The organism is Stenotrophomonas sp. 116085_Sma, from assembly GCF_056479585.1.
Genome location: NZ_CM151057.1, coordinates 3,255,371 through 3,366,680 on the forward strand (window position 1 = coordinate 3,255,371; position 111,310 = coordinate 3,366,680).

105 protein-coding genes and 4 tRNA genes (2 of these 109 cut by a window edge) are annotated in these 111,310 nt (G+C 66.9%); 54 read left to right on the forward strand and 55 right to left on the reverse strand.

From position 1 onward, the window contains the following. The 6 genes in view from msbA to ACZK0Z_RS15335 are tightly spaced (at most 59 nt apart) and all read right to left on the reverse strand, a layout consistent with a single transcriptional unit that may run on beyond the window. Nucleotides 1–489, reverse strand: partial view of a lipid A export permease/ATP-binding protein MsbA gene (gene msbA, locus ACZK0Z_RS15310; RefSeq protein WP_049432515.1) — the start only. It extends 1,260 nt beyond the left edge of the window; the window shows 489 of its 1,749 coding nt (coding positions 1–489); it begins with the start codon at nt 487–489; the stop codon falls past the left edge of the window. Further along, nucleotides 486–908, reverse strand: a complete 423-nt coding sequence (locus ACZK0Z_RS15315) for an ExbD/TolR family protein (RefSeq protein ID WP_004152323.1) — start codon at nt 906–908, stop codon at nt 486–488. Before ACZK0Z_RS15315 ends, msbA begins: the two co-directional genes overlap by 4 nt. 3 nt (nt 909–911) lie before the next feature. Further along, on the reverse strand, nt 912–1,574 hold the full coding sequence (locus ACZK0Z_RS15320) for a MotA/TolQ/ExbB proton channel family protein (RefSeq protein WP_049432517.1): 663 nt from the start codon (nt 1,572–1,574) through the stop codon (nt 912–914). A 3-nt stretch (nt 1,575–1,577) separates the two neighbouring features. Further along, nucleotides 1,578–3,977: a DNA internalization-related competence protein ComEC/Rec2 gene (locus ACZK0Z_RS15325; protein WP_197632308.1), complete on the reverse strand. Its 2,400-nt coding sequence runs from the start codon at nt 3,975–3,977 to the stop codon at nt 1,578–1,580. A 59-nt stretch (nt 3,978–4,036) separates the two neighbouring features. Further along, nucleotides 4,037–5,380: a sensor histidine kinase gene (locus ACZK0Z_RS15330; protein ID WP_049432522.1), complete on the reverse strand. Its 1,344-nt coding sequence runs from the start codon at nt 5,378–5,380 to the stop codon at nt 4,037–4,039. 1 nt (nt 5,381) lies between these two features. Continuing rightward, nucleotides 5,382–6,053 carry a response regulator transcription factor gene (locus ACZK0Z_RS15335; RefSeq protein WP_033833867.1) on the reverse strand — a complete coding sequence of 224 codons (672 nt, stop codon included), beginning with the start codon at nt 6,051–6,053 and terminating at the stop codon, nt 5,382–5,384. Between the two features lie 145 nt (nt 6,054–6,198). Here ACZK0Z_RS15335 and ACZK0Z_RS15340 point away from each other — a divergent pair, with 145 nt between their 5' ends. Continuing rightward, entirely contained in the window at nt 6,199–6,966 is a 768-nt protein-coding gene (locus ACZK0Z_RS15340) for a MipA/OmpV family protein (RefSeq protein WP_197620513.1), read from the forward strand. A gap of 30 nt (nt 6,967–6,996) precedes the next feature. Continuing rightward, complete coding sequence (locus ACZK0Z_RS15345) at nt 6,997–7,281, forward strand: hypothetical protein (protein ID WP_049432529.1); 285 nt, start codon at nt 6,997–6,999, stop codon at nt 7,279–7,281. A gap of 42 nt (nt 7,282–7,323) precedes the next feature. Here the strand turns inward: ACZK0Z_RS15345 and ACZK0Z_RS15350 are convergent, their stop codons facing one another. Beyond that, nucleotides 7,324–7,464 (reverse strand): hypothetical protein, encoded by a 141-nt coding sequence (locus tag ACZK0Z_RS15350; protein WP_005408867.1) that lies wholly within the window; start codon nt 7,462–7,464, stop codon nt 7,324–7,326. Nucleotides 7,465–7,626: 162 nt separating this feature from the next. On the opposite strand from ACZK0Z_RS15350, the gene ACZK0Z_RS15355 reads away from it, so the two are divergent. From ACZK0Z_RS15355 to ACZK0Z_RS15365, 3 genes are all read left to right on the forward strand, one after another. After that, entirely contained in the window at nt 7,627–8,196 is a 570-nt protein-coding gene (locus ACZK0Z_RS15355) for a redoxin family protein (protein WP_197632307.1), read from the forward strand. 112 nt (nt 8,197–8,308) lie between these two features. Continuing rightward, nucleotides 8,309–8,497, forward strand: a complete 189-nt coding sequence (locus tag ACZK0Z_RS15360; RefSeq protein ID WP_005408865.1) for a hypothetical protein — start codon at nt 8,309–8,311, stop codon at nt 8,495–8,497. 257 nt (nt 8,498–8,754) lie between these two features. Further along, nucleotides 8,755–9,075, forward strand: coding sequence for a hypothetical protein (locus ACZK0Z_RS15365; RefSeq protein ID WP_100443626.1), 321 nt, complete (start codon nt 8,755–8,757; stop codon nt 9,073–9,075). A gap of 95 nt (nt 9,076–9,170) precedes the next feature. Here ACZK0Z_RS15365 and ACZK0Z_RS15370 read toward each other — a convergent pair. The 3 genes from ACZK0Z_RS15370 to uvrB form a co-directional block, all read right to left on the reverse strand. Continuing rightward, nucleotides 9,171–9,245: transfer RNA gene (locus ACZK0Z_RS15370), tRNA-Val, on the reverse strand. Between the two features lie 98 nt (nt 9,246–9,343). Next, a tRNA-Val gene (locus ACZK0Z_RS15375) sits at nt 9,344–9,418 on the reverse strand. 107 nt (nt 9,419–9,525) lie between these two features. Then, complete coding sequence (gene uvrB / locus ACZK0Z_RS15380; RefSeq protein WP_049432592.1) at nt 9,526–11,550, reverse strand: excinuclease ABC subunit UvrB; 2,025 nt, start codon at nt 11,548–11,550, stop codon at nt 9,526–9,528. A 171-nt stretch (nt 11,551–11,721) separates the two neighbouring features. Between uvrB and ACZK0Z_RS15385 the strand changes: the two genes are divergently transcribed. Then, on the forward strand, nt 11,722–12,216 hold the full coding sequence (locus ACZK0Z_RS15385; protein WP_111203395.1) for a GspH/FimT family protein: 495 nt from the start codon (nt 11,722–11,724) through the stop codon (nt 12,214–12,216). A gap of 48 nt (nt 12,217–12,264) precedes the next feature. On the opposite strand, the gene ACZK0Z_RS15390 is transcribed toward ACZK0Z_RS15385, so the two are convergent. From ACZK0Z_RS15390 to grxD, 11 genes are all read right to left on the reverse strand, one after another. Then, nucleotides 12,265–12,341: transfer RNA gene (locus ACZK0Z_RS15390), tRNA-Asn, on the reverse strand. Between the two features lie 47 nt (nt 12,342–12,388). Then, entirely contained in the window at nt 12,389–12,814 is a 426-nt protein-coding gene (locus ACZK0Z_RS15395) for a type IV pilin protein (RefSeq protein ID WP_049432588.1), read from the reverse strand. A gap of 13 nt (nt 12,815–12,827) precedes the next feature. Then, nucleotides 12,828–16,631, reverse strand: a complete 3,804-nt coding sequence (locus ACZK0Z_RS15400) for a PilC/PilY family type IV pilus protein (RefSeq protein ID WP_197620509.1) — start codon at nt 16,629–16,631, stop codon at nt 12,828–12,830. A gap of 11 nt (nt 16,632–16,642) precedes the next feature. Further along, nucleotides 16,643–17,164, reverse strand: a complete 522-nt coding sequence (locus ACZK0Z_RS15405; protein WP_005408859.1) for a pilus assembly PilX family protein — start codon at nt 17,162–17,164, stop codon at nt 16,643–16,645. 3 nt (nt 17,165–17,167) lie between these two features. After that, entirely contained in the window at nt 17,168–18,337 is a 1,170-nt protein-coding gene (locus ACZK0Z_RS15410) for a PilW family protein (RefSeq protein ID WP_049432579.1), read from the reverse strand. Continuing rightward, a complete protein-coding gene (gene pilV, locus ACZK0Z_RS15415; protein WP_106549010.1) occupies nt 18,334–18,834 on the reverse strand; it encodes a type IV pilus modification protein PilV in 501 nt (166 codons plus the stop codon). Before pilV ends, ACZK0Z_RS15410 begins: the two co-directional genes overlap by 4 nt. After that, nucleotides 18,831–19,346, reverse strand: coding sequence for a GspH/FimT family pseudopilin (locus ACZK0Z_RS15420; RefSeq protein WP_043034372.1), 516 nt, complete (start codon nt 19,344–19,346; stop codon nt 18,831–18,833). The genes pilV and ACZK0Z_RS15420 overlap by 4 nt, the downstream gene beginning before the upstream one ends. Before the next feature lie 161 nt (nt 19,347–19,507). After that, nucleotides 19,508–20,896: a nucleotide 5'-monophosphate nucleosidase PpnN gene (ppnN, locus tag ACZK0Z_RS15425; protein WP_197632306.1), complete on the reverse strand. Its 1,389-nt coding sequence runs from the start codon at nt 20,894–20,896 to the stop codon at nt 19,508–19,510. Nucleotides 20,897–21,148: 252 nt separating this feature from the next. After that, the gene (locus ACZK0Z_RS15430; protein ID WP_414490846.1) at nt 21,149–24,394 is read right to left on the reverse strand and encodes a TonB-dependent receptor; all 3,246 of its coding nucleotides are present in this window, start codon (nt 24,392–24,394) and stop codon (nt 21,149–21,151) included. 232 nt (nt 24,395–24,626) lie between these two features. Beyond that, nucleotides 24,627–25,403 carry an SDR family NAD(P)-dependent oxidoreductase gene (locus ACZK0Z_RS15435; RefSeq protein ID WP_197632304.1) on the reverse strand — a complete coding sequence of 259 codons (777 nt, stop codon included), beginning with the start codon at nt 25,401–25,403 and terminating at the stop codon, nt 24,627–24,629. Then, nucleotides 25,400–25,720 (reverse strand): Grx4 family monothiol glutaredoxin, encoded by a 321-nt coding sequence (gene grxD / locus ACZK0Z_RS15440; protein WP_005408852.1) that lies wholly within the window; start codon nt 25,718–25,720, stop codon nt 25,400–25,402. The genes ACZK0Z_RS15435 and grxD overlap by 4 nt, the downstream gene beginning before the upstream one ends. Before the next feature lie 121 nt (nt 25,721–25,841). On the opposite strand from grxD, the gene ACZK0Z_RS15445 reads away from it, so the two are divergent. Then, nucleotides 25,842–26,420 (forward strand): superoxide dismutase, encoded by a 579-nt coding sequence (locus tag ACZK0Z_RS15445; RefSeq protein ID WP_049432595.1) that lies wholly within the window; start codon nt 25,842–25,844, stop codon nt 26,418–26,420. Between the two features lie 91 nt (nt 26,421–26,511). Here ACZK0Z_RS15445 and ACZK0Z_RS15450 read toward each other — a convergent pair whose 3' ends face one another. The 3 genes from ACZK0Z_RS15450 to purE form a co-directional block, all read right to left on the reverse strand. Further along, nucleotides 26,512–26,853: a carboxymuconolactone decarboxylase family protein gene (locus ACZK0Z_RS15450; RefSeq protein ID WP_004152082.1), complete on the reverse strand. Its 342-nt coding sequence runs from the start codon at nt 26,851–26,853 to the stop codon at nt 26,512–26,514. A gap of 122 nt (nt 26,854–26,975) precedes the next feature. Beyond that, nucleotides 26,976–28,124, reverse strand: a complete 1,149-nt coding sequence (locus ACZK0Z_RS15455; RefSeq protein WP_049432564.1) for a 5-(carboxyamino)imidazole ribonucleotide synthase — start codon at nt 28,122–28,124, stop codon at nt 26,976–26,978. Beyond that, on the reverse strand, nt 28,121–28,624 hold the full coding sequence (gene purE / locus ACZK0Z_RS15460) for a 5-(carboxyamino)imidazole ribonucleotide mutase (protein WP_005412808.1): 504 nt from the start codon (nt 28,622–28,624) through the stop codon (nt 28,121–28,123). Before purE ends, ACZK0Z_RS15455 begins: the two co-directional genes overlap by 4 nt. 58 nt (nt 28,625–28,682) lie before the next feature. Here purE and ACZK0Z_RS15465 point away from each other — a divergent pair, with 58 nt between their 5' ends. The 4 genes from ACZK0Z_RS15465 (at nt 28,683) to ACZK0Z_RS15480 (ending at nt 31,392) form a co-directional block, all read left to right on the forward strand. Then, complete coding sequence (locus ACZK0Z_RS15465; protein WP_049432560.1) at nt 28,683–28,952, forward strand: Trm112 family protein; 270 nt, start codon at nt 28,683–28,685, stop codon at nt 28,950–28,952. Further along, nucleotides 28,949–29,800, forward strand: a complete 852-nt coding sequence (gene nadC, locus ACZK0Z_RS15470) for a carboxylating nicotinate-nucleotide diphosphorylase (RefSeq protein WP_049432557.1) — start codon at nt 28,949–28,951, stop codon at nt 29,798–29,800. The genes ACZK0Z_RS15465 and nadC overlap by 4 nt, the downstream gene beginning before the upstream one ends. 172 nt (nt 29,801–29,972) lie before the next feature. Next, nucleotides 29,973–30,974, forward strand: a complete 1,002-nt coding sequence (locus tag ACZK0Z_RS15475) for a DUF2272 domain-containing protein (RefSeq protein WP_049432554.1) — start codon at nt 29,973–29,975, stop codon at nt 30,972–30,974. 67 nt (nt 30,975–31,041) lie between these two features. After that, nucleotides 31,042–31,392, forward strand: coding sequence for a DUF3301 domain-containing protein (locus ACZK0Z_RS15480; protein ID WP_005415950.1), 351 nt, complete (start codon nt 31,042–31,044; stop codon nt 31,390–31,392). Between the two features lie 85 nt (nt 31,393–31,477). Here ACZK0Z_RS15480 and ACZK0Z_RS15485 read toward each other — a convergent pair whose 3' ends face one another. From ACZK0Z_RS15485 to ACZK0Z_RS15515, 7 genes are all read right to left on the reverse strand, one after another. Then, on the reverse strand, nt 31,478–31,930 hold the full coding sequence (locus ACZK0Z_RS15485; RefSeq protein ID WP_049432553.1) for a ClpXP protease specificity-enhancing factor: 453 nt from the start codon (nt 31,928–31,930) through the stop codon (nt 31,478–31,480). A gap of 84 nt (nt 31,931–32,014) precedes the next feature. Then, entirely contained in the window at nt 32,015–32,650 is a 636-nt protein-coding gene (locus tag ACZK0Z_RS15490; RefSeq protein WP_005415948.1) for a glutathione S-transferase N-terminal domain-containing protein, read from the reverse strand. A 134-nt stretch (nt 32,651–32,784) separates the two neighbouring features. Further along, the gene (locus tag ACZK0Z_RS15495) at nt 32,785–33,534 is read right to left on the reverse strand and encodes a cytochrome c1 (protein ID WP_049432549.1); all 750 of its coding nucleotides are present in this window, start codon (nt 33,532–33,534) and stop codon (nt 32,785–32,787) included. Next, complete coding sequence (locus ACZK0Z_RS15500; protein WP_006429450.1) at nt 33,527–34,786, reverse strand: cytochrome b; 1,260 nt, start codon at nt 34,784–34,786, stop codon at nt 33,527–33,529. The genes ACZK0Z_RS15495 and ACZK0Z_RS15500 overlap by 8 nt, the downstream gene beginning before the upstream one ends. Beyond that, nucleotides 34,786–35,406 (reverse strand): ubiquinol-cytochrome c reductase iron-sulfur subunit, encoded by a 621-nt coding sequence (petA, locus tag ACZK0Z_RS15505; protein WP_049432544.1) that lies wholly within the window; start codon nt 35,404–35,406, stop codon nt 34,786–34,788. Before petA ends, ACZK0Z_RS15500 begins: the two co-directional genes overlap by 1 nt. Before the next feature lie 201 nt (nt 35,407–35,607). After that, nucleotides 35,608–36,528, reverse strand: a complete 921-nt coding sequence (locus tag ACZK0Z_RS15510; RefSeq protein WP_197633731.1) for a transglycosylase SLT domain-containing protein — start codon at nt 36,526–36,528, stop codon at nt 35,608–35,610. 46 nt (nt 36,529–36,574) lie between these two features. Then, on the reverse strand, nt 36,575–37,543 hold the full coding sequence (locus ACZK0Z_RS15515; protein ID WP_100443627.1) for a helix-turn-helix transcriptional regulator: 969 nt from the start codon (nt 37,541–37,543) through the stop codon (nt 36,575–36,577). Between the two features lie 80 nt (nt 37,544–37,623). On the opposite strand from ACZK0Z_RS15515, the gene ACZK0Z_RS15520 reads away from it, so the two are divergent. Further along, nucleotides 37,624–38,244, forward strand: a complete 621-nt coding sequence (locus ACZK0Z_RS15520) for a glutathione S-transferase family protein (protein WP_012510589.1) — start codon at nt 37,624–37,626, stop codon at nt 38,242–38,244. A gap of 189 nt (nt 38,245–38,433) precedes the next feature. Further along, nucleotides 38,434–39,852, forward strand: coding sequence for a tRNA (N6-isopentenyl adenosine(37)-C2)-methylthiotransferase MiaB (gene miaB / locus ACZK0Z_RS15525; protein ID WP_197620286.1), 1,419 nt, complete (start codon nt 38,434–38,436; stop codon nt 39,850–39,852). 87 nt (nt 39,853–39,939) lie between these two features. Here miaB and ACZK0Z_RS15530 read toward each other — a convergent pair whose 3' ends face one another. From ACZK0Z_RS15530 to ACZK0Z_RS15540, 3 genes are read right to left on the reverse strand one after another with little or no spacing between them, the layout of a single operon-like run. Beyond that, nucleotides 39,940–41,052 carry an ABC transporter permease gene (locus ACZK0Z_RS15530; protein ID WP_049431320.1) on the reverse strand — a complete coding sequence of 371 codons (1,113 nt, stop codon included), beginning with the start codon at nt 41,050–41,052 and terminating at the stop codon, nt 39,940–39,942. After that, the gene (locus ACZK0Z_RS15535; RefSeq protein ID WP_049431317.1) at nt 41,049–41,972 is read right to left on the reverse strand and encodes an ABC transporter ATP-binding protein; all 924 of its coding nucleotides are present in this window, start codon (nt 41,970–41,972) and stop codon (nt 41,049–41,051) included. The genes ACZK0Z_RS15530 and ACZK0Z_RS15535 overlap by 4 nt, the downstream gene beginning before the upstream one ends. Before the next feature lie 20 nt (nt 41,973–41,992). Further along, nucleotides 41,993–42,949, reverse strand: a complete 957-nt coding sequence (locus ACZK0Z_RS15540; protein WP_049431315.1) for an HlyD family secretion protein — start codon at nt 42,947–42,949, stop codon at nt 41,993–41,995. 441 nt (nt 42,950–43,390) lie between these two features. Between ACZK0Z_RS15540 and ACZK0Z_RS15545 the strand changes: the two genes are divergently transcribed. The 8 genes from ACZK0Z_RS15545 to ACZK0Z_RS15580 all read left to right on the forward strand — a co-directional run bounded on the left by ACZK0Z_RS15545 (nt 43,391) and on the right by ACZK0Z_RS15580 (nt 50,021). Then, nucleotides 43,391–44,377: a PhoH family protein gene (locus ACZK0Z_RS15545; RefSeq protein WP_033834734.1), complete on the forward strand. Its 987-nt coding sequence runs from the start codon at nt 43,391–43,393 to the stop codon at nt 44,375–44,377. Continuing rightward, nucleotides 44,374–44,859: an rRNA maturation RNase YbeY gene (gene ybeY, locus ACZK0Z_RS15550; protein ID WP_005408831.1), complete on the forward strand. Its 486-nt coding sequence runs from the start codon at nt 44,374–44,376 to the stop codon at nt 44,857–44,859. Before ACZK0Z_RS15545 ends, ybeY begins: the two co-directional genes overlap by 4 nt. A 48-nt stretch (nt 44,860–44,907) precedes the next feature. Beyond that, nucleotides 44,908–45,516, forward strand: a complete 609-nt coding sequence (locus tag ACZK0Z_RS15555; RefSeq protein ID WP_197633509.1) for a hypothetical protein — start codon at nt 44,908–44,910, stop codon at nt 45,514–45,516. A 75-nt stretch (nt 45,517–45,591) separates the two neighbouring features. After that, the gene (locus ACZK0Z_RS15560) at nt 45,592–46,200 is read left to right on the forward strand and encodes a hypothetical protein (RefSeq protein ID WP_100443628.1); all 609 of its coding nucleotides are present in this window, start codon (nt 45,592–45,594) and stop codon (nt 46,198–46,200) included. After that, entirely contained in the window at nt 46,200–46,787 is a 588-nt protein-coding gene (locus ACZK0Z_RS15565; RefSeq protein WP_049431302.1) for a hypothetical protein, read from the forward strand. The genes ACZK0Z_RS15560 and ACZK0Z_RS15565 overlap by 1 nt, the downstream gene beginning before the upstream one ends. Before the next feature lie 64 nt (nt 46,788–46,851). After that, nucleotides 46,852–47,733, forward strand: coding sequence for an HlyC/CorC family transporter (locus ACZK0Z_RS15570; protein ID WP_005408827.1), 882 nt, complete (start codon nt 46,852–46,854; stop codon nt 47,731–47,733). Then, on the forward strand, nt 47,730–48,992 hold the full coding sequence (locus ACZK0Z_RS15575; protein ID WP_049431299.1) for a lipoprotein N-acyltransferase Lnb domain-containing protein: 1,263 nt from the start codon (nt 47,730–47,732) through the stop codon (nt 48,990–48,992). Before ACZK0Z_RS15570 ends, ACZK0Z_RS15575 begins: the two co-directional genes overlap by 4 nt. Before the next feature lie 6 nt (nt 48,993–48,998). Further along, a complete protein-coding gene (locus tag ACZK0Z_RS15580) occupies nt 48,999–50,021 on the forward strand; it encodes a magnesium and cobalt transport protein CorA (protein WP_049431296.1) in 1,023 nt (340 codons plus the stop codon). A gap of 84 nt (nt 50,022–50,105) precedes the next feature. Here ACZK0Z_RS15580 and ACZK0Z_RS15585 read toward each other — a convergent pair whose 3' ends face one another. From ACZK0Z_RS15585 to ACZK0Z_RS15600, 4 genes are all read right to left on the reverse strand, one after another. Next, entirely contained in the window at nt 50,106–51,470 is a 1,365-nt protein-coding gene (locus ACZK0Z_RS15585; protein WP_197633510.1) for an aldehyde dehydrogenase family protein, read from the reverse strand. Nucleotides 51,471–51,536: 66 nt separating this feature from the next. Continuing rightward, nucleotides 51,537–52,379 carry an ABC transporter permease subunit gene (locus tag ACZK0Z_RS15590; protein ID WP_049431292.1) on the reverse strand — a complete coding sequence of 281 codons (843 nt, stop codon included), beginning with the start codon at nt 52,377–52,379 and terminating at the stop codon, nt 51,537–51,539. After that, nucleotides 52,376–53,308: an ABC transporter permease subunit gene (locus tag ACZK0Z_RS15595; protein WP_049431291.1), complete on the reverse strand. Its 933-nt coding sequence runs from the start codon at nt 53,306–53,308 to the stop codon at nt 52,376–52,378. Before ACZK0Z_RS15595 ends, ACZK0Z_RS15590 begins: the two co-directional genes overlap by 4 nt. Then, nucleotides 53,305–54,441 carry an ABC transporter ATP-binding protein gene (locus tag ACZK0Z_RS15600; protein WP_010486163.1) on the reverse strand — a complete coding sequence of 379 codons (1,137 nt, stop codon included), beginning with the start codon at nt 54,439–54,441 and terminating at the stop codon, nt 53,305–53,307. Before ACZK0Z_RS15600 ends, ACZK0Z_RS15595 begins: the two co-directional genes overlap by 4 nt. Nucleotides 54,442–54,713: 272 nt before the next feature. Between ACZK0Z_RS15600 and ACZK0Z_RS15605 the strand changes: the two genes are divergently transcribed. Next, on the forward strand, nt 54,714–56,114 hold the full coding sequence (locus tag ACZK0Z_RS15605) for a flavin-containing monooxygenase (protein ID WP_197620288.1): 1,401 nt from the start codon (nt 54,714–54,716) through the stop codon (nt 56,112–56,114). A 38-nt stretch (nt 56,115–56,152) separates the two neighbouring features. Here ACZK0Z_RS15605 and ACZK0Z_RS15610 read toward each other — a convergent pair whose 3' ends face one another. The 3 genes from ACZK0Z_RS15610 to ACZK0Z_RS15620 all read right to left on the reverse strand — a co-directional run bounded on the left by ACZK0Z_RS15610 (nt 56,153) and on the right by ACZK0Z_RS15620 (nt 59,509). Next, on the reverse strand, nt 56,153–57,262 hold the full coding sequence (locus ACZK0Z_RS15610) for a polyamine ABC transporter substrate-binding protein (protein WP_106550350.1): 1,110 nt from the start codon (nt 57,260–57,262) through the stop codon (nt 56,153–56,155). A 91-nt stretch (nt 57,263–57,353) separates the two neighbouring features. Continuing rightward, nucleotides 57,354–58,751, reverse strand: coding sequence for a glutamine synthetase family protein (locus ACZK0Z_RS15615; protein WP_005408818.1), 1,398 nt, complete (start codon nt 58,749–58,751; stop codon nt 57,354–57,356). Next, entirely contained in the window at nt 58,748–59,509 is a 762-nt protein-coding gene (locus ACZK0Z_RS15620; RefSeq protein ID WP_049431284.1) for a gamma-glutamyl-gamma-aminobutyrate hydrolase family protein, read from the reverse strand. The genes ACZK0Z_RS15615 and ACZK0Z_RS15620 overlap by 4 nt, the downstream gene beginning before the upstream one ends. 160 nt (nt 59,510–59,669) lie before the next feature. Between ACZK0Z_RS15620 and ACZK0Z_RS15625 the strand changes: the two genes are divergently transcribed. The 5 genes from ACZK0Z_RS15625 to ACZK0Z_RS15645 all read left to right on the forward strand — a co-directional run bounded on the left by ACZK0Z_RS15625 (nt 59,670) and on the right by ACZK0Z_RS15645 (nt 66,341). Beyond that, a complete protein-coding gene (locus ACZK0Z_RS15625; protein WP_197620291.1) occupies nt 59,670–60,947 on the forward strand; it encodes an NAD(P)/FAD-dependent oxidoreductase in 1,278 nt (425 codons plus the stop codon). Nucleotides 60,948–60,997: 50 nt separating this feature from the next. Then, on the forward strand, nt 60,998–62,602 hold the full coding sequence (locus ACZK0Z_RS15630; RefSeq protein WP_049431278.1) for an MASE1 domain-containing protein: 1,605 nt from the start codon (nt 60,998–61,000) through the stop codon (nt 62,600–62,602). 198 nt (nt 62,603–62,800) lie between these two features. Beyond that, a complete protein-coding gene (locus ACZK0Z_RS15635; protein ID WP_049431275.1) occupies nt 62,801–64,354 on the forward strand; it encodes an MASE1 domain-containing protein in 1,554 nt (517 codons plus the stop codon). 96 nt (nt 64,355–64,450) lie between these two features. After that, on the forward strand, nt 64,451–65,794 hold the full coding sequence (locus ACZK0Z_RS15640; RefSeq protein WP_197620292.1) for a diguanylate cyclase: 1,344 nt from the start codon (nt 64,451–64,453) through the stop codon (nt 65,792–65,794). An 85-nt stretch (nt 65,795–65,879) separates the two neighbouring features. Then, nucleotides 65,880–66,341, forward strand: coding sequence for a bacteriohemerythrin (locus ACZK0Z_RS15645; protein ID WP_004151683.1), 462 nt, complete (start codon nt 65,880–65,882; stop codon nt 66,339–66,341). Here the strand turns inward: ACZK0Z_RS15645 and ACZK0Z_RS15650 are convergent. After that, complete coding sequence (locus ACZK0Z_RS15650) at nt 66,322–67,623, reverse strand: MFS transporter (RefSeq protein ID WP_197620293.1); 1,302 nt, start codon at nt 67,621–67,623, stop codon at nt 66,322–66,324. The two genes, ACZK0Z_RS15645 and ACZK0Z_RS15650, sit on opposite strands and share 20 nt — an antisense overlap. A gap of 147 nt (nt 67,624–67,770) precedes the next feature. Here ACZK0Z_RS15650 and ACZK0Z_RS15655 point away from each other — a divergent pair, with 147 nt between their 5' ends. Then, nucleotides 67,771–68,295 carry a hypothetical protein gene (locus tag ACZK0Z_RS15655; RefSeq protein WP_336339801.1) on the forward strand — a complete coding sequence of 175 codons (525 nt, stop codon included), beginning with the start codon at nt 67,771–67,773 and terminating at the stop codon, nt 68,293–68,295. Here the strand turns inward: ACZK0Z_RS15655 and ACZK0Z_RS15660 are convergent. Further along, on the reverse strand, nt 68,270–69,766 hold the full coding sequence (locus ACZK0Z_RS15660) for an aldehyde dehydrogenase (protein WP_049431269.1): 1,497 nt from the start codon (nt 69,764–69,766) through the stop codon (nt 68,270–68,272). The genes ACZK0Z_RS15655 and ACZK0Z_RS15660 overlap by 26 nt on opposite strands. Before the next feature lie 103 nt (nt 69,767–69,869). Here ACZK0Z_RS15660 and aptA point away from each other — a divergent pair, with 103 nt between their 5' ends. The 7 genes from aptA (at nt 69,870) to ACZK0Z_RS15695 (ending at nt 76,594) form a co-directional block, all read left to right on the forward strand. Then, the gene (aptA, locus tag ACZK0Z_RS15665; protein ID WP_197620295.1) at nt 69,870–71,222 is read left to right on the forward strand and encodes an omega-aminotransferase AptA; all 1,353 of its coding nucleotides are present in this window, start codon (nt 69,870–69,872) and stop codon (nt 71,220–71,222) included. 63 nt (nt 71,223–71,285) lie between these two features. After that, nucleotides 71,286–72,164, forward strand: coding sequence for a ParB N-terminal domain-containing protein (locus ACZK0Z_RS15670; protein WP_197633511.1), 879 nt, complete (start codon nt 71,286–71,288; stop codon nt 72,162–72,164). A gap of 124 nt (nt 72,165–72,288) precedes the next feature. Further along, the gene (locus ACZK0Z_RS15675; protein WP_049431259.1) at nt 72,289–73,575 is read left to right on the forward strand and encodes a DUF445 domain-containing protein; all 1,287 of its coding nucleotides are present in this window, start codon (nt 72,289–72,291) and stop codon (nt 73,573–73,575) included. 250 nt (nt 73,576–73,825) lie between these two features. After that, nucleotides 73,826–74,140, forward strand: coding sequence for a DUF3649 domain-containing protein (locus ACZK0Z_RS15680; RefSeq protein WP_049431256.1), 315 nt, complete (start codon nt 73,826–73,828; stop codon nt 74,138–74,140). Then, on the forward strand, nt 74,137–75,765 hold the full coding sequence (locus tag ACZK0Z_RS15685) for a PepSY domain-containing protein (RefSeq protein WP_197633766.1): 1,629 nt from the start codon (nt 74,137–74,139) through the stop codon (nt 75,763–75,765). Before ACZK0Z_RS15680 ends, ACZK0Z_RS15685 begins: the two co-directional genes overlap by 4 nt. Continuing rightward, the gene (locus ACZK0Z_RS15690) at nt 75,762–76,091 is read left to right on the forward strand and encodes a DUF3325 domain-containing protein (RefSeq protein ID WP_049431251.1); all 330 of its coding nucleotides are present in this window, start codon (nt 75,762–75,764) and stop codon (nt 76,089–76,091) included. The genes ACZK0Z_RS15685 and ACZK0Z_RS15690 overlap by 4 nt, the downstream gene beginning before the upstream one ends. Nucleotides 76,092–76,120: 29 nt before the next feature. Then, the gene (locus ACZK0Z_RS15695; RefSeq protein ID WP_049431248.1) at nt 76,121–76,594 is read left to right on the forward strand and encodes a hypothetical protein; all 474 of its coding nucleotides are present in this window, start codon (nt 76,121–76,123) and stop codon (nt 76,592–76,594) included. Nucleotides 76,595–76,713: 119 nt separating this feature from the next. Here the strand turns inward: ACZK0Z_RS15695 and rlmKL are convergent, their stop codons facing one another. Both rlmKL and ACZK0Z_RS15705 read right to left on the reverse strand, forming a co-directional pair. After that, nucleotides 76,714–78,852, reverse strand: coding sequence for a bifunctional 23S rRNA (guanine(2069)-N(7))-methyltransferase RlmK/23S rRNA (guanine(2445)-N(2))-methyltransferase RlmL (gene rlmKL / locus ACZK0Z_RS15700; RefSeq protein ID WP_197620297.1), 2,139 nt, complete (start codon nt 78,850–78,852; stop codon nt 76,714–76,716). Between the two features lie 145 nt (nt 78,853–78,997). Further along, complete coding sequence (locus ACZK0Z_RS15705) at nt 78,998–79,525, reverse strand: alpha/beta hydrolase (protein WP_049431244.1); 528 nt, start codon at nt 79,523–79,525, stop codon at nt 78,998–79,000. A 72-nt stretch (nt 79,526–79,597) separates the two neighbouring features. Here ACZK0Z_RS15705 and ACZK0Z_RS15710 point away from each other — a divergent pair, with 72 nt between their 5' ends. Then, on the forward strand, nt 79,598–80,164 hold the full coding sequence (locus ACZK0Z_RS15710) for an N-acetylmuramoyl-L-alanine amidase (protein WP_197633767.1): 567 nt from the start codon (nt 79,598–79,600) through the stop codon (nt 80,162–80,164). Nucleotides 80,165–80,549: 385 nt separating this feature from the next. Here the strand turns inward: ACZK0Z_RS15710 and ACZK0Z_RS15715 are convergent, their stop codons facing one another. From ACZK0Z_RS15715 to ACZK0Z_RS15725, 3 genes are all read right to left on the reverse strand, one after another. Continuing rightward, the gene (locus tag ACZK0Z_RS15715) at nt 80,550–81,452 is read right to left on the reverse strand and encodes a rhodanese-like domain-containing protein (protein ID WP_197633196.1); all 903 of its coding nucleotides are present in this window, start codon (nt 81,450–81,452) and stop codon (nt 80,550–80,552) included. After that, a complete protein-coding gene (locus ACZK0Z_RS15720) occupies nt 81,449–82,252 on the reverse strand; it encodes a CoA pyrophosphatase (RefSeq protein WP_197633197.1) in 804 nt (267 codons plus the stop codon). Before ACZK0Z_RS15720 ends, ACZK0Z_RS15715 begins: the two co-directional genes overlap by 4 nt. Nucleotides 82,253–82,429: 177 nt before the next feature. Then, nucleotides 82,430–83,131 (reverse strand): FKBP-type peptidyl-prolyl cis-trans isomerase N-terminal domain-containing protein, encoded by a 702-nt coding sequence (locus ACZK0Z_RS15725; RefSeq protein ID WP_005408797.1) that lies wholly within the window; start codon nt 83,129–83,131, stop codon nt 82,430–82,432. Between the two features lie 167 nt (nt 83,132–83,298). On the opposite strand from ACZK0Z_RS15725, the gene ACZK0Z_RS15730 reads away from it, so the two are divergent. The 3 genes from ACZK0Z_RS15730 to nth are packed head-to-tail and all read left to right on the forward strand — an operon-like array spanning nt 83,299 to nt 85,131. Beyond that, nucleotides 83,299–84,081: an enoyl-CoA hydratase/isomerase family protein gene (locus ACZK0Z_RS15730; protein ID WP_049431232.1), complete on the forward strand. Its 783-nt coding sequence runs from the start codon at nt 83,299–83,301 to the stop codon at nt 84,079–84,081. 4 nt (nt 84,082–84,085) lie between these two features. After that, on the forward strand, nt 84,086–84,439 hold the full coding sequence (locus ACZK0Z_RS15735; RefSeq protein WP_049431229.1) for a hypothetical protein: 354 nt from the start codon (nt 84,086–84,088) through the stop codon (nt 84,437–84,439). Then, nucleotides 84,439–85,131, forward strand: a complete 693-nt coding sequence (nth, locus tag ACZK0Z_RS15740) for an endonuclease III (protein WP_049431226.1) — start codon at nt 84,439–84,441, stop codon at nt 85,129–85,131. The genes ACZK0Z_RS15735 and nth overlap by 1 nt, the downstream gene beginning before the upstream one ends. Nucleotides 85,132–85,212: 81 nt before the next feature. Here the strand turns inward: nth and ACZK0Z_RS15745 are convergent, their stop codons facing one another. Then, entirely contained in the window at nt 85,213–86,445 is a 1,233-nt protein-coding gene (locus ACZK0Z_RS15745; protein WP_049431224.1) for a porin, read from the reverse strand. Nucleotides 86,446–86,954: 509 nt separating this feature from the next. Between ACZK0Z_RS15745 and pstS (ACZK0Z_RS15750) the strand changes: the two genes are divergently transcribed. The 11 genes from pstS (ACZK0Z_RS15750) (at nt 86,955) to rnt (ending at nt 96,760) form a co-directional block, all read left to right on the forward strand. Next, nucleotides 86,955–87,971 (forward strand): phosphate ABC transporter substrate-binding protein PstS, encoded by a 1,017-nt coding sequence (gene pstS, locus ACZK0Z_RS15750; RefSeq protein ID WP_049431219.1) that lies wholly within the window; start codon nt 86,955–86,957, stop codon nt 87,969–87,971. 571 nt (nt 87,972–88,542) lie between these two features. After that, nucleotides 88,543–89,631 carry a phosphate ABC transporter substrate-binding protein PstS gene (gene pstS, locus ACZK0Z_RS15755; RefSeq protein WP_049428038.1) on the forward strand — a complete coding sequence of 363 codons (1,089 nt, stop codon included), beginning with the start codon at nt 88,543–88,545 and terminating at the stop codon, nt 89,629–89,631. Between the two features lie 82 nt (nt 89,632–89,713). After that, nucleotides 89,714–90,682, forward strand: a complete 969-nt coding sequence (pstC, locus tag ACZK0Z_RS15760) for a phosphate ABC transporter permease subunit PstC (RefSeq protein ID WP_005412771.1) — start codon at nt 89,714–89,716, stop codon at nt 90,680–90,682. Continuing rightward, complete coding sequence (gene pstA, locus ACZK0Z_RS15765) at nt 90,682–91,545, forward strand: phosphate ABC transporter permease PstA (RefSeq protein WP_032127902.1); 864 nt, start codon at nt 90,682–90,684, stop codon at nt 91,543–91,545. Before pstC ends, pstA begins: the two co-directional genes overlap by 1 nt. A gap of 19 nt (nt 91,546–91,564) precedes the next feature. Continuing rightward, on the forward strand, nt 91,565–92,395 hold the full coding sequence (gene pstB / locus ACZK0Z_RS15770; protein WP_005408788.1) for a phosphate ABC transporter ATP-binding protein PstB: 831 nt from the start codon (nt 91,565–91,567) through the stop codon (nt 92,393–92,395). A gap of 65 nt (nt 92,396–92,460) precedes the next feature. Then, the gene (gene phoU / locus ACZK0Z_RS15775; protein ID WP_049444209.1) at nt 92,461–93,168 is read left to right on the forward strand and encodes a phosphate signaling complex protein PhoU; all 708 of its coding nucleotides are present in this window, start codon (nt 92,461–92,463) and stop codon (nt 93,166–93,168) included. A 257-nt stretch (nt 93,169–93,425) separates the two neighbouring features. Next, nucleotides 93,426–93,782 (forward strand): HvfA family oxazolone/thioamide-modified RiPP metallophore, encoded by a 357-nt coding sequence (locus tag ACZK0Z_RS15780; RefSeq protein WP_049428737.1) that lies wholly within the window; start codon nt 93,426–93,428, stop codon nt 93,780–93,782. After that, nucleotides 93,769–94,644, forward strand: a complete 876-nt coding sequence (locus ACZK0Z_RS15785; protein ID WP_049428734.1) for an HvfB family MNIO-type RiPP peptide maturase — start codon at nt 93,769–93,771, stop codon at nt 94,642–94,644. Before ACZK0Z_RS15780 ends, ACZK0Z_RS15785 begins: the two co-directional genes overlap by 14 nt. After that, a complete protein-coding gene (locus ACZK0Z_RS15790; protein ID WP_049428732.1) occupies nt 94,637–95,392 on the forward strand; it encodes an HvfC family RiPP maturation protein in 756 nt (251 codons plus the stop codon). The genes ACZK0Z_RS15785 and ACZK0Z_RS15790 overlap by 8 nt, the downstream gene beginning before the upstream one ends. Nucleotides 95,393–95,418: 26 nt before the next feature. Then, nucleotides 95,419–95,940: an HvfX family Cu-binding RiPP maturation protein gene (locus ACZK0Z_RS15795; protein ID WP_049428729.1), complete on the forward strand. Its 522-nt coding sequence runs from the start codon at nt 95,419–95,421 to the stop codon at nt 95,938–95,940. Between the two features lie 235 nt (nt 95,941–96,175). After that, nucleotides 96,176–96,760, forward strand: coding sequence for a ribonuclease T (rnt, locus tag ACZK0Z_RS15800; RefSeq protein WP_005408782.1), 585 nt, complete (start codon nt 96,176–96,178; stop codon nt 96,758–96,760). A gap of 141 nt (nt 96,761–96,901) precedes the next feature. Here rnt and ACZK0Z_RS15805 read toward each other — a convergent pair whose 3' ends face one another. From ACZK0Z_RS15805 to ACZK0Z_RS15815, 3 genes are all read right to left on the reverse strand, one after another. Then, a complete protein-coding gene (locus ACZK0Z_RS15805; RefSeq protein WP_049428725.1) occupies nt 96,902–99,928 on the reverse strand; it encodes a ligand-binding sensor domain-containing diguanylate cyclase in 3,027 nt (1,008 codons plus the stop codon). Between the two features lie 177 nt (nt 99,929–100,105). Beyond that, nucleotides 100,106–101,515, reverse strand: coding sequence for an ATP-binding protein (locus tag ACZK0Z_RS15810; RefSeq protein WP_049428723.1), 1,410 nt, complete (start codon nt 101,513–101,515; stop codon nt 100,106–100,108). Between the two features lie 6 nt (nt 101,516–101,521). Next, nucleotides 101,522–102,250 (reverse strand): response regulator, encoded by a 729-nt coding sequence (locus ACZK0Z_RS15815; RefSeq protein ID WP_005408779.1) that lies wholly within the window; start codon nt 102,248–102,250, stop codon nt 101,522–101,524. Nucleotides 102,251–102,453: 203 nt separating this feature from the next. On the opposite strand from ACZK0Z_RS15815, the gene ACZK0Z_RS15820 reads away from it, so the two are divergent. Genes ACZK0Z_RS15820 through ACZK0Z_RS15830 form a run of 3 tightly spaced genes read left to right on the forward strand, consistent with a single transcriptional unit; the run spans nt 102,454 to nt 107,083 of the window. Then, nucleotides 102,454–103,692, forward strand: coding sequence for an efflux RND transporter periplasmic adaptor subunit (locus tag ACZK0Z_RS15820; protein WP_049430101.1), 1,239 nt, complete (start codon nt 102,454–102,456; stop codon nt 103,690–103,692). Continuing rightward, nucleotides 103,689–105,647, forward strand: coding sequence for a MacB family efflux pump subunit (locus ACZK0Z_RS15825; protein WP_049430102.1), 1,959 nt, complete (start codon nt 103,689–103,691; stop codon nt 105,645–105,647). Before ACZK0Z_RS15820 ends, ACZK0Z_RS15825 begins: the two co-directional genes overlap by 4 nt. Next, complete coding sequence (locus ACZK0Z_RS15830) at nt 105,644–107,083, forward strand: TolC family protein (protein WP_197620003.1); 1,440 nt, start codon at nt 105,644–105,646, stop codon at nt 107,081–107,083. Before ACZK0Z_RS15825 ends, ACZK0Z_RS15830 begins: the two co-directional genes overlap by 4 nt. Before the next feature lie 172 nt (nt 107,084–107,255). On the opposite strand, the gene rlmB is transcribed toward ACZK0Z_RS15830, so the two are convergent. The 3 genes from rlmB to rnr all read right to left on the reverse strand — a co-directional run bounded on the left by rlmB (nt 107,256) and on the right by rnr (nt 111,134). After that, nucleotides 107,256–107,999 (reverse strand): 23S rRNA (guanosine(2251)-2'-O)-methyltransferase RlmB, encoded by a 744-nt coding sequence (gene rlmB, locus ACZK0Z_RS15835; RefSeq protein ID WP_049430104.1) that lies wholly within the window; start codon nt 107,997–107,999, stop codon nt 107,256–107,258. Nucleotides 108,000–108,092: 93 nt separating this feature from the next. Next, nucleotides 108,093–108,587, reverse strand: coding sequence for a GFA family protein (locus tag ACZK0Z_RS15840; protein WP_197620002.1), 495 nt, complete (start codon nt 108,585–108,587; stop codon nt 108,093–108,095). 87 nt (nt 108,588–108,674) lie between these two features. Next, entirely contained in the window at nt 108,675–111,134 is a 2,460-nt protein-coding gene (rnr, locus tag ACZK0Z_RS15845; RefSeq protein WP_197633198.1) for a ribonuclease R, read from the reverse strand. Nucleotides 111,135–111,262: 128 nt separating this feature from the next. On the opposite strand from rnr, the gene ACZK0Z_RS15850 reads away from it, so the two are divergent. Then, a tRNA-Leu gene (locus tag ACZK0Z_RS15850) sits at nt 111,263–111,310 on the forward strand (it continues 37 nt past the right edge of the window).

Here is a 111,310-nt window from a genome sequence, read left to right on the forward strand (position 1 = left end):
GCTCATCTGCAGCATTACCGCCAGCATGGCGATGATGGTCAGGGTGTCGGCGACCACGGTCTTGAGTGCGTCGGCACTGGCCTGGGTGACCTGTTCGGTGTCGAAGTTCAGGCGGCTGACCATCACCGGCGTCGCTTCGGTATCGAAGTGTGAGGACGGCAGGTGCAGGTACTTGGCCAGCACCTGTTCGCGCAGGTCGCGCACCACGCTGCGGCCGGTCTTGGCCAGCGCATAGTCGCTCACCCAGGTGGCGAGGCTGCGCATCAGGAACAGGCCGAGGATGGTCAGCGGCAGGATCACCGCCATGCGCGGTTCCGGGTTGACGAAACCACGGTTGACCAGCGGCTCCATCAACTTCGTGAAGTGGTAGCCCGCCAGGGCTTCGACCACCATGGCGATGACCGCGGCCACCATGAACACCCAGTAGGCGCGGGTGTACCCCAGCAGGCGTTTGTAGATCGGCCACACCGGCGCGTGATTGGAACTCATGGACGCACCTCGGGTGCTGTTGCAATGGCAATACGGCGGAAGCCGAGCTGACCCAGCGCGTCCTGCGCGGTCACCACAGCCTGGTAGGGAGTGCGTGCGTCGGCGCGCAGCAGCACGGTCTGCTCGCGATCGCTGCCGGCCACGGCGGCGATGGTCTGCTTGACCGACTCGACGTCGCTGCGCAGCACTTCCTGGTCATTGATGAAGTAGCGGCCTTCGGCGTTGATCAGCACGCTGAGCGAGCGTGGCGGCTCGTTGGTCTGCTGCTGGCTGGCGGTCGGCAGCTGCACCTGCAGCGTCGAACGCGCGTCGAAGGTGGTGGTGACCACGAAAAAGATGATCAGCACCAGGATGACGTCGATCAGCGGCACCAGGTCGATATGCGGCTCATCCTGGGATCGGTCGTTGCCGATACGCATCGATCAGGCCTTCGCCGTGGCGGCGCCGGCCTGGCGCGCGGCCGGGGCCGGGTTCATCACCCCGGGGCGGCCGTCGAGCGTATCCAGCAGGGCACTGGCTTCCTGCTCCATCTCCACCACGTAGCCGTGGATGCGGCCCTTGAAGTAGCGATGGAACATCAGCGCCGGGATCGCCACGATCATGCCGGTGGCGGTGCACACCAGCGCCTTGCCGATGCCGCCGGCCAGCTGGTTCACATCGCCCACGCCGTGGTCGAGGATGCCCAGGAACATCTGGATCATGCCGATCACCGTGCCGAGCAGGCCCAGCAGCGGGCCCGCCGAGGCAATGGTGCCCAGTGCGTTCAGGAATCGCTCCATGCGGTGCACCAGGTGGCGGCCGGTGTCTTCGATGCGCTCGCGGATCTGGTCGCGCGGGCGGTTGCGGGCTTCCAGTGCGGCAGCCAGCAGCGCCCCCAGCGGCGAGTTCGCCCGCAGGGTCTGCAGGTGGGCAGGGTCGAGCTTGCCGCGAGCGGCCCAGTTGCGCACTTCCTGGCCGAGGCCGGGCGGCAGCACTTCAGTCCGCCGAAGGGACCAGAAACGCTCCAGGATGATCGCCAAAGCCAGTACGCCCAACAGCAGCAGCGGCACCATCGGCCAGCCACCGGCCTTGACCAGTTCCCACACGTTTCAACCCTCCGGCCCAACGGCCGCTTGTTCGATCGGCGATAGGATAGCAGCCGACCGCGCCCGCCCAGCGGCATCCCACCACCGGGATGCATGGATGCGCTGTTCACGCAGCTGCAGGCCTTGTGCGCCAAGCCATACGCGGATCGCCCCGGAGTCGGCCGTGGCCAGCACTTCCGCGCCTTGCGCCTGCCAGCGCTGGACCACCTCCTGGCGCGGGTGGCCGAAGCGGTTCCGGTGCCCGGCCGAGACCACCGCCAGCCGCGGCGCCACCGCCGCAACCCACGGCGCACTGGAGCTGCCGCCGCTGCCATGGTGCGGCACCAGTACCACGTCCGCCTTCAGCGCGTGCGGATACGCCTGCAGCAGCGCCCCCTCGGCCGGTCGACCAATATCGCCGGGAAGCAGCACCACGCCGTGGCGGCTGGCAATGCGCAGCACGCAGCTGTCTTCGTTTTCGGCCTGCCGGCTGCCCGGCGCGGGGTGCAGGACCTGGAAATCGACCCCATCCCACTGCCAGCGCATCCCCTGCTGGCACGGGGCAGCCCCGGCGATGGTGCTGCCGGGCGGCGCCAGCAGTTGCAGCCCGGCCAGCTGCCGGCGCAGGCCGGGCAGGCTGCCGATGTGATCCCGGTGGTCATGGCTGAGCATCGCCTGCTGCGGTGGCCCCTGACCGAGCGCACGCAACGCCGGAACCAGGATCCGCTCGTTGCCGTCACCACCGGTCGGCGGTCCAACGTCGTACCAGAGCGCGTGCCGGGCCGTGCGCACCAGCACCGCCGTGCCCTGGCCCACATCGTGCACCAGCAGCTCCAGCTCGCCGTCGGCAGGGGCATGCCGTGCCGGCCACAGCAGTGGCAGGCACAGCAGCAGGCCAGCAAGGCCACCGCCGGCACCGCGCGGCAGCAGCCACCAGAACACGCCCAGCAAGGCCACCGGTACCGCCCAGCGTGGCGCCTCGGCCAGCCACCACATCGCCTGCGGATGCAACGCCAACGGCTGCAGGGCCTCCCAGCTGAGCTGGAACAGCCAGGCCGCGGCGCGCCAGGCCCAACGCCCCGCGCCGTCATGCAGCACGTGCAGGCCGGTACCGAGCAGCGACAGCGGAACAACCAGCATCGTCCACCACGGGATGATCGGCAGATTGACCAGCGGCCCCAGCCGCGCGGTCCCGCCAAACAGCGCAACGCACAGCGGCAGCAGGCCGAGGCTGGCAACACCCTGCGCGGCAAGGAACCCGCGCAGCCCACCACCGATGCCCTCCGGCCCCGTCCTCGGCAGGCACCAGAGCAGCCACAGCACGCCGCCGAAGCTCAGCCAGAATCCAGCCGAGAGCACCGACAGCGGCGCCGGCAGCAGCATCACCATCGCGGCCAACGCCAGCCCCTGCCCTGCACCGACCGGGCGACGTCCGGCCCTGGCCAGTGCGACCAGCCCGATCATCAACGCCGCGCGCACCGTCGGCAGTGCACCACCCGCAGCTACCGCATAGGTGGCTGCGGCAAGCGCCGCTCCACATGCGGCGGCCTGCGGCCGTGGCCAGTACCGTCCCAGCAGCGGGCACAGCCACCACGACAGGCGGCACAGCAGCACGCCGAAGCCCGCGACCACGCCCACGTGGAAACCGGAAATGGCGACCAGATGGGTCAGGCCCAACGCGCGCAGGTGTTCCCAGTCGGCATCGGACAGGCCACGGGTATCGCCCAGTGCCAGCGCCTGCACGAACCGTGCGGCAGGATGTGCCACCTGCACGGCGATCGCGGCACTGCTGCGTTCCCGCCAGGCCTGCAGGCCCTGCGCCGGCAGCCACTCGCGTGCACTTGCCGGATCACGCACCGAGGCATTGCCGGAGATGCCCCGCAGCACGGCGTGGCGCTCGCCATCGAAGCCACCGGGATTGATCCGTGAACGCGGCGCCCGCACGCGCAACGACAGTTCCCAGTACGCCCCGGCGCGAACCCCATGGCGTCCAGCATCCGGACCACCTTGCGGAGGCCCGCGCCACGGATCGTTCCAGGTCACCTGCAGGCGCTTGCCACGCAGCGATCGCACGGCTTCGGCATCTTCCACATGCAGCACGAAACGCGTGTAGCCGGGCCCCTGCTGCGGAAGGTCGGCAACCCGGCCCCGCACCTGCACGTCCTGCGGCGGCGCGCCGGGCGCAAGTTGGCCGTGCAGGACCCAGTGCCCGTGCAGTGTGGCCCATGCCAGGCCGAGCAGGGTCGCGGCCCACGCACGGCCGCGCCAGCGCAACAGCCAGCCGCTGGCGCCGGCGACCGCCATCGGCGCACTCAGCCAAAGCGGCAGCAACACCGGCATCTGCACGCAGGCCAGCGCCCCCAGCACCAGGCCTGCGGCGCAGCCAAAGCCAAACAGGGCCGGGGCGGAGCGATCGGGAACCATTCCCCCAGCCTGCCGCTGGAGGTGGCAGGCTGCCTATCGGGCCTTTCCCCGTGTGCCTGTCAGCGCCGTACGGTACCGCGGTGGAAATTGACCCTGAAGCTGGCGCCGCCGCCCGCCGCTTCACCGACGCTGACCGAGCCACCGTGGTGCTGCACGATTTCCTTCACCAGGTGCAGGCCCAGGCCACTGCCGCTGCCGGCTGCACGCAGGCGGTGGAAGGGCTCGAAGATCGCTTCGCGGTCACCGACCGGAATGCCGGCGCCCTGGTCGCTGACCTCCAGCAGGCCGCGTGCATCCAGGCGCACGCAGATGATGCCGCGCCCGCCACCATGGACGATGGCGTTGTGCACCAGGTTGGCGATCACCCGCCCCAGCGCCAGGCTGTCGCCATGGATCCACACGGGCGACTCCGGCGCATCCACCTCGAAGCCATAACCGGCGCCGACCACCAGCGGCGCCAGATCGGCGGCCGCCTCGCGCACCAGCAACGCCAGGTCCAGCCGCTGCAGCGCGCCGACATTGCGGTCGAGCCGCTGCAGGTCGAGCAGGTGCTCGGCCACGTTGCCGAGGCGGGCGACATCGGTCAGCAACTGCGATTTCAGTTCACCCTGCGGCAGCTGCGAGAGGCGCGCCTGCACTACCGCGATCGGCACGCGCAGCTCATGCGCGGCATCGGCGAGGAATTTGTCGCGTGCTGCATAGCCCTGCTGCACCTTGTCGATCGCATCGTTGAACGCTTCCACCAGTGGTGCGACCTCGGTCGACACCAGCTGCGCATCCAGGCGCGCGCCCGGCTGGCCGATGTCCAGTTCCTTGGCCTGCTGCGCGGAGCGGCGCACGCCGCGCATCGCGCGATGGATCACCGTCGGCATCACAAGCAGCGTGACCACGATCAACGGCAGGAAGAACCACAGGCCGATCAGGCGCAGCACCATCAGCGCGCCATCCAGCAACCCGCCCTTTGGAGCGCCACCGACCATCACCGTGATGCGGCGCCCCTCTTCGTTGCGGATCATCACCCGCGCCACATCCAGGTACGGCGGCACCAGCGAACCAAGTTCGGTCGCGCCCAGCGTCGGCAACCGCGCCAGCAGCGGCGCGTGGATCGCCGGAATCGTGCCGCGCTCCAGCCAGGCACCCTTGTCGTCGACTGCCGCGAACCAGAGGTTGCCGCCTGCACTGGCATCGAGCTTTTCCCAGCGCGCCTGGTCCAGCACCAGCCGGCCACCCTCACTGTGCACCGCCTTGGCCACTGCCTCGGCCATGAACATGTCCATGCCCCAGGTGTCCTTGTCACCCCAGGTCAGGATCAACGCGACCACCGCGAACAGCACGGTGAAGGCCTGTGCAAGGAACAGGCGCCAGGCCAGGCCCAGGGTGATGGAGCGGATCGGACGTGCCATCTCAGGCCTCCGCCAGCAGGTAGCCGACACCGCGGATCACATGGATCTCCACGCCGGCCCCCGCCTGTTGCAGCGCCTTGCGCAGCTTGGAGATATGCGCATCCAGTGCATTGGACTGGATCTCGTCATCGAAGCCGTACACTGCTGCCTCCAGCGCACTGCGGGTGACGGTGCGTCCCTGCCGCATCGCCAGCGCCTGCAGCACCAGCACCTGCCGCCGCGGCAGCGCCAGCAGCTGGCCATCGACCTGCGCCTGCAGCGATTCGAAATCGAATTCCAGCCGGCCCAGTCGCAGGCTGGGTGTCACCATCGCAGAGGGCCGCCGCGACACCGCACGGATGCGCGCCATCAGTTCCTCGATCGCCACCGGCTTGACCAGGTAGTCATCGGCGCCGACATCCAGGCCCTCGACCTTGTCCGACAGCGTGCCCTTGGCAGTCAGCATGATCACCGCCAGGTTCGGGCGCAGGGCCCGCGCAACGGCAACGAAGCCCGCGCCATCGCCATCAGGCAACTGGCGGTCGAGCAGCATCAGCTGGTGCACGGGTTCGCGCAGCGCGATGGCGGCTTCGGCCAGGCAACCAACCACATCGGCGACCACGCCCTGCCGCTCCAGTCCCGATTGCAGGGCTCGGGACAGATCAGGATCGTCTTCGACCAGGAGGATGCGCATCGGGGGCTCGGCTTCCGGAAACGGTGCCGATCATAGTGCCTGGCGCCCACTTTTTCCGCTTCGGCCTGCCGGATGCGCCGACGCAATGTTCTGACAATGTTGCTCCCCCACCATGCGCAGCCATCCCCTGCAAAGTCGCTGATCGATGCCGTCACTGTCCCCGACCCTGCTGCGCCCGCTGCTGTTCTCCGCTGCCTTCGGCCTGCCGGTGTTCGCGCAGGCCGCCGACCGCAACCCGGGCGTGCAGGCCGGCATGAGTGCTGGCGCAACCTCGGGCGCGTATGCGCACTACGACGTCAAGCCGCTGGTGGTCCCGTCCATTGCCTGGCAGGGCCAGCGCTTCTTCGCAAGCCCCGGCTCGCTGGGGATGTATCTGTACAAGGGCCAGGGCCTGCGCCTTTCGACGGCGGTCACGCCCTACACGCTGCGCTTCAAGACCGATGACGTGAATGATCCGCAGCTGCGCCGCCTGCACAGCCGGCAGATGTCGGCCATGGCCGGCATCAACGGCGAATACAGCGCCGACTGGGGCATCGTCGAAGCCGGGGTGATGCGTGAGATCACCGGCCACGGCGGCGGTTTCGAATCGCGCCTGCACTACAGCTATCAGATCCAGGCCGGCCGCTTCACCTGGCTCCCCAAGGTGGGCGTGGTGCACTCCAGCGCACGCTTGCTGGATTACTACTACGGCATCAGCGATGAGGAAGCGTTGCGCTCCGGACTGGCCGCCTACCAGCCGGGCAGCACGACATCGCCAAGCCTGCAGATCGCCGTCAGCACGCCCCTGGGCACGAAGTGGCGCGCGACCGGTGTGGTTGCCAACCAGTGGTTCGGCGATGCAGTGAAGGACAGCCCGATGGCACGACGCGGCACACAGTCGTCGGCCTTCATTTCCCTGATGCGCTCGTTCTGAACGAGCGCCCGCTACGGACAAGGACCCCCCATGGCCTCCGTCTCCCCCACCTCCGAAGCACACGCGATCCTGCGAGCCCCCGATCTGGACAGCGCCGAGCGCGCCTACCTTGGGCTGATGCCCGACCTTGAGCACGTGAGCGCGCTTGCACGCCGCGCGCTCGGCCAGTCGCGCGTTGCCGACGCGGCCCGGGGATACGCGCTGTCGATGACTCTGGTCGGGCTGCGCCTGCAGGAACTGGAGATGGGCGAGGCCAGCGCGAAAGAGCATCGGCAGGCCACCCTGCGCAGCCTGCGCCAGGCCTTCAGCGCCTGAGCGCAGGCCATCGGCAACGATGCTGCAGTGCCGCGCACCCGCTCAGCGGAACGTGGTCCAGGCCAGCACAGCGGACAACAGGGCGACCCAGATTACTGCCTTGAACGTACCTTCCAGCATGTTGCCGCCGAACAGCAGTTCAAAGAACGGATTGGGCCTGGAAACCGGCACATGATCGCTCATCGGTGAAAGACCCTGGTGATGGGTGGAGGGTATGCACGCATGCCTGCGCGGGCATCACTCTAGTACAGGCCCGTCATCGGTGGATGTGCCGAGAACATCCGCTTAACACCCTGCGCGCCAGTTCGGGTATGTTCGACCCAACGCTGCGTTCAAGGATGATCGATGCTCAAGCGCGCCTTGTTCCCTGTTGTCGCCCTGCTGCTGTCCGTGCTGGTCATCGCGCTCGGATGGCAGAACCGCCAGCTGCGACAGATCAACGAGCAGATGGCCGCTCAGCTTCAGGACATGCGCCTTGAAGCACACGGCCTCGAGCTGGGCAGTCGCCCGGATGCACTGTCGCTGCGCACCACGCAGCAGACCTTCGTCGATATCGGCGGTGCGCGCGACGTTCCGCAGATCCTCTATTTCTTCTCCACCGCATGCCGCTACTGCCTGGCCTCGGTACCGCAGCTGCAGCAGATCGCCGCGGCCCGCGGCAACAGCGAACTGGTCGGTGTCGGCCTGCCGCCATACGACCGGCTGGCGGACTACGCCGGCAAGCATGCACTGCGCTTCCCGATCGCCATCGACAACGAAGCCGCTGCGTCCACGCGCTATCGCGCCACTGTCACGCCGATGCTGATGGTGCTGGCCGCCGATGGCCGCGTTGCCTACAAGCATGTCGGGCAGCTCGACGCCCAGGTCGTGCAGGCCGCCGTCGCGTCGCTCGCGCCGAAGCCGGCGCTGCCCTGATCCCGCATGCCGCGCATCACGTCGCGGCGCCCTGTTACTGCATTCGCGCCACAACCGGCACTCCCGTGCCTTCGGCAACTGCAACTCCACAACGCCAACCAAGGAGATACACATGATCGGAAAGAAAGTGCTTTCGTCCGTCGCCGGTATCGTCGTTGTCGCGGCCATGGCCTTCGGCGCCAGCCAGGCCTTCGCCGTCTCGCCCAAGACCGGATATGCACCGGGCTGCGAACCGCACCCGCAGTGCCCGTTCGGCAACGCGGGCAAGCACGGCCAGCTGCTGTGCTGCGACCCGCTGTAACCGGATCCGTGCATGGGGGCGGCATCGCTGACCTGCCACACCCGCCGCGGAGCTGAGCCAGCGCCGCGGCCATGACCGGGCCACCCCGCAGTGGCCCACCACGCCGGGCCGCCGTGATGCGCGGCCCGGCACTTCCCGGCCCGGATTCATCCTTCCCGCATCGACTTGGCGCACGCTTTACCGGCTTTCGTCGCATACCGGTTTCACAGCGCAGGGGGCAGTGCCACGCTGGACTCCCTTCTCCGGAGCACCGTGCCATGCCGATGCTTGCCCTGCTGCTGTTGTGCGCTGGCCTGTTCGGCCGCGATGCCGACGCCGGGGATGCCTCCCTGCGCAGCCAGATCCTGCAGGCCGACGCCGGGCGTGCGGGCATGCCCCCGGCACATGAGCCGACGGCCCTGCAGTTGTTCCGGTTGCGCCAGGACCGCGTGCTGCGGGTGGGCAACCAGCGCCCGCCTGCGGGCGGCCAGCAGCATCAGGCCGGTTCAGCACGTTTCGCGCAGGTCTGGGAACGCGTGGACGGCCACTGGCGACTGCAGCGCATGATCAGCATCGACGAATGGGTTGCCCAGCGCTGACGCTCGGGCACCGGTAACCATCGCAAACGAAAAAGCCGGCCCAGGGCCGGCTTTCATCGTGATCCACCGCTGCACCGGCAGTACCGGGAGCCAGGTGGTGGGCGGTACAGGGTTCGAACCTGTGACCCCTACCATGTCAAGGTAGTGCTCTACCGCTGAGCTAACCGCCCATCTTGTTCTTGCCGCCCGAAAGCTGGCCCTGCTACGTAAAAACCCGGCGCCAGGGCCGGGCTCTTCAGTTCACGACAGCCCCCTTCCGGAGACTTCGTGGTGGGCGGTACAGGGTTCGAACCTGTGACCCCTACCATGTCAAGGTAGTGCTCTACCGCTGAGCTAACCGCCCGTTTTTGCTTCTGAACGTCCGCGATTGCGTCGGTGCAGGCCGCGTATATTACGGATGCCGGCCGTGAAGCGCAACACTTTTGTGAAGAAGATGCTGCACCGCCGCGTTCAGCCCAGACTCGCTTCCTTCAGCTGCCGGATCTGGTCACGCACGCGTGCGGCATCCTCGAATTCCAGGTCCTTGGCGTGCTGGTACATCTGCTGTTCCAGCGCCTTCAGACGGGCCGCCAGCTGGGCCGGGCCGAGCGAGCGGTAATCGGCTCCGTCCTCGGCAACACCCGCCCTGCCCTTGCCCTTGCCCTTCTTGGCTTCCTTCTCCGCCGCATCCGAACGCGCACCTTCGAGGACGTCGACGATAGGGCGCGCCACCGAGCGCGGCACGATGCCATGTTCTTCGTTGTACTCGACCTGCTTGGCGCGGCGGCGGTCGGTCTCGTCGATCGCTGCCTGCATCGAGCGGGTCACCTTGTCCGCATACAGGATCGCCTTGCCTCGCACATTGCGGGCGGCGCGGCCGATGGTCTGGATCAGCGAGCCGGTGGAGCGAAGGAAGCCTTCCTTGTCGGCGTCGAGGATTGCCACCAGCGACACCTCGGGCATGTCCAGGCCCTCGCGCAGCAGGTTGATGCCCACCAGCACATCGAACTTGCCCAGGCGCAGGTCGCGGATGATCTCCACGCGCTCGACCGTGTCCACGTCCGAGTGCAGGTAGCGCACGCGGATGCCGTGTTCGGTCAGGTATTCGGTGAGGTTCTCGGCCATGCGCTTGGTCAGCGTGGTGACCAGCACACGGTCACCGGCCTTGATGCGCGCGTTGGCCTCGCTCATCAGGTCGTCGACCTGGGTGCCCACCGGGCGGATTTCCACCACCGGATCGATCAGGCCTGTCGGGCGCACCACCAGCTCGGTGATCTCGTCGCCGGCCTCGCGGTACTCATACGGGCCCGGCGTGGCGGACACGTAGATCGCGCGCGGGCAACGCTCCTCCCACTCCTCGAAACGCAGCGGCCGGTTGTCCAGCGCCGACGGCAGGCGGAAGCCGAACTCGACCAGGGTCTCCTTGCGCGAACGATCGCCCTTGAACATGGCACCAATCTGCGGAATGGTCACGTGCGATTCGTCGATGACCAGCAGCGCGTCCGGCGGCAGGTAGTCGAACAGCGTCGGCGGCGGCTCGCCGGCATTCTTGCCGGTCAGGTGCCGCGAGTAGTTCTCGATACCATTGCAGAACCCGACTTCGGCCATCATCTCGATGTCGAACTGGGTGCGCTGCGCCAGGCGCTGCGCCTCGACCAGCTTGTTTTCCGCATACAACTGCTCAAGCCGTTCCTTCAACTCCACCTTGATGGTTTCCACCGCGGCCAGCACGCGCTCGCGGGTGGTGGCGTAGTGGGTCTTGGGGTAGACAGTGAACCGCTGCATGTTGCGCATCGTCTCACCGGTGAGCGGGTCGAACAGGGTGATCTTCTCGACCTCGCCGTCGAACAGCTCGATGCGCAGCGCTTCGCTGTCCGACTCGGCAGGGAACACGTCGATCACTTCGCCACGCACGCGGAACGTGCCACGCTGAAGCTCGTACTCGTTGCGCGTGTACTGCAGCTGGGTCAGGTGATTGATCAGGTCGCGCTGGTCGATGCGCTCGCCCTTGGACAGGATCAGGCGCAGCGACAGATAGTCCTCGGGCGCACCCAGGCCATAGATCGCCGACACCGTGGCCACCACGATCGCATCCGGGCGCGACAGCAGGGTCTTGGTCGCGGCCAGCCGCATCTGCTCGATGTGCTCGTTGATCGAACTGTCCTTCTCGATGAAGGTGTCCGACGAAGGCACGTAGGCCTCCGGCTGGTAGTAATCGTAGTAGCTGACGAAGTACTCGACCGCGTTGTGCGGGAAGAACGCCTTGAACTCACCATACAGCTGCGCCGCCAGCGTCTTGTTCGGCGCCATGATCAGCGTTGGCTTCTGAACGTTCTGGATGACGTTGGCGATGGTGTAGGTCTTGCCCGAGCCGGTGACGCCCAGCAGGGTCTGCTTGGCGATGCCCGCTTCGAAGTTGCTGGTCAGCTTCGCGATGGCATCAGGCTGGTCGCCCGCCGGCGAATACGGCGAGACGAGTTCGAAACGGTCGCTCATGGTGTTGCCAGTTCCCGGGGAGGACAAGTATACGGGGCAAGGGGTGACGGCCAGCTGAGGGGTTTCCGGGCAGGCTGGCGCGGCGGTGCCTGATGGCGGCGCTGCTGCCGGGGCGAGAGGCTTGAAGCCATGCACCACATCCCCCGTCCCAATCGTTTGGCGCTACGCGGCATGCACCTGGTCGAGATGCTGGTGGTGATCGCCGTCCTTGCCGTCCTGGTGGCCGCGGGTTGGCCCGCGCTGCATCCGCTGCTGTTGCGGCATCGCGCCGACGCCCTGCAACTGGCCCTGCATGCCAGTCTTTCCAGCGCCCGAAGCGAAGCTCTGAAGCGCCGTGAATTGATCGGGCTGTGCGCCAGCGACGACGGTGAGCAGTGCTCACTCGACTGGAGCACCGGCTGGATCATCTATCGCAGCGGCAGGCATCGGGGGACACCGGCATCCGCCGAGGACATCCTGACCCACCACCAGGGCCGGACCGACATCGCAATCGTCGCCCAGGCCAGCAGTGGACGGCCGTTGCTGTTCTTCCAGCCTGATGGGCGCAGTCCCGGCGCCAATCTCACACTACGCATCTGCGCAGGAAACCGGCTGCATGGCAGGTTGGTCATCAACAATGGCGGCCGTATCCGCAGCGAGCGTGTCGACCGCACCCTCCCCTGCTGACGGGCCAAAAAGACAAAAGCCGCGATTTCTCGCGGCTTTTGCAGTATCTGGCGCCCGAAGTTGGACTCGAACCAACGACCCCCTGATTAACAGTCAAGTGCTCTAACCGGCTGAGCTATTCGGGCGGGGAGGCGCATTGTACTGGGCGATCAGAGGAAGATCAACACCTGATTTACCAGCAATCGGAAACCGTGCCGCTGGCCGTTTTGCGGTTGGCCTGGTCCACGCCCAGCGTCCCGCAGCTGTCCTTGGTCTGGTTGCCCTGGGGCGTCGCCGTCAGCGTGAACGAGGACGCCTTGCCATCGAAGGTGATCGCGTAGCGTGTGGTCCCGCCCTCGCGCGGCGACACCTTGCTGGGCAGCGCGAAGCCCGAATAGGTGTTGTTCACCGAGTAGTAGCGCTCAGCACGCTGCGCGTACTCCACCAGGTCCGCCTTGGCCACGCCCCGGTGCGACTGGCGGATGTACTGCTGGTACGACGGAACGACAATCGCCGCCAGGATGCCGAGCACGATCACCACGATCATCAATTCGATGAGGGAGAAACCGTGCTGCTTGCCGGGACGACGCAGGGTACTGGAAAGAGTGTTCAGGCTCATGGGAATGTCTTCGTTACTGGATCTGGCGCCAGGATTGGCGACCGCAGGGATAAGGCACGTACATCGTCGGAGCACCCGCCACGTTGACCGCCATCCAGCAGGCGCGCCCGCCTCGATCGGCACCCTTTGCCAGGCGCGGCATCACCGAGACATTGACGTCCTTCACCGGTGCGGTGCCGCCGGTGTCGAGACTGACGCCGGCCGTGCCCGCTCCGTAGGGCGTGCCGGTAATGGACCCGACCCGCGCCTGCTCCAGCGATGCAACACCCGAGATCGGATTGAGGCCAAACAGCCAGTTGCTTCCCTCGGTCGAACAGCCACGGCCACCCGCGGTGGGCATGTAGGTCGGCATGAACACCGTTCCCGACGCCACGGCAGGATTACCAACAAAGCGTTCACCTGCGCCGGGCAATGCAATGCTCCACCCGCGCGCCGCCCCGGAGAAGGGCGTGGCCGTGACCGTGCGCAACTTGTTGGTGGTGGTCACCGTATAGGCCAGCAGATTGGCGGGCACGATCGTGGCCTCCGGCTGGTCCTTGCTGGTGTCGTTGACACCGTACAGCGACTGCGCGGTGAGATCCTGCGGATCATTGTCGAAGGAGAAGCTGCCGGTACCCAGCACCAGCATCACGCCACCACCCGGTCCGGTCACGGCGGTCATGCCGCCGGTAATCGGCTGGCGGTACACCTGGTTGTTGTTGTTGGTCTGGCGCGCCGTGGTGAACACCGGCGTGGTGACCGAGGTCGCCGTGCTTTCCAGGTCGAACTTCCACAGCGCGCCGCGCTGGTCGGCCGCATAGATCGTGTCCGCCAGGCCGTCGCGGCCACGTACACGCCCCGTCCCGCCGGCGCTGTCGGCGCGCCAACGGTCGACGGCCACGATGTTGCCCAGGCCGTTGTCACCGGCAGGTGCAGTCGCCGCGGCCTCGGTAGCAGTGATCATCCGCACCGCGCCCGATCCCAGGTCGACCACGAAGAGCACGGCCTTGCGGCTGAGGCTGTTGTAACCGTTGCCGAAGATCGCTTTCCACGCCACCCCGGTCCCTTCCTTCACCGGCACGATCACCGGCTTGCCAAGGACATGGCCGATATTCGCCTTCACGGTGCTATCGAGCCCCGGCGCCACGTCACTGATTTCCCACAGGCGATTGCCGGTACCGAAGCTGGATGGCGTGGTGACATCCAGCGCGAACACCGAGCGCCCACCGGCGCCCGCCGTACCAACCAGCGCCGTGGCCCAGTTGCCACCGATCTGTGCGTCCGCCACCGCGATCGGTCCATCCACGTAGTAGCGATGACGGAAGCGCTGGTCGGACTTGTTGGCCGCCACGTAGGGATACAGCAGGTTGGCCATGTGGCCCAGCGCAGTTCCAGGGATGTAGGCGAAGGTCTCGCTGCCACCGGCACTGTCACTCACGCCGCTGCCGTTCATGCCACCGTCGAAGGCATGCAGCATGCCGTCGTTGGCACCGACATAGACCATGTAGCGGCCGTTGTTGCGCTTGCGGGTCAGATACGTGGCATACGAGGTCGCCATCGCGGTGCTGATGCGCTGGTAGCCATAGTCGTCGCGGGGCGAACTGATCACCGGGCTGGAGTTGACGATGTCGCCCAGCACGGTGGTACGGGTGCGATAGATGCCCCCCGAGTTGCGTACTTCGCGTGATGCGTCGCCGCGCAGATAGGCCATGGCCGTGGCGATGTCGCCGCCCAGCTTTTCAGCCTCGGTCGCAGAACAGCGCGCAATACCGGGATACTGCTTCTCGTCCTTGTTGCAGAGATCGGTGAAGGCGATGTTGGTGCTGCTGAAGTCAACTGCAGCATTGCCCTTGGTGGCGACGATGGTGCGCGAACGCTGCGCGCCCAGTTTCTCTGCCGCTTCCCACACCTGCGTGTACTCGGTCTGCTGCGTCTTGTCGTTCACCGCGAGCTTGGATGCCTTCAGGCGGCTGAACCAATCGGTTTCCTCGTTGGCCACTTCGAACTGGGGCGTGACCGCCAGCGACCCGGTACCGATACGCGCGCCGGTCAGGCCCTGGCTGCCCGAAGGCGCTGGCCCGGAGGTGACCGACGACAGCACCCGGCGCATGGCCGTGGTGATGTCTGCTGGAGTACGCGCGTTGATGTACTCACCACGGGTATTGGTCGCGGCGTGCCAGATGTCATCCACGGTGCTGGGGTTGTCGTTCTGGCGATCCGGCCAGTTGTTGTAGATGGCCGAATCGGTATACGGATTCTGCTGTTTGTCCGGATCAAACAGGTTGCCACGCGCACCCAGGGTGATCCCATAGAAGTTGATGTGCAGGTCCTTGTTGCAGTCCAGCGACTTGTCTGTACTGGTCGCACACTGCTCCGGCACCGGTACATTGCCCTTGGGCATCGCTGTATCGGTGCGCAACGGATTGACGTAGTAGTACGCCGCGATATCAGCCATCGTATCCGAGTTGCTGTCCTTGAACGGGGCACCCATGGCACCGTCAATATTCCCTGGGGTGGGAATCGAACTCGATGGGAACCCGTTGCCGTTGTTGCTGTAGCCATCGGTGAACAGCATCACCGCGTTTTTCTGGCAGGAAAGCTTGATGGGGGCCGCATCGTCGGTTCGCATGAACTGCAGGCCGGCCGCATTTACCGCATTGCGGTTTGGCGTGCCACCACTGGCCGTCAGTGCGATCATGTCGTTATACAGCTGAGTCTTCTGACCAATCAGGCTCATGTCCTGGATCGTTAGACGCTTCGCAGCATCCGTCGAGCTGTTGTACTTCAGGAAATCGTTGATCCTGAAATAGCCGACATACATATCGTTGACATTCAACGCATGCGTCATGCCCGCGATCATCGCGCGGTTGCGGTTTCCGTAGTAGGTAAACCAGTTGGCGAAGTTCTGCATTGCCGCCGCATCACTTGCCGTGAGCACGTACTTCCACATGTGGCAACCCTTGCCGCAGGCATCCAGGACCTTGGTCCGATTGTTGCCCGCGTTGGCGTAGGCATTGGGCGTTCCTGCCAACTGCGGATAGGGGTCGCCATCGCTCTTGAAGGGCATATAGAACGTCGCAGGCGTGTACTCCAACGACGCGTTGGCCGCGGACGACCATGAGTTCCCAGATTTGTTCTCCTGCACGGAACTGAACCGCCCGGAGTCGGATACGGTCATGTATCGCTGGCCCGGCGGGGCATACATGCCGTCCTGCATGCGTTGCACATCCCAGGATCGAGTTCCCAGGTAGCTGCTCGATACATTTACGACATAGTTGTTGTCATTCTGGTTGCGCGGATCAATGAGCGCAGCGCTGGCGATCGATGCCGGGTAGGATTCAACAGCCTCATTGACGATACGGAGCCAGGGTTGATACTGGATCGAGGGATCGTAGTAGGCTGGATTGTAGGCAGCGGATCGGGCAAACCCGAACACGTCCAACGCAGGGATTCCGAGATAGCTGGTGTTGATCCGCGGCCCCGGCAACAGGTAGAAATAATTGCACTGCCCATCGTTGTAGGGCCTGTTCCGCAAATCGTAAGCGATGATGTCATCCGGCTTGTTCAGGACGCCGGCCGACTTGAAGAAACTCTTGCGCGCGTTGCTCCAGCACGCCGTACCATCCTGCCCCGGGAACTGGGTCTGGAAGGTCATCGAACCCGAATCGTCCACCGCCATGATGAATGACGGCGGCGCGGAGACCTTCAGGTTCATCGGGTGCTGCGACAACGTGCCCTGCGCCTGCGCGGCGAACAGGTTCATCGCAAGCCAGGTGCCGCCAGCCACCGCCAGCAACAGCCCGGAGCCGGCCAGGATCTTGATCTTTCGGGTCGCCATGACCGGGTTCCTCAAAGCTTGAAAACAGTGTCGACAGCCGCCGAGGAGGTCCCCTCGTTGCTGGTGGCGGCATCGCGATCGGAGCCGAACGCGGTGATCTGGTAGACGCGGGTGGGCTCTTCGCTTTCCGGCGTGCCCATGCCCAGCGTCGATTCGCCCTGGATGCAGGCGTCGATGCGGCGCACGCTGACCACCGGCGCCGCCGACAGTTTCTGCTCACCCACCCAGCGGGTGGGATCGAAGCCGTCATCGCAGATGCGCTTGATGGCGTCAGCCTTCAACGAGCCGCCATCGCCGGTATTGTTGTCGATCTCCTCGATCGACCGCTCGGCATCGCGTACCGCTCGTTCGCTGGCCTGGAACGCCACGTTGGCGGCCCGGTAGTTGGAGGACATGCGCTCCTGCATGCTCGCCACCTGCATGCCGACCACGCCGATCAGCGACAGCAGGATCAACAGCATCAGAGCCACGTACAGCACCGCACCGCGCTGCTGCGTACGCCCCTGGAATCGACGGGAGACGGAGGGCTTCATGGGTCAGTTCCCGAACAGTCGGTTGCGCAGTGCCACGGACACCTCGTAGGAGGCACGGTAGCGATCGTCGTAGGTCGTGGGCGGATTGAAGCCAACGCCGAGCACGCCCAGCTGGGCCACGGCCGTATTGGCCTGCTCGGCCGCGGCCCGCTGCGGGCTGCGCACCAGCAGTCCGAACTGCACCAGGCCAACCCGCCGCCACGCAGCGACAGCGGCGGCATCGGTACCGGTGCTGACCCCGCTGGCAGTCTTCTGGAAGGCGATTACTCCGGTGGGCGGCGCGGTGCTGCTGATTGCCGTCTCGGTATCCTGGCCGTAGAGGAACTGCAGGCTCTCAATGCCCTCCACCAGCTCCTCACCGGTGCCGAACGTGTTGTCGCCAGCGCCACGCGCGCGGTACAGCGCGGGTTCGCCTGCGGTATTGGTGGCCACGTAGTACGCCATCGATTCCACCCGATAGACCATGGTCACCGCGTTGTTGGCCGAATACGCCGAGAGATCGGCTTTGCTGGCCGTGATCGTGCTGTCGGCGATTTTCCCGGCGAACACATCCACCTTGCTGCAATCGGCCACGGCAAACGCCGAGGGCGTGGTGACGGCACCGGCCGACAGTCGGGCCGCCGCGTCCTTGGCGATCGTGATGTCCGGTGAATTACCGGAACCGATGGACAGCACCGGCGAGCCTTCCGGCGCCAGGTAGCGCATCACGATGATGTCGCTGCCACCCAGCGGTTTGGGCTTCAGATTGGTGATCGCCGACGGCGTGCTGCCGGCAGCTCCCCAGCTTGCGCCGAGGGTCAGCTTGTTGCCAGGCGCAGTACCCTGCGCCTCGTAACCCTGGATCGGCACCGAGAAGTCCATCGGGCTGCCATCACCCGACTTCACGCCGGCAATGTTGACCTTGACACTGTCCTGGGCGCGCACCAGGTGCGCCTGGTCGTTCACGCAGCCCATGTGCCCGGCCATCCGAATGTCGCGCTCGAGGAACTCCAGTGCGAATCGAGCGTTTTCCTGGGTGCGCGCGACGCCTTCGGAGAGCTGCGAGGCCGCCCGCGAAGCCATGAAGATCTGGGTCACGCCCAGCATCAGCACCAGGCCGATGACCAGCGAGATCAGCAGTTCCACCAGCGAGAGGCCAGCCGCATGGCTGGCAGCGGAAGGCGCGCGCTTCATAGACGGGTAACCAGGGTGAACGTGGTGATGCTGTCGGGATTGGCTGCGTTCCATCGCTCGTCTCCCCAGCCGATGCCCACCGTGACCAGGCCATCATTGACGGTCACGTTGGCGCTGGCCTTGCCTCCCAGCACCTTGACCACCTGGCATTGCCAGCGCGCCACGTTCGCCTTGGAGGCTGTCACGTCGGCACTGTTGGGCCAGGTGCAGGGGCCAGCCGGCGCGGTGACCGAGCCGGCGGTGAAGGAGGCCTTGGTGTATTCGCCACCGTTGAGGGTTTCGCTGCGCTGCACGCGCATCAGCTCGATCAGATCGTAGGCCAGGCTGGTGGCCTGGGTGCGCTGGCTGGCGCTCTGCACGAACCGCACGTTCATGGTCTGCAGCAGCGCAAAGCCAAGCAGGCCGAACGCCAGCACCAGCAGCGCGATCAGCACCTCGATCAGGCTGAAGCCACGACTGCGGGCGGGCCCGCCCAGGCCGGAACGACGACGTTTCATTTGCAGGTTCCTGCGGTGGAGCGGACCTGACCGGAGAACAGGACGATCAGGGTCCGCATGGGGTCACCCGCCTTGCAGCCTTGCGGCACCAGGCTCACGACCTGGTCGGCGGACGCGCGGCGGCGCCCCTGGGAGTCGAAGGAGATGACGGCCGGGCTGGGAGCCTCGACCGCCAGGCTGCTGCTGCCCTTGGAGAAGCGCAGCACGCTCTCGCTGCCGCTGACGGAGCCATCGCCATCGACGTCGCCCCAGGCCAGCATGCCCTTGCTCCACTCGCCATCGCAGGACGTACCGTTGCTGCTGCCGCACACCCCGCCACCGTGGCGGTTGCGGATGGCCTCGCTGCGGGCGAGCGACAACAGGCCGATCACCTCGTTGTTGGTGGTGGTCAGGCGGTTGGAGCGCATCGCGGTGCGGAAGCTGGGATAGGAGATGCTGGCCAGAATGACCAGGATGACCAGCGTGATCATCAACTCGACCAGCGTGAAGCCGTTTTGCCGGCGCAAAGACATTGGACGCTCCCCAGCGTGTTGATGGCCACGATGGGCCATCGCCCTGCCACCGGCAAGCGGCGGCAGGATGAACGGTCAATCCAGGGCGACGGGCGTCAAAGCCTTGACGACCCGCCCCGCCCCACTCCGGCCGGCGCGATCCCCATCGCGCCGGCACAGGCTCAGGCCAGCACCTGGTAGCAGGGCTGGTATTCGCCGGAGATCTTCATCCGGCGCTGCTCGACGAAAGCGCGCAGCAACGCGTCCAGAGCCTGCATCATGTCCGGGTCGCCATGGATCTGGAACGGCCCGAACTCTTCGATGCGGCGCATGCCGTCTTCCTTCACGTTGCCGGCAACAATGCCCGAGAACGCCCGGCGCAGGTCCGCCGCCAGCGCATGCGGTGCACGCCCGTGGTGCAGGTCCAGCGCTGCCATCGCCTCATGGGTCGGCACGAACGGCTGCTGGTACTCCCACGGAATCTCGATCGACCAGTTGAAGAAGAACGAGTCCTTCTGCGCCAGGCGGTGCTCGCGCACGCGCTTGATGCCATTGGCCATCTTCTTCGCCACCGCGACCGGGTCGCCGATGATGATCTCGTAGCGCTCGGCTGCTTCGTCACCCAGGGTCAGGCGGATGAAGCGGTCGATCTGCTCGAAGTACGGCGCCGCCACGGTCGGTCCGGTCAGGATCAGCGGGAACGGCAGGTCCTTGTTCTCCTCGCGCAGCAGGATGCCGAGCAGGTACAGGATCTCCTCGGCGGTGCCGACGCCACCGGCGAACACCATGATGCCGTGGCCGATGCGGACGAAGGCCTCCAGGCGCTTCTCGATGTCCGGCATGATCACCAGGTGGTTGACGATCGGGTTCGGCGACTCGGCGGCGATGATGCCCGGCTCGGTCAGGCCGATGTAGCGCGTCACGGTACGGCGCTGCTTGGCGTGGGCGATGGTGGCGCCCTTCATCGGGCCCTTCATCGCGCCCGGGCCGCAGCCGGTGCAGATGTCCAGGCCGCGCAGGCCCAGCTCGTAGCCCACCTGCTTGGTGTACAGGTATTCATCGCGCGAGATCGAGTGGCCGCCCCAGCACACGACCAGGTTAGGGTCGCCCGGGTTGAGGATGCGCGCGTTGCGCAGCAGGCCGAACACCGCGTTGGTGATGCCCTCGGACGACTCCAGCTCGGCCGCGTAGGCCGGGCCCATCTCGATGGCCATGTAGGCCAGGTCACGCACCACGGCGAACAGCAGCTCGGCGACGCCGCGGATGATCTCGCCATCGACGAAGGCCATCGCCGGTGCGTTGACCAGGTCGATGCGCACGCCGCGATCCTGCTGCGCCACCTGGATGTCGAAATCGGGATACAGATCGCGCGCCGCGCGCGGATCGTCGGAGGCACTGCCGCTGGTCAGCACGGCCAGCGCGCAGCGGCGCAGCAGCTCATGCATGCCGCCGGCAGAGGCATCGCGCAGGCGGGCCACTTCGGCCCGCGACAGCACATCCAGCCCGCCGCGCGGATAAATCCGCGCGTCCTGCACCGGCAGTGCGCGGGCTGATTTTTCGTTCGTGGTCATATCCAATTTTTCGCTTCCTTCAAGGTTTCCGACTGTACTGCCGCCCCCTTAAAAAGCAAAACGGCCGGGAAGCCCGACCGTTGGATATGTGCTCCCCGCGTTCACCTTTCCGGGACCGCATCGGCGGCGTTGGCACCGCGCACATATCTGGATGCTACGCCGATGCAGAGTGGCCTGCAAGGACTTTCGCCTGAACGGAAAACGGCCGGGTTTCCCCGGCCGTTTTCACTTACTGCTTCAGGCTCTGATTGATCAGAACTTGTACTTCAGGGTCAGCTGCATCGACCAACGCGACACGGCGGTGTTGCCCTTGTCGTTGTTGTTTTCCTGGATCGAGGAATTGTCGGTACGGCCGGTGAAGTTGTACAGGTACTTGCCGGTAGCCGGGTCGATACCCGAGTAGTTGGCAACGCGACGGGTGGCGTAGAAGCCGTAGTCGTCGATCAGGCCCCACTTCTTGTTCAGCAGGTTGCCGACATTCATGATGTCCAGGGCGACTTCACCCTTGTGACCCTTCACGAAGCCCGGGAATTCCTGGCTGATGCGGACGTCGAAGCTGTTGACCCACTTGGCGCGGTGCGAGTTGGCCGGGACCACGCTGCCACGGTAGGCCTCGAGCTCCGGATTCTGCGCCAGCCAATCGAAGAACTTCTTCTCCATGTCGGCACCACCGGTGAAGATCACGTCACCCGGGCCCTTCGGCACGTAGAACAGGTCGTTGGTACCGGCACCGTCGCCATTCACGTCGTTGTAGTAGACGTAGCTGTACGGACGGCCCGAACGGCCTTCATAGAACAGGCCAACGCGGGTGGCATTGTCACCGAAGAAGTTGTGCTTCCACTCCAGGGTGCCGGTGATGCGGTCCTTGATCGCGTAGCGCGAGTTGTACGCAACGTTGTCGTTGGCGTTCAGGCTCAGCGTGTTGTTCCAGTTCGAGGTGTTCTGCGAGCTGGACAGCGGGCTCACTTCCTTGGACTGGGTGTAGGTGTAACCCAGCGACCAGCCCCAGTTCTCGGTCAGCGGCTTGGCCAGCGAGAAGGTAGCCTGCGAACCACGACCCTTGTCGGTGTTGCGCAGCAGGATCACGTCGCCGATGTCACCCGGACGGTTGACGCGGCCACCCGGGCAGGTCAGGTCGGTCGCCGAGCAGGCGCGGCCATTCTTCTGGCCGGCCTGCATGCCGTTCGGGCCGGCATTGGCACCGTTCATGCCGTAGTCGTTCCAGTACAGCGCGCGGCCATCCTGGCCGACCGAGCGGTTGGCATTCGGGGACATCACGTCCAGGCGGTCGAAGTACAGACCATCCTTGACCTTGGTGAACAGCACTTCAGCCGACGCCACGATGCCGTACCACGGCAGCTCATGGTCGAACGCCAGGTTGGCCTTCCACACCGACGGCAGACGGGTGCCCGGAGCGATCAGGTCGACGTTCTGGCGGGCCGAGGCCAGCGACGGGTTCGGGATGTACGGGTTGTCGGCGTCGAAGCTGAAGCCACCCGGGTTGCGGGTCAGGTTGTATTCGGAGTAGTTCAGGCCGGTGTTCTGGTAGGCACCTGCCAGCCACACGTTCGGCGCAGCGCCGCCGAACAGGCCAACGCCACCGCGCAGCTGGGTCGGACGATCAGTGTCGAAGGTGTAGTTGAAGCCGACGCGCGGCTGGAACAGCTTCTTGTCGACCAGCTGGGTGTTGTTGAAGCCGTACAGCTGTTCGATGCGCGGGTTGTACAGGCGCTGGGTGCTGAAGTCCGGCATGTCGATACGGATACCGAACATCAGGCTCAGGTTGTAGTTGATCGCCCAGGTGTCCTGGATGAACAGGCCGGTGTTCTTCAGGTGGAACTTGGCCGGGATGTCGTCAACGCTGCCGCCGGCGCGCGGGACGCGCACCTGGTAGGCCGACGGGGTACCGGCTTCAAACGCAGCCAGGTCGGCGAACTCGTACGCGCCGTACAGGTTGCGGCCGTAGAAGTTCATCAGGTCGTTGTCGGTGTAATCGAAACCGAACTTGACGGTGTGGTCACCGATGTACCAGGTACCGGCACCGAAGGCGCTCAGTTCCTTCGACTCGACGATGTTGGTGTGGGTGTTCTGCTCGGTACCCAGGTACAGCGAGTTGTTGCCGAAGCGCACGCGGATCTGCGGCAGGTGCGAGGCAGCAACGCGGTTGGACGAGTAGTCCTTGTGCGAAACCTTGAACTCGGTCGAGAAGTTCTCGGACCAGTCACTGAACAGTTCACCCATCCAGGTTTCGTACTGGGTCGGCTGGGTGTACCAGAAGTCGCTCAGCGAGATGGCGCTGTTGTTGACCTGCGGGAAGCGGACGACGTCCTGCTTCATCTTGTTGTAGCGCAGGGCCGCGCGGTGGTTCTCGTTGATGTTCCAGTCGAGCTTGATCGCGTACTCTTCGATCGAGGTCTTGTTGTCCAGCGCACCGATGCCGCCAACCGGGTAGCCCAGATCGGACATCCGCTTCTGCACACGGGCAATGTCGGCGTCGCTGATGCCGTTCGGCTTGTTGTACGGGGTTTCGCCGAGGCTCACGCCGCCGCCGCTACGCTCGTACTTTTCATAGTTGGTGAAGAAGAACAGCTTGTCCTTGACGATCGGGCCGCCCAGGGTCATGCCGTAGGTCTTCTCGTCCTTGAAGCCGTTGAAGTCCGTGGTGTCACCTTCCAGGCGCGTACGGATCATGTCCTTGTCGCGGTACGAGCCGTACACGGTGCCGTGGAACTCGTTGGTACCCGACTTGGTCACGGCGTTGATCACCGCACCGGTACCACCGGCGATGGTGGTGTCGTAGTTGGCCAGGTCGATGTTGATTTCCTGGATGGCGTCCATCGACACCGGCTGACGCTCGGTCGGCAGGTTGTTGGAGCCCAGGCCGAACGGATCGGAGGCGCTGATGCCGTCGATGCGGATGGCGTTGTAACGGGTGTTCTGGCCACCGGCCGAGATCGCGCCGTCAGCCTTGCTGACCTGCGAGATGCGCGGGTCCAGGCGGATGTAGTCCTGGATGTTGCGGTTGGCCGACGGCAGCGCGTCCATCGTTTCGCGGGTCACGTTGCTGCCGGTGCCCATCTTGTTGGCACTGAACAGGTCCAGGCCACCCGCGGTGGCGACGACGTTCACCGCGTCCAGGTTGGTCGCAGCCAGGTCACCGCCCAGGTTGGCGTTGACGGTGTTGACCTGGTTCAGGTTCAGGTAGACACCTTCTTCGGTCTTGGTGCCAGCACCCGGCTTGGTGATGGTGATGGTGTACGGACCACCCACGCGCAGGCCGCGCGCGTTGTATCGACCCGACGCATCGGTCGTGGCGCGCGAAACGGTGCCCGACTCGGTGTGGGTGATGGTGACTTCAGCGCCGGCGACAGGCTGGCCTGCGGCGGACATCACCTGGCCGCCGACACCAGCAGAGGTGCTCTGGGCGAAGGCGGGAGCGGCGGCAAGTGCGGCCACGAGACCAAGGGTAAGCTTGGACATCCGGAGTGGGTGGGTCATTTTTCGGTAGCCTCGATGCGAGTTGGCGATGGCGGAAAAAAAGCGCATCCAAACAGCCCTGCGGGTGGCTGGTCGGAGATTTATCTGGGGTTCCCTACCGCTTGGCTGAAGGCAGCCATAACGGTTAACACTAGATTAACACGCTACGCCATCAATGTGACGGTTGTGCGACAAACGGCACCGGATCGCAACGCAATCGTGACGGGTTCTTCACTCCGCCTTTCCCCGGAACTCACTCACCGGGGAATGCCTGGCTGGCATCGAGAATCTGGCCCCGCCAGGCGCTGCCAGCGCTGGACAGCAGGGCCACGGCCGCAGCGGCGGCCGCCTCCGGGCCCAGCGCGGCCGGGTCCTGGTCGACGGAATAGGCCCGGGCGCGCAGCGCCGTGCGCAGGGGGCCCGGATACAGGCCGCTTACCCGCACCGGGCTGCGGCCGAGTTCGTCGTGCAGGCTGGTGATCAGCCCGCGCAGGCCATGCTGGGCAACGCCGTACCCACCCCAATAGGCCTGCCCCACCCGTTCGGAGGCATCAACCGCAAACACCAGGGCGGCATCCTCGCGCTGCCGCAGCAGCGGCAGGCAGGCCTGGGCCAGCCACGCCGGAGCAGTCAGGGTGACATGCACCGCACGGGCGAAACTGGCCGGGTCGGCCAGTTCGAACGGGGTCAATCCGGGGAAATGGGCGGCACAGACCAGCACTCCATCCAGCCGCCCCAGCTCGCGCTGCAGGGCCTGGGCCAGTTCGGCATAGTCGTCGGGGCCCGCACCCTCAAGATCCAGCGGATACAGCAGTGGTTCCGGGCCGACCGCCTGGACCTGGGCATAGACACGGTCCAGGCGGCGCGGTTTGCGCCCCAACAGGACCACGGTAGCCCCAGCGGCGGCGGCGGCAACGGCCGCCGCACTGCCCAGCCCACCGCCGGCGCCGGCAACCAGCACCACGCGATCCTGCAACGGGCGGCCATCGAGCGCCCCGTTGGTCGGTGACGTCGATGGCCAGGCACTCATCCCTGGGTCGCCTCTTCGACGATGCGCTTGAGCTCGCCGGCTTCAAACAGTTCCAGGACGATGTCGCAGCCGCCGATCAGCTCGCCGTTGATGAACAGCTGCGGGAAGGTCGGCAGGTTGGAGAACCGCGGCAGGTTGGCGCGGATCTCGGGTTCTTCCAGCACGTTGACGGTGCGCAGGGTGACCGCGCCGGCTGCCATCAACGCCTGTACGGCGCGGCTGGAGAAGCCGCACATCGGGTATTGCGGGGTGCCCTTCATGAACAGCACGAGCGGGTAACGATCGACCTCGGCCTGGATTTGCTGCATTACCGCCACAACCTCACTCCTTGCTTCGCCGGACAAACCGACCGCGGTGGTCGGCTAGACTGCCCACGGTAGCCGCCATTGTAAGCGGATGGAACCGGCTGCCGCCGCCCCTCTGGCCACGAACCTGTCCATGCCTGTCGAATTGCCTGCCCTGCCCTACCTGTCCGGCTCACTGCAGCCGCACCTGTCCGCACAGACCCTGGAACTGCACCACGGTCGCCACCATCGCGCCTACGTGGATGCGGTCAATGCCGGCATCCTCGGCACCGAGTGGGAAGACGCGTCACTGGAGGAAATCGTCCGCCAGGCCCAGGGAAAGCTGTTCGATGCGGCTGCCCAGGCGTGGAACCACGGCTTCTACTGGCAGTGCCTGCGCCCCCGAGGCGGCGGCGAACCGCAGGGCCGCCTGGGCGAGCTGGTCAAGCGCCAGTTCGGCGACGTGCAGCGCCTGCGCGAGGAATTCAACCGCACCGCGCTGGGCCTGTTCGGCTCGGGGTGGGTGTGGCTGGTGCAGCACCCGGGCGGGCAGCTGGGCATCCAGGCGACCCGCAATGCCGGCACGCCGCTGACGGGTGAAAGCACCCCGCTGCTGTGCTGCGATGTCTGGGAGCATGCCTACTACACCGACTACCAGAATGACCGCGCGCGTTATCTGGAGGCGTTCTGGCAGCTGGTCAACTGGGAATTCGCCGAAAGCCAGCTGCGCTGAGGCAGGGACGCTGCCCCCCCCTGTAGAGCCGAGCCCATGCTCGGCTGGCCGGACAGCAGCCGAGCATGGGCTCGGCTCTACAGATGAAGCTTCAAGCGCTCTCGTGCGCGGCCACCGCGTCCATCACCCGCGCCGAATACACCAGCGCAGCACCGGCATTGAGCGACACCGCCACACCGAGCGCCTCGGCGATTTCCTCGCGGCTGGCGCCGTGCTTCAGCGCGGCATCCACGTGCACGGTGATGCAACCGTCGCAGCGGGTGGTGACCGCCACCGCCAGCGCGATCAGCTCGCGGGTCTTCGCATCGAGGTGGTTGGTCTGGGCACCGGCATTGGCCAGCGTGGCGTAGCCCTTCACCGTATCCGGCGAGAGCTTGCCGATCTCGCCGATGCGGCCCTTCAGTTCCTTGCGATAGGCATTCCAGTCGAGCATGGGGTGACTCCTGTGAAAGGAGCCCCACGCTACCACCGGGAATGTTGCGCCGATGCCTGCACTGGCGCGCCACACCGTTGCAGCCACACAGGGTCGTGCCGGCCGCTGGCCGGCCCCCTTGTTCAGCGGTTGCGCAGCGCGTGCACCGCCGGTGCCACCTGGGCCTGACGGCCCAGCTCCAGGCCGACCTGGTCCAGTGCATCGGCCAGCGCGGCGGCATCATCATCGCGCAACGTGGCGTGACCGACCTTGCGACCTTCGCGCGACTCCTTGCCGTAGTCGTGCCAATGGCCGCTGGCCTGGCCCAGCACCGGCGCCGGGTCGGGCATCGCGCCCAGCCAGTTCAGCATGCAGGCATGGCCGAGCATGCGGGTGCTGCCCAGCGGCAGGCCCAGCACGGCACGCAGGTGGTTCTCGAACTGCGAGGTCTCGCTGCCTTCGATGGTCCAGTGGCCGGAGTTGTGCACGCGCGGCGCCATCTCGTTGGCCAGCAGTTCGCCATCGCGGCAGAACAGCTCCAGGGCGAACACGCCGACGTACTGCAGGTGCTCGGCAACGCGGCGGGCATAGCCGATCGCGGCCTGCCGCTCGGCATCGGACAGCACGGCCGGGGCCACGCTGGCCGACAGCACGCCGTCGACATGCCAGTTGCCGGTGACCGGCCAGGCCTCGAAGCTGCCATCGCGGCCACGCACGGCGACCACGCTGACCTCGCGCTGGAACGCCACGAAGCCTTCCAGGATCAGGCCGGTACGCTCGACCTGCGCACCCAGTGCATCCCACGCGGCGTCGATGTCGGCCTCGCTGCGCAGGCGGAACTGGCCCTTGCCGTCGTAACCCAGGCGGCGGGTCTTGAGGATGCACGGCAGGCCGAACTCGGCCGCCTTCGCAGCCAGCTCGTCACGGCTGCGGATATCGGCAAAGGCCGGCAGCGGGATGCCCAACTGCTGGAACAGGGTCTTCTCGCTCAACCGGTCCTGGGCCACCGCCAGCGCGGCCGGCGGCGGATAGACCGGCACGCGGTCGGCCAGGAACTGCGCGCTGTCAGCGGGCACGTTCTCGAAATCGAAGGTGACCACGTCGACCTTGGCAGCGAACTCCGCCAGCGCCTGGCGGTCGTCGAAGGCACCGACGGTGAGCGGCGCCAGCGGGCCGCTGCAGGCGTCGGCCGCCGGGTCGTACAACTGGAAGCGCAGCCCCAGCGGCGCACCGGCCAGGACCATCATGCGGGCGAGCTGGCCGCCGCCCAGGATGCCGACGGTCAGGCTCATTGGCGCGGATCGTCGTGGGCCATCACGTCTTCGGTCTGGCGTGCACGGAAGGCGTCAAGCGCCTGGCCGATCGCCGGCTGGTCGCTGGCCAGCATCGCGGCGGCGAACAGCGCGGCGTTGGACGCGCCGGCATTGCCGATGGCGAAGGTGGCGACCGGGATGCCGGCCGGCATCTGCACGATCGACAGCAGCGAGTCCATGCCGTTGAGGGCCTTGGACTGCACCGGCACGCCCAGCACCGGCACCGCGGTCTTGGCGGCGATCATGCCCGGCAGGTGGGCGGCCCCGCCGGCACCGGCGATGATCGCGCGCAGGCCACGCGGGCCCGCCTGCTCGGCGTAACTGAACAACACATCCGGCGTCCGATGCGCGGACACCACCTTCACTTCGAACGGAACACCCAGGGCTTCAAGCTTCTGGGCGGCGTGCTGCATGGTTTCCCAGTCGGAACGGGAACCCATGACGATGCCGACAAGCGGCGCGATCGGGTTGGGGGTCATTGGCCGTCACCTGCCTTAAAGACGTATTCTAGCCATCTTCCACGCAAGACGAAGAACCATGGATCGCAAGCTGCTCGACCTGCTGGTGTCGCCGGACACCCGCCAGCCCCTGTCCCTGCTGGATGGCAAGGGCCTGGAAGCCCTCAACAAGGCCATTTCCGCCGGTGCGGTGAACAAGGCCGATGGCAACCCGCTGGCGCAGCCGCTGCGCGAAGCGCTGGTCACCCGTGACCGCAAGCAGGTGTTCCGCGTCGACGACGGCATTCCGGTGCTGCTGGCCGAGGAAGCCATTCCCACCGCCCAGATCACCGACTTCCCGGCCGCATGAGCGCGCTGCCGACGCCGGATGCGGCCGTTGTCGCCGCCGATGTCGCGCGTGCGCTGGCCGAGGACCTGGGCAGCGGCGACGTCACCGCTGCGCTGCTGCCCGACCAGGCCGACAGCGCTTACCTGCTGTGCAAGCAGGACGGAGTGATCGCCGGCCGCCCCTGGTTCGACGCCACTCACCGCGCGCTCGACCCGGACGTGCGCATCGAATGGCGCGTCTCCGAAGGTGACGCGGTCACCGCCGGCACCGTGCTGGCCCTGCTGCACGGCCGCAGCCGCAGCCTGGTCAGTGCCGAGCGCACCTCGCTGAACTTCCTGCAGACGCTGTCTGGCACCGCCACCACCACGGCCCGCTACGTGGCCGCCGTGGCCGGTACCGGTACGCGCATCCTCGACACCCGCAAGACCCTGCCCGGCCTGCGCCTGGCACAGAAGTACGCCGTGCGCTGTGGCGGCGGCGAGAACCACCGCTTCGGTCTGTACGACACGGTGATGCTGAAGGAAAACCACATCCGTGCCGCCGGTTCGCTGGCCGCGGCCGTGGCCGCCGCACGCCGGCAATGGCCTGGGCTGCCGCTGGTGGTCGAGGTCGAGGATCTGGCGCAGCTGCGCCAGGCACTGGAAACCGGTTGCGAACGCATCCTGCTGGATGACTTCAGCCCCGACCTGCGCCGCGAGGCGGTGCGCATCACGGCGGGCCGCATCCCGCTGGAGGTCTCCGGCAGCGTGGGACTGGGGGGCCTGCGCTCGATCGCCGAAGACGGCGTGGACTGCATCTCCATCGGTGGCCTGACCAAGCACGTGCAGGCCATCGATCTGTCGCTGAAGCTGGGCCCGCCGCCGGGTTGAGGCCTACGTGACCTTGTAGAGCCGATCCCACGCTCGGCTGCCTCTCGATCTGCAGCGAGCCCCGCACGCGATGAGCCGAGCACAGGCTCGGCTCTACAGGATCCGGGGCACCTTCACGGCTCGGCTACGCCAGCCTCTGCGACGCTGCGGCCATCCCCCACAGGAGCCGCGCATGCGCCGGATGCTCTTGCCTGCCTGCCTGCTGCTGGCCGCGGCGCCGCTGTCCGCGGCGGCCGCCGAAGCCTGCGATGTGCCACCGCGCTTCGGCCTCAGCCCCTTGGCCGTGGCCATCCGCAACACCGCCTGCAACGAGCACCGGTTGTGGTTCCGGCCCTTCATCGATCGTGATGGCCGCGCCGCCAGCCTCAGCGTCACCGAGGCCGAAAGCGATCACCTGGCCGACAATGGACTGATCGCCTGGCAGCGCGTGGCCGGCTACTGGCGCAACAGCGGCACGCTCAATGCGATGGGCAGCATCGCGGGGGCCAGCAGCTGCCTGGCCCCGTTGGGCACGCGCTACACCGACAGTGACTGCCGGGCGTTCCTGATCGACAACCCTTGGTCGGCTGCCTTCATTTCCTGGGTGATGGTGCGCGCCGGTGTTCCGGGCTTCAACACCTCGCCACGCCATATCGACTACATCCGCGCGGCCTACCAGGGCGGCCCATCGGGCGTACCTTACCGGCTGGTCGACCCCGCCACCGCCAAGCCCGCGCCCGGCGACCTGCTGTGCTTCCTGCGTGACCGCAGTACCACGCTCAGCTACAGCGGGCTGGTACAGGCGCTGGGCAATGGCTCGGTGGGCCACTGGAAATCGCATTGCGAAGTGGTGGTGGCGGCCAACCTCGGCGGCGACCAGACGCTGTACCTGGTGGGTGGCAACGTGATGAACACGGTGGCGATGCGGTTGCTGCAGCTTGATCGTACCGGGTTGATCAAACTGCCACCGGCGCGCGAACGCAACAGCACGGGCATTGACCCCAGCTGCACCCCGGGGCGTGAGGAAGAATGCAGTTTCAACCGCCAGGACTGGGCCGCCCTGCTGCAGCTGACTGCAACCTCACCGCTGGTGATGCCCTCGCCCACTGCCGCGCCGATACAACCCACGCCGGTGTCGCAACCGACCAGCGCGCCCGCACAGCCGGTGACGGACGAACCCCGACCGACACGCTGATGCCGGCGCTTGATCCAGCGCGCGTTCGCCGCCATCTTTGCGGGATCGACCTCTGACGGCTGACGCCATGCCCACCCTGCTGCTGTTGCTGATTGCCGGCGGAATCATCTACTTCTTCTGGAACGCTGCGCGTTCGGCCGCCGAGCGCGCCGTCGAGCTGGGTCGCAACGCCTGCCGCGCCGCCGATGTGCAATGGCTGGACCAGGCGGTGCACGCCACCGGCCTGCGCCTGTCGCGCGGCGAAGATGGCCGGCTCGGCTTCGAGCGCACCTTCAAGTTCGAGTATTCCTACGATGGCATCGACCGCCATGTCGGTCGCATGGTGCTGCGTGGCGACCAGCTGATCTCGTTCACCGGCCCGGGGGCGGCGCGGATCAGCCAGATCCGGCCGGATGTGGAGGATGCCGAGGATGTGTAGGGGCTTGGGGTGCCGACCAACGGTCGGCACGCACCGGTGAATCCTGCAAAGAAAAACGCCGCCCATCGGGGCGGCGTCGGAAACATCATTTGACGACGCGCAGGTTCGGGCGTCCCTTGGGCGGCGGACTGGCCGGCGGCGTATCGTCCGGCGGCGTACCTTCATCGTGCAGCAGTTCATCGCTGGTCGGAGCGGTATCGTTGCCCGGAATATCGTCCGGCAGCGCCATTCCCTGCCCGGTCTCGCGCGCGTAGACGGCCAGCACGGCGCTGATCGGTACCTGCACCGGATAGCTGGTGCCGGAGAAGCGCGCCGAGAAGCTCACCATCTCGTTGTCGATCATCAGCCGTACGACGGCACGTTCGGCGATGTTGAGCACGACCCGGCCATCCTTGACCGCCGAAGGCGGGACCTGCACGCCGGGAACGCCGGCGTCGACCAGGATGTGCGGGGTCAGCTGGTTGTCGTTGATCCATTCCACCAGCGCCCGCAGCAGGTACGGGCGGTGGCTGGTCATGTGGAAGAAGTCTTCGGTCATGCGTGAAGTGTACGCGCCCGGCGCCCCGCCGGGGCGGATCGCCTGCACGCCGGTCGGCGTGCAGACGGGTAACGCATGCCAGGATCAGACCGGCAGATCGCGCAGTTTCTTTTCCTGCTCGGTCAGGCTGCGGACGAAGCCGGGGTGGCGGAAGATGCGGTTGCCATAATCCTCGATCGCCTTGCCGTCCTTCGGCAGCGGTACATCCAGCGACTGCAGGCGCCAGATGATCGGCGCCATCGCGCAGTCGGCCAGGCTCATTTCCGGGTTGAGGAAGAATTTGCTGGCCTTGAACAGCGGCAGCGAGGCGGTCAGCAGTTCCTTCAGGCGCTTGCGCCCGGCCTCGGCCTGGGTCTTGTTGCCCAGCTGGATGGCCTGCACCTGCGGCACCCAGTCGTGCTCGATGCGCAGCATCGCCAGGCGGATGCGCGCGCGCGAGAGCGGATCGACCGGCATCAGTGGCGGATGCGGATAACGCTCATCCAGGTACTCGCTGACCACCGATGCGGCGTACAGCACCAGCTCGCGCTCGACCAGGGTCGGCACCGAATGGTACGGATTGAGGTCGATCAGGTCTTCAGGCGGGTTCTGCGGATCGACCGGAACGAAGTCGAACGTGACCCCCTTGGCCGCCAGCACCAGGCGTACACGGTGGCACAGTACATCGTCGTTCGAGGAAAACAGCGTCAGTGTATTGCGCATGCGTACGCTCGCCGCCATCAAAGGCTCTCCCACGACAGGAGACCGCCTGCCGCATCGGCGCCGCCGGCACCGTGCCAGCGATCGACTCCTCCCCGAGTGTGCAACCGACCATCACAAAAGCCAATAGGCCCGTGCGATGGCCGGCGGCAGAATCAGTGAACGTCCTTCCAGTATTCCTTCTTCAGCAGGTACAGCAGGAAGGTCAGCAGGGCCAGGAACAGGATCACCCACACGCCCAGCTGCTGGCGCTTGAGCGCGGCCGGTTCACCGGCGTATTCGAGGAAGTTGGTGATGTCCCGCACGGCCTGATCGTACTGGCCGGCATCGACCGACCCGGGCGTTTCGATTTTCAGGCCGGTCACCGGCGGGTCCATGCCGGGCGCTTCCGCCTTGCCGTGCACCGCATGCTGCAGGCCCTGCATCTCCCACAGCGGGTTGGGCATGGACGCGTTGGCGAACAGCGCGTTGTTCCAGCCCAGCGGCCGGCTGCTGTCCAGGTAGAACGACTTGAGGTAGGTGTAGACCCAGTCGCTGCCGCGTACGCGCGAAATCAGGCTGAGGTCCGGGGGCATCTTGCCGAACCACTTCTCGGCGTTCTCCTTGGGCATCGCCACCGGGATCGGGTCACCGATCGCCGAGCCGGTGAAGTTGAGGTTGTTCATCACCTCCTCTTCGGTCAGGCCCAGGTCCTGCGCCATCCGCGAATAGCGCAGGTACTTCAGCGCGTGGCAGCCGGAGCAATAGTTCATGTAGAGCTGCGCGCCGCGCTGCAGCGAGGCCCGGTCACCCAGGTCGTTGCCGGCCTGCAGCAGCTTGGTGCCACCTTCGGCGGCGGAGGCCAGGAAACTGCCCAGCATCAGGGCGGCCATCAGGGCCAGCCGGACCATCCAGCGATCAGTCATGGGTGGTCACCCTCTCCGGTACCGGCTTGGTCTTGTCCAACCGTGTCCATAGCGGCATGGTGATGAAGAACGCGAAGTACAGGAAGGTCAGCACCCGCCCGATGTAGGTCTCGTGCACGTCGGTGCCCGGACCGGAGCCGATCACGCCCAGCCACACGAAGCACACCGCCAGCACGCCCAGCATCACCTTCGAGATCCAGCCGCGGTAGCGCACCGACTTCACCCGCGCCTTGTCCAGCCACGGCACCAGGAACAGGATCGCGATGGCCGAGAACATCACCAGCACGCCGCCCAGCTTGTTCGGCACCACCCGCAACATCGCGTAGTACGGCGTGTAGTACCAGACTGGCTTGATGTGTTCCGGGGTCACCAAGCGGTTGGCCTCGGTGAAGTTGTCGTGCTCCAGGAACAGGCCACCGAAACCGGGCGCGAAGAATATGATGAAGGCGGCGATGATCAGCAGGAAGCCGGCGCCGACGCCATCCTTGAGCGTGTAGTACGGGTGGAACGGAATGCCGTCGGCCGGCGCGTTCGGCGACCAGCGGTTGCCCTTCGGCCCCTTCTTGATCTCCACGCCATCGGGATTGTTCGAACCCACTTCGTGCAGCGCGCCCAGGTGCAGTACCACCAGCAGCAACAGCACCAGCGGCAATGCGATGACATGCAGCGCGAAGAAGCGGTTGAGCGTGGCGTCACTGGGCAGGTAATCGCCCATGATCCATTCGGTCAGTCCGTTGCCGATCACCGGTATCGCGCCGAACAGCGAGATGATCACCTTGGCGCCCCAGAACGACATCTGGCCCCACGGCAGCACGTAGCCCATGAAGGCTTCGGCCATCAGCACCAGGTAGATCAGCATGCCCAGGATCCACACCAGTTCGCGCGGCTTCTGGTAACTGCCGTACAGCAGGCCGCGGAACATGTGCAGGTAGACCACGATGAAGAACAGCGAGGCCCCGGTGGAGTGCATGTAGCGGATCAGCCAGCCCCACTCCACGTCCCGCATGATGTATTCGATGGAACCGAACGCCTCGGCGGCGTTGGTCTTGTAGTGCATCGTCAGGAAGATGCCGGTGACGATCTGGTTGACCAGCACCAGCAGCGCCAGCGAACCGAAGTAGTACCAGATGTTGAAGTTCTTCGGCGCATAGTACTCGCTGACGTGCTTGCGGTAGACCGGCATCAGGCCCGGCGCGCGGGCGTTGACCCAGTCGGCCACGCCGCTGGCGGTACGGCTGAGGATATTGGCCATCAGGCTGCCCCCTGCGGATCGACACCGATGATGATGGTGTTGTCGTCCTGGTAGTGGTGCGCGGGCACCTTCAGGTTGATCGGCGCCGGCACGTCCTTGAAGACGCGGCCGGACATGTCGAAGCGCGACTTGTGGCAGGGGCAGAAGTAGCCGCCCTTCCACTGCGGGTCGTAGGGTTCAGGCCGGATCTCGGCGACCATTTCCGGCGAGCAGCCCAGGTGCGTGCACAGGCCGACCAGCACGGAGATGTCCGGCTTGATCGAGCGCAGCTCGGGATTCTGCTTGAGCACGTAGTCCGGCTGCTGGTCCTTCTCGCCGGACTCGGGGTCCTTGAGACGGCCATCCAGCCCGTGCAACGCTTCGAGGATCGCCTTGGACCGTTTGACGATCCAGATCGGCTGGCCACGCCATTCCACGATCAGGCGTTGGCCTTCCTGCAGGGCGCTGATGTCGGCCACCACCGGTGCGCCGGCAAGCTTGGCGCGGGCACTGGGGTTCCAGGATTTTATGAAAGGAACTGCGGTGAATCCGACGCCGACGGCGCCCACCACGGCTGTGGTGGCAGAAAGAAAACGCCGACGTCCGGTGTTGACTGGATCGTGTACCCCATCGTTGGCCATCCGGCACTCCGATATTGATTAGGTAGCTTTAAGGCTGCCAGCGGATCCGGTGGGGGCCAGAGCCGCATTGAATCTTGGGCGAGTGTAGCGGAACCGTCGCGCGCCACACAACGCTCTTTGCAAGGAGTGCCGACTAACAGTCGGCACCTACCTGTTCAACGGTGTGCCGACTAACAGTCGGCACCCACCAGTCTGCGGTACCTACTGGTGACTCAGGGCACTGCGGTAACGTTCGGCCAGCTGCCCGACCCGGCGCACGTAGTACTGCGTCTCGCTGTAGGGCGGCACGCCGCCGTGGCGGTCGACCGCGCCCTCGCCTGCGTTGTAGCCGGCCGCGGCCAGGGTCAGGTCGCCATTGAAGCGCTTCAGCAACCACGCAAGATACTGCACGCCGCCGCGGATGTTCTGCCCGGCGTCGTAGGAATCACTGACCCCGAAGCGCGCGGCGGTCGGCGGCATCAGCTGCATCAGGCCCTGTGCACCGGCACGGCTGAGCGCGGTCGGATTGTAGGCCGACTCGGCATGGATGATGGCGCGCACCACCGCCTCTTCCACGCCGAACTCGCGCGCAGCCGAGGTGATCTCGGCCTGGAAGGCCGAGGTGTTCAGCCGCACCGTGCCGAAGTCCACGCGCGGGTTGACCCCGCAGGCGTAGCAGCGCTCGATGAAGCTGTAGCGGATGGTCCGCACCGGGCCAAGATTGGCCACTTGCCTCGGGCGCGCACTGGTGTAGTGCCGCACGCCGTCCTTCATGAAGGAATAGACCTGGCCACTGACCATGCGCCCGGCACGCGAGGCGGCCGGAGATGCCGACGGAGCGGAAGGCAGGGACGCAGGTGCGACTGCCGCAGGCGCCGCGGTACTCGCTGCCACGGCGACCGGATTGCGTTCGATGCTGGCCACGGTGGTCGGCGCAGGCTTCGGTGCAGCCACCACCGCGCGCGGCGCCGGGCGGGTATCGCGGCTATAGCTGATGGTGCTGCAGCGCGCGCCGGCCACCCGCTTGCTCACATAACTGGTGACGCCGTCAGCGCCCTGGCACTTGTACAGGGTTCCAGCGCTGGCCGGCGCAGCGGTCAGCGCAGCGATGATGATCGCCGTTGTCCCCAGTATCCCCTTCATGGCGGCGAGTGTCCCAGCTTCGCCGGGGCTTGCCAAGCGATGTGGCTCAGCCTGTGACCGGCGGCACAGCCAGCAGCTGGCCGAGGCCCGCCAGGCGCTGTGCCAGTTCGTCGCGCAGGCCTGGCGGGGTGGTCCAAAGCGCCACCGGTATGCGGTCCAGGCTGAGGATCTGCGCCAGCATCATGCCGCGGCTCTCGGCCCCCATCCGCAGCAGGCAGTGGTCGGAGCCATCCGCTTCCAGTACGCCACACCACGGCGGGATGCGGCCTTCCAGCTCGGAATGGCTGCCGGCCAGGCGGAGGATGGCCTGCAGCGCGAACGGCGCCTGGCTGACCGCCTGCCGCACCATCACGTCTGGAGGCGCCGGCGTGCGCCGATGCAGGCCTGGCTCGGTGCACTCGCGCACCGCGCCCATCCGGTCCACGCGCAGGGTGCGCCAGTCCTGGCGCCCCAGGTCCCAGGCCAGCAGGTACCAGCGCCGTCCATAGTTGACCAGGTGCTGCGCCTCGACCTCGCGCTGGGTAACCGCGTCCTGCGCGCTGCGGTACTCGAAGGCCAGCCGCGAGGCCTGCCGGCAGTGCTGGGCCAGCCGGCCGAGCAGGCGTGCATCTGTGGCGGGCAGATCGGACAGGGTGGCGGTGGCCGCATGCACTTCGCCTGCCTGCTGTCGACGGCGGGTCGGCACCAGCGGGTCGAGCTTGGACAGCAGGCCGCGCGCGGTGTCATCGATGCCGGCGACAGTGGCCGAGGCCGCACGCAGGGCAATGGCCAGCGTGGTGGCTTCCTCCTCGTCCAGCAGCATCGGCAGCACCGGCGCACCGGCCCCGAGCTGATAGCCGCCGCCGACCCCGGCCGAGGCCTGCACCGGGTAGCCGAGTTCGCGCAGGCGCTCAATGTCGCGGCGGATGCTGCGCCGGTCCACGCCCATGCGTTCGGCCAGTTCGGCCCCCGACCACTGGCGACGGGCCTGCAGCAGGGCGATCAGGCGCAGCAGTCGATGGGCGGTATGGCGCATGAAGGATCGAGGACAGAAGTCGTCCGCAATAGTGCCCCAGGATGAGCGCCAGTTCACCACCCACCGCAAGGAGCACTGCCATGACCTCACGCCAGATCACCCTGTACCACGCTGCCCGTTCGCGCTCGAGCGGCGCGGTGGCCCTGCTCGAAGCACTCGGTGCCGACTACCGCATGCAGGTGCTGGACCTGAAGGCCGGCGCCAACCTGGCCCCGGCCTACCTGGCGATCAACCCGATGGGCAAGGTGCCGGCCATCGTCCACAACGGTGCGCTGGTGACCGAACAGGTGGCGATCTACCTGTATCTGGCCGACCTGTACCCGGAAGCGGGGCTGGCGCCGCCGATCGGTGATGCCCTGCGCGGCCCCTACCTGCGCTGGATGGCGTTCTATGGCGCCTGTTTCGAGCCGGCGATGATCGACAAGGCGATGCATCGCGAGCCGCCTCCGCGCCTGATGTCGCCCTACAACGACGCCGAGACGGTGCTGCAGGTGATCGAGGCCCAGCTGGCGCAGGGCCCGTACCTGCTCGGCGAGACCATGAGCGCCGCCGACGTGCTGTGGGGCAATGCGCTGGCCTGGACCACCGCCTTCGGCCTGGTGCAGCCGGCGCCGGCAACGGCCGACTACATCGCCCGGATGAGCGCGATGACCGCCTTCGACCGGTCGCGGCAGATCGATGCGGAGCTGGCGGCGGCGTAAGCAGCGCCCCCTTTGTAGAGCCGAGCCCACGCTCGGCTGCTCCTCCGCCTTGCCAAAGGCAGCCGAGCGTGGGCTCGGCTCTACAGTGATGGCCACGCCGGGCATGGGCTCGGCTGCTTGAACGCGGCGCACGCCCCGGGATGCGGGTAGAATTGCCCGCTTTCCCGCCACCCGAATGGATTAAGCGCCATGACCGGGACGCCAGACGTCTTTCCGCCCGCCACGCCGGGCGGCACCCCGCTCGTTGCCCTGCCCACTGGTCCGCGCAAGCCCGACCAGGTGAAAGGCAAGCTGTACATCAAGACCCACGGTTGCCAGATGAACGAGTACGACTCGGCCAAGATGGCCGACGTGCTTGCCGCCAGCGATGGCCTGGAACTGACCGACAGCCCGGACGACGCCGACGTCATCCTGGTCAACACCTGCTCCATCCGCGAAAAAGCGCAGGAGAAGGTGTTCAGCCAGCTGGGCGTGTGGAAGGGCCTGAAGAACAAGGGCCGCGAGGTCATCATCGGCGTGGGCGGCTGCGTCGCCTCGCAGGAAGGCGAAGCGATCATCAAGCGCGCGCCGTTCGTCGACCTGGTGTTCGGCCCGCAGACCCTGCATCGCCTGCCGGAACTGATCCGCGCCCGTCGCGAGCAGAAGCGCCCCCAGGTGGACATCAGCTTCCCCGAGATCGAGAAGTTCGACCGCCTGCCGGAGCCGCGCGCTGAAGGTGCTTCGGCGTTCGTGTCGATCATGGAAGGCTGCTCGAAGTACTGCTCGTTCTGCGTGGTGCCCTACACCCGCGGCACCGAAGTCAGCCGCCCGTTCGAGGACGTGGTGGTGGAAGTGGCCCAGCTGGCCGCGCAGGGCGTGCGCGAGATCAACCTGCTCGGCCAGAATGTCAATGCCTATCGCGGCCCGTATGGCGACGGCGAGTTCGCCGACCTGGGCCTGCTGATCCGCACCATCGCCGAGATCGATGGCGTCGGCCGCATCCGCTTCACCACCTCGCATCCGCTGGAGTTCAGCGATTCGCTGATCGATGCGTTCCGCGACGTGCCGCAGCTGGCCAACTTCCTGCACCTGCCGGTGCAGGCCGGCAGCGACCGCGTGCTGTCGGCGATGAAGCGCGGCTACACCGCGCTGGAATTCAAGTCGAAGATCCGCAAGCTGCGCGCGGTGCGCCCGGACATCTCCATCAGCTCGGACTTCATCGTCGGCTTCCCCGGCGAGACCGACGCCGACTTCGAGAAGACCATGAAGCTGATCGAGGACATCGGCTTCGATCACAGCTTCTCCTTCATCTATTCGCGCCGCCCGGGCACGCCTGCTGCGGATCTGGAAGACACGATCAGCGATGCCGAGAAGCACGCGCGCCTGTCGCGCCTGCAGGAGCGCATCAATGCACACGCCGCGAGCATCTCCGAGAAGATGGTCGGCACCGTGCAGACCGTGCTGGTGGAAGGCCCTTCGCGCAAGAACCCGAACGAACTGACCGGTAAGACCGAGAACATGCGGTCGGTGAACTTCCCGGCGCCGGCGCGCTTGATCGGCCAGTTCGTGGATGTGGTAATCACCGAGGCGCTGACCAATTCGCTGCGCGCGCGGGTGGTGGCGGAGTAGATCTCCGGATCGGATCCCCGCAGGGGCTCCGACCCGCAGGCCCGATCATGGGGACGGAGCCCCTCCGCGGGGATCCGACCCCTGCCTTCAATCCAGGCGCTTGCGGAAACGCAGGATCGCCAGCGTCATCATCACCACGATGAAGGCCAGCAGCGCCAGCGCGTCGTGCCACAGCTCCCACAGCGAAGCACCGCGCAGCATGATGCCGCGCACCAGGCGCAGGAAGTGGGTCAGCGGCAGCACTTCGGCCAGCCACTGGACTGGCCGTGGCATGCCGGCGAACGGGAACATGAAGCCGGACAGCAGGATCGACGGCAGGAACAGGAACAACGTCATCTGCATCGCCTGGAACTGCGAGCGCGCGCGCGTGGAGATCAGCAGGCCCAGCGCGAGGTTGGCCAGCACCAGCAGCACCGCGGCCAGGTAGATGTCCAGCAGGCTGCCGCGGATCGGCACCTGGAACAGCCAGGTGCCCAGCACCAGCACCAGCGTGGTCTGCAGCAGGCCAATGGCCGCATAGGGCAGCACCTTGCCCACCATCAGTTCGCTGCGCGATACCGGCGTGGCGATCAGCAGCTCCATGTTGCCGCGCTCGCGTTCGCGCACCACCGCCACCGCCGTGAACATCACCAGGGTCATGGTCAGGATCACCCCGATCAACCCCGGCACGATGTTCACCGCCGAGCGCCGCTGCGGGTTGTAGAAACTGGTCACGCTGACCTGGCCGCTGGCGATGCTGCCTTCGCGCAGCGGCCGCGTGTTGCTGGTCGGGCGCGTATCCAGCGGCACCTGCGCCAGCTGGATCGCCGCACTCTGCACCACGGTGTCGCTGCCATCGACCAGCACCTGTACCGCTTCGCGACCGTCGAAACGGCGACGCTCGAAATCTGCCGGCACCACGATGCCGACACTGATCTCGCCGCGGCGCAGCGCCTGCATCAGCTGGTCCGGCGTGTAGGCCTCGCTGCGCGGGGTGATCACACCGGTGGCGACCATGTCCTGCACCAGCGCGCGCGAGGCCGCGCTGTTGGCCTGGTCTGCCACACCCGCATCAAGGTGGCGCAGGTTGAGATTGATCGCATAGCCGAACAGCAGCAGCTGCATCACCGGAATGCCGACGATCATCGCCAGCGTGATGCGGTCACGGCGCAGCTGGCGCAGCTCCTTGAGCATGATCGCCCACAGCCGGCGCAGGTTCATGCCGCCGGCTCCCGGCCACGGCCGCGGGTGGCGGCGACGAACACGTCTTCCAGGTTCGGCGCCACCGCCTCGATATGCGCCTGTGGATCGGCACCGGCCAAGGCGCGCTGCAACGTCGCCATGTCGGCCGCGTCTTCACTGCACAGTACGCGCAGCTGCGTGCCGATCTGCGCCACGCTCAGCACGCCAGGCAGTTCGGCCAGCGCGCGGCTGGCCTGGCGCGGCTGCGAGGATGTCACCTGCAGCGTGCGCCCTTGCAGCCGTGCACACAGTTCGGCCGGCGTGCCGTCGGCCACCAGCGCGCCGCGATCAAGGATCGCCAGGCGGTGGCAGCGCTCGGCCTCGTCCATGTAGTGGGTCGAGACCAGCACGGTGGTGCCCGCATCGGCCAGTTCGAACAGGGCCTCCCAGAAATCGCGGCGCGATTCCGGGTCGACCGCACTGGTCGGTTCGTCCAGGAACAGCAGCTCCGGGGCGTGCACGACGGCACCGGCCAACGCCAGGCGTTGCTTCTGGCCACCGCTGAGCGTGCCGGCCAGCTGCGCCTGCCGGTCCTGCAACCGGTACTGCTGCAGCAGCTCATCGACCCGCTGCCGTGCCTGGCCGCGCGGCAGGTCCTGGATGGCGGCGAGGAACTCCAGGTTCTCGCGCACAGACAGGTCTTCGTACAGCGAAAAGCGCTGGGTCATGTAGCCGATGCGGCGGCGCAGCGCTTCAGCCTGTTCTGGCACAGCGAGGCCCAGCACCTCGATCTGCCCCGCGCTCGGCTCCAGCAGGCCGCACAGCATGCGGATGGTGGTCGACTTGCCCGAGCCGTTCGGGCCGAGGAAGCCGTAGACCTGGCCACGAGGCACGGTCAGGTCGACATTGTCCACGGCCAGCAGATCGCCGAAGCGCCGAGTCAGGCCCTGCGCATGCACGGCAATGTCGTCGCCAGTGTTCAGAAGCTCACCTGCACCGGCATCCCCGCCGGGAGTTTCTGCATGTCGGCGGTCGTATCCACTTCGATCTCGGCCAGATAGCTCAGCCGCGCAACGTCGTCGCCGGTCAATGCGTAGTAAGGGGTGAACGACGGCTCGCTGCGGATCGAGCGCACATGCCCCTTCAGCGCAGCGCCTTGCCCTTCCAGATGCACCTGCGCGGCCTGCCCGACCTTGACCTGCAAGCGCAAGGGCTGCGGCAGATAGACGCGCGCATAGGGACGCTCGCCGACCAGCATCACCGCCAGCGGTGCGCCGATCGGCGCCTGGTCACCCTGCCGGTAGGGCAAGGCATCGACCATGCCATCGCGCGGTGCGCGCAGCTGCAGCTTCTGCAGGTTGACGCCCTGCACCACCTGCTGCGCCTGCGCAGCGTCCGCTGCGGCCTGTCCCTGCGCGATGTCCTGCGCTCGGCTGCCATGCACCAGCTCCAGCCAGGCCTGCTCGGCGGCACGCACGCTGGCCTCGGCATTGCCTGCGGCCGCGCGTGCGCGGTCCAGCTCGGCGGCGGCGATCAGGCTCTGGCGTGCCAGCGGTTGCACCCGGCGGTAGTACGCACTGGCTTCGGCAGACTGCGCACGCAAGGCGGCCAGCTGCGCCTGGGCCTGGGCGATCTGCTCCTGCCTCGGGCCGATCTTCAATTCATCCAGCTGTGCCTGCGCGCGCACGGTGTCGGCCTGCGCTGCGGCAAACTGCGCATCGCCACGAGCTGGGTCGAGCTGCATCAGCAGCGTGCCGGCCTTGACCTGCTGTCCCTCGCGCACATCCACCGTAGCAATCACCTCGGCCGCCGGTGCCGGCACCGTGATCCGGTCCCACTCCAGCGTCCCCAATGCAACCGGAGGCGTCTGGCCACAGCCTGCCAGCAGGGCGAGGCCTGCCAGTCCGATCCCACGTGTCCAGCTACCGGTATCCATGCCACCCCCTCCTGCGACGGCGCCACGGTGCCACGCGCCCCGTGCACCCACAATGATTGCAATCAGCCATGGTGTTTTTTTCACCGCCGACTGCCGAGCCTTTTACCGCAAGGCTCCGCGCCACCTATCCACAACTTGGTTCAGCATCATTCCACAGCCGGTGTGGAAAACCGGCGGGAGGTGGCCGTGTTGGGTGCCTGGCAGCGGAACATGCGCTGCCGTCACACAGGCCGAGCGGCCGTGACGGTTTTTTCACCACCACCTCATGGACCTTGTGGCACAAGCACTGCGAAGGCCTATCCACAGGTTTTCGCGCACCCCGTCCACACCGGGTGTGGAAAACCGCGTATCGGCCCGCTGCTGGCCGCGCGCCCCGTGCGCACGCTACCCTTGTCCCCCCTGAATACACTGCGGTGGAAGGCGTCCGCCCCACCGGAAGCAATGAAAAGCATCGAGCATCGAGACTTCACCCTGTCGCCGGAAGACAACGAACGGCTGGCCAACCTGTGTGGCCCGTTCGACGGTCATCTGCGGCAGATCGAACTGAAACTCGGCGTGGAAATCGCCAACCGTGGCTTCGTGTTCCGCATCAGCGGACCGAACGAGGCCATCGTCGAGGCACAGAAGCTGGTTGAAGCGCTGTACGCCGAAGCCGGCGAAACCACCTTCGACAACCACGCCATCCACCTGCGCCTGGCGCAGGCCAACGTCGAGCAGATCGCCGAACGCTCCTACGAAGCGCAGGAGGTGGCGATCAAGGTCAAGCGTGGTACGGTGCGCGGTCGCGGTGCCAACCAGGCCCGCTACCTGCACCAGATCGCTACCCACGACATCAACTTCGGCATCGGGCCGGCCGGTACCGGCAAGACCTTCCTGGCCGTGGCCAGCGCGGTCGAAGCACTGAACGAATCGCGGGTGCAGCGGCTGATCCTGGTCCGCCCCGCAGTGGAAGCCGGCGAGAAGCTGGGCTTCCTGCCCGGCGACCTGAGCCAGAAGGTCGATCCCTACCTGCGACCGCTGTACGACGCCCTTTACGAGATGATGGGCGTGGAGAAGGTGGTCAAGCTGCTGGAAAGGAACGTCATCGAGATCGCACCGCTGGCCTATATGCGCGGCCGCACGCTCAACGATGCGTTCGTGATCCTGGACGAAGCACAGAACACCACCATCGAGCAGATGAAGATGTTCCTGACCCGCCTGGGCTACGGCTCCACTGCGGTGGTCACCGGTGACCTGACCCAGACCGACCTGCCCAAGCACGTGAAGTCGGGCCTGCGCGATGCCATCGATGTGCTGCGCGACGTGGAGGGTGTCAGCTTCACCTTCTTCGAATCCCGCGACGTGGTCCGCCACCCGCTGGTGGCGCGCATCGTCAGCGCCTACGACCGCCGCGACCTGCATCAGATCCAACCTGGAGCAACTCCATGACCCGTGGTCCCGTGCGACTGGACGTCGCCGTCAGTTATGCCCTGCCGCGTGCCGGCCTGCCGGCGGCAGTGAGCTTCCGCAAGTGGGTGGCCGCCGCGTTGAAGGGCCGCATCCGCGAGGCCGATCTGGCCATCCGCGTGGTCGATGCCAAGGAAGGACAGTCATTGAACCGCCACTACCGCGGCAAGGACTACGCCACCAACGTGCTCAGCTTCCCGGCCGAAGTACCCGAAGGCCTGCCCAAGGGCGTCAAGTTCCCGCTGCTCGGTGACCTGGTGATCTGTGCACCGGTCGTGGCACGCGAGGCCGACGAGCAGGGCAAGGCGCTCAACGCCCACTACGCGCACCTGACCGTGCACGGCGTGCTGCACCTGCTTGGCTGGGACCACGAGGACGACAAGGAAGCCGAGGCGATGGAGCAGCTGGAACGGGAGATCCTGGCCGAGCTGGGCATCGACGACCCCTACGCGGGCGAGCGCTGACACCGGGCCCTGTTCCGAGCCCACGCACTCAAGGAAGAGGAACGCAGCATGACCCTACCCGCACTTGTGCTTGCCGCGCTACTGCAGTCCGGCGCAGGCCTGATGCGCGATCCTGACCGTCCCTCACCGTTCCCCACCAGCGACAGCGAGGCCGACATCGCCGCAAAGATCGCCGAACTACGGGCGTTCTTCGGCAGCAGCGAGCGCGACACCCGCAACATCGTCGCCACTGCCCAGCAACGGGCACTGATCGAGCGCCTGGAAGCGCGGCACGCGGCACGTCTGGCCGGCATCTGGGTGGACAATGCGAGGGGCTGGAACGTTGTCGTGCGACTGACAGGCGCCGCACCCGAGGCCGATGAGACACATCCAGGGGCAGATGGCCCGCAACGTGTGCGCTACATCACCGGCGCCGCGATGACGGAAGCGGAGATGACGCGCCGGCTGCACGCACAGCAGGACTGGCTGCGGGCCCAGCTGCCTGACCTGTTCGGCTATGGCCTGGATGTCAAGACCGGGGAGCTGGAGGTGGAGCTGCGGGATACCCCAGCCAACCGCGCGACGGCGGCGGCCGTACGTGACCACCTGCAGGCGCGACTGGGCTACCCGGTCAGGCTGCGCTGGTACCCAGCGGCCACGCGCTGGAATCCGCCCTGACTGTGCCACGGCTGGAGTGCCAGCCCATGCGCTGGGCTACTGTTCAACACCGGCCAGGACGGGGAAGGAAAAAGGATGAACCCAGGGAACAGCTTCACGACGTTTGCGATGAGCGCGGGCCTGTTCGCCGGCCTGCTGATGCTGGGCGCGCACACCGTGCGCCGCCTCAGCGCTCATGAACCCGCCGGCAGGCACTGGCTGCTGCGCAGCCTCGCCCTGCTCTCGCCTTTGTGCCTGCTGGCTGGGCTGGCGACCGGCATGATCGGCCCCCACCTCACGGGTAGAGCGGAACCCGCCCACGTGCCCGGGCTGTGGGAAACGTCGATGGTGCTGATACTGGTCGGTGCCCTGACCCTGCCGGTGCTGTGGCGAACGCTGCTGCAGCAGCGGCTTGGCAGGCCGGTCAACGCACTCCCGTTCTTCCATGCCAGCCGCACCTCGTTGCTGGTGCTGTTCGTGCTGGCCGTGATCTACATGAAAGTGGCCAGGACAGCCGCATCGGAACTGATGCCCTGGCTGACCAGCCCGGGCCTGTGGCCGGCAGTGGCGCGCATCGCGGGGCAATCGATGCAGATCGCCATGCTTGCGGTCGTGCTGACCCTCTCACTGATGGTCGCGCGGCGGGCGATGACCGGATTCCTGCGCCTTCTCACCGGGCTGTTCAGACACTCACCGGAGCTATGATGGCGGCCCTTCGCCTGCGGAAACCGCCCGTGTCACTGCGCTGCTGCCTGCCTTTGCTGTGTGCCCTTGCGGTCCCATCCGCCTTCGCTTCCAGCCTGGACCTGCCGGCGCTGATCGAATGCCGCCAGGGTGTGGCCGACCAGGCTGCGCTGGCGCCGTTGCTGGCCGACCCGCTGAAGGCCGTGGCCCAGGGCCTGCAGCCGCTGCCGCAGGGCAACCAGTTCATGAGCGAGTACCGCCTGGCCCAGCCGATCAGCGTGTTCGGGGTGAGCACCGAGCGGGTGGCGGTGGCCGGGGCCAGCGTCATGGCGGTCCTCGACCAGGCCGACCCACGCCCGCTGGCCAAGCGCCTGGCGTTGGAAACCGGCTACGACCAGGACGGCAAGTTCATGGCCGGCCGCGAGGTGGTCAGCCGCGACGTGACCGACCCGAAGACCGGCGAGGCCCAGATCGAGTCGATCATCCTCAGCGTCTCCACCGTGGCCTCCCACCCCGGCAAGACCCTGGCCGGCTGCACCTACAGCCTGGACCTGCCCGAGGAGGAGCCGGCCCCGGCCGCCCCTGCCCCGGCCACCGGCAGTCACTGACAGGCCGCCACATCCTGCTAGACTTGGGCCAACGCCCGGCCTGCCGGGTGCCTTTTTTCCAGAGATGTCAGAAGACGACAGTAGTAGCTCCCCTGCGGAGCACAGTGAAAAGAAGCGCGGCTGGCTTGAACGCCTGACCTCCGCCTTCTCCGGCGAACCCCATACCCGCGACGAGCTGGTCGCTGTCCTGCACACCGCGCAGGAAGAGGGTCTGATCGCCGCCGATACCCTGAAGATGATGGAAGGCGCCATTTCGGTGGCCGAGCTGACCGTGGGCGACGTGATGATCTCGCGCTCGCAGATGGTCTCGCTGCCGGTCGAGGCGCCCTTCCTGGAGCTGATGAAGCAGGTGGTCGAATCCGGCCATTCGCGCTTCCCGGTGCACGGCGAGAACAAGGACGACATCCTTGGCATCCTGCTGGCCAAGGACCTGCTGCGCGGCGTGGTGGCCGACAACGGCCCGGCCAACGTGCGCGAGCTGCTGCGCCCGGCGGTACTGATCCCGGAGGCAAAGAAGCTCAACGTGCTGCTGAAGGAGTTCCGCCTGTCGCGCAACCACATGGCCATCGTTGTGGACGAGTACGGCGGTGTCGCCGGCCTGGTCACCATCGAGGACGTGCTGGAACAGATCGTCGGCGAGATCGATGACGAGCATGACGAGGCCGAGGATCCTTCCGCGCAGATCGCGATCCAGTCCGACGGCCAGTACGTGGTCGACGCGCTGACCCCGATCGGCGACTTCAACGAACGCTTCGGTGCCACCTTCTCCGACGAGGACTACGACACCATCGGTGGCCTGGTCACCGAGGCCGTGGGCCACCTGCCGGAAGTCGGGGACGAACTGGCGCTGGACCGCTTCATGTTCCGCGTAGCCCGCGCCGATGCGCGCCGGGTGCAGGCCTTCCATGTGACCGTGCTGCCGCCGGACGCGCAGGACGACGCTTGAAGCGCCGCGGCCCCATCCTGGCACTGCGCCTGACGCTGTGGCTGGCACTGTGCGTGCTGGCCATGGCCCTGCCGCTGGCCGCCTTCGCGCAGCCGGCGGCGGCCACGCCTGCTGCGCCCGGCACCGGCGCCGAGTCCCCTGCGCCTCGCATCGGCGTGGTCACCATGCAACCGGGCACAGTGTTCTTCGAGCGATTCGGCCACGACGCCATCGTCGTGGTCGATCCGCTCAGCGGCGAAGCGACCTCGTACAACTTCGGGTACTTCGATCCGTCCGAGGACGATTTCATCAGCCGCTTCGCGCGCGGCGACATGATGTATTACCTGGTGGCGCTGCCGCTGCAGCAGGACCTGTCCTACTACGACGAGACCGGCCGTGGCGCCAGCGTGCAGTGGCTGGACCTGCGCCCGGACCAGGCGCGCGCACTGGCCGCCGACCTGGCCGAACGGGCCAAGCCGGAAAACGCGCGTTACCACTACGATTACTACACCGCCAACTGCGCCACGATGGTGCGCGACACCGTGGACAAGGCACTGGGTGGCGGCCTGCAGTCACAGCTGGCCGGTCGCTCGCGCGGCAACACCTACCGCAGCGAATCGGTGCGCCTGGCCTCGCCGGCGCCGTGGATGTGGCTGGGCTTCGACGTCGGCCTGGGGCCGTTCGCCGACCAGCCACTGTCGCGCTGGCAGGAAGCATTCGTGCCGATGCGCCTGGCCGATGCCCTGCGCCAGGCGCGCAACAGCGATGGCCGGCCGCTGGTGCAGTCCGAACAGGAACTGCTGCCGCACCGCATCGCCCCGGAGCCGAAGGAGTTCGCGCGCCGTTGGTGGCCGTGGCTCCTGTGCGGCCTGGTGATCGCCGCCGGCGTGCTGGCGCTGCGTCGCCGTCCGCGCCTGCTGGCCGGACTGGCGCTGCCGTTCTGGCTGCTGTGTGCCCTGTTCGGTGGCGTGCTGGTGTTCCTGTGGGGCTTCAGCATCCACTACGCCGCGTGGGCCAACCGCAACCTGCTGCTGCTTTCGCCGCTGGCCGTGCTGCTGCTGCCGGGTGCGATCGCCCTGCTGAGCCGGCGCGTGCCGGGGCGCATGTTCAGGCTGGTGCTGTGGCTGCTGGCAGTGCAGGCCGTGGCCGCTCTGGTGCTGCACTGGCTGAGCCTGCAGGCGCAGTACAACGTGCAGTGGATCGTGCTGCTGCTGCCGGTGCACGTCGCCCTGGCGTGGGTGCTGGCGCGTCGTCCTCACTTGTCCGAAACACGGCCCTGACGCACGATGGCGGGCATGTCATTGCCCGCCTCCGCTTCCGCCCCGGCTTCGGCCAACCCTACCTGCGTCATCAACTGCGTCCACTACGATGACGAGGGCAAGCGCCACGACATCAGCCTGGACGCCATCAGCGATGTCATTGCCAGCGGCAACGGCTTCGTCTGGGTCGGCCTGTACGACCCCAACGAAGACGTGCTGCTGAAACTGCAGGAAGAATTCTGCCTGCACGACCTGGCCATCGAGGATGCGCGCAATGCGCACCAGCGGCCCAAGGTCGAGACCTACGGCAATTCGCTGTTCGTGGTGGTGACCACCGCGCAGATGGTCGACGAGCGCATCCAGTATGGCGAAACCCACGCCTTCCTCGGCCCGCGCTTCCTGGTGACGGTGCGCCACGGTGCCTCGCTGTCCTACGCCCCGGTACGCGCGCGGGTGGAACGCGAGCCGCAGCTGCTGAAGATGGGCCCGTCGTACTGCCTGTACGCGGTGACCGACTTCGTGGTCGACAACTACCTGCCCATCGTGCACCGCTTCCGCGACACTCTGGACCTGCTGGAAAAGGACATCTTCGCCGACACCTACAAGCGCAGCACCGTGGTGCGGCTGTATGAGCTCAAGCGCGAACTGAACAAGATGCGCATGGCGGTGGCACCGCTGCAGGATGTGCTGGCCCAGATCCGGCGCTACCAGGGTGACCTGATTCCCGACGAAGTGAAGCTGTACGTGCGCGACGTGCATGACCATGCGGTGCGCATCAGCGACGTGATCGACACCCTGCGCGAGATGCTGGGCACTGCGCTGAGCGTGAATCTGTCGCTGGTGACACTGGCACAGGGCGAGACGGTGAAGCGGCTGGGTGCCTGGGCCGCGCTGCTGGCCGCGCCGACACTGATCACCAGCTGGTACGGCATGAACTTCAGCCACATGCCGGAGCTGAGTGAGCCGTGGTCGTACCCGTTGATGATCGTTGGCGTGGGCGGTGTGTGCGTGGGCCTGTACCGGTTGTTCAAGCGCGCGAAGTGGTTGTGACCCGCATTCTTTAGAGTCGAGCCATGCTCGACTGCTGTGCGCAATGCAGCCGAGCATGGGCTCGGCTCTACACAGGCGACCGCATCAAGCGACGTAGACCGTCTTGATGTTCATGAACTCATGGATGCCGTGGTCGGCCAGTTCGCGACCGAAACCGGACTGCTTGCTGCCGCCGAACGGCAACCGCGCGTCGCTCTTGACGATGGCGTTGACGAATGCGGCGCCGCATTCCATGCGCTGAGCGAAACGTTCACCGCGCACCGGGTCGCGCGTCCACACGCTGCCGCCCAGGCCGAAACGGGTGTCGTTGGCCACGCGCAGTGCCTCGGCCTCATCCTTCACCCGGATCACCGCGGCAACCGGACCGAACAGTTCTTCATCGTAGGCCGGCATGCCCGGCCCCACTTGGTCGAGCACGGTGGCCGGATAGCCGGCATGCGTACCGGCAATCGGCTCGCCACCGACCAGCACACGTGCGCCCTTGGCGACGCTGGCCTGCACCTGCTTGTGCAGTTCGTCACGTAGGTCGGCGCGCGCCATTGGCGCCAGCGTGGTGCCCCGCTCATCGGGATCGCCGTACTGGCGCTCACCCGCCGCTTCCACAAAGCGACGGGTGAATTCATCGGCCACCGCATCGACCACGATGAAGCGCTTGGCCGCAATGCAGGTCTGCCCGCTGTTATCGAAGCGTGACTTCACTGCCGCCGCCACGGTTTTGTCGAGGTCGGCATCGTCGAGCACCACGAAGGCGTCACTGCCACCCAGCTCCATCACCGACTTCTTCAACTGGCTGCCGGCGTTGGAGGCGATCGAGCGCCCTGCCCGCTCGCTGCCGGTCAGCGTCACCGCCTTCACCCGTGCGTCGCGCAGCACGTCGGCGGCCTGGTCGTTGTCGATGTGCAGCACGTCGAACACGCCGTCCGGCAGGCCACCATCACGGCACACCGCCAGGATCAGGTCGGCACACTGCGGTACGTTGCTGGCGTGCTTGAGCAGGGCCACGTTGCCGGCCATGAACGCCGGGGCCAGGAAACGAAACACCTGCCAGATCGGGAAATTCCACGGCATCACCGCGAACACGCAGCCGATCGGCTCGTAGCGCACGTAACTGCGCTGGGCTTCGGTGTCGATCAGCTGCGGCTTGAGGTAGTCGGCAGCATGGTCGGCGTAGTACTCGCAGGCGGCGGCGCACTTGTCCACTTCAGCCAGCGCCTCGGTCTTGAGCTTGCCCATCTCGTGGGTCATCGCCTGCTGCAGGTCGTCGCGACGCGTGCGCAGCTGCGCGGCGATCTGGCGCAGGATGGCGCCGCGGTCCTGCAACGAGCGCTCGGCCCAGCCCGGAAATGCATCGGCAGCGGCCTGCAGGCGCTGCTCGATGTCGGCAGCGCCCATCAGTTCATGGCGGTAGGTCACCTGTCCGGTGGCCGGGTCGACGATCTCGACGGTCATGGGGGATCTCCTTCTGGAAGACCCCCATTGTGCGCCGCCGGCCGTGAGCCGGATGTGGCTGCGGCGTCAGCCGTTGTCCTGCCGCGCCAGCTGCAGGTCGCGCTGGCGCCGCTTCTCCGCACGCGCATTGATGTACCAGCCGATCACCGCGGCGACCGACACCGCCGACACCAGCAGCGTGGCCAACGCATTGATCTTCGGGCTGATGCCCATGCGCACCGACGCGAACACCTTCATCGGCAGCGTGGTCGAGCCCGGCGTGGCGACGAAGCTCGCCACCACCACGTCATCCAGCGACAGGGTGAAGGCCAGCAGCCAGCCCGCCACCAGCGCCGGCGCGATGATCGGCAGGGTGATGCGGCCGAACACGGTCAGCCGGCTCGCGCCCAGGTCCATCGCCGCTTCTTCCAGCGACAGGTCCATTTCCTGCAGGCGCGAGGACACCACCACCGTGACGAAGCACAGCGTGAAGGTGACGTGGGCGATCCAGATGGTGGTCAGGCCGCGTGCCGGGAAGCCGGGAATCGCGCCCATCGAGGCCAGCAGCGCCATCAGCGAGAAGCCCAGGATCACGTCCGGCATCACCAGCGGTGCGGTGACCAGCGCGCCGAACAGCGGCTTGCCGCGGAAGCGCTTGAAGCGGGTCATCACCATCGCCGCCAGCGTGCCCAGCACGGTGGCGGTGCAGGCGGTCCAGAACGCAACCACCAGGCTGGTCCACATCGCATCCATCAGCGCGCGGTCGGCGAACAGGTCGCTGTAGGCGCGGGTGGAGAATCCGGCCCAGACCATCGCCAGCCGCGAGCTGTTGAACGAATAGAACATCAACAGCAGGATCGGCAGGTACAGGAAGGCGAAGCCGAGCAGCAGCACGCCCAGCCCCAGGCCCTTGGCAGTACGCGGGCTCATGCCTGCTTCCCTTCCAGCAGGCGCTGCTGGGAACGGTTGAACAGCAGGATCGGCACCAGCAGCAACAGGATCATCGCCACCGCCATCGCCGAGGCGCCCGGCCAGTTACGGTTGTTGAAGAACTCGTTCCACAGCTGGCGGCCCACCATCAGCGTCTCCGAGCCACCCAGCATTTCCGGGATCACGAATTCACCGATCGCCGGAATCATCACCAGCATGCAACCGGCGATGATGCCCGCCTTCGACAACGGCAGGGTGATGCGCAGGAACGCCTGCCATGGCTTGGCGCCAAGGTCGTAGGCCGCTTCCAGCAGCCGGTGGTCATGCTTGACCAGGTTGGCGTACAGCGGCAGCACCATGAACGGCAGGTAGCAGTAGACGATGCCGATGTAGGCGGCGGTCGGCGTATCGATCAGCTGCAGCTTGGGCAGGCCCAGGCTGGTCATCAGCGATTGCAGGCCGGTGAACTGCAGGAACTGGTCGAGCAGGCCATTGCGGTCCAGGATCGCCTTCCACGCATACACGCGGATCAGGAACGAGGTCCACGACGGCAGCACCACCAGCATCATCGCCACATTGCGTGCTGCCGGTGACAGGCGGGCGATGGCATAGGCCATCGGGTAGCCGATCAGCAGGGTCAGGAAGGTGGAGATCGCCGCGATCTTGATCGAGCTGAGGAACGCCTGCGCATAGATCGAATCGCGGAACAGCGCCAGGTAGTTTTCCAGGTTCAGCTTCAGCGAGAAACCGCCATCCACGTACTGCAGCAGCCAGGTGTACGGCGGCGAGCCGACCCGGCTGAGCGAGAAGCTGATCATCAGCACGATCAGGAACGGCACTGCGAAGAACAGCAGCAGCCACAGGTACGGAATGCCGATCACCGTGGCACGCAGCCCCGGCAGCCAGCGCTTCAGGCCGGCGGTGCTCATGAGGTCAGCACCACGCCGTCGTTGTCGCGCCAGTGCACCCACACGCTGTCGCCCCAGGTCAGGCCATCGCTGGCCCAGCGCTGCGAATTGGCGAAGTTGGCCAGTACCTTGGCGCCGCTGGGCAGGCGCACGTGGTAGACCGAGTGGCTGCCGAAGTAGGCGATGTCCTCGATCACGCCCTGCGCCTTGTTGGTGTGCCCTTCCGGCTCGTCCTTGCCGATCATCACCTTCTCCGGGCGCAGCGCGAACGCGACCGGCTGCCCTTCATAGCCCGTGATGCCATGGGCGATGTAGATCGGCGCCGGGAACAGCGGCGAACGCACGGTCACATACTCGGGCAGGTCCTCGTCGATCACCCCGTCGAACAGGTTGACCGAGCCGATGAACTCGGCGACGAAGCGGTTGGCCGGCTGCTCGTAGACCTCGTCGGGCTTGCCGACCTGCTGGATCCAGCCGGCATCCATCACCGCGATGCGGGTAGCCATGGTCATCGCTTCTTCCTGGTCGTGGGTGACCATCACGCAGGTCACGCCCGACGATTCGATGATGCTGACCAGTTCCAGCTGCATCTGCGAGCGCAGCTTCTTGTCCAGCGCGCCCATCGGCTCGTCCAGCAGCAGCAGCTTCGGCCCCTTGGCCAGCGACCGCGCCAGCGCCACGCGCTGCTGCTGGCCACCGGACAGCTGGTGCGGCTTGCGCTTGCCCAGATGGCCCATCTGCACCAGGTCCAGCATTTCGCCGACGCGCTTGCTGATCGCGTCCTTGCCCAGGCCGTCCTGCTTCAGGCCGAAGGCGATGTTCTGCTCGACCGTCATGTGCGGGAACAGGGCGTAGGACTGGAACATCATGTTGACCGGCCGCTGGTACGGCGGCAGCGCGTCCAGGCGCTGGCCATCGAGGGTGATGCTGCCCTTGGTGGGCGTCTCGAAGCCGCCGAGGCAGCGCAGCAGGGTCGATTTGCCACTGCCGGAGCCACCGAGCAGGGCAAAGATCTCGCCCTTGCGCACGTCCAGATTGACGTCGTCGACGGCGACGAAACCGTCGAATTCCTTGCGCAAATCACGAATGGAGAGATAGCCGGGCGCACCGGTCGTGTCGACGACGGCGGCTACCGGCTGGGCTTCAACGGGCATGGGGGCTCCGGGAGCGGGCGGTGGACAGCGGCCGCCATTCTAACGGCCGGGGGCCGAAGGGGATATGACGGCGACGGGCGGAAGCCGCCAGCGGCCCGCTCCCGGGCCGCAGGGGGTGTCGGTTTTACCCCGCCATCAGGGCCCGTCCGCGCAAAAGGCCGGGGCTGCCCGATCGCGCCTGCGGCGTCCCGGCCAGACACCACGGGCAACGACCCGATCTGCAACGTTTTTCGGAGCGGGATCTGTTGAAGGCCCGGGGCATCCCCCGCGCAATGGCCCGGATCAAGGCCTTGCATGGACCCATCCCGTTGATTCCCCCCGTCAGCCCCTCCGCTCTCCCTTCCCGTCCGTCGTCATCCGTGCCCGCAGGGCTGCCGCTGGCCATCATCGGCGCCGGCCAGGCCGGGTTGTCCCTCAGCGCACTCCTGCAGGAGGCCGGCGTCGAGCATCGCGTGCTGGAGGCCGAAACCGTGGGCGCCAGCTGGCAGCGGCGCTGGGATTCGTTCCAGACCAACACCGCCAACGCGACCATGGCCCTGCACGGTCATGCCTATGCGGGCGATGACCCGGAAGGCTTCATGGGCGCCCCGGAGGTGATCCGCCGGCTCCGCGACTATGCCGACGAGCGCGTGTTGCCGATCAGCGAAGGGTGCGCGGTACATCGGGTCGCGCCCGAGTGCGGCGGCTATGCCATCGACAGCAGCCAGGGGCTGATCCATGCCCGCGCGGTGGTGGTCGCGACCGGTGAGTACCGCCGTGCGCGGATGCCCCGGGTCCCCTTCGCGCCCGCGCCCGGCCTTGCCGTGCTGCACTCGGGCGACTACCGTGGTGCCCGCCAGCTGCCCGATGGCACCGTGCTGGTCATCGGAGGTGGGCAGTCCGGCGCGCAGATCGCCCAGGACCTGCACGACAGCGGTCGCAGCGTGTACTGGTCACTGGCCCAGCGTCATTCGCATACCCGCCGGCTGCGCGGCAAGGACTCGATGACCTGGTGGGACATGGCCGGGCGCATCCACCAGCATGTGAGTGAAGCGGCGGGCGTGCTGGCCGGGGAACCGGATGCGCTGCGCAAGGCGCGTACCGCGGAGTTCCCGCTCATTTCCGGCAAGGGAAGCGGCGGCCTGGGCAGCTCGATCAGCCTGCTGGCGATGCACCGCGCGGGCATCAGGCTGCTGGGCCGGTTGCAGGGCTTCGATGGAAGCATCGCCCGCTTCGCCGATGTCCGCCCGCAGCTGCGTACCGCGATCGAGGCGACGCGGGCCGAATACGCCTATCTCGATTCGCTGGCCAGCGCGTACTACGCCACGCATCCCGAGCCACGCACCGACGATGCCCGCTACATTCCGGAGGAGGTCTATCTGCACTGGGAACCGGACACATCCCCGCGCGAACTGGACCTGCAGGCCGCGGGTATCCGCTCGGTGGTGCTGGCCACCGGCTTCGTCGCCGAATGGCCCTGGCTCGACGTGCCGGGCGCGCTGGATGCACATGGCTACCCCCTCGGCGAGTTCGGTGTTTCACCGCAACCGGGGCTGTTCTTCATTGGCATGCACAACCTGCAGCGGATGAGTTCGTCGTTCCTGTGCAACGGCGGTCGCGATGCACGCGACCTGCTGCCTGCCATCCTGCAGCACCTTGGCCGGAGCGACAGGGTCGACTCCGACGCAGGGTAAGGCAGCCGCCGGGCATGGCCCGGCGCTACCCGCGCCGCTTACCGGCCGGTCTTCACCTCGGTCCACAGCCGGGTATAGAGCTTGTCGGTCTCCGGCGTGTTGATCGAGTACGTGAACATCTTCTCGGCCACATCGGCCGGCGGGTAGATGGTCGGGTCGGTACGGATCGCCTCGTCCACCAGCGGGGTCGCGGTCGGCACCGGGTTGGCGTAATGGATGAAGTTGGTGTTGGCCGCGGCAACCTTCGGCTGCAGCAGGTAGTTGATGAACGCGTACGCGGCTTCCGGATGCTTGGCGTCCTTCGGGATCGCCAGCATGTCGAACCACTGCGGGGCGCCTTCCTTCGGGATCGAATAGGCCACATGCACGCCATTGCTGGCTTCCTCGGCGCGGTCGCGGGCCTGGATGATGTCACCCGACCAGCCGACCACCAGACAGGTGCCACCGTTGGCCAGCGAACCCACGTACTGCGAGGAGTGGAAGTTCTGCACGTACGGGCGGATCGACTTCAGCAGGTCGGCCGCCTTCTGCAGCTCGGCCGGGTCGCCGCTGTGCGGGTCCAGGCCCAGGTAGTGCAGCGCGATCGGGATCATGTCCGCCGGCGTGTCCAGGATGGTCACGCCGCAGTCCTTCATCTTGCTGATGTTCTCCGGCTTGAACACCAGGTCCCAGCTGTTGGCGATGTCGGTACTGCCACCGAAACGCTGCTTCAGCATCTCCACGTTGTAGCCGATGCCGGTGGTACCGATCATGTACGGCACGCCGTACTGGTTGCCCGGGTCCTGGGTGGCGATGCGCTTCATCACCGCCGGATCGAGGTTGGCCAGGTTCGGGATCCTGCTCTTGTCCAGCGGCAGGAACACGCCGGCCTGGATCTGGCGCCCGAAGAAGTTCAGGGTCGGCACCACCACGTCGTAGCCGCTGTTGCCGGCCAGCAGCTTGGTCTCGACCATCTCGTCGCTGTCGAACACATCGTAGGTCACCTTGATGCCGCTCTCCTTCTCGAAGGTCGGGATGGTGTCCTCGGCGATGTAATCGCTGTAGTTGTAGACGTTCAGGACCTGGCTGTCCTGCGCGCCGCCGTTGCCACCGCCACAGGCGGCAAGCATGGCGGAGGCCAGGCCGAGCGTGAGGATACGCAGCTTCATCGGGTGCTCCAGAATGCGGGAAGGGGGGCCGGCGGGGCCGGCGACGGGTGCCAGCCTACCCCCCGGCGGCGGATTTTTCTATTCCAGATGCTCAGACGTTCAGCAGCAGGAACTCGCGCTCCCACGAGCTGATGACACGGAAAAAGGTCTCGTATTCCTTGCGCTTCACCGAGATGTAGGCCCGGCAGAAGCGCTCGCCCAGCAGGGCCTGCAGCTCGCTGCACTGCTCCAGCCCATCCAGCGCTTCGCCCAGCGAGCGCGGCAGGTTGTAGCCCAGTTCCTTGGCACTGCCGGTCACCGGCGCGTCCGGTGCCAGCCGCTCGCGGATGCCAAGCAGGCCGCAGGCCAGGGTCGCGGCCATCGCCAGGTAGGGGTTGGCGTCGGAGCCGGCGAAACGGCTCTCCACGCGCATGTTTTCCGGCGTGTCCAGCGGCACGCGCAGGCCGCAGGTGCGGTTGTCGAAGCCCCAGTGCACGTTGCTCGGCGAGACTTCGCCGAACACCAGCCGGCGGTAGGAATTGACGTTCGGCGCGAAGAACGCCATCGCCTGCGGCGCGTACTTCTGCAGGCCGCCCAGATAGTGGCCGAACACCGGGCTGAACTCGCCTTCAGCATCGGTATCACCGGCGAACACATTGCTGCCGTCGCTCACCCGCACCAGGCTCTGGTGGATGTGCATGGCACTGCCCGGCTCGTTCTCCATCGGCTTGGCCAGGAACGTGGCATACACGCCGTGGCGCATCGCCGCCTCGCGCATGGTGCGCTTGAACAGGAACACCTGGTCGGCCAGGTCCATCGCATCGGCGTGGGTGAAATTGACCTCCAGCTGCGCCGCGCCGGACTCATGGATCAACGTGTCCACGTCCAGCTTCATCGCATCGGCGTAGTCGTACATCAGGTCGAGGATCGGGTCGAATTCGTTGACCGCGTCAATCGAGTACGACTGCCGCGCCGTCTCCGGGCGCCCGGAGCGGCCGGCCGGTGGCAGCAGCGGGAAGTCCGGGTCGGTGTTCTTCTGCACCAGGAAGAACTCCAGCTCCGGCGCCACCACCGGGCGTAGGCCCAGCTCGGCGTAGGCTGCCAGCACGCGGCGCAGCACATTGCGCGGTGCCAGTTCGTGCGGCTCACCGTTCTTGGTGTAGCAATCGTGGATGACCTGCGCGGTGGCATCGGCCGCCCACGGCACCATGCGCACCGTGTCAGGATCGGGGCGCAGCATCATGTCCGAGTCCGACGGCGAGGTCAGCTCGTAGTAGTCATCAGGGAACTCGCCGGTGACGGTGGTGGCGAAGATGCCTTCGGGCAGCCGCGTACCGTAGTCGTGCGAGAACTTGTCGGCGGGAATGATCTTGCCGCGCGCGTTGCCGGTGATGTCCGGCACCAGGCATTCGACCTCGGTGATGCGCCGCTCCTTCAACCAGCGCAGCAGGCTGCTTTCCTGCGGTGCGGGGGGCGTAGCCGTCTTGCGCGGGCGCGTTCGGGAACTCATCGGGAATCCAGTCGGTTCTGTTGGTGCTGCCGGCAAGCTTGGCCGAACGCACGGAAAATAACGTGATAGAACGGCGAATCCATGACACGCCACTCCGGGTGCCACTGTACGCCGAGCACGAAACGATGGCGTGTGCTGCGCGCCGCCTCGACCAGTCCATCATCGGCCACGGCCTCGACCTGCAGCCCGTGCGCCAGTCGATCGATACCCTGCCCGTGAACGGAATTGACCTGTGCGCGGTCGCCACCCTGCCACTGCGCCAGCCAACCATCAACCGCCAGGGCGACCGCATGGACCGGCCCATACTGCACCTCAACCGGCGCCTGCGGGTCTTCACGATGATCCGACAGACCCGGTACCGCGTGCACCTGCGGATGCAGCGTGCCACCCAGCGCAACGTTCAACTCCTGGAAGCCGCGGCAGATCGCCAGCACCGGCAGGTCCAACGCCAGCGCCTCGTGCAGCAGTGCGAAGGCGCTGGCATCGCGGGCCGGATCATGCGGGTTCCCCGGCCAACTGCGGCCGCCTTCGTAGTGTTGTGGTTCGATGTTGCTGACCGCACCGGTCAGCAGCAGGCCATCGAGGCCGTGCAGCCAGTCGGCGGGCGGCAGCGGTGGCTGCAGGCTGGGCAGTATCACCGGGGTAACGTCGGCCGCCTCAACCAACGCACGCACGTACTTCTCGCCGGCCACCGCGAAACGATGATGGCCGAGCACGGTGCTGTCGGTGGGCAGCCCCACCCAGGGCAGGCGACGCATGGAAAACTCCTTGGCGTGCCGACACGTTACCCGCCTGTCCGCAATGGCGGCAAGTCATCGCCGTCACGCCACGGCCGTCGCGCATCGGTGAAACTACGCGGGTGAACGCTGATCGACCTGCCCCGCTCCGTCCTGCCGCCCTGCGCCCGCGAGGCCAGCAGTGAGCGCCGCCTTCCCGCCCAGCTGGTACGCAGCCAGCCTGCCCGAGCCGCCCGCACTGCCTCCGTTGCAGGGTGACGTACATGCCGATGTCGCGGTGCTAGGCGCCGGCTATACCGGCCTCACTGCTGCGCTGGAACTGGCCGCGCGCGGCCAGCGCGTGGTGCTGCTGGAGGCGCAGCGGATCGGCTGGGGCGCCTCCGGCCGCAATGGCGGCCAGGCACTGGTCGGCTACGGCTGCGAGGTGGACGAGCTGGAGCGGCAGCTGGGTCGCGACGATGCACGCCACCTGTTCGACTGGTCGCGCGACGCGGTGCAGGCGATGCGCACCCGCATCGATCGCCACCGCATCGACTGCCATTGGGTTGAAGGCCACGCCAGCGTCGCCATCCGTGAACGCCACGAGCGCGACCTGCAGGCCAACTGCGAGCACCTGCAACGGCATTACGACTACCCCATGCAGTGGTGGAGCCGTGACGCCCTGCGCGCGCAGCTGGACAGCCCGCGCTATCGAGCCGCGATGTTCGACCCGCTCAGCGCGCACCTGCACCCGCTGGCGTACGCGCGCGGCCTGGCCGCTGCAGCGCGTGCGGCGGGGGTGGTCATCCACGAGGATTCGCCCGTGGTGCGCATCCAGCGCGGAGCGCAGCCGACCCTGCACACTGCACAGGGCCGCGTGCGCGCCGCACACCTGGTGGTGGCCGGCAACGCCTGGCTGCAGGGCCTGCTGCCCGAGCTGGAGCGGCGGATCATGCCGGTGGGCACCTACATCGGTGCCAGTGAGCCACTGGGTGCCGAACGTGCACGCGCCCTGATCGGCAACAACATGGCCGTGGCCGACACCGCCTGGGCACTGGATTACTTCCGCCTCAGCCACGACCACCGCCTGCTCTTCGGCGGCCGCGCCAGCTACTCGGCACTGCCCCCGCCCGGCCTGCGCGGGGTGATGCAGCGACGCATGCACGATGTCTTCCCGCAGCTGGCCGACGTGGTACTGGACCAGGTCTGGGGTGGCTACGTGGACATCACCCGCAACCGCGCACCCCACTGGGGCCGGCTGGACGGCAATCTGTATTTCGCGCAGGGGTTTTCGGGGCATGGCGTCGCCGCCGCCGGGTTGGCCGGCGAGGTGATCGCCGCCGCCATCGCCGGCCAGAGCGAGCGCCTGGACGTATTCCAGCGCCTGCGCCATGCGCCCTTCCCCGGCGGCCGGCTGCTGCGCACGCCGCTGCTGGTGGCGGCGATGTCGTGGTACAAGCTGCGGGATGCGTTGTGGTAGCGGGACCCTTCCCAGCCACATAATCGGCGCAGGCGCTGGGGAGCACGTGGATGCAGTGGTGGAAGGACGGCCTGCAGGTGAAGATACGCGTCAGCCCCGAGGGGCTGGTGCTGGCGCTGCTCTATGCCTTGGCCTGCTGGGGCGCGCGCAAGCTGTCTTTGGACCAGTTCTTCCTGCCTGCCGGCGTGCGGGTGGCCGCGCTGTTGCTGTGCCCACCCCGTCTTTGGCCCTACCTGCTGATGGGTGAATACGCCTACTTCGCGCATCTGCGCATCCCGCTGATCAGCAAATACAACCTGACCTGGGTGATCCTGGCCTCGGTATTCCTGATGCCTGCCGTGATGCTGATCGTGCGCCTGCACCGGAGACTGCTGGCACGTACCACGATCGTCGGCGTGATCTCCATCGCGGCATGCGCCGCGACGGTCATCAGCCTGCTCAACCTGGGAATCTCGTACCTGCTCTGGGCCCCGTTGCATGAAGAGACATTTCTCACCAATGTGTTGCGCTATGCGCTGGGCGACTTCACCGGCATCCTGATCCTCGCGCCTCTGGCATTGCTGTGGATACGCCGCGCCGAGGAAAAATGGACAACCCGGTCTGTTGCGGCCACGGTCGCAGCACTCGCCGCCATGCTGGTCATCGGCCTGCAGGCGACGCCGGTACCTGCCTCGATCACGGCCCCCGGTTCGCTGCAGTTGTTGTTGATCCTGCCTATTCCCGCAATCGCCCTGACCTGCCTGCTGGGATGGCGCGGTGCGGCCATCGGTGTCGCCGCCGTGAACATGATCCTTGGCCTGAGCACTCCCTCCGACCATCCGACGGCATTCGATCAGGCGACCTTCGCGACCCAGCAGGCCATGGCCATCGCCAGCATCGCCCTGCTCCTGCTGGGCGCTCGCATCACCCACTTCCAGAACCAGCACCGGTTGCGCGAGGAAGATGGCAGAGCGGCCCTGCAGCTTGCGCGGAATTCACATCTGGCCAGCGAGATGGACCTGCGCGAACGGGCGGCGCACCTGCGCCAGCTGGGCGATGGCATGGACCTGTCTCTGAACGAGATGGTGAACTGGCTCCATGCTCAGGGTCATCACGCGGTGGCTGACAGCCTGCGGCATACCTCGGAGGTGCATTCACGCCTGTTCCGGGCCCAGGCCAGCATGATCTATCCCGCCGCTCTGGAGCGACTGGGCTTGTATGTGGCGTTGCAAGCCGGTGGGGTGCGTGAGGCTTGGAATGCCACGCATCGAATCGGACAACCCAGGTTGACGGGGGACCCCTGCGCGCTCGGGGTCGGCCTGCAGCTTGCTGCCTACCGGCTCGTGGTTGACGCGGTATCGCTTCTATTGAAATGCGAGCCTGGGCAGATCTCGGTCAGTATCCGCTGCGGACGTTCCATCCGGAAGCGTGGTGCCTTCATCTGCGTGGCTCTTCTGGACCGCCGCGAATCACTGGGAAGCCGTGCAAAGGAACTGGCAAACGAGCAGCTGCTGGGCCGGGTCCTAGCACATGCGGGCCACATGGACTTGAGTGGCAACAGGCTCAGGATGGTATTGACCGAAGCACGGGAAGCTCCCCGCCAGGCAGGCGCTGCTGAAGCCGTGTGGGAAAGCACACGCTCCATCGACCGTGGCCCCCCCCGGACCGCGATCTGACTTTCCCAATGAAAGGAGATGCAGATCATTACTCGAAAGTGATCGTTGGTCGGCGCCGAACCTACCCCGTCAGGACCTGGCGCCGGCGTGCAATTGCGTGCCCATGCTCCTGTCGATACTGTCATCCAATGGCGCGTCCTGAGGCGTTCAAGCAACCCGCACCGCCGCTGCCATGTCACGAGCAAGGGAGGCTCGGGTTTGGACCGATTCAAAAAGGCCGTTGAACTGAGCTTCCGTATCCGGCCAGCCGGGATCGCCCTCGCGGCCGTCTATGCGCTGAGCTGCCTCGGTTCGCGTCAGTTCTCGCTGGATCAGTTCTTCCTGCCGGCGGGCATCCGTGCAGCGGCACTGCTGATCGTACCGACCCGCCTGTGGCCCTACCTGCTGCTGGGCGAGTACGCGTACTTCGCAACGCTGCGCATCCCCATGATCGACACCTATGGCCTGGACTGGGTCATCCTGGCTTCGACACTGCTGATGCCGATGGCGATGCTGGTGGTCTACCTGCATCGGATGAGAATGCCGTCCGAAGCAGCTACCGGTCTCTGGCTGCTGTCACTGTCCTTCTGCACGGCACTGTTCGTTCCGGGTCTCAACCTGGGCATTTCATATGTCCTATGGTCGAACCCACCACCCAGCAATCTGCTGGACGCGGTCGACCGGACGATCTTTGGCCACTTCGCCGCCATCATCACCCTGGTGCCGTTGGCATTCCTCTGGTCGCGACGGCAGGCCGACCCCGGTTGGAGCGACCGTTTCGTCGCCCCTACCGCCTCGGCGATCCTGGTGATGCTGGTGTTGGGCCTGAGCATGCAATTGACAAGCGCCGGCGCCCACACGACGCGGACACACATGGTGCTGCTGGCCGCCCTGCCTGCCATCGCCCTGACCTTCATGCATGGGTGGCGCGGCGCGGCCATCGCGATTCCGTTGTTGAACCTCCCCCTGCACGGTGCAACGCCCAGCACCGGCCTGCCCTCCTCATTCGACCTGGGCACGTTCGCCACCCAACAGAACATGGCGGTGATGAGTGTCGCACTGCTGGCACTGGGTTCCAGCATCAGCTACCACCATCAGCGCGCCCGGTCCCGCGGCCTGGCCGAGGCAACCACACTGCGCCTGGCACGCGGCTCGCATCAGACCAGCGAGCGTGAGCTGCGTGAACGGGCCGTCCACCTGAAACACCTGGGCGAGGGCATGGACAGTTCGCTCAGCGAGATGGTCAGCTGGCTGAAGTCCCAAGGCCACCATGCGGTCGCAAACAGCCTGCAGCACGCGTCGTCGGTGCATTCACGCCTGTTCCGTGAACAGGCCAGCCTGGTCTATCCCACTGGACTGGAACAGGTCGGGCTCTACATCGCGCTGCAAGCCGGCGGTGCATGCGAAATCTGGAACAACACGCATCGCGTCATTCCGCCCAGGCTGGCGGGCAATCCCTGCCTGCTGACCGTGGATCTGCAACTGGCCATCTATCGCTCGCTGATCGAGGCGGTTTCACTTCTGCTGGAGCTGGAGACCGGCCAGGTATGCGTGCGTGCCCGGAGCGGTCGGGCAGGCAAACGTCGCGGCATTGTTGCTGTGGTGAGCCTGCTCGACCGTGGCTGCACGCTGTCCACGCGAACCACCCACCAGGCCATCGAGCGCCTGGCCGGGCGGATGCTTGCCTACGGCGGAGCAGTCCACTGTCGGGGCAATCGGCTGCGACTGGTCCTGCATGAACCAATCACCCACGCGTCGCCCGCGGCGGCCTGACACGCAATCCCGCCCGGCGCGCAGCGTTCGCAGCTAAAGTTGCAGCCGAAACCGCCGTTATCCGTGCCGAGCCCCTCCCTCGTGAGCCACCGCATCATGCCCGTCCTGCCGCAGGCCGCCGTCGATGGCGACCTGGCCGATCCGCTGCCGCAGCGGATCCTGCTGGTCGAAAACTCCCGTGCTTTCACCGGCATGCTGCGCGAGGCCATCGAGCAGCGCCTGGAGCTGCCGGTGGTGATCGCCTCCACCCTGGCCGAGGCCGACCGCCTGCTGAACGAAGGTGGCGGCTGGTTCCTGGTACTGACCGGGCTGGTGCTGGCCGATGGCGACCGCGACGCGGTGGTCGAGTTCTTCCTCAAGCGCAACCTGCCCACCGTGGTGGTCAGCGGCGTCTACGACGAGGACCTGCGCAAGCGCGTGCTGCAGCAGCAGATCATCGACTATGTGCTGAAGAACACGCCCGGCAGCCTCGATTACCTGGTGTGGCTGGTACAGCGGCTGGAACGCAACCGCCGCATCGCCGCGCTGGTGGTGGACGACTCACCGTCCGCGCGCGGTTATGCCGCAGCCTTGCTGCGCATGTATGGGCATGAGGTGCATGAGGCGGCCGATGGCAATGAGGGCCTGGCTGCAATCGAGGCGCATCCGGCGATCCGCCTCGCCGTGGTCGACCAGGAAATGCCGGGCATGCAGGGCGTGGAGTTCACCCGCCGCCTGCGCACCCTGCGCTCCCGCGACAAGGTGGCGGTGATCGGCATCTCCGGCAATACCGATGCGTCGTTGATCCCGCGCTTCCTGAAGAACGGCGCCAACGATTTCCTGCGCAAGCCGTTCTCGCGCGAGGAATTCTTCTGCCGGGTCTCGCAGAATGTGGACCAACTGGAGCTGATCGGCACCCTGCAGGACCTGGCCACCCGCGACTTCCTCACCGGGCTGCCCAACCGGCGCTGCTTCCTCGAGCAGAGCCAACGCCAGCTGCCGCAACTGCAGCTGCACGGGCAGTGCGTGGCGGTGGCGATGATCGACATCGACCACTTCAAGCACATCAACGACACCCATGGCCACGAAGCCGGCGACGATGCGTTGCGCGCTGTGGCCAGCGCGGTGGCCGCGCACGCGCGCAGCCATGACCTGATCGCACGCTTCGGTGGCGAGGAGTTCTGCCTTCTGGTACCGGACATGGAGCAGGACGAGGCACTGCTGTACTTCGAGGAACTGCGCCAGCGCATCGCCGCGCTGGAGGTCGACATCGGCACTGCCACCCTGCGCATGACCGTCAGCATCGGCCTGTGCTGCCTGCGCCCGCAGCGCGATGCACTGCACCGGCTGATCTCCGAAGCCGACCGCCAGCTGTACCTGGCCAAGGCCGGTGGCCGCAACCGGGTCAGCTGCACCACGGTGGCCAGCCCGCTGCGCCCACGCGAGCCGGCGCTGCCCTGACCGGCACGCTTTGATCCAGATCAACGCCGCCCGCGCAGGGCGGCTCTACAGTCGGCCCCGACATACGCATGAAGGGGAGCCGGGGATGGCACTACTGGTCTGGCAGGACGATCTGAACATCGGCATCGATGTGATCGACCAACAACACCGCCGCATCATCGAAATGCTCAACCACCTGCACGTGGCCCAGGCCAGCATGCAGCGTGCCGCGGTGGGTGAAGTGATCGACGAAGTGGTGGACTACACCATGTCGCACTTCGCGTTCGAGGAAGAGCTGATGGAAGAAGCGGGCTACCCGTTCTGTGCCGCGCACAAGCGCGTGCATGAGGTCTTCATCAAGCGGGTATCGGAGTACCGCATGCGCTTCCAGGCCGGCGAGGACATCAGCGACGAACTGCGCACCATGCTCTCGCGCTGGCTGTTCAACCACATCCGTGGTGATGACCAGGCCTATGCCGAACAGGTCAAGGCGCACCTGAACCAGTTCGCCCGCGAACACCAGGGCGGTGGCTGGCTGGGTCGCACGCTCAAGCGCTTCTTTGGTTGAGCCGCAGCGCGCGCCGGTGCAGTGCCACGAGCGCGCACAGGGTGGCAACCGCGGTCAGGCACAGGTAGTAACCCACCGCGACCAGGCCGAAGCGCTCGGCCAGCCAGGTCGCCAGATACGGGGCCGGTGCCGCACCGAGGATGCCGGCCAGGTTGAATGACAGCGAAGCGCCGGTGTAGCGGACCTCCACCGGGTAGATCTCGGCCAGGAAGGTGCCGCAGGGGCCATAGGTCAGGCCCATCAGGAACAGGCCCAGGCACAGGAAGGCGGTGACCAGCCATGGGCTGTGCGGCTGGAACAACGGCGCGAACAGTACGCCGAAGCCGATGATCAGCACGCTGGCGACGATCATGGTGCGACGCGTGCCCCAGCGGTCGCCATAGCGCGCCGACAGCGGGATGCCCAGTGCGAAGAACAGCATGCCGACCATCTGCATCAGCAGGAACTGCTCGCGGCTATAGCCCAGCACCGCAGTGCCGTGGCCCAGGCTGAACACGGTCATCAGGTAGAACAGCACGAAGGTGGCGAAGGCGCCCAGGGTGCCCAGCAGCATCGGCACCGGGTGGTCACGCAGCACCGTCCACATCGGCAGCCGCACCGGCGCCTTGCGCTCCAGCGCCTTCTTGAAATCGGGCGTCTCGTGGATGTTCAGGCGCACCCACAGGCCGAGGCCGACCAGCAACGCGCTGGCCACGAACGGGATACGCCAGCCCCACTGCAGGAAGTCGTCCTGGCTCAGGCAGCGGCCCAGCACCAGGAAGATGCCGGCCGACAGCAGGAAACCGATGGGCGCGCCCAGCTGCGGGAACATGCCGTACCAGGCGCGCTTGCCCGGTGGCGCATTCTCGGTGGCCAGCAGCACCGCCCCACCCCATTCGCCGCCCAGCCCCAGCCCTTGGCCGAAGCGGCACAGCGCCAGCAGCGCCGGTGCCAACAGCCCGATCTGCGCATGGGTCGGCAGCAGGCCGATCAGCACCGTGGACAGGCCCATGGTCAGCAACGCGGCGACCAGGGTGGCCTTGCGGCCGATGCGGTCGCCGAAATGACCAAACACCGCCGAGCCGACCGGCCGGGCGATGAACGCCACCGCGAAGGTCGCCAGTGACTGCAGCAGGGCCGCCTGCTCGCTGCTGTCCGGGAAGAACAGGTGCGGGAACACCAGCACGGCGGCCGTGGCGTAGATGTAGAAATCGAAGAATTCGATGGTGGTGCCGATCAGGCTGGCCAGCAGGACACGACGGGGGGAATTCACGGGCGGCGCGGCAGCAGCGATCGTCGACATCGGCAGTACGGATAACGGTAGATCGGCCGATTCTGCCACGGGGCGGTGGTCGCACGGGGCGATGGTTTCAGCCGACACCGATGCCAACGAATTTTTTCCTGCCACCCGCTAGGCTGCACCACCGGTCCCTGCATGGATGCCTTGCCGATGGCTGCAGTTGCGTTGTCGTGGTCCGATTCCCCGAAGCTGCCGCGGATGGCGGCGTGGCTGGTGGTACTGCTGGTGCATGGCGGGCTCTCTCTGTGGCTGCTGGACAGCGGCCGGATCGAACTGCGCAGCGACGACGGCCCACGGATCTTGCTGCGTTGGCTGCCACCGGAACTGCCGACGCCGGTAGCCAAGCAGCCCACCTTGCCCTCCGCACAGATGACGCGTCCGGCCGCATCGGTGATGCCCCGCCCTGCCCCGGTTGCGCAGGCAGACAGCGCCCAGCCTGCCGCGGAGGACGCGGCTGCGGTAGCACCACTAATCCTGAGTCTTCCTACGGGCAGCATCGACGGTGGTGACGGCATCAGCGCCGCAGTGGAGCCGAGCCGTGCTCGGCTGCATCTCGCGAAGAGCAGTCGAGCATGGCTCGACTCTACAAAGAGCAAACAGCAGCCGAGCGTGGGCTCGGCTCGACGAAAAGCGCTCGGCGGGCGCGTCGTTACAACTGGATCCAGGTGGCCTTGATCTCGCTGTACTTGTCGAACGCGTGCAGCGATTTGTCACGGCCATTGCCGGACTGCTTGTAGCCACCAAACGGGGCGGTCATGTCACCACCATCCCAGCCGTTCACCCAGACGCTGCCGGCGCGCAGCTGGCGTGCGACACGATGGGCGCGGCCCAGGTCACGCGTCCACAGGCCCGCCGCCAATCCATAGCGGCTGTCATTGGCCACGCGCACCGCTTCGGCCTCGTCGTCGAAACCAAGCACGGCCAGCACTGGCCCGAACACTTCCTCGCGTGCCAACGCGTGGTCCGGACGCACCTGGTCGAATACTGTGGGCTGCACATAGCAGCCGCCGGCTTCCACCTCGGCCCGATGGCCGCCCAGCAGCAGACGAGCGCCCTCGCCTTCGGCACGGGCGATATCGGCCAGCACCTTCTCCACGTGCGCGGCGTCGACCAGCGCGCCCATCGGTGCATCAGCCTCCAGTGGATGGCGGGGCTGCATGTGCTGGCCATAGGCAATCACCTGGTGCACGAAGTCCTCACGGATCGAGCGCTGCACCAGCAGGCGCGAGCCGGCGGTGCAGACTTCGCCCTGGTTGAAGAAGATGGCCTGCGCCACGGCCTTGGCCGCTGCGTCCAGGTCCGGGGCGTCGGCGAACACCAGGTGTGGGCTCTTGCCACCGCATTCCAGCCAGACCCGCTTGAGGTTGGACCGTCCCGCATACTCCAGCAGCTTCGCGCCGGTGGCGGTGGAACCGGTGAAGGCCAGCACGTCCACGTCCATATGCAGTGCCAAGGGCTCGCCCACGCGCGCACCATGGCCGGGCAGCACGTTCAGCACCCCCTCCGGCAGGCCCGCCTCGGCCGCCAGCGCCGCCAGCCGCAACGCCGATAGTGGCGAACGCTCGGACGGCTTGAGCACCACCGAATTGCCCATCGCCAGTGCCGGCGCGATCTTCCAGCAGGCCATCAGCAACGGGAAATTCCATGGCACGACCGCCGCCGCCACGCCGGCAGGCTCGCGCGTGACCAGGCCCAGTTCATGCGGTCCGGTGGGTGCGATTTCGCCATACAGCTTGTCCACCGCCTCGGCGGTCCAGGTCAGGCAGCGCACCACGCCGGGCAGGTCGATACGGCGTGCATCACGCACCGGCTTGCCCATGTCCAGGGTTTCCAGCAAGGCAAGCTCGTCGGCGTGTTTTTCCACCAGCTCCGCCAGGGCCAACAGCACGCGCTTGCGATGGACCGGGCTGGCCTGCGACCAGTGGCCCGCATCGAAGACACGCCGCGCCGCCCGCACTGCGCGCTCTACGTCCTCTGCGTCGCAGTCGGCAACCGCCGCCAGCACGCGGCCATCAATCGGGCTGATGCAGTCGAAGCGCGCACCGTGGGCAGCATCGACGTAGCGGCCATCAATGAATGCCTGGGTCGGCATCGAAAGCTGCTGGGCCAGTGCCTGCCAGTGGCTGCGGTCGGGAAAGTCGGCCATGCCGGGCTCCTCGGAACAGTTTCCCCGGTTATACCGGCGTGGCCGCGACTCCGCCGTGACGTGGCTGCGCTACATTCTCCCCATCGGACCCGATGGAGCTGGCATGAAGCGTTCCGCGAGCGACCTGCACGATCTGGCGACCCAACGCCCGGAGTCATTGGAGGCGTACTGGATGCCGTTCACCGCCAACCGCCAGTACAAGGCAGCGCCACGTGTGCTGGTGCGTGCCGAGGGCATGCACTACGAGGATGTCGACGGCCGCCAGATCCTCGATGGCACGGCCGGCCTCTGGTGCTGCAACGCGGGCCATGCACGGCCGCGCATCGTCGAGGCCATCGTCGAGCAGGCGCACACACTCGACTACTCGCCCGCCTTCCAGATGGGCTCGCCGCCGGCATTCGCGCTGGCGCAGCGGCTGGCCGCATTGGCACCAACGCCCCTGAACCATGTGTTCTTCACCAGCTCCGGCTCGGAGGCGGTGGATACCGCGATGAAGATCGTGCTGGCCTACCACCGCCAGCGCGGCGAGGGCCAGCGCACGCGCTTCATCAGCCGCGAGAAGGCCTACCACGGCGTCGGCTTCGGTGGCATGGCACTGGGCGGCCTGCCCAACAATCGCAGGGCGTTCGGCCTGCAGCTGGGCGGCGTGGACTACCTGCGCCATACCCTGGACCTGCAGCGCAATGCGTTCAGCAAAGGCCTGCCGCGCCAGGGCGCTGAACTGGCCGACGACCTGGAGCGGCTGATCGCGCTGCATGACGCCTCGACCATCGCGGCGGTCTTCGTCGAGCCCATCGCTGGGTCCGCCGGGGTGATCCTGCCGGCGCCGGGCTACCTGCAGCGCCTGCGCGAGCTGTGCGATCACCACGGCATCCTGCTGGTGTTCGATGAGGTCATCACCGGCTTCGGCAGGGTCGGCATGCCCTTCGCCGCACAGCGCTTCGGGGTCACCCCGGACCTGCTGACCTTTGCCAAGGCCGTCAGCAACGGCGCGGTGCCGCTGGGCGGCGTCCTGGCCAGCGACGCCGTGCATGCCACGCTGATGCAGGCACCACCGCAGGCCATCGAGCTGTTCCACGGCTATACCTATTCTGGTCACCCGCTGGCCTGTGCGGCCGCACTGGCTACTCTGGAGGTGTACGCCGAGGAACGCCTGTTCGAGCGCGCCATCGAACTGGGCGAATACTGGCAGGAACGGCTGCACGCGCTGCAGGGCCTGCCCAACGTGATCGACATCCGCAACTTCGGGTTGGTCGGGGCGGTCGAGTTGGCGCCACGCCGGGACATGCCCGGCAGCCGCGGCTACGAGGTGTTCCGGCGCTGCTTCCACGACGGCCGGCTGCTGGTGCGCTGCACCGGTGACATCATCGCGCTGTCACCGCCGCTGATCGTGGACAAGGCGCAGATCGACCAGATCACCGGCACGCTGGGCGAGATGATCCGGGCCACGGCCTGAGCCCGGGCCCGCGGCGGCGAGCGGGTACAATGGGCGGTTCCGCTCCTGCTCGTTGCCGTGCCCATGGATATCGTCGTCAAAGAAGAACTCAAGGCCTATATCGACCCGCTGACCGCGGACGAACATGACGCGCTGGAGCGCAGCATCCTGGCCGAAGGCTGCCGCGACGCACTGGTACTGTGGGGTGACGTGCTGGTCGATGGCCATAACCGTTTCGGCATCTGCCAGAAGCACGGCCTGCCGTTCAACACGGTGCAGAACACCCGCTTCCAGAGCATGGAAGACGTGCACCTGTGGATGATCGAGCAGCACCTGGGCCGGCGCAGCGTGTCCGATTTCCAGCGCGGCGTGCTGGCGCTGCGCAAGCGCGACATCCTGGCTGCCCGCAAGCAGGTCGAGCAGGCCCAGCTGCAGCGCGAAAGCGATGGCACCGCCGACGTCACCGACGGGGGCGGCGAAGACAACCCGCCGTGGGAACCGGCACCGAAGATCAGCCGCGCCGAGCTGGCCCGCGAAGCCAAGCTGAGCACCAGCCAGGTCGGCATGATCGAACGCATCCACGCCCAGGCCGCGGCCGAGGTGGTGGAGGCGGTGAAGGCTGGCGTGATCTCGATCAGCGCCGCCGCGGCCGTGGCCGACCTGCCCGAAGAAGAACAGCGCGCCGCCGCCGCCGGTGGCAAGGACGAGCTGAAGCAGGCCGCCAAGCGCGTGCGCGAGTCCAAGCGCAAGCCGCGCGCGCCGAAGCCTGAACCGGCCGAGATGGATTTCGAGGAGGCGGATGAGGACGAGATCGCCAGCCGCGATGCCGAAGTGCTGTCCGCACTGGAACAGCTGGGCGAGGACGCACCGGCATTGCGTCGACGCGTGGTCGCGCTGACCCGCGAGAACGACACCCTGCGCGCGCAGCTGGCCGCGCTGCGCAAGCAGCTGGAAGCGCTGTAGGCGCTCTCGACGCGCTTCTGTAGAGCCGAGCCCATGCTCGGCTGCTTTGCGCGTGGCAATGAGCAGCCGAGCATGGGCTCGGCTCTACAGACAGGCGTCACCGGGCTGCGGTTAGACTTCCGGCATGATGCCTGCCCACGATCCGCGCCGCGCACAACTGCGGCGCCTGAAAGCCCTCGCGCTCGGCCTGCTGCTGTTGATGCTGGCCGGATTCGCGGTCAGCCACTGGCAGGGCGAGCGCGGTATCTGGGCCTGGGTCTCGGCGTTCTGCGAGGCGGCCGCAGTCGGTGCACTGGCCGACTGGTTCGCGGTCGTCGCCCTGTTCCGGCGGCCGATGGGCCTGCCGATTCCGCACACTGCCATCATCCCGCGCAGCAAGGAGCGCATCGGCGACAGCCTGGCGCTGTTCGTGCGCGACCAGTTCCTGGAGCCAGGTGTGCTGCTGGCCAAGCTGCAGGTATTCGACCCGGCCAGCCGCCTCGGCAGCTGGCTGGCCGACCCGGCACGCTCGCGCATGCTGGCCGACATGGCCCGCGGCTGGGCCCTGCAGGCGCTGGACTTCTTCGACGAAACCGCAGTACGCCGGCAGCTGCATGCCTTCGTGGTGCAGCAGCTGCGGCAGTGGAATGCCGCCGCCACCGCGGGTGAACTGCTGGCCCTGCTGACCGCCGATGGGCGCCACCAGCGCGTGCTGGACGAGGGCCTGCAGCGGCTGGGGCGCTGGCTGGAACAACCGGAGGTGAAGGAACGCGCCTCGCAGTTGATCGTGCGCTATATCCAGCGCGAATGGCCGACGTTGTCGAGCACGGTGAACTGGGTCAAGCCGATCGACGAGATCGGCGACAGCCTGGCCGAGCGCCTGGCGCGGGCGGTGCTGGAAGAACTGCAGCAGGTGCTGGCCGAGCCGCAGCATCCGCTGCGCCAGGACTACGAGACCTGGCTGCAGAATTACGTGCAGCGCCTGCGCGAGGACCCGGCCCTGGCGGAGCGCATCGAGCAGCTCAAGCAGGAAATGATCGACCACCCCGCCCTGCAGGACTACGTGCAAGGGCTGTGGACGCGCATCCACGCCAGCCTGCGCGCCGATCTGCAACGCGAAGACTCGGCGCTGGTCGGCCACCTGCAGCGCAGCCTCGCGTCGCTGGGCGCCAGCCTGCAGGCTGACCCGGCCCTGCGCGAGGCCCTCAACCAGCACCTGCTGGAAGGTGCGCAGCGCCTGACCGGCCGCCTGCGCGAGGGCGTGACCACGCATATCGCGCAGACCGTGAAAGGCTGGGACGAGCGGCACCTGGTCGAACAGCTGGAACTGAGCGTGGGCCGTGACCTGCAATTCATCCGCTTCAACGGCACCCTGGTCGGCGGTCTGATCGGCCTGCTGCTGCACGCTGCGACGGTCCTTTTCCGCTTCTGAAGCCTCCCTGCACGGGAGCGGGCGCCGTCACGCTTGATTAACGAAATGCGAATGCCTATCATTTTCTAATCGGTTGTACGCTTAGCCAAACAGGCGCGGAAGACGCGCCCATCGCCCGTGTACATCCCCGACCTCTGAGCTGCCCGTCTGCGCGGGCGGTGCTTCGTCGATGGGACACGCTGGGCGACATGCGCAGGGCGCAAGGGGGCCGCGGACGCGTTCCATCCCCTCCCCTACCTGCAGGAACGCCGTGGACCGCTCGCCCGCAACCGCCAGCCCCCGCACCTTCTTCTCCAACCCGCGCTGGGGCGTGCTGTCACGTTCGTTGGCCGCGATCTTCGGCGGCTATGCGCTGGCCTCGGTGACCAGCGTGTTCTGCGCGGTGGCGCTGCCCGGCGCGCGCGGCCAGACCGTGCTGACCGGCATGCTGCTGGCGATCCTGGTCGCCGCCTGTGCCGCACTGTGGGCATTCGCCACCCGCAGCGCACTGCGCGCCTGGGTGGGCATCCTCGCCCCGGCCCTGCTGATGGCAGGCATTGCGCGCCTGATGGGGGCCTGGGCATGAAGAACGGATTCCGCCAATCGATGGCCTGGCTGCACACCTGGACCGGGCTGCTGGTCGGCTGGTTGCTGCTGCTGATCTTCATGGCCGGCACAGCCAGCTATTACCGCGAGGAAATCAGCCGCTGGATGCGCCCGGAGCTGCCGGCCAACAAGGTCAGCATCGATGTGGCCGCGCAGCGCGCGGTGGACTACCTGCAGGCCAATGCCAGCCAGGCCGGGAACTGGTTCGTCACGCTGCCGCAGCCGCGCAACCCGGCCATGCAGATGTTCTGGCGGTTGCCACCGGAGCTGGCCGACCCCAGCCGTGGCCGCCGCGGTGGCTTTGGCGACGCCACGCTGGATCCGAACACCGGCCAGGCATTGAAGGCGCGCGAGACCCGCGGCGGCGACTTCTTCTACCGGCTGCACTTCGACCTGCACTACATCCCGGTGCTGTGGGCGCGCTATCTGGTCGGCTTCTGCGCGATGTTCATGCTGGTGGCGATCATCACCGGCGTCATCACCCACAAGAAAATCTTCAAGGACTTCTTCACCTTCCGCAAGGACAAGGGCCTGCGTTCCTGGCTCGATTTCCACAACGTCAGCGCAGTGATGGCGCTGCCGTACCACGCGATGATCACCTACACCGGCATCGTCACCCTGATGATCATGTACCTGCCTTGGGGCGTGAAGGTGGCTTATCCGCAGGACGAGGACAAATTCTTCTTCGAGGCCTTCGGCGGCATGCCGGAGGTGACCGCGCCCGCCGAAGGACGCGCCACCCCGCTGCCGATCGCACAGCTGCTGGACAGCGCACGCGCGCATTGGCACGGCGTGGAAGTGGCCGGCTTCACCGTATCCAACCCGGGCGCAGCCAATGCGGTGATCGACATCCGCCAGCGCGACGGCAAGCGACTGTCCACCGACACCCCGGCCGTGCGCTACAGCATGGTCAGCGGTGCGCTGCTGGAAGAAACACCGCCGTCCGGTGGCGCCACCGCCACCCGCGGCGTGCTGTACGGCCTGCACCTGGCACGCTTCGCCGACTGGGGCCTGCGCGCGTTGTTCTTCCTGTCCGGCCTGGTCGGCTGCCTGATGGTGGCCAGCGGCGTGGTGCTGTGGGCGGTGAAGGAACGGCCGAAGCATGCCAGGAGTGGACGCACCGGCTTCGGCCTGCGCCTGGTCGATGCGCTGAACATCGGCACCGTAGCCGGCCTGCCGATTGCCTTCGCGGCCTACTTCTGGGGCAACCGCCTGCTGCCGCTGGACATCGCCGAGCGCTCCAGCGCCGAGGCCAACGTGTTCTTCTACGCCTGGGGCGCGGCGTTGCTGGCGGCCTTCATCTGGCCCAAGCGGATGATGTGGGCGTGGCAGCTGTACCTCGGTGCAACGGCGTTCGCGCTGGTGCCGGTGGTCAACGCGCTGACTACACACGCGCACCTCGGCGTCACCCTGCGCAACGGTGACTGGGTGCTGGCCGGCGTTGATCTGTCGATGATTGCCTTCGGCGCGATGCTGGCGGTGTGCGGCTGGCGCATGCAGCGCTGGACGCCACCGCTGAGTGCGGCCGAGAAGAAGAAGCGCGCGGCTGCCGCAGCAGCGCCGAAGGCATCAGTCGAAGCGGCCGAAGCGGAGGCCAGCGCATGATGCTGCTGGCACTGACGCTGTCGTTCTCTGCGTTCACCGCCCTGTCGCTGGGGATGGAAAAGCACCAGCACGACCTGCATGGCAAGGCTGCGGCCGCACCGGCACGGCGGATGCAGTGGCGGGTACTGGGCTGGGTGCTGCTGACAGTGGCCTTCGCACTGTGCGTGGCCGACCACGGCTGGGCGGTGGGCCCGGTGCTGTGGCTGGGTGCGATGACCGTGGGTGGCGTGGCGCTGTCGTTCGGGTTGTACCCGTATCGGCCAACGTGGATCGCGCCGCTGGCGATCGCGCTGCCGGTGATCGGGCTGGTGGTGGGGTTGGTGTAACCGCAGGACGGGGACAACGGCATCCACGCATGGCGTGGATCTACAATGGCGGCATGGATAGCGTGCTGCAGCGGACGTCTGGAATCGGCTTCTTTTCCCGGTTGGGTGAAACACTGCCCGCAACGGCCGGCGTCGTCGCCGTTCGGTCGCTGGCCGAAGCACTGCGGACCATCGATACCGATGGTTTCGAGTGGATGCCCACAACACTGGGCGATTCGGATCCGTTTCACGGCGCCCTGCCCCATCCCGCCGAACTGGCCGACGCCCGGCGCGAACTCAACCGGAGCTTGATGCGCGCGCTTTCGGCACTGGATCTGCCGGCACTGCGCTGCGGTGCACATGACCTGCACCTGGTGGCGCGCGATGGAGCGATGTTCGCCTTCCGTCAACGCCTGCTGGAAACGCACCTCGGCCTGCCGGCGCACTGGGAACCCGTGCTTGCGCTGTACGAACGGGGGCATTGGCCGCTGGCCCACGCGCCGGGGCGCTTGCTGGTGCTGTAGAGCCGTCCACGCAGGCATGGATCTACCGGGCCCACGCTCGCCGGGCATGGCCCGGCGCTACCGTTCTGCGCGCACGTGGGTAGTGCCGGCCGCTGGCCGGCATTCCCTTTCGGCTGGAATCACCCCAACCGCTTCAGTTCCCACGCGCGGTGGATGCGCGCGTTGCGTTCGAAATCCGGGCCGAGGGTGCGCGCGGTGATCTCGCGGCACTGGGCGAACTCGGCGATGGCGTTCTCTTCCAGCTTGAAGCGGCGGAAGTTGTTGGAGAAGTACAGCACACCGCCGGGCGCCAATCGTGCCACCGCCGCACGCAGCAGCTTCAGCTGCTCACGCTGCACGTCGAAATCGTCGGCGCGCGCGGAGTTGGAGAAGGTCGGCGGATCGCAGAAGATCACATCGTACTGGCCACGGTCCGCTTCCAGCCATGCCATCGCATCGGCCTGCACCAGCAGGTGCTGGTTGCCGCCCTGCCCGTTCAAGGCCAGGTTGTCGTAGCACCACTGAAGGTAGGTCGCCGACAGATCGACGCTGGTGGTGCTGGCGGCACCGGCCACGGCGGCCTGCACGCTGGCCACGCCCGTATAGCAGAACAGGTTGAGGAAGCGCTTGCCACGCACCTGCTCGGCCATCATCCGGCGCAGCGGGCGGTGGTCGAGGAACAGCCCGGTATCCAGGTAGTCAAACAGGTTTACCTGCAGCAGCGCATTGTTCTCGCGCACCACGATGAACTCATCACGCTGCTCGAAACGGCCGTACTTGCTGCCACCCTTGCCGCGCTCTCGCGACTTCATCGAGACCTGCTCCGGCGGCACGCCGAACACTTCGCGCGCAGCGGCCAGCAGTTCGTTGCGGCGGCGGCGCACGTCGTTCTCCGGGATCGCCGCCGGTGCGGCGTACTCCTGCACATGCAGGAAGGTGCGGCGCTTGCCACCATCTTCCTCGTAGACGTCAATGGCAGCCGCGTATTCCGGCAGGTCGGCGTCATAGGCGCGGAAGCAGGTGATGTCTTCGCGGGCGCGCCAGCTCTTGAACTTCTTCAGGTTCTTGCGCAGGCGGTTGGCCACCATCTGCGCACCTTCGCTCAACTCGCGCGGCTGCGCCGGATCGCGGCCCGGCACGGCGATCGGGTCGCAGACGATCAGCGCGCATTCCAGTGCGCCGTTGAACATCTGGTACTTCTTGCCGGCGCGCAGGCCGGTGGCGAAGGCCAGTTCGTCGTTGCCGCACAGCAGGCTGGCGCGCCATTGCGGCACCGCCTTCTGCAAGGCGTTGCCGAGCGCGCGGTACAGCGCCGGATCAGCGGCCAGGCGCTCGTCATACGGCGGGTTGCAGACCACCGCACCGATCTCCTGCTCCGGCGCGGCCAGGTCGGCCACATCGGCGCGGATGAAGCGGATCGCGTGGGCGACGCCCGCCACCTCGGCATTCTCGCGCGCCGCCTGGATCGCGATCGGGTCGATGTCGCTGCCGTGGATGACCGGCTTCAACGCGGCCAGGCCAGCCGCTTCGCGGTCACGCGCCTCGCTCTGGATGCTCTTCCAGGCCGCCTTGTCGAAGCCCAGCCAGCGGCTCGGCGGCAGGCTGCCATGGCGCATCAGGCCGGGAGCAACGTCGGCGGCCATCAGCGCGCCTTCGATCAGCAGCGTGCCGCTGCCGCACATCGGGTCCAGCAGCCCGCCACCAGCGGCGTGCAGGCGCGGCCACTGCGCGCGCAGCAGGAGCGCGGCGGCCAGGTTTTCCTTCAGCGGCGCTTCGTGGGCGGCGCCACGCCAGCCACGGCGATGCAGCGGGCCACCGCCGAGGTCGATCGACAGCGAAGCACGGCCCTTGCGCAGCGACAGGTTGACGCGCACATCGGGCAGATCGGTGTTGACCGAGGGGCGTTCCAGGCCCTCGTCGCGCATGCGGTCGACGATGGCGTCCTTGATCCGCTGTGCGGCGAAGCGCGCATGGGTGATCTTGTCACCGGACACGTGCGCGTCCACCGCCAGGGTCATCTCCGGCTTGATGTGCTCGTGCCACGGCAGCGCACGCACGCCGTCGTACAGGGCCTGTTCGTCCGGACAGTCGAACTCGTCGATCGGCCACAGCACGCGGCTGGCCAGACGCGACCACATCACGATCCGCAGCGCCTGCTCCAGTTCGCCCTCGGCGTTGACGCCGGCAATGGTGGCAGTGGCCTTGCCAAGGCCCAGGGCCGACAGTTCATCGGCAAGCAGGTATTCCAGGCCCTTGGCGCAGGAGACGAAGAATTTCACGGGATCGGTTCGCAGGTGGTCGGGCGCGGCACAGGGGCCGGGCCGGTCGGAAAGGAGGGCCGCAAGCACGGCCGGCAGGCCCGCGCCGGGGGCGGCGGGGCTGCCATTGTAGTCAAAGCGGGCGGGCGCGCCGTGCGCCCGGGCTTCACAGTTGCCGCAGCAGGCGCTCGAAGGCCTGCGCGGAGGCCTCCACGTGGCGTTCCAGGCGGTGCCCATCATCGACCAGCAGCAGCTGCGCCGAGCGCGCCTGGGCCCAGGCGATGACCCCGGCGGCCGGGACCACGTCGTCATGCCAGGCCTGGACCACGGTGGTCGGCACGGCGGCGGCGTCCAGCGCCGGCATCGGGCCCATGGTGGTCGGCGGCACCATCAGGAACAGGCCGGCCACCGGCACCTGCAGCGAGGCGATGGCAGAGATGTAGGCACCCAGGCTGGAGCCGGCCAGCACCACCGGGCCCTGCTGGGCCGCGATGGCGGTGCGCTCGACCAGGCGGCGCAGCCGAGTCGGCACGTCACCTACGCGGCTGACCTCGCTCATCGCGTCCAGGTCGGTGTAGTCGGGGCGCTCGTGGGTCCAGCCCAGCCGCTGCGCCACGTCGGCCAACGCGGTGACCTTGGTCGCCTCCGGGCCGCTCTCGAAGCCATGCGACAGGATGCAGTGGCCGCGGCTCATGCGCGTGCTCCGTGCGAGCGGGCCAACGAGGAAAGGGAAGGCAGGTTCATGCCGCAATGCTAGCATCGCCGGATGCCCAACCCGCTCCTGCCCGGCCTGCAGCTGCAGCCCCTGCCCTACGAAGACCGTCTGCCCCTGCGCGACCCGGCCACGCTGGAAATGGTGGTGATCCACTGCACCGAGCTGCCCGACCTGGCGATGGCCCGCGAGTACGGCGAGCGCGTGCTGTACGACAGCGGTGCCGGCAACAGCGGCCATTTCTACATCGACCGCGATGGCCGCGTGGTGCAGTACGTGGCGCCGGAACGCGTGGCCCACCACGTACGCGGCATGAACGCGCATACGCTGGGCATCGAGCTGGTCAACACCGGGCGCTACCCGCACTGGTTCGACAGCCGTCACCAGGTGATGGACGAGGCGTACACCGAGGCGCAGCTGATGGCGCTGGAGGCGCTGCTGCTGGCGCTGGTGGCGCGCTACCCGTCGCTGCGGCGGATTGCCGGGCATGACCAGCTGGATCTGGAGCAGGTGCCGGCCAGTGATGATCCGGCGCTGACGGTGGCGCGCAAGCGTGACCCGGGGCCGTTGTTCCCGTGGGCGCGGGTGCTGGCGAGGGTGCCACTGCAGCCGGTTGGGTAAGCGGCAGGGCTGCGCCCTGCACCTGCCGAAGCCGAAGCCAGAGCAACAGCAGAAGCTGACTTCCTGAGGGGAGGCGGGGTGGGTCCGGTTGCGGGGGACGCTGCAAGTACGTCCATGTAAGCTCGGTCGCCGCATCCATGCGGCTCACGCCCCCGCAACCGGCCCCACCCCGCCTTCGACAGATCTCCGCCGCTGTTGGTAGGTGTCGACCTTGGTCGACATGGGGTCGAATCGATCGGAGGGTGCCTTTGTAGAGTCGAGCCGCGCTCCATGACCTGCGGGCGCCGATGATTTGAACGCATCGCCATGCGCGTGGAGCCGGCCGCTCGGCTCTGGAGAGGCTCCGCGCTCGACTGCTCTTTGCGTGGAAATCGAGACGATAGAGTCAGGCGCCGGTGGCGACCGGGCGGCTGCTGTCGCTCACCCAGCCGCTCCAGGAATCGGCATAGATGCGCGCACCGCTCAGTCCTGCGCTTTCCATCGCCAGCAGCAGGTGGCAGGCGGTCACGCCAGAGCCACACATCAGCACCACCTGTGCTGGATCGCGGTTGCCGATCACGCCCTGCAGTTCGGCGCGAAGTTCCTGTGCGTCGCGCAGGCGGCCCTCGAGCACGTTCAGGGCGAACGCCCGGTTGACTGCGCCCGGCACGTGGCCGGCAACCGGGTCGAGGGGCTCCACTTCGCCGCGGAAACGTTCACCCGCGCGTGCGTCGACCAGCCAGCCCGGTGCATGTTTCAGGCGCGCGGTGATTTCATCGGCGTTGGCGACCAGGGTGGTATCGAAACGGCCCGGGTAGGCCGGCAGCACCGCCACGTCACTCTGACCGCTTTCCAGCGCGTGACTGGCGGCCTGCCAGGCTGCGACACCGCCGTCGAGCACGGCCACCTTCTGGTGGCCAATCAGTCGCAGCAGCCACCACAGGCGCGAGGCGGCCATGCTGCCGTCGCTGCCGTCGTAGACCACCACCTGGGTATCGGGGCTGATGCCCCACTGCCCCAGCTTTACGGCAAAGGCATCGCTGTCCGGCAGTGGATGGCGACCGTGGCCGACGCGCGACAGATCGGACAGATCACGATTGAGATCGGCATACACCGCACCCGGGATATGACCGGCCAGATACTGGCTGCTTCCCGCCTGCGGGTCGGCCAGCGAGGCCCGCGCATCGACCACGCGCACTGCGGTGCTGGCGGTGGCGCGTGCGTCGACCACGCGGATGCCCTCGCCCAACGCGGCAGCCAAGGTGGCGACATCGACCAGGGTGGTCCACGGCGGATCGATCGGGTTCATTGCACTTGCTCCAGGCGGCGACGCAGGTTGTAGAGAATGGCCGCGGTGGCGCCCCAGATGCGCTGGCCGGGCCAGCCGTACTCAAGGACGTGGCGGATGCGGCCGCGATGGTTGATTTCGACCTGGCGCAGGTTGTCCGCCGCCATCAGGTAGTCCAGCGGCACCTCGAACACCTCGGCGACTTCGCTGGGCTGCGGCACCGGCACGAAGTCCGGATCGACCACCGCCACCACCGGGGTGACCCGGTAGCCGGTGATCGTCACGAAGGGATCCAGGTAGCCCAGCGCCTGCACCTGGCCGGGGGCCAGTGCGATTTCTTCCTGGCTCTCGCGCAATGCCGCCGCCAGTGCGTCGCGGTCGTCGGGCTCGGTGCGTCCGCCGGGGAACCCGACCTGGCCACCGTGCGTGCGCAGGGTTTCGGTGCGACGGGTGAGGATCACCTGCGCGCCATTGGCTCGCGGCACGATGCCGGCCAGCACCGCCGCTTCCACCGGAGGCCCGGGCGGCAGCAGGTCAATCAGTTCGCTGCGGTTCCAGCCATCACCAACCGGCGGTTCGGCCAGCGGGTGCAGCGCGCGCATCAGCCGTTCGTGGTCGGCCAGCGAGCCGCGCAGTGACTGCTGAAGCTGCGCGCGCAGCGGTTGCACGCGGTGCAGGATGCGGTTGCGTTCGTCATTGCTCATCGACGACCACCGCGCGATTTCGTCGATACGCCGCCCGCACCCGCTGCACTGCCGGTGCGGATCCAGCGTGCACACTCCGATGCAGGGACTTGCGACAACACGCGCCGTTTCTTCCATTGTTTGCACCCGGCAACAGTAGCGCGAATGGGCGGGATTTGCGCGGGTAACGATGCGGCGCGTGACGGCATCGCACTGCGCGCGTTCGCCGAGCATGGCTCGGCGCTACAGGTCGCGCGCTGCGCAAACAAAAACGCGCCGGTGGAATCACCGGCGCGTTTGGTTTACCGCTTCGATTTACTTGACGCTGACCAGCTTGATCTCGAACTGCACAGCCACGTTCGGCGGGAACGGGGTGCGCGGGTCGGCACCGTAGGCCTGGTCCGGCGGCAGGGTGACTTCCCACTTCGAGCCTGCCGGCATCTGCAGCAGGGTCTCGCGCATGGCCTTCATTTCGACTTCGCTGACCTTGATCGACGGGATCTGCTGGGCCGGGCGGGCTTCGGTCGGGCGCTGGCCGTACGGGAACGGACCGGCCACTTCCAGCTGCACGGTGCTGGCCTGGGTCGGCTTGGCACCCTTGCCGGCTTCGATCACGCGGTACTGGACGCCGCTCGGCAGCGACTGCACGCCGGCCTTGGCCTTGTTCGCCGCGATGAACTGGTCGCTCTTGGTCTTGTTTTCGGCAGCAGCCTTTTCGTACTCGGCCTTGGCAGCCTGGGCACGGCCCTGCTCGCGCTTCTGGAACGCTTCAACGGCCGGCTTCAGCTGCTCGGCGGTGATCGCCGGCTGCTTCTTGGCGTAGGCATCCTGCAGGCCCTTCACCACCGAGTTGATGTCCAGCTGCTCACCGCGACCGGTCAGCTCCGCCAGGTTGTTGCCGTAGTCGTAACCGAAGTAGTAGCTCAGCTTGCCCTTTTCGGACGAAACGTCCTGGGCGAAGGCATTGCCCGTCAGGGCCAGGGCCGCGACGGCGACCGCGATAGAACGCAACTTCATCAAACAGTTCTCCAGGGGTGGTAACTCAGGGACGTTCTGCGCCGCCCTGAGGCGACGGGTTAGGATAACGGGCGCAACGTGTAACCGCTACTCACGATGCAGGCTATGACCCGTCTGCGTTCGCGGAGTTCAATATCACTTTTTTTTAACGTTCCAGGAGTTTACCCGTGGCCGATGCCCTGATCGCTGTCACCGACGACGGCGCCATCCGCACCGTGACCGTCCAGCGCCCGGACAAGCTCAACGCCCTCAATGCCGCGACCCTGCAGGCCCTGGCCGAGGCCTTCAGTGCTGCCGCCGCAGACCCGGAAGTGCGCGTGGTGGTGCTGACCGGTGCTGGCCCGAAGGCGTTCGTGGCCGGCGCCGACATTACCGAGATGAACACACTCAGCGCGGTTCAGGGACGTGATTTCTCGCTGCTGGGCCAGGCCCTGATGCGCCAGATCGAGCGCATGCCCAAGCCGGTCATCGCCCGCGTGAACGGTTTTGCGCTGGGCGGCGGCCTGGAGCTGGCGATGGCCTGCCACCTGCGCATCGCCGCCGATACCGCCAAAGTCGGCCAACCGGAAATCAATCTGGGCCTGATTCCCGGCTTCGGCGGCAGCCAGCGCCTGCTGCGCCTGTGCGGCCGTGCCGCCACCCTGGAGCTCTGCCTGCTGGGTGCACCGATCAACGCCGCACGTGCGCTGGAACTGGGGATCGTCAACGAGGTGGTGCCGGCCGACGCGCTGGACAATCGCGTGAATGACGTCGCCCGGCAGCTGGCGCGCTCGGCGCCGCTGGCCCTGCGCGGCCTGCTGGACGCGGTGCACGTGGGTGGCGAATGCAGCCTGGAAGCCGGGCTGGAATACGAAAGCGCGCAGTTTGGCCTGCTGTTCGCCACCGAGGACATGCGCGAGGGAACCAGCGCCTTCCTGCAGCGCCGCCCGCCGGCCTTCCAGAACCGCTGACGCCATGGCATCCCGACCCAACCCCGCGCGGCTGTTCGCCCGGGTCCAGGCAGACGATCTCGATGGCGCCCTTCAGGCCGGGCTGATGGACTATGTCGCCCGCGCCGACGACGCACAGTTGCTGCCCGGCCACCCGGAACTCCCGCAGCGGTTGCAGCAGGCCCAGCAGCAGCTTCAGGCGGCCTGGGCGGCACGCGAACGCTATCGCGCCCGCGCGGTACGGCTGGCCCGCCGCGAAGCCGAACGCGACGCACGGCGCACCCCGGCCCCGGCGCCGGACGTGAAGCCCGCCCTGCCCGCCGCAGCGGCCGCCATCCTCGCCCGGGCCAAGGCCCGCGCCAGCGGCAAGGAGCAGTAATGGCCACCACGAAGAAGACTGCACGCGCTCCGGCGCGGCGTGGCGGCACGATGCCGCGCGCCGACGTGGTGGAGATGTTCACCCGCCTGCGCGAACTCAACCCGCACCCGAAGACCGAACTGGAGTACAGCTCGCCGTTCGAGCTGCTGGTGGCGGTGGCGTTGTCGGCGCAGGCCACCGATGTCGGCGTCAACAAGGCCACGCGCCGCCTGTTCCCGGTGGCCAATACGCCGGCAAAGATCCTCGCGCTTGGCGAGGATGGGCTGAAGCAATACATCGCCACCATCGGCCTGTTCAACGCCAAGGCCAAGAACGTGATCGCCACCTGCGCGATCCTGCTGGAAAAGCATGGCGGTGAAGTGCCGCGCGATCGCGATGCACTGGAAGCGCTGCCGGGCGTCGGCCGCAAGACCGCCAATGTGGTGCTCAACACCGCGTTCGGCGAGCCGGCGATGGCGGTCGACACGCATATCTTCCGCGTCTCCAACCGTACCGGACTGGCCCCGGGAAAGAACGTGCGCGAAGTGGAAGACAAGCTGGTGAAGGTGATCCCCGCCGAGTTCCTGCTCGACGCGCATCATTGGCTGATCCTGCACGGGCGTTATGTGTGCAAGGCGCGCAAGCCGGATTGCCCGGGCTGCGTGATCGCCGATCTGTGCCGGTTCAAGGAAAAGACCACGGCCGAGGCGTGACGCAGTCTCTGTTGTGACCAGAAGAAGACGGCGGGCACAAGGCCCGCCGTCTGTGTTTCAGGACAAGCGTGCTTCAGGAGATCAGAACGACAGGTCGCCCCAGACGCCGAATTCCTTGGTCTTGTCGTTCTTCTTGTCGCCAGCGTTGGCCAGGTGGGTGTACTTGTACACGGTCGACAGCTTGAGGTTCTTCATGACCGGGAACTCGACGCCGACGTTCCAGTACTTGTCGCTCAGGGTCGGATCCAGGGTCTTGCTGACGTCGGTGTCATCGTAACGACCGAACACGTTGATGCCGCCGTCGGTCACGCGCACGCTGCCCCACACCGACCAGCCGCTGGACTTGTCGGTGGCAACGGTCATCACGTTGTTGAGGTTCTTGGCCTGGAAGTACTCACCACCGACGCGGAAATTGCTGTCGGCGTAGGCCACCATCGCGTTGGCGCGGGTGTAGGTGTTCTCGGAACTCTGGATGTCGGTTTCCTTGCCCAGCTTGCCGCTGTAGCCACCGACGGCAACCACGAAGTTCTCGTTCGGGGTGTAGGCCACGCGGCCTTCCACGTCCATGCCCTTGCTGCGGGTCGGGTTCTTGTAGCCGGCGCCGGACACCACCGAGACGGCGTAGTTGAAGTTGTTGCCCAGGTTGCCGAAGCCATGCAGGCCCCAGTCGGACGAGTTGCCGTACTTCAGGCGGTCGGTCAGGGTGTTCTCGACATAGCGCATGCCGTAGAACTTCTCGACGTAAGGGATCCACGGCATGTCGGCGGCACCGACGCGCAGGTTGAAGGCCGGGTCGAAGCTGCCCTGCACGTAGGCCTTCTTGACGAACAGTTCGGTGTTGCCAATGGCCGAGCTGTACTGGAAGTCGGTGGTCAGGTTGGCCGACCAGATGTCGTTGAACTTGTGGTCGACGGTCAGGTAGAAGCGCTTGACGTCCAGACCGGTGCCGCTGGCGGCGGTGTCTTTGCCGTTGCTGGTCTTGTCGATGTTGGTCAGGTCGAAGAACATGCGACCGCCGATCTTGTTGTCATTGACCAGCTTGGCCAGCTTGTCGACGCTGGTCTGGGTCTTCTGTGCACCTTCCAGCGCCTGCGCCTGGGTGATGTTCACTTCGGACTGCGCGTCGGACTGCGCCTGCAGCGCCTGCGAATCGTTCTGCAACTGCTGGACCTGGGCCTGCAGCGCGGCGATCTGTGCCTGCAGCTGCTGCAGCTGTGCCTGGGATACGCCCGAGCTGGCGGGGGCTGCGAAGGCGTCGGCGGAAACCAGACCGAGGCTTGCAACGACCGCGGCGGCGAGCAAATGGGAACGCATTTTGGATCTCTCCAGAGGGTTGGAATGGCTTGGGCAGAACGCCACGCCGGCAGGCCGGTCAAGCGTTTTGCGAACGTTCCGTTAAAACCATGACAGTCGAATGACAAACTGCGCACCAAACACAGGTTTCTTCGTGTGGTCATGCGGACGACGCATTTGCGCCGGCACCTGTGCCTAGGCCTTGCGACACATGGCGTGATGTATCCGCTTCAAGGCGCAACGCGGCCCCCACGCATCCCTGTGCAGTACATGACATCGCTGCCGGATGCCCATTACCCGGAATGCACGTGCGTCAGCGCGGAGGCGCCGTCAACGACATATGGAGGTTGGCGACTCACCGCCCCGCCGCACTCCGACCGCGCGCGAAACCTTCACGGACACCGCTGCAGCGGCAGCGGCGAGCGCTGTAACGGTTGCGTCATACAACGGTCCCTGCGCTGTCATCGAACCGTTATGGAATGTGCGCCGGGCGGGTAACCCCGCATCCCAATCAACCCAGGAGCCACCCCGTGATCCACGCCTTCAAGTCGCGCGTTGCCGTTGCCGTCTTCGCAGCGTCGTCCGTGTTCGCCGCCAACGCCGCTGAAATCACCGGCGCGGGCGCCTCGTTCATCTACCCGGTGATGTCGAAGTGGTCGGCCGACTACAACGCCGCCACCAGCAACAAGGTCAACTACCAGTCGATCGGTTCCGGCGGCGGCATTGCGCAGATCAAGGCCAAGACCGTTGATTTCGGCTCCTCCGACGCCCCGCTGAAGCCGGAAGAGCTGGCTGCTTCGGGCCTGGCGCAGTTCCCGTCGGTGATCGGCGGCGTGGTGCCGGTGGTCAACGTGGCCGGCATCGCCCCGGGCGCACTGAAGCTGGACGGCACCGTGCTGGCCAACATCTTCCTGGGCAAGATCAAGACCTGGAACGACCCGGCCATCGCCGCGCTGAACCCGGGCGTGGCTCTGCCGAGCGCCAAGATCACCGTCGTGCACCGTTCGGATGGTTCGGGCACCACCTTCAACTTCGTCAACTACCTGTCCAAGGTCAGCCCGGAGTGGAAGAGCTCGGTCGGTGAAGGCACCTCGGTCCAGTGGCCGGCCGGCATCGGCGGCAAGGGCAACGAAGGCGTTGCCGCATACGTGAAGCAGATCAAGGGTGGCATCGGCTACGTCGAACTGTCCTACGCGCTGCAGAACAAGCTGTCTTACACCGCGATGAAGAATGCCGCCGGCAAGTTCGTGCAGCCGAGCGATGCGTCGTTCGCCGCAGCCGCCGCCAGCGCCGACTGGGCCAGCGCCAAGGACTTCTACCTGGTGATGACCAACGCCCCGGGCGCCGAGTCGTGGCCGATCACCGCCACCAACTTCATCCTGGTGCACAAGAAGCCGAAGAATGCTGCCAACGGCAAGGCCACCCAGGAGTTCTTCCGCTGGGTCTACAAGAGCGGCGACGCCCAGGCCCGCCAGCTGGACTACGTGCCGCTGCCGGACAGCCTGGTCCGCCAGATCGAGACCTACTGGTCGCAGAACCTGAAGTAAGCGCTCCCCCGCAGGAAGGGGGTCGGCGGGTCCTCTCTCCCCCGCCGATCCCACCCGGGCGCGAGATCCTCGAGATCTCGCGCTCTTCTTGTTTTGGTGGTTGGTCGTGAAATGCGCTGCGCCTCCGATCTACCGAGAGTAGGCGACGCAGGGCCCAGCCCGGGACACGCCGTAAACCCGTCCATGGGGGCTCGATCGCGCCATCCATGGCGCGAACGGTCCCGGGCTGGGCCCTGCGTCGCCTCTGGTCAGTTCATCGGGGGCGCGGTGGGGTCATGGAAGGCAGGAGCAAAGGCAGGAGCGCGTGTAGAGCCGAGCCTATGCTCGGCTGATTCTGGCCCGGCCTCGGGCGGAGCCGAGCGTGTGTTCGGCTTTACCTTCCCCGGCCGTCATATCGGTGCGCAGATCGGGGGTTTCCGGGCACCTGCCGGATTGGTAGCAACCCCGTGAAACCCTTGTCAGAACGTGATCCAGGACACCTCTGTCATGGTCGTAATACGGCTGTAACAAAAACATCATTTCATAGCCGCATCCGCCGACGACGTCGGCTCTTCCCCGCTATGGAGTGACCATGAAACTGCACTCGGCCGGCCTTGCCGCCCTTTCCCTGGCCATCGCCCTGGGCCTGTCGGCCTGCGGTGGCGACAAGCAGGCCGCGCAGCAGCCGGCTGCCGACGGTGCCGCCGCTCCGGCCGCCGCCGGTGCCAAGGTAACCGCCGAAGTGTCCGGCGCGGGCGCGTCCTTCATCTTCCCGCTGGTCTCCAAGTGGTCGGCTGACTACAACGCCACCACCGGCGCCAAGATCAACTACCAGTCGATCGGTTCCGGCGGCGGCATCGCCCAGATCAAGGCCGGCACCGTCGACTTCGGTTCCTCCGACAAGCCGTTGAGCAGCGAAGAGCTGGCCCAGGCCGGCCTGGCCCAGTTCCCGTCCGCCATCGGCGGCGTGGTACCGGTGGTCAACATCGAAGGCCTGGAAGGCGGCAAGCTGCGCCTGAGCGGCGCCCTGCTGGCCGACATCTTCCTGGGCAAGGTCAAGACCTGGAACGACCCGGCCATCGTCGCCGCCAACCCGGGCGTGAAGCTGCCGGACGGCAAGATCACCCTGGTCCACCGTTCGGACGGTTCGGGCACCACCTTCAACTTCTCCAACTACCTGTCCAAGGTCAGCCCGGAGTGGAAGAGCAAGGTCGGCGAAGGCACCTCGGTGCAGTGGCCGGACGGCGTTGGTGGCAAGGGCAATGAAGGCGTCGCTTCGTACGTGAAGCAGATCAAGGGTTCGATCGGTTACGTCGAACTGGCCTACGCGCTGCAGAACGGCATGCCGTACACCGCCATGCAGAACGCGGCCGGCAACTGGGTCGAGCCGAGCGCGGAGACCTTCGCCGCTGCGGCCGCCAGCGCCGACTGGGCCAGCGCCAAGGACTTCAACCTGGTCATCACCAACGCCCCGGGCGAGCAGGCGTGGCCGATCACCGCCACCAACTTCATGCTGATGCAGAAGCAGCCGAAGGATGCCAAGCGCAACCAGGACACCCTGGCCTTCTTCAAGTGGGCCTTCGAAAACGGCCAGGCCCAGGCCAACGAGCTGCACTACGTGCCGCTGCCGGCCGAACTGGTCAAGCAGATCGAGGCCTACTGGGCGACCGACCTGAAGTGATGGACACGACGGTGCCCGCCCCACGCGGGCACCGCTTCTTCCACGCCGTGCCGCCCCGCCCCTTCCTGGCCCTGCCGTCCCCATGAATGCCATCGCCCAGCCTGTAGCCGCCCCGTCCACGCGTGATGCGCGTGATGCCCGCAACGACAAACTGTTCCGATGGGTGCTGGTCGGCACCGTCATCTTCGTCCTGATCGCCCTGGCCTGCGCCGCGCTTTCGATGCTGTGGGGCGGCCGCCATGCCCTGCAGATGCAGGGCCTGAGCTTCTTCTTCTCCGCCGACTGGAATCCGGTCGAAAACAAGTTCGGTGCGCTCGCCCCGATCTACGGCACCCTGGTCACCGCCGTCATCGCGATGGTCATCGCCGTGCCGGTCAGCTTCGGTATCGCTTTCTTCCTCACCGAAGTCGCGCCGCGCTGGCTGCGTGGCCCGGTCGGTACCGCCATCGAACTGCTGGCCGGCATTCCCTCGATCATCTACGGCATGTGGGGCCTGTTCGTGCTGGTGCCGGTGATGACCGAGTACGTCACCCCGTTCCTCAACGAGACCTTGGGCGAATGGCCGATCATCGGCCCGATGTTCCAGGGCCCGCCGCTGGGCATCGGCATGCTCACCGCCGGTTTCGTGCTGGCCATCATGGTCATTCCGTTCATCTCCTCGGTGATGCGCGAAGTGTTCCTGACCGTTCCGACCCGCCTGAAGGAATCGGCCTATGCGCTGGGTTCCACCAAGTGGGAAGTGAGCTGGGACATCGTGCTGCCCTACACCCGCTCGGCGGTGATCGGCGGCATCTTCCTCGGCCTCGGCCGCGCCCTGGGCGAGACGATGGCGGTCGCCTTCGTGATCGGCAACAGCGTGCGCCTGTCGCCGTCGCTGCTGGAACCGGGCACCACCATCGCCGCGCTGATCGCCAACGATTTCGGCGAAGCCACTGAAACCTACCGCTCGGCCCTGCTGCTGCTCGGCTTTGTCCTGTTCATCGTCACCTTCGTGGTGCTGGCCATCGCCCGCCTGATGCTGATGCGCCTGTCCCGCAAGGAGGGCAACTGATGTCCACCACCGCTGATTCGTTGTACCTGCGCCGCCGCATCGGCAATGTCGTTGCGATCACCGCCTCCTGCGCCACAGCGCTGTTCGGCCTGTTCTTCCTGGGCTGGATCCTGTTCACCCTGGCCTCGAAGGGCCTGGCCGGCATCAACTGGGATCTTTTCACCAAGATGACGCCGCCGCCGATGCAGGAAGGCGGCCTCGCCAACGCCTTCTTCGGCAGCGCGGTGATGTGTGCGCTGGCGATCGGCATCGGCACCCCGCTGGGCGTGCTGGCCGGCACCTGGCTGGCCGAGTACGGCAACGCCCGCAAGGCCGGCACCGTGGTCCGCTTCGTCAACGACATCCTGCTGTCGGCACCGTCGATCGTGCTCGGCCTGTTCGTCTACACCCTGTACGTGATGCAGACCGGCGGCAACTTCTCGGCGTTCGCCGGTGCCCTGTCGCTGGCCTTCATCGTGCTGCCGGTGGTGGTGCGCACCACCGACGAAATGCTGCGCCTGGTGCCCTCGCAGATGCGCGAAGCGGCGTTGTCGCTCGGCATTCCGCAGTGGAAGGTGATCGTGCAGGTTCTGTACCGCAGTGCATCAGCCGGCATCATCACCGGCATTCTGCTGGCGCTGGCGCGCATCTCCGGCGAAACCGCCCCGCTGCTGTTCACCGCCTTCGGCAACCAATACTGGAACAACAACATCTTCCAGCCGATGGCCTCGGTGCCGGTGGTGATGAACCAGTTCGCCGGCAGCCCTTATGAATCCTGGCAGGTTCTGGCCTGGGCCGGTGCCCTGGTGCTGACTGTCTTCGTGTTGCTGGTCAGCCTTGCCGCCCGCGGCATCCTGCTGCGCAACCGTATCTCCCATGACTGACCTTTCCGTGGATAACGCCATGAACGACCTTTCCAACGCCGTGCCGATGCAGCGCATCGCCGTGCCGTCCTCGCACGAGAGCCTGCACACGCCGTCGCCGGTGAAGCTGGCTGCGCGTGGACTGGACTTCTACTACGACAAGTTCCACGCCCTGAAGGGCATCAACCTGGAGATTCCGGAAAAGCGCGTGACCGCGCTGATCGGTCCCTCCGGTTGCGGCAAGTCCACGCTGCTGCGCATCTTCAACCGCATCTACGCGCTGTACCCGAAGCTGGAAGCGCGCGGTGAAGTGCTGCTGGACGGCGAGAACATCCTGTCGCCGAAGTACCCGATGAACCGCCTGCGCAGCAAGGTCGGCATGGTGTTCCAGAAGCCGGTGCCGTTCCCGATGACCATCTTCGAGAACGTGGCCTACGGCATCCGCCACCACGAGAAGCTGAGCAAGGCCGACATGGCCGACCGCGTCGAGCAGGCGCTGCGCCAGGGCGCGCTGTGGGACGAAGTGAAGGACAAGCTGGGGCAGAGCGCGCTGGGCCTGTCCGGTGGCCAGCAGCAGCGCCTGTGCATCGCCCGTGCCGTGGCCCTGCGCCCGTCGGTGCTGCTGCTGGACGAGCCGACCTCGGCGCTGGACCCGATCTCGACCAGCCGCATCGAGCAGCTGGTGGAAGAGCTCAAGCACGAGTACACCATCGTCATCGTCACCCACAACATGCAGCAGGCCGCGCGCGTGTCCGACTACACCGCCTTCATGTACCTGGGTGACCTGATCGAGCACGACCGCACCGAAGTGATCTTCTCGCAGCCGTCGCAGCGGCAGACCGAGGACTACATCACCGGTCGCTTCGGCTGATCGACGCTGTTCCTTCGACATATGTCCCAGCCAGGCATGGCCTGGCTCTACCCGGATTGCAGACCATGAATCTTCCCAACGACCACATCGTCAAGAGCTACGACGAAGAGCAGCAGCGCCTGGTGGCCGAAATCGTGCGCATGGGCGAAATGGCCGTCGCCCAGCTCGAAGCGGCGATGGACGTGATCGAAAAGCGCGACGAGAACGCTGCCCATCGCATCATTGCCAATGATGAAGCGATCGACGCGCTGGAACAGCAGATCAGCCACGACGTGATGCGTCTGGCGCTGCGTGGGCCGATGGCGCGTGACCTGCGCGAGATCCTCGCAGGCCTGCGCATCCCGGCGGACATCGAGCGCATCGGCGACTACGCGGCCAACGTGGCCAAGCGCTCGATCGCGCTGGGCAAGGTGCCGCCGCTGCCGCAGATCCAGGGCCTGCGTGCGCTCGGCCGCCTGGCCGCGCAGCAGGTGCGCCGTGCCATCGCCGCCTACCGCGACAACGACGCCGACGCTGCACTGGAACTGCGCGAAGACGACGCGCGCCTGGACGCGCAGTACACCGCGCTGTTCCGCGAGCTGCTGACCTACATGATGGAAGACCCGCGCAATATCACCCCGTGCACCCACCTGCTGTTCATGGCCAAGAACCTGGAGCGCGTGGGCGACCACGCCACCAACATCGCAGAGAACGTGTGGTTCCTGGTGCACGGCGAGCAGCCGCTGCCGCCGCGTGAAAAGCGCGACGAGACCTCCAGCACCGGCCAGATCTGACGCTGCACTGCAACAACGGAGCTGGGTCCAAGGTGGCCGCTGTCCTGGTGACAGCGGCCTTCTTTTTTGGGGTATTCCCCCGCATTGTGGGCGCCGGGCTGGCCCGGTGCGGACCTTCCGGATGCTTCTGTAACAAACCTCACGAAAATTTGAGTTCTTGGCGAGGATTCGTTGAGTAGGATCGCTGCACCATCGTTTCCACCGGCATCCCTGCCGGCCACCCGGGCACCCGCCCACACCACCCAGGAGCACGACCGATGAGCAGTTCCAACAAGACCCTGTCCCTGCTGACTGCTACCGCCCTGGCCGCCGGCCTGGGCATGACCGCCAGTGCCTCGGCCCTGAGCATGAGCGACCTCGCCCAGGGCTACCTGGTGGCCGGACAGGCAGCCAAGGCCAGTACCGACGCCAAGGCCGCCGACACCAAGATGGCCGCTGACGCGACCAAGCATGCCGAAGGCAAGTGTGGTGCCGACGGCAAGACCGCCGAAGGCAAGTGCGGTGCCGACAAGGGCAAGGCTGCCGGTGCGGCAGCAGGCGCCAAGGCCAAGACCGGCGACAAGAAGGCGGCCGAAGGCAAGTGTGGCGAAGGCAAGTGCGGTGGCAAGCACTGACGTCCGCGCCAGCGTCGTCAACCCGCGGTTGCCGCTTCGTGCGGCGGCCGCAGGGTTGGGGCTGCGCCGGGCGCTGCTGCAGGAGCTGCGCGATGCACCGGCCGGCGATTTCGATTTCCTCGAATGCGCGCCGGAGAACTGGATCCATGTCGGCGGCCCCGCCGGTGACGCGCTGGCCGAGCTGGCGCAGCGCCATCCGCTGAGCTGCCACGGCCTGTCGTTGTCGCTGGGCGGCAGTGCGCCACTGGATACGCAGCTGTTGGAGCAGGTCGGTCAGTTCCTGGAAAAACACCGCGTGCCGCTGTACAGCGAACACCTGAGCTACTGCAGCGACGACGGCCACCTGTACGACCTGCTGCCGATTCCGTTCACCGATGAAGCAGTGCACCATACCGCCGCGCGCATCGCCCAGGTGCAGGACCTGCTGGCCCGCCGCATCGCGGTGGAGAACGTCTCCTACTACCTGGCGCCGGAGCCGGCGATGGACGAGCTGGCCTTCACCAATGCCGTGCTTGCCGAAGCCGACTGCGACCTGCTGCTGGACGTCAACAACGTCTACGTCAACGCCTGCAACCATGGTTACGACGCCGACGCGTTCATCGCTGGCCTGCCCGCAGACCGCATCGTCTGCCTGCACGTGGCCGGGCACCTGGATGAAGCGCCGGACCTGAAGATCGATACCCACGGCAGTGCGGTGATCGACCCGGTCTGGGCGCTGCTGGCGCGCACCTATGCGCGCATCGGCGCTCGCCCCACCCTGCTCGAGCGAGATTTCAATTTCCCGCCCTACGCCGAGCTGCGCGGCGAACTGCAGACCATCCGCCGCCTGCAGGCCGTGCACGCGGAGGCTGCATATGGCTGATACCCCCGACACGCTGCGAGCGCAGCAGTACGCGTTCACCGCACACCTGCGCGATCCACAGGCGGTGGCTGCACCGGCCGGGCTGGAACCGCGCCGCGTCGCGGTGTACCAGCGGCTGCTGTTCAACAACCTGCTCGGCCTGTTGAGCAACGGCTTCCCGGTCTGCGTGCGCCTGCTCGGCGAACCGGCCTGGAGCACGCTGGTCCGCCACTACTTCGCCACGCATCGCTGCCAGACGCCATTGTTCACCGAACTGGCTGTTGAATTCGTGCAATGGCTGCATGCGCAGCCGCAGCTGCCACACCCGGCGCTGGCCGAGCTGGCCCACTACGAGTGGGTGGAAACCGCGCTGTACCAGCTGGACGCCGGGCCGCTGCCGGTCGCGGCGGACATCGACCCGCTGCGGGTGCCGCTGCAACGCTCACCACTGGCCTGGCCGTTGCTGTACCAGTGGCCGGTGCACCGCCTCGGCGCCGAGGATGCACCCACCGAGCCACCAGCCGAGCCGACGGGCCTTCTTGTGCGCCGCGATGCCGACGGCGAGGTGCGGTTCGCCACGCTCAGCCCGCTGGCGGTGTACCTGCTGTCCAGCATCGGCGAACACCCTGGCCTCGATGGCCGCAGCTACCTGCAGCAGCTGGCCGCGGCGCATGGGTTGGCCGAGGACGCCTTGGCCGGACCCGGTGCCGCGTTGCTGCAGCAGTTCCTGCAGGCCGGCGTGATCGGCCCACTGCCGGCCCCCGGCTGACACCCCCTTCCCCCGGAGATCCACCGATGAAGCTTCCGACCCTGGCCACCGCGCGTGGCCAGCTGGACCGTCTCGCCCCCTGGTTGGCCCCGCTCGGCCTGCGCCTGCTGCTGGCCTGGGAATACTTCGAATCCGGCCGTGAGAAGCTGCACGGCCAGAACTGGTTTGCCGACCTGCAGGATGCCTTCCCGTTCCCGTTCGACCAGTTGCCGGCAACGCTGAACTGGCAGCTGGCGACCTGGTTCGAGCTGGTCGGCGCTGCTTGCCTGCTGTTCGGCTTCGGCACCCGATTTGCCGCCGCCAGCCTGCTGGTGCTGACAGTGGTGGCCACCTATGCGGTGCATTGGCCGATGGAGTGGAACTCGCTGGCCGACCTGGCCATGGGGTATGCGATCAGCGACCAGGGCTACGGCAGCTTCAAGCTGCCGGTGCTGTTCATGGCGATGCTGCTGCCACTGCTGTTCACCGGCCCCGGCAAGCTGAGCGTGGATGCGTGGTTGGCGCGTTGGTCTCCCTCGGCCAGGCCTGCGCGGCCGACAGTCCGGTAGATGCCGACCTTGGTCGGCGCGCACCGTGCCAACCAAGGTTGGCACCCAACGGAATCCTGAGCGCGCGGTGGCCCGGTAGGTGTCGACCTTGGTCGACACACGCCCGCGCAGGGAACGCATGCACCGAAGGCTGGCCGGGCGCTCAGGGTCGCTCTGCTAGAATTCACGGATGAATGACCCCACCCCCGCACCTGCCGCCGCCTCCGATTCCGCAGTCCCCCAGGCGCAGCGCGCGATGTCACAACGCTTCCGCGGCTTCCTGCCGGTAGTGGTGGACGTGGAAACCGGCGGCTTCGACAGCCAGCGCAACGCCTTGCTGGAAATCGCCGCGGTGCCGATCGAGATGGACGAGAACGGCCTGCTCTACCCCGGCCAGACCGCCAGTGCTCACGTGGTGCCAGCCGAGGGCCTGGAAATCGACCCGAAGTCGCTGGAAGTGACCGGCATCATCCTCGACCACCCGTTCCGGCTGGCCAAGGAAGAGAAGGCCGCACTGGACCACATCTTCACCCCGGTACGCGCGGCGATGAAGAAGTACGGCTGCCAGCGCGCGATCCTGGTCGGCCACAACGCGCATTTCGACCTGGGCTTCGTCAACGCCGCGGTGGCCCGGACCGGCCACAAGCGGAATCCGTTCCATCCGTTCAGCGTGTTCGACACCGTCACCCTGGCCGGCATCGCCTACGGGCAGACCGTGCTGGCGCGTGCCGCCACGGCTGCCGGGCTGGGCTGGGATGCCAACGAAGCGCACAGCGCGGTGTATGACACCGAACAGACCGCGCGATTGTTCTGCACCATCGCCAACGCCTGGCCGCGGTAAGACAGCCAACGGCGGCGCCCCTCGTGGTGGGGTGAGGCATCCCGGTTGAGGCCGGGCAGGGTGGGCGCCACGGAAAGATCAGAAAAAACGAAGTCAGAAGCAGCGGGTCGCGCGGCAGATCCACGCCATGCGCGGATGAATTCAGCCGATGCTCGTGCGATCGCGGCCGTCGCTCTTGGCGCGGTACAGCGCGCGGTCTGCGCGCTGGTACAGCAGCGCCGGGGTGCGGTCATCGGCATCCAGTTCCACCAGGCCTGCACTGAAGGTCACGCGCAGGCCCGCTACACCGGCCCAGTCGGGGTGGTCATGGAACAGGCCACGCAGGCGCGCGCACAGCTGCGCGGCTTCTTCCAGGCGGGTGTCGTTGAGCAGCAGCGCGAACTCCTCGCCACCGGTACGCGCGGGCAGGTCCGAGTCGCGGCAGGCCGCGGCGATCAGCCTTGCCACCTGCACCAGCACAGCATCGCCAATGCTGTGGCTGTGCCGGTCGTTGACGTCCTTGAAGTGGTCGATGTCCAGCACCACCAGGCACAGCGGGTGGCCGCTGCGCTGTGAACGGGCGAAATCGCGCGCCAGCGTTTCGTCGAAGGCACGGCGATTGGCCAGCCCGGTCAGCGCATCCTCGCGCGCCTGACGCTCGAAAGCCTCGGCCTGCCGTGCAAGGCGCTCGGCCAGCTCGGTCTTTTCCTGGTTCAGTGCCTGCAGGTGCACGGTCTTGGCCTGCAGGTCGAAGGTTGCCTCGTCCACGCGCCGTGCCAGGCGCAGGTTGCTGGCCTTCAGCTGCTGCAGCAGCAGGCGGTACAGCACAACCAGCCCGGCCAGCAGCAGCAGCCCGCCCAGCACCTGCACGCTGCGGCGCTGCCACCAGAACGGCTCCACCGTGAAGCTCCACACGGCTTCCTGCTGGCCCCAGGCCCCGCCCGGATGCGCCGCCGACACGTGCAGGGTGTAGTCACCTGGAGGCAGGCCGACGAACTCGACGCTGCGCTGTGGGCCGCGCTCGACCCAGCCGGTGTCCAGGCCATCGAGCCGCGTGCGATAGCGGATCCGGTCCGACATCAGGTAACTCAGGCCCACATAGCTCACCGCCAGACGTCGGCCACCGGGAATGTAGTTGCGATCCGGGCCCTCCCAATGCACGGGGGCGCCATCCACCTGCACGCTCTCGATCGCTGCCGGCGGTGAAGGACGCTCACGGAAACGCTGCAGGCGCTGCGGGTCGACGGTGCTCAGTCCACCGGCGGTGACCACCCAGAACGTGCCGTCCTGGCGCAGGATCGCCGAGGGTCCGGAGCTGCCGTTGGCCTGTGCGTTGGCCATGCCGTCGATCTCGTTGTAGCGCTCCACCACTACCCGCGGTGCGCGGCCATCGGCCACGGCGTTGAGGGTGGCCATGTCGGTACGCAGCACGCCACGGTTGCTGCTGATCCACACATTGCCCAGGCGGTCCGGCACCAGCTGGAACACTGCATCCACCGGCATGCCCTGCTCCAGGCCGACGCGTGCCAGTTTTCCGTCGCGCCAGCGGTACAGGCCGCGGTCGCTGCTGACCCACATCGCATCGCCCAGCTGATGGAAGCCGAACACACTGCGGCCCCCGCCCATCGGTGCCAGGTCGATCGACTGCACGTGGTCGCCACGCAGCACGCGGATGCCCTCGATGGTGCCGATCCACAGATTGCCTTGGTGATCATGCTCGAGTGCGGTGATCAGGCCACTGGGCATGCCCACAACGTTTGATACCTGCACGCGGTCGCCGTCGATGCGGACTACGCCCTTCTGCGTGCCTGCCCAGACCACGCCCTGCGGGTCCACGCTGATCGCGCGGATGTTGCCGCCCGGCATGCCATCGGCGGCGGCATAGTTGTGCCGCAGCCGGCCATCGCGGCCAAGACGGTAGACACCATCGCCAAACGTTCCGACCCACAGGTCACCGTCCGGGCCCTGCGCCAGGCTGAGCACCGAAGGTGCCTTGCCGCCGCGGTTGTGCAGCGGCATTGCGCGGAAGCGGCCATCGGCGGTCTGCAGATCCAGGCCACTGGCGCTGCCGACCCACAACTGGCGGTCGCGGTCCTCCAGCACCGTGCGCACATAGTCGCCACTGAGACCATCGCGCTCGGTGTAGCTGCTGAACAGGGTTTCTCGCAGGCGGTACAGGCCACCGTTGGCCCCCACCCAGATGCTGCCTTCGGCATCCTCGCGCAGGCTGACAACGCGCCCGCCCGGCAGGTTCAGGCCGGCCGGCAACCGCTCCAGCCCATGCGCCGAGATCCGCAGCAGGCCCTGGTTCTCGGTTCCCAGCCACAGGTCGCCGTGCCGGTCCTGCAGCATCGAGGTCATGTGCAGCTGTCCCGGCAGCCGGTGCACCAGCACCAGCTGATCGTCCTCCACGCGGTACAGGCGCTCGCCGGCGACGATCCACAGCGCGCCATCCGGCGCCCGGTACGGCCATGACAGGCCCGTGCCGGCACCCAGGCCCCACGCCGCGGGTGCGCGCTTGAGCACGCCGTCGTTGTCGCGCAGCACCAGCCCGTCCAGCGTGCCAACCCAGACCCGGTCCTGCGCATCGACCACCAGCTTGGTGAAGCTCATCGCCATCGGCAGGTCGGCCGCCGGTGCCTGGTAGACGATGCCCTTGTCCGGCGTCAGATAGCCGATGCCCTTGCCTTCGTACAGCAACCACAGGCGCCCCTGGCTGTCCATCTGCATGGACTGGATCAGCACCTGCGGGGTGTCGGCCTGATGCTCCCAGACCCGCCACTGGCCGTCGTTGCCGCGATGGCTGACATTACCGCGCGAATCACTGATCCACAGCCCACCCTGCCGATCCACCAGCAGTGCGCCGATGCCGTTGTCGCGCAGCCCCGGGCGGGTGCTGCGGTCGAACACGGTGAAATCCAGGCCGTTGTAGCGCACCAGGCCTTCCCAGGTGGCAAACCACAGATGCCCCTCGGGGGTCTGCGCGATATCGCGCAGCGAGTTGTGCGGCAGGCCATTGCGCGAGGTCCACACATCGATGGCGTAGTCGCGCAGGGTCGGTGCTCCCTCCTGCGCGGCCAGCGGCAGCGCCAGGACAAGCAACAGCCACAGCAGGCCGCGCTGCAGCGCCTGCCTGGCTTTCGAAACGCGGCGCTCCACCCAGCACCCGTTGTCCCCTGGCCTGCCCATCAGCTCGGCGGCAGTGGCCGGTGGCGGCTGCAGGGCATGGCAGCAAGCGGGAACGACCGGGCAACGCGGAACAGCGTGCCGGCAGGAACAGGCTGACTCATCGGGGAGAAACTGGGGAGATGCGCAGATGATAGGCCAAACCCTGGCCCCGGCGTCATCACCGTGCGGCCGGCAGGCTCAGCCGGCCCGGCCTGGCGGCACCACCTGTGCACTGGCCGGCCACTGCACTACCGCCTCCAGCCCGCCTTCGGCGCGGTTGCGCAGCCACAGCCGCGCGCCATCCTTTTCGGCCAGGGCGCGGGCGATGGTCAAGCCCAGACCGGCGCCGCCGGTTTCGCGCGAACGCGAGGTCTCCACCCGCACGAACGGATCGAACACGGCTTCCAGCTGATCCTCGGCCAGGCCCGGGCCATCGTCGGACACCATCGCCGTGATCGCGCCGCCGCTGCGCTCCACCCGCACGCGCACGCGGTGGGCATACATCACGGCGTTGTCCACCAGGTTGGAGAACAGCCGGTGCATGGCCAGCGGGCGCAGCATCAGCACCGCACCGGTGCCACCTTCGAAGACCACGTCGGCACCGCCCTCGGCGGCGTCTTCCACGATGCTTTCCAGTAACGAATCCAGATCCAGCGCGGCGCGCTGCTCGGCGCTCTCTGCGCTGCGGGCCAGCTCCAGGCCTTCGCGCACCAGTGCCTGCATCGCCGCCAGATCGCCGATCAGGCGTTCGCGCAGCACCTCGTCGCTGACGTTCTCCAGGCGCAGGCGCAGGCGGGTCAACGGGGTCTGCAGGTCGTGGGTAATCGCCGCCAGCATCTGCGTGCGTTCGGCCAGGTGCCGCTGCAGGCGGTGCTGCATGGCATTGAAGGCCTCGGCGGCGCGCTGCACCTCGCGCGGTCCGCGCAATGGCAGTGGATCGCGCTGCAGATCGTCGCCGAGATCCTCGGCGGCGGCCGCCAGCTCCTGCAGCGGCGCGCTGGCCATGCGCGCGACGATGTAGGCCAGCACGGCGATGGCCAGCACCAGCAGGGTCAGGAACCACGGGTCCACGGCCAGAATGCCGTTGTGGGCCACCGCCGGCGAATCCAGCGCCAGCTTCAGCAGCGTACCGTCGTTGAGCGTCACGTCGACCGCGCGGCACTTGGGCGGAATGAAGGCCGGATCGCGCTCACGCGGATGCCGCCGGTGCCCGGGCGGAGGCGGCGGCAGCAGATCCTGCAGCTTGGGAATGCAGGAACGGAACGAAGTGAAGTGCACGTGCGCGCGCGACACCGGGCCGGGCCGGTCATCCAGGACTTCCATCAGTGCGGTATCCGCCCGCCCCAGGCGCGCGCCGGGCTGCAGCGCACGCACGCTGGGCCCACCGACCTCAAGCAGGCGCTCACGCAGTTCGGGATTGCCATCGAGCAGGTTGACGTAGCCCTGCAGGCGGTCGGCAATGCGGTTCAGGTTCTGCCGCTCGAACTCCTGCTGGCGTTTGGACGTAGCCAGCATGGTCGCGCCGATCGCAGCCACGCTCATGCCCAGCAGCAGGATGACGAACAACCGCCCGACCATCGAGGACAGGAAATGGCGCAGGCGCTTCATGGCGGCTTATTCCAGGTTCACCGAGGAGGCCAGTACGTAGCCTTCGTTGCGCACGGTCTTGATCAGGCCATCCGGGCCACCATCATCGCCCAGCTTGTTGCGCAGGCGGCTGACCTGCAGATCGATCGCGCGGTCCTGCGCCTCATAGTTGCGGCCACTGCTGAGCGCGACCAGCTGCTCGCGCGACAGCACCTTGTTGGCATGCGCGATGAACACCCGCAGCAGGCGGAATTCGGCGCCGGACAGCACCACCACGCGATCGTCCGGGTCCACCAGGTGGCGATGCTCCAGATCGAACACCCAGCGCGAGAAGCGCGCGCGGCGCACCGCCAGGGGCTCGAGATTGGCCGGCAGCGCCTCGGTCCGGCGCAGCACGTTGCGGATGCGCGCCAGCAGCTCGCGCGGTTCGAACGGCTTGGCCAGATAGTCGTCGGCGCCCATTTCCAGGCCCAGCACGCGGTCGATCGGCTCGGCGCGCGCGGTCAGCATGATCACCGGCGTGTTCGATCGTGCGCGCAGGTCGCGGCACAGGGTCAGGCCATCCTCGCGCGGCAGGTTGAGGTCGAGCACGATCAGGTCCACGTGCTCGCGGTCCAGCAGCTGGCGCATGGCAGTGCCATCGGCGGCGGTGCTCACCTGGTAACCGGCACGGCCGAGCTGCTCGGCCAACAGGGTGCGGATGTCGTTGTCGTCGTCGACGATCAGCAGTCGATGCATCGTGTTTTCAGTCTCCATGGCGCGATCATCCCGTGTCGGCAGCTGAACCGCATCCGGGGCAATGCGTACCAGTGTATCCAGCCGGGGGCGGGATACCTGTGGTTACGCGTATTCACCGACAGTGTTACATAGAGACATACCCCGAGGATTGAGCCGCCCATCGCCCGGTCTTCACAATGCCCACCAACGCCGCCACCGCGGCCCGAGAGTGAAGCCACGACGTGACGTTCCGCCTGTTGCCCGCGACCCGCCGGGGTCGCCTGATACTGATCGCCCTGCTTGCCCTGATCGTTGCCGTGGCCGCCTGGTGGCTGCTTCGCAAGCCCGCCGCCCCGGCCGTGGCGACCACCCCGGTCAGCCGCGGCGACATCGAACAGACCGTGGATGCCACCGGCGTGATCGACGCCTACAAGCTGGTCAGCGTGGGTGCGCAGGCCTCGGGTCAGATCAAGTCGCTGAAGGTGCAGCTGGGCGACACGGTGAAGGAAGGCGACCTGATCGCCGAGATCGACGCCACCACCCAGCAGAACCAAGTGCTCAACGCGCAGGCCTCGCTGGACCAGGTCACCGCCCAGCGCGCCGTGCAGCAGGCCACCCTGCGCCAGGCCGAACTGGAGTTCGCGCGCCAGCAGCAGATGCTGGCCGCCGAAGCCACCTCGCGCCAGGAATATGATGCCGCCGAGGCCCAGCTGAAGACCGCCCGCGCCCAGTTGCAGTCCTACGAGGCGCAGATCAAGGGTCGCCAGACCGAACTGGGCACCGCCCGCGCCAACCTGGCCTACACCCGCATCACCGCGCCGATGGATGGCACCGTGGTGGCGGTGGTGGCCGAGGAAGGCCGCACCGTGAACGCCAACCAGACCGCGCCCACCATCGTGATGCTGGCGCGGCTGGACGTCGTCACCGTCAATGCCGAGATCTCCGAGGCCGACGTGGTCAAGATCAAGGCCGGCATGCCGGTGTACTTCACCACCCTGGGTGACCCGGACCGCAAGTACCACGCCACCCTGCGCCAGATCAATCCGGCGCCGGCCTCGATCGCCAACGAGAACTCCTCCAGTTCCAGCAGTTCGTCCAGCTCCAGTTCCAGCAGCGCGGTCTACTACAACGCGCTGTTCGACGTGGAAAACCCGGACGGCACGCTGCGCATCGACATGACCGCGCAGGTCTCGGTACTGCTCAAGCAGGCCAAGAACGTGCTGATGGTGCCGGCGGTAGCGCTGGGGCCGAAGCGCCGTGGCGATGAGCGCATGGTGCGGGTGCTGGATGACAAGGGCCAGCCGCAGCCGCGCAAGGTGACGGTCGGCATCAACAACGGCGCCTCGGCAGAAATCCTGTCCGGGCTGAAGGAAGGCGAGCGCGTGGTGGTCGGCGAGGCCAATGCGGCTGCGGCCGGTGGCGGCAGCCGTGGCGGCATGCAGATGCGGGTCGGCGGCCCGGGCATGGGTCCGCGCCGATGAGCACGACGGCGCCGCTGCTGCGCCTGCGCGACCTGCGACGCGAATTCCCGGCTGGCGATGACGTCATCGCCGTACTGCGTGACGTCAACCTGGATATCCACGCCGGCGAGATGGTGGCGATCGTCGGCCAGTCCGGCTCGGGCAAGTCGACGCTGATGAACATTCTCGGCTGCCTCGACCGCCCTACCCGCGGCAGCTACCAGGTGGCCGGGCGCGAAACCGGCAGGATGGAGCCGGACGAACTGGCCGAACTGCGCCGCGAGCATTTCGGCTTCATCTTCCAGCGCTACCACCTGCTGGGTGACCTGGACGCGCGTGGCAACGTGGAAGTCCCCGCGGTGTATGCCGGCAGCCCCGGCCCGGTGCGCAACGCGCGCGCCGAACAGCTGCTGCAGCGGCTGGGCCTGGGTGATCGCATGCACCACAAGCCGGGCCAGTTGTCCGGCGGCCAGCAGCAGCGCGTATCGATCGCGCGTGCGCTGATGAACGGCGGCGAGGTGATCCTGGCCGACGAACCGACCGGCGCGCTGGACACGAAATCCGGCGAAGAAGTGATGGCGATCCTCGGGGAGCTGCATGCCGAAGGCCACACCATCATCATCGTCACCCACGACATGAGCGTGGCCCAGCACGCGCAGCGCATCATCGAGATCCGTGATGGCGAGATCATCGCCGACCGCGCCAACCCGGAGGCACCGACCTACCGTGCGCAGCGCGAAGCCAGCACCGGCGTTGCCCACGGCAACAGCTGGCGGGCGGCCCGGGATCGTTTCACCGAAGCGTTCCGCATGGCCCTGCTGGCGATGAACGCGCATCGGCTGCGCACCTTCCTGACCATGCTCGGCATCATCATCGGCATTGCCTCGGTGGTCTCGGTGGTGGCGCTGGGCAACGGCTCGCAGCAGCAGATCCTGCAGAACATCAGTGCGCTGGGCACCAACACCATCGACGTCTATCCCGGCCGCGGCTTCGGCGACATGCGCTCGGCCCGCGTGCAGACCCTCAAGGCCAGCGATGCCGATGCCCTGTCCCGGCAGAGTTATGTGGACAGCGCCACGCCCAGCGTGTCCAGTTCGGTCACCGCGCGCTACCGCAACCAGTCGTCCACCGCGCAGGTCAGCGGTGTCGGCGAGCAGTTCTTCCGGGTCAAGGGCGTGAACCTGCTCAGCGGCAGCTTCTTCGATGCCGATGCGGTGAAGGGCCTGGGCCAGGTGGCGGTGATCGATGAGAACACCCAGACCCAGTTCTTCCCCGATGTCGATCCGATCGGCCAGGTGATCCTGCTCGGCAACGTGCCGGCACGCGTGGTCGGCGTGGCCAAGCGGCAGAGCTTCGGCTTCGGTGGCAGCACCAGCCTCAGCGTATGGGTGCCCTACACCACGGTGATGTCGCGCATGCTCGGCCAGAGCCACGTCTCCAGCATCACCGTACGCGTGGACGACAGCACGCCGATGGATGCCGCACAGGAAGCGATCACCCGCCTGCTGACCCTGCGCCACGGCACCGAGGATTTCTTCCTCAGCAACAGCGCCGAGATCCGCGAGACCATCGAACAGACCACGCGCACGATGACCCTGCTGATCGGCGCCATTGCCGCCATCGCGCTGCTGGTCGGCGGCATCGGCGTGATGAACATCATGCTGGTGTCGGTGACCGAGCGAACGCGCGAGATCGGCGTGCGCATGGCCGTGGGCGCACGGCAGAGTGACATCCGCCAGCAGTTCCTGATCGAAGCGGTACTGGTGTGCCTGCTCGGTGGCGTACTCGGCATCGGCCTGGCCTTGCTGCTGGGCTCGATGATCGGCCGCTTCGCCAGTGACTTCCAGGTGCTGTTCTCCACCGCTTCGATTGTTGCCGCGTTCGCCTGCTCGACCCTGATCGGCGTGGCGTTCGGCTTCCTGCCCGCGCGCAATGCCGCGCAGCTCGACCCGGTCGAGGCCCTGGCCCGCGAATGACGATGATGACCCGACTGCCCTTCCCCGCTCCCTCGCGCCTGCTGCTGGCCGGCGCTGTCCTGCTCGCCCTGTCCGCGTGTGCCTCGGTGGGTCGCTATCCGGTGCAGGACCCCGACGTGGCGGCCAGCTACGGGCGTGGCGATGCCACGCTCAATGCACCGGCCGACGACCCGCGCAGCAGCCTGGATACCCCCGGCCGCGACATCCGCCAGGACACCTGGTGGACCGGCTTCGGCGATGAGCGGCTGGACCGTCTGGTGGCCCGCGCGCTGGCCGCCAACAGCGACCTTGCCGCCGCCGGCCTGGCCGTGCAACGCTCACGCCTGCAGGCCGGGCTGGCCAGCAACGCGCTGTGGCCGCAGCCTTCTTCGTCCGGCGTAAGCGGTAATGCCAGCCGCGCCACCGACCAAGCCGACGACTGGCGCCGCAGTTATTCCACTGGCGTCTCGCTGGGCTGGGAGGTCGATCTGTGGGGCCGCCTGCGCACCCAGCGCGACATCGCCCGCTGGGAAGCCCAGGCCAGCGAGGAAGACCGGCAGAACACCGCGCTGCTGGTGATCAGCGACACCATCACCCAGTACTGGAACCTGGCCTATCTCAACCAGTCGATCGCCACCGGGCAGGCCAACCTGGAGCGGCTCGAACGCACCCGCGAACTGGTGCAGGCGCGCTTCGATGCCGGTGCTGTGTCGCGCCTGGAAGTGCGCCAGGCACTGCAGAACCTGCAGTCGCAGCGGTCCTCGCAGAGCGCGCTGGAACAGCAGCGGGTGGAGGTGCGCAATGCGCTGACCGTGCTGCTGGACGGCACGCCGTGGCCGCAGCAGGACGAGCCGCAGGACCTGCTGGGCGCACACAGCCCGGGCATCAGCGAAGGCCTGCCGGCCGACCTGCTCGGCCGCCGTCCCGACCTGCGCGCGGCCGAACTTCGCCTGCGCAACAGCCTGAAGACCATCAAGGTGACCGCCACCCAGTACTACCCCGCGTTGAGCCTGACCGGCAGCCTCGGCTCCAGTGCAACCTCGCTGGGTGATGTGCTGCGCAACCCGGTGGCCACGCTCGGCGCGGGCCTGTCGCTGCCGTTCCTCAACCTGCAGCGCGCGCAGCTGGATACGGATATCGCCGGCACCGCCTATCAGATCGCCGCCACAAACTTCCGCAAGACGCTGTACACCGCGCTCTCGGAAGTGGACAACGCGTTGTCCGCGCGCGAACAGCTGGCACGCCAGGTGGCGGCCTCGCAGGCCTCGTACGACGAAGCGGTGGAAGTGGAGCGCGCGCAGGAAGTGCGTTACCGCGTGGGCGCCACCGACCTGCGCACCTGGCTGGAAGCGCAGCAGACCCGGCGCGATGCCGAGCTGTCGCTGGCGCGCGTGCGCCAGGGGCAGCTGAATAACGACGTCACCCTGTTCAAGGCGTTGGGCGGCAGCGCGGGGTGAAGCCGCGAGAGCGCCAACCAAGGTTGGCGACTACCGGGCAGGTGTCGACCTGGGTCGACACGCTACTTCTGTAGAGCCGAGCCCATGCTCGGCTGCTTTCTGATCGGGAAGACGCGCCCGCGCTGCGTGCGACAGCCGAGCGTGGGCTCGGCTCTACAAGACCGCTGGCGGATCAACCGCGCTGGCGCACGGCCTCGAACAGGCTGACGCCGGCAGCGACCGAGACATTCAGGCTCTCGATCTCGCCCGGCATCGGGATCTTGACCAGGCCATCGCAGTTCTCGCGGGTCAGGCGACGCAGGCCATCGGCCTCGCCACCGAGCACCAGGGCGATGTTGCCCTTCAGGTCCAGCTGGTACAGCGAAGCGGTGGCTTCACCGGCCAGGCCATAGATCCACACGCCCAGCTTCTGCAGGTCCTTCAGGCAGCGCGACAGGTTGGTCACCGCCACCACCGGGATCAGATCGGCGGCACCGGCCGAGGTCTTGCGCACGGTGGCATTGACCGTAGCCGACTTGTCCTTGGGGATGATCACGGCGGTCGCACCGGCCGCAGCGGCCGAGCGCAGGCAGGCGCCGAGGTTGTGCGGGTCCTGCACTTCGTCCAGCACCAGCAGCAGGGCCTTGCCTTCGGCTGCGGTGACCAGGCCTTCCAGCTCGTTCTCGCTGTAGGTGCGGGCAGCAGCATAGCGCGCGGCCACGCCCTGGTGGCGCACCGAACCGCCCACGCCATCCAGCGCCTGACTGTTCACCTTGCGCACGTCGATGCCCTTGCGGCGGGCATTTTCCTCGATCTCGGTCAGGCGCGGGTTCTTCGCACCGGCCTCGACCAGCACTTCGCGGACGTTCTCGGCGTCGTTCTCGATGGAGGAGGCGACGGCGTTGACGCCGACGATCCACTGGCTGTTCTTGCTCATGCGGGCGGGGACCGGAAAGGGGGTGGCTATGGTAGAGCATCGGCGGCGGCCGCGCTTCGCGCTCGCCGGGCATGGCCCGGCGCTACCCGCCTTTCACCCTTCGGCTGAACGGCTGCGCGGCGGCCAGTGCGGCGTGTCGTGGTCCGGGTGCTGATGGGACACGATGGTAGCCAGGAACTCCAGCGCCGCGATGTCTTCCTCGGTACGACGGGCCGGCAGGCTGGCCAGCGTATCGACAAACGGCAGCTTGCGCTCGACTCCGTACTGGATCGTCGGCGGCAGGCGCTCGGGTTCGTCAAAGGCACCGGCGGCCACCGCCACGCCGTCCGGCGCCTCGTAGGTCAGCGGCGTGCCGCAGTCGGCGCAGAAGCCACGCCGCACCACGTTGGACGACTGGAAATAGCGCGGCTGGCCGCGGGTCCAGCTGAACTGCACGCCGCGCACGGATACCAGCGGCGCGTAATAGGCACCGAACGCCTTCTGGCACATCCGGCAATGGCAGATCGAGCTGTCGGTCAGCGCACCGCGCGCCTGGAAGCGGATCGCGCCGCACTGGCAGCCGCCGCTGTATTCGGGTTGGCCTTGCATGGTGCGTTCCTCCGAAACGTCGTGCCAACGCACGGTTGGCACCTACCGGGTGAGGTGGGGGCCGACCGTTGGTCGGCACGCCTTTCATCAATATTGCTTCTTGGTGCGCTTGGCCGGCTTGCCACGCTCGGGCAGCGGCGGCAGGCCATCGCCTTCGTCCTCGCCCTTGTGCTCGACCAGGCGGAAATCGATCTTGCGCTCTTCCATGCTGGCCTTCAGTACCAGGATGCGCACGCGGTCGCCCAGGCGGTAGCTGCTGCCGCGGCGTTCGCCGGTCAGCGTCTTGCGGGTGGCGTCGAACTTGTAATAGTCCTGCGGCAGTTGGGTCACGTGCACCAGGCCCTGCACCTTCGACTCGTCCAGTTCCACGAACAGGCCGAAGCTGGTTACGCCGCTGATCACGCCGTCGAACTGGCCGCCCACATGCTTTTCCATCCACGCGGCGCGGTAGCGCTCGTCCACCTCGCGCTCTGCCTCGTCGGCACGTCGCTCGCGTTCGGAACATTGCAGTGCCAGCGCGGCCATCTCGCGGGCGTTGTAGGTGAACTTGTCCAGCGGCTTGCCGGACAGTGCGTGCTTGATCGCGCGATGCACCAGCAGATCGGGGTAGCGGCGGATCGGCGAGGTGAAATGCGCGTACGCCTCCAGCGCCAGGCCGAAGTGGCCGTGATTCTCCGGGCTGTAGATCGCCAGGCTCTGGCTGCGCAGCAGCACCGATTCCAGCAGCGTGGCATCGGGGCGGTCGCGGATCTTCTTCAGCAGCTTGGTGTAGTCACCCGGGCGCACCTTCGACCACGGCGGCAGGCTCAGCTTGAACTCCTTGAGGAATTCCAGAAGGTCGGCGTACTTGGTTTCCGGCGGCTTCTCGTGGATGCGGTACGGGGCCGGCACGTGGCGCGACAGCAGGTACTTCGCCGCCTCGACGTTGGCCGCGATCATGCATTCCTCGATCAGCTTGTGCGCGTCGTTGCGCACCAGCATGCCGGCCTGGGTGACTTCACCGCGGTTGTCCAGCACGAAGCGCACTTCACTGCTTTCGAACTCGATGGCACCGCGCTTGGTGCGCGCCTTGGACAGCACCTTGTACAGCTGGTGCAGGCGCTGTACCTGCGGCAGCAGGTCGCCCATCCAGGCTTTGGTATCGGCATCGTCCTCGCCCACCGCCTTCCACACCTGGGTGTAGGTCAGGCGCGCGTGCGAGTTCATCACCGCTTCGTAGAAGCGCGAATGCGTGACCAGGCCGTCGCGGTCGATCTGCATGTCGCAGACGAAGCACATGCGGTCGACCTTCGGCATCAAAGAGCAGATGCCGTTGGACAGCGTCTCCGGCAGCATCGGCACCACGAAGCCCGGGAAATACACCGAGGTCGCGCGCTTCTGCGCTTCCTCGTCCAGCGGCGTGCCGGGGCGAACGTAGTTGGAGACATCGGCAATCGCCACCACCAGGCGGAAGCCATCGGCATTCGGTTCGCAGTACACCGCGTCGTCGAAGTCCTTGGCATCTTCACCATCGATGGTCACCAGCGGCGTGCTGCGCAGGTCGACGCGGTCGCCGATCATCGCCGGCTCGACCACCATCGGCACCGACGCGGCTTCGTCCAGCACTTCCTGCGGGAACTCGAACGGCAGTTCGTGGCCGTGGATCGCGGTTTCCACCACCAGCGAGGCGGTCAGCTTGTCGCCGAGCACGGCGATGATGCGGCCGATCGGCGGACGGCGGCTGTCCGGCGCCTGGGTCAGCTCGCAGACCACCAGCTGGCCGTCACGCGCGCCACCGGTCTGGTCCGGCGGCACCTGCACGTTGCGCTGCACGCGCTTGTCGTCGGGCACCACGTAATTGATACCCATCTCGATGCTGAAGCGGCCGATCAGGCGGGTCATGCCGCGTTCGAGCACGCGTGCAATGCTGCCTTCGCGACGGCCACGGTGGTCGATGCCGGTCACGCGGGCCAGCACCTTGTCGCCGTGCATCACCTTGCGCATTTCATACGGCGGCAGGAACAGATCATCGCCACCCTCGACCGGGCGCAGGAAGCCGAACCCTTCCGGGTTGGCGATCACCACGCCGGTCACCAGGTTCAGGGTCTGGATCGGGGCGAAGCCGCCACGGCGGTTCTGCACCAGCTGGCCATCACGGACCATGGCGCCGAGCCGGCGCGACAGCGCCTCGGCACGGTCCGGCGCGGTCAGTCCCAGGCGTGCGCCCAGTTCCTCGGCGGTCTGCGGCCCTTCGCAACGCTCCAGCAGGGCCAGGATGGCCTCGCGGCTGGCGATGGGCTGTTCGTATTTCTCGGCTTCGCGCGCGGCATAGGGATCGTCGATCACCTTGCCGGTCGGCGGCAGCTTGCGGCCCGGGGTCGGGCCTGGCGCGTCAGTATTGCGGACCTTGCGGCCGCGCGGCGGTGCGCCGCCTTCATTCAATTCGGGGAACCAGCCCGGCAACGGCTTGCCCGGCTTGGTGATGCGGGCTGCGCCCGCCTTGGCGCCCTTCTTTGGGGCCTGGCTGCGGGAATTGCTCCCGCCCTTGCTTGGTTTTTTGGTAGTCATCGCCCTACATGGTAGCCGTTGATGGCGTGCAGAACGGGTCAGCGCCCGCCTTGGAGGCGTTGGATTAATAAATTTCAGAAAGTCGTTGACAGTCCCCGGATTCATCTTCACAATTGCGCCTCTGGAACGCCCAGGTGGCGGAATTGGTAGACGCACTAGTTTCAGGTACTAGCGGG

Coding starts and splice junctions, on each gene's coding strand:
- ACZK0Z_RS15315 (WP_004152323.1), bottom strand. CDS start 908: ATGCGTATCGGCAACGACCGATCCCAGGATGAGCCGCATATCGACCTG.
- ACZK0Z_RS15325 (WP_197632308.1), bottom strand. CDS start 3,977: ATGGTTCCCGATCGCTCCGCCCCGGCCCTGTTTGGCTTTGGCTGCGCC.
- ACZK0Z_RS15330 (WP_049432522.1), bottom strand. CDS start 5,380: ATGGCACGTCCGATCCGCTCCATCACCCTGGGCCTGGCCTGGCGCCTG.
- ACZK0Z_RS15335 (WP_033833867.1), bottom strand. CDS start 6,053: ATGCGCATCCTCCTGGTCGAAGACGATCCTGATCTGTCCCGAGCCCTG.
- ACZK0Z_RS15340 (WP_197620513.1), top strand. CDS start 6,199: ATGCCGTCACTGTCCCCGACCCTGCTGCGCCCGCTGCTGTTCTCCGCT.
- ACZK0Z_RS15345 (WP_049432529.1), top strand. CDS start 6,997: ATGGCCTCCGTCTCCCCCACCTCCGAAGCACACGCGATCCTGCGAGCC.
- ACZK0Z_RS15350 (WP_005408867.1), bottom strand. CDS start 7,464: ATGAGCGATCATGTGCCGGTTTCCAGGCCCAATCCGTTCTTTGAACTG.
- ACZK0Z_RS15355 (WP_197632307.1), top strand. CDS start 7,627: ATGCTCAAGCGCGCCTTGTTCCCTGTTGTCGCCCTGCTGCTGTCCGTG.
- ACZK0Z_RS15360 (WP_005408865.1), top strand. CDS start 8,309: ATGATCGGAAAGAAAGTGCTTTCGTCCGTCGCCGGTATCGTCGTTGTC.
- ACZK0Z_RS15365 (WP_100443626.1), top strand. CDS start 8,755: ATGCCGATGCTTGCCCTGCTGCTGTTGTGCGCTGGCCTGTTCGGCCGC.
- uvrB (WP_049432592.1), bottom strand. CDS start 11,550: ATGAGCGACCGTTTCGAACTCGTCTCGCCGTATTCGCCGGCGGGCGAC.
- ACZK0Z_RS15385 (WP_111203395.1), top strand. CDS start 11,722: ATGCACCTGGTCGAGATGCTGGTGGTGATCGCCGTCCTTGCCGTCCTG.
- ACZK0Z_RS15395 (WP_049432588.1), bottom strand. CDS start 12,814: ATGAGCCTGAACACTCTTTCCAGTACCCTGCGTCGTCCCGGCAAGCAG.
- ACZK0Z_RS15400 (WP_197620509.1), bottom strand. CDS start 16,631: ATGGCGACCCGAAAGATCAAGATCCTGGCCGGCTCCGGGCTGTTGCTG.
- ACZK0Z_RS15405 (WP_005408859.1), bottom strand. CDS start 17,164: ATGAAGCCCTCCGTCTCCCGTCGATTCCAGGGGCGTACGCAGCAGCGC.
- ACZK0Z_RS15410 (WP_049432579.1), bottom strand. CDS start 18,337: ATGAAGCGCGCGCCTTCCGCTGCCAGCCATGCGGCTGGCCTCTCGCTG.
- pilV (WP_106549010.1), bottom strand. CDS start 18,834: ATGAAACGTCGTCGTTCCGGCCTGGGCGGGCCCGCCCGCAGTCGTGGC.
- ACZK0Z_RS15420 (WP_043034372.1), bottom strand. CDS start 19,346: ATGTCTTTGCGCCGGCAAAACGGCTTCACGCTGGTCGAGTTGATGATC.
- ppnN (WP_197632306.1), bottom strand. CDS start 20,896: ATGACCACGAACGAAAAATCAGCCCGCGCACTGCCGGTGCAGGACGCG.
- ACZK0Z_RS15430 (WP_414490846.1), bottom strand. CDS start 24,394: ATGACCCACCCACTCCGGATGTCCAAGCTTACCCTTGGTCTCGTGGCC.
- ACZK0Z_RS15435 (WP_197632304.1), bottom strand. CDS start 25,403: ATGAGTGCCTGGCCATCGACGTCACCGACCAACGGGGCGCTCGATGGC.
- ACZK0Z_RS15445 (WP_049432595.1), top strand. CDS start 25,842: ATGCCTGTCGAATTGCCTGCCCTGCCCTACCTGTCCGGCTCACTGCAG.
- ACZK0Z_RS15450 (WP_004152082.1), bottom strand. CDS start 26,853: ATGCTCGACTGGAATGCCTATCGCAAGGAACTGAAGGGCCGCATCGGC.
- ACZK0Z_RS15455 (WP_049432564.1), bottom strand. CDS start 28,124: ATGAGCCTGACCGTCGGCATCCTGGGCGGCGGCCAGCTCGCCCGCATG.
- purE (WP_005412808.1), bottom strand. CDS start 28,624: ATGACCCCCAACCCGATCGCGCCGCTTGTCGGCATCGTCATGGGTTCC.
- ACZK0Z_RS15465 (WP_049432560.1), top strand. CDS start 28,683: ATGGATCGCAAGCTGCTCGACCTGCTGGTGTCGCCGGACACCCGCCAG.
- nadC (WP_049432557.1), top strand. CDS start 28,949: ATGAGCGCGCTGCCGACGCCGGATGCGGCCGTTGTCGCCGCCGATGTC.
- ACZK0Z_RS15475 (WP_049432554.1), top strand. CDS start 29,973: ATGCGCCGGATGCTCTTGCCTGCCTGCCTGCTGCTGGCCGCGGCGCCG.
- ACZK0Z_RS15480 (WP_005415950.1), top strand. CDS start 31,042: ATGCCCACCCTGCTGCTGTTGCTGATTGCCGGCGGAATCATCTACTTC.
- ACZK0Z_RS15485 (WP_049432553.1), bottom strand. CDS start 31,930: ATGACCGAAGACTTCTTCCACATGACCAGCCACCGCCCGTACCTGCTG.
- ACZK0Z_RS15490 (WP_005415948.1), bottom strand. CDS start 32,650: ATGGCGGCGAGCGTACGCATGCGCAATACACTGACGCTGTTTTCCTCG.
- ACZK0Z_RS15495 (WP_049432549.1), bottom strand. CDS start 33,534: ATGACTGATCGCTGGATGGTCCGGCTGGCCCTGATGGCCGCCCTGATG.
- ACZK0Z_RS15500 (WP_006429450.1), bottom strand. CDS start 34,786: ATGGCCAATATCCTCAGCCGTACCGCCAGCGGCGTGGCCGACTGGGTC.
- petA (WP_049432544.1), bottom strand. CDS start 35,406: ATGGCCAACGATGGGGTACACGATCCAGTCAACACCGGACGTCGGCGT.
- ACZK0Z_RS15510 (WP_197633731.1), bottom strand. CDS start 36,528: ATGAAGGGGATACTGGGGACAACGGCGATCATCATCGCTGCGCTGACC.
- ACZK0Z_RS15515 (WP_100443627.1), bottom strand. CDS start 37,543: ATGCGCCATACCGCCCATCGACTGCTGCGCCTGATCGCCCTGCTGCAG.
- ACZK0Z_RS15520 (WP_012510589.1), top strand. CDS start 37,624: ATGACCTCACGCCAGATCACCCTGTACCACGCTGCCCGTTCGCGCTCG.
- miaB (WP_197620286.1), top strand. CDS start 38,434: ATGACCGGGACGCCAGACGTCTTTCCGCCCGCCACGCCGGGCGGCACC.
- ACZK0Z_RS15530 (WP_049431320.1), bottom strand. CDS start 41,052: ATGAACCTGCGCCGGCTGTGGGCGATCATGCTCAAGGAGCTGCGCCAG.
- ACZK0Z_RS15540 (WP_049431315.1), bottom strand. CDS start 42,949: ATGGATACCGGTAGCTGGACACGTGGGATCGGACTGGCAGGCCTCGCC.
- ACZK0Z_RS15545 (WP_033834734.1), top strand. CDS start 43,391: ATGAAAAGCATCGAGCATCGAGACTTCACCCTGTCGCCGGAAGACAAC.
- ybeY (WP_005408831.1), top strand. CDS start 44,374: ATGACCCGTGGTCCCGTGCGACTGGACGTCGCCGTCAGTTATGCCCTG.
- ACZK0Z_RS15555 (WP_197633509.1), top strand. CDS start 44,908: ATGACCCTACCCGCACTTGTGCTTGCCGCGCTACTGCAGTCCGGCGCA.
- ACZK0Z_RS15560 (WP_100443628.1), top strand. CDS start 45,592: ATGAACCCAGGGAACAGCTTCACGACGTTTGCGATGAGCGCGGGCCTG.
- ACZK0Z_RS15565 (WP_049431302.1), top strand. CDS start 46,200: ATGGCGGCCCTTCGCCTGCGGAAACCGCCCGTGTCACTGCGCTGCTGC.
- ACZK0Z_RS15570 (WP_005408827.1), top strand. CDS start 46,852: ATGTCAGAAGACGACAGTAGTAGCTCCCCTGCGGAGCACAGTGAAAAG.
- ACZK0Z_RS15580 (WP_049431296.1), top strand. CDS start 48,999: ATGGCGGGCATGTCATTGCCCGCCTCCGCTTCCGCCCCGGCTTCGGCC.
- ACZK0Z_RS15585 (WP_197633510.1), bottom strand. CDS start 51,470: ATGACCGTCGAGATCGTCGACCCGGCCACCGGACAGGTGACCTACCGC.
- ACZK0Z_RS15590 (WP_049431292.1), bottom strand. CDS start 52,379: ATGAGCCCGCGTACTGCCAAGGGCCTGGGGCTGGGCGTGCTGCTGCTC.
- ACZK0Z_RS15595 (WP_049431291.1), bottom strand. CDS start 53,308: ATGAGCACCGCCGGCCTGAAGCGCTGGCTGCCGGGGCTGCGTGCCACG.
- ACZK0Z_RS15600 (WP_010486163.1), bottom strand. CDS start 54,441: ATGCCCGTTGAAGCCCAGCCGGTAGCCGCCGTCGTCGACACGACCGGT.
- ACZK0Z_RS15605 (WP_197620288.1), top strand. CDS start 54,714: ATGGCCCGGATCAAGGCCTTGCATGGACCCATCCCGTTGATTCCCCCC.
- ACZK0Z_RS15610 (WP_106550350.1), bottom strand. CDS start 57,262: ATGAAGCTGCGTATCCTCACGCTCGGCCTGGCCTCCGCCATGCTTGCC.
- ACZK0Z_RS15615 (WP_005408818.1), bottom strand. CDS start 58,751: ATGAGTTCCCGAACGCGCCCGCGCAAGACGGCTACGCCCCCCGCACCG.
- ACZK0Z_RS15620 (WP_049431284.1), bottom strand. CDS start 59,509: ATGCGTCGCCTGCCCTGGGTGGGGCTGCCCACCGACAGCACCGTGCTC.
- ACZK0Z_RS15630 (WP_049431278.1), top strand. CDS start 60,998: ATGCAGTGGTGGAAGGACGGCCTGCAGGTGAAGATACGCGTCAGCCCC.
- ACZK0Z_RS15640 (WP_197620292.1), top strand. CDS start 64,451: ATGCCCGTCCTGCCGCAGGCCGCCGTCGATGGCGACCTGGCCGATCCG.
- ACZK0Z_RS15645 (WP_004151683.1), top strand. CDS start 65,880: ATGGCACTACTGGTCTGGCAGGACGATCTGAACATCGGCATCGATGTG.
- ACZK0Z_RS15650 (WP_197620293.1), bottom strand. CDS start 67,623: ATGTCGACGATCGCTGCTGCCGCGCCGCCCGTGAATTCCCCCCGTCGT.
- ACZK0Z_RS15655 (WP_336339801.1), top strand. CDS start 67,771: ATGGCTGCAGTTGCGTTGTCGTGGTCCGATTCCCCGAAGCTGCCGCGG.
- ACZK0Z_RS15660 (WP_049431269.1), bottom strand. CDS start 69,766: ATGGCCGACTTTCCCGACCGCAGCCACTGGCAGGCACTGGCCCAGCAG.
- aptA (WP_197620295.1), top strand. CDS start 69,870: ATGAAGCGTTCCGCGAGCGACCTGCACGATCTGGCGACCCAACGCCCG.
- ACZK0Z_RS15670 (WP_197633511.1), top strand. CDS start 71,286: ATGGATATCGTCGTCAAAGAAGAACTCAAGGCCTATATCGACCCGCTG.
- ACZK0Z_RS15675 (WP_049431259.1), top strand. CDS start 72,289: ATGATGCCTGCCCACGATCCGCGCCGCGCACAACTGCGGCGCCTGAAA.
- ACZK0Z_RS15685 (WP_197633766.1), top strand. CDS start 74,137: ATGAAGAACGGATTCCGCCAATCGATGGCCTGGCTGCACACCTGGACC.
- ACZK0Z_RS15690 (WP_049431251.1), top strand. CDS start 75,762: ATGATGCTGCTGGCACTGACGCTGTCGTTCTCTGCGTTCACCGCCCTG.
- ACZK0Z_RS15695 (WP_049431248.1), top strand. CDS start 76,121: ATGGCGTGGATCTACAATGGCGGCATGGATAGCGTGCTGCAGCGGACG.
- ACZK0Z_RS15705 (WP_049431244.1), bottom strand. CDS start 79,525: ATGAGCCGCGGCCACTGCATCCTGTCGCATGGCTTCGAGAGCGGCCCG.
- ACZK0Z_RS15710 (WP_197633767.1), top strand. CDS start 79,598: ATGCCCAACCCGCTCCTGCCCGGCCTGCAGCTGCAGCCCCTGCCCTAC.
- ACZK0Z_RS15715 (WP_197633196.1), bottom strand. CDS start 81,452: ATGAACCCGATCGATCCGCCGTGGACCACCCTGGTCGATGTCGCCACC.
- ACZK0Z_RS15720 (WP_197633197.1), bottom strand. CDS start 82,252: ATGGAAGAAACGGCGCGTGTTGTCGCAAGTCCCTGCATCGGAGTGTGC.
- ACZK0Z_RS15725 (WP_005408797.1), bottom strand. CDS start 83,131: ATGAAGTTGCGTTCTATCGCGGTCGCCGTCGCGGCCCTGGCCCTGACG.
- ACZK0Z_RS15735 (WP_049431229.1), top strand. CDS start 84,086: ATGGCATCCCGACCCAACCCCGCGCGGCTGTTCGCCCGGGTCCAGGCA.
- nth (WP_049431226.1), top strand. CDS start 84,439: ATGGCCACCACGAAGAAGACTGCACGCGCTCCGGCGCGGCGTGGCGGC.
- ACZK0Z_RS15745 (WP_049431224.1), bottom strand. CDS start 86,445: ATGCGTTCCCATTTGCTCGCCGCCGCGGTCGTTGCAAGCCTCGGTCTG.
- pstS (WP_049428038.1), top strand. CDS start 88,543: ATGAAACTGCACTCGGCCGGCCTTGCCGCCCTTTCCCTGGCCATCGCC.
- pstC (WP_005412771.1), top strand. CDS start 89,714: ATGAATGCCATCGCCCAGCCTGTAGCCGCCCCGTCCACGCGTGATGCG.
- pstA (WP_032127902.1), top strand. CDS start 90,682: ATGTCCACCACCGCTGATTCGTTGTACCTGCGCCGCCGCATCGGCAAT.
- pstB (WP_005408788.1), top strand. CDS start 91,565: ATGAACGACCTTTCCAACGCCGTGCCGATGCAGCGCATCGCCGTGCCG.
- phoU (WP_049444209.1), top strand. CDS start 92,461: ATGAATCTTCCCAACGACCACATCGTCAAGAGCTACGACGAAGAGCAG.
- ACZK0Z_RS15780 (WP_049428737.1), top strand. CDS start 93,426: ATGAGCAGTTCCAACAAGACCCTGTCCCTGCTGACTGCTACCGCCCTG.
- ACZK0Z_RS15790 (WP_049428732.1), top strand. CDS start 94,637: ATGGCTGATACCCCCGACACGCTGCGAGCGCAGCAGTACGCGTTCACC.
- ACZK0Z_RS15795 (WP_049428729.1), top strand. CDS start 95,419: ATGAAGCTTCCGACCCTGGCCACCGCGCGTGGCCAGCTGGACCGTCTC.
- rnt (WP_005408782.1), top strand. CDS start 96,176: ATGTCACAACGCTTCCGCGGCTTCCTGCCGGTAGTGGTGGACGTGGAA.
- ACZK0Z_RS15805 (WP_049428725.1), bottom strand. CDS start 99,928: ATGGGCAGGCCAGGGGACAACGGGTGCTGGGTGGAGCGCCGCGTTTCG.
- ACZK0Z_RS15810 (WP_049428723.1), bottom strand. CDS start 101,515: ATGAAGCGCCTGCGCCATTTCCTGTCCTCGATGGTCGGGCGGTTGTTC.
- ACZK0Z_RS15815 (WP_005408779.1), bottom strand. CDS start 102,250: ATGGAGACTGAAAACACGATGCATCGACTGCTGATCGTCGACGACGAC.
- ACZK0Z_RS15825 (WP_049430102.1), top strand. CDS start 103,689: ATGAGCACGACGGCGCCGCTGCTGCGCCTGCGCGACCTGCGACGCGAA.
- ACZK0Z_RS15830 (WP_197620003.1), top strand. CDS start 105,644: ATGACGATGATGACCCGACTGCCCTTCCCCGCTCCCTCGCGCCTGCTG.
- rlmB (WP_049430104.1), bottom strand. CDS start 107,999: ATGAGCAAGAACAGCCAGTGGATCGTCGGCGTCAACGCCGTCGCCTCC.
- ACZK0Z_RS15840 (WP_197620002.1), bottom strand. CDS start 108,587: ATGCAAGGCCAACCCGAATACAGCGGCGGCTGCCAGTGCGGCGCGATC.
- rnr (WP_197633198.1), bottom strand. CDS start 111,134: ATGACTACCAAAAAACCAAGCAAGGGCGGGAGCAATTCCCGCAGCCAG.